Source organism: Chryseobacterium sp. MDT2-18 (genome assembly GCF_030815285.1).
GTDB lineage: Bacteria > Bacteroidota > Bacteroidia > Flavobacteriales > Weeksellaceae > Kaistella > Kaistella salivictor.
In genome coordinates this window covers 115344-230686 of record NZ_JAUSWQ010000002.1, presented here as the reverse complement: position 1 = coordinate 230686, position 115343 = coordinate 115344, and the positions used below count along the sequence as shown (strand labels likewise).

The window sequence follows — 115343 nt, the reverse complement described above, 5'->3', positions numbered from 1 at the left end:
AAAATATACCGGAGAATCTGCTCAAGAGTTTTTTATATTGGCCCAAAGTGGATCTGCAAGAATTAATTTTGTAGGCAAAAGTTCCGGCGGAAAATATATTATTACCTTCAACGAAAACAGTCGTGAGAACGAAAGTTTTTATTATTTCTCCGATCTATTTTCTAACTTAAATGTGAAGGCTCCGAAAGTATTGAAAATTTCCGAAGACCGTAATCTGTATATTCAGGAATTTGTTGGGGAGCAAACTTTATCAGAAATCATCGGGAAAGAAGGTTTGACCGAAAGAGTGAAAACTTTAATTAAAAAAACACTTCACCAACTCGCAGAAGTTCAGCTCAAAACTGAAAATCAAATCGATTATTCAAAAACTTTTGAATATGAAAACTATGGTGAATTGCCGATTACAAGCGATTTATTTTATTTCAAAAGTTTCATCGCCGATGTTTTAGAAATTCCTTATCACAAATCTTCTCTGTTACTGGAATTTAAACAACTGGTTTCGAAAATAGAAAACATGGAGCCAAAAGGATTGATGATGCGCGATTTTCAGGCCAGAAACATTATGGTGAATCATCAGGATGAAATCTTTTTTATCGATTATCAGGCGGCAATGAAAGGACCGCTGATGTATGATGTAATCTCGTTCCTCTTTCAGGCAAAAGCCAATTTCCCAACCGATTTTAAAAATGAAATGCTTACCTATTATTTCTCCTTTTGGAATGAAGAAAAAGCGCTTCAACTAAAAGACTCGGCAAAACCGATTCAGCTTATCCGGTTCCTGCAGGTTCTGGGTGCTTACGGTTTCCGTGGATTGATTCAGAGAAAAGAACATTTCATACTGAGCATCGATAAGGGCATTGAAAACATTTATCAATTTTCGGAAAACTGGCAGGAAATGGAAGAATATCCGGAATTGAAGAAACTTATTGATCAACTGAATTCTGCAGAAACTAAACAGAAAATCCAGCAGATAATTTTAAAAGAATAAAATGTAGGCAATTTACCATTAAGGTTAATGAAGGAATTAAGAAAATTAAGGTATTTTCCACCGGGGAATTTTTAATATGAAAATGTATTTAAAAACGTTAACATGATGACAAAAAAGGAGGTTACGCAATTATCTTATGAAATTGTAGGATTAGCGATTAAAGTTCATAATAATCTGGGTCCAGGATTATTAGAATCTATTTATGAAGAATGTTTGAAATATGAATTATTAAAAAACGGTTATGAAGTAAAACAACAATTGATTGTTCCAATCACTTATGATGGAGTGGAAATGAATACCAAACTCATCGTTGATTTATTAGTAAATAACTGCATCGTTATAGAAATTAAAGCTCAGGAAGAAATCCTACCTGTGCATCAGGCGCAACTTCTCACTTATATGAAAGTTTTAAAAAAGCCTCAGGGCCTACTGATCAATTTCTTTACCACTAACATTACAAAATCGATGAAGCCATTTGTTAACGAATATTTTAATGAACTCCCAGATTAATATTTTTGACAAGTCAAAAATAACTTAATGAATCTTAATCTCTTAATTAAATCTTAATGGTTAAATTGCAAATTATTAATTTAATAAAAAATGGCTCTAACAATAGAAATACACAGTTTTTCGTATAAAAAGGGAGGAATCCCAAAAGACAATTCAGGTAATGGCGGCGGTTTTGACTTTGACTGCCGCGGCATTTTGAATCCCGGCAGAGTGGAAGAATATAAAACACAAACCGGTTGCGATACCGGTGTTCAGGATTATTTGGAAACAAAAACCGAAATGCCTGATTTTTTGGAACTCGTGAAAAATATCGTTTCCATTAATATCGATAATTATATCGGTCGGGATTTTGATCATCTTCAGATCAATTTTGGCTGTACCGGCGGGCAGCACCGCTCGGTGTATGCGGCAGAAAAGACCGCGGAATTCATTCGGAAGAAATATCCGCAAACAACGATCACACTTAATCACGACGAACAACCTCAGCTAAACCATGAGTATAAGTAATGGGTAATGAGCAATCTGCTTTATTACTCATTCCTCATTCCTCATTCCTCATTGTTGATTATTTATAAAAATGAAAGCACTTATTTTCGCAGCGGGAAAAGGAACCCGGCTAAAACCTTTTACCGATCATCACCCAAAAGCTTTGGCTTTGGTTAACGGTGTTCCTTTATTAGAGAGAAATATCAAATATTTACAAAGTTTTGGGATTAATGATTTCGTTATTAATATTCATCATTTTGGGGAGCAGATTTCTGAATTTTTAAAGAAAAACGATGATTTCAATTCAAATATTGAAGTTTCAGATGAGAAAGATCAGCTTTTGGAAACAGGCGGTGGATTGGTTTTTGCAAGAAAGTTTCTGGATCATGGTGAAGACTTCCTCATAATGAATGCTGACATCTTAACGGATTTAAATTTAAATCTTTTCGTAGAATACCATCAGGACCAAAAAGATTTTGCTACTTTAGCGGTTTCCGACCGTAAAAGTTCGCGAAAACTGCTTTTCAATGCAGAAATGATCTTGAAAGGTTGGTTAAATGTAGAATCTGGCGAACAACGGCTGGCGGAATTCAATAAAGGTTTTAAGCCTTTGGCTTTCAGTGGAATTCATTGTGTAAATCCAGAAATCTTTAACAAAATAAAAAGAACCGGAAAATTTTCGATTATGGAAGAGTACCTGGATTTAATGAGCAATGAAAGTATCCACGGTTACGAACACTCAGCTACAATCATCGATGTGGGAAGGCCAGAATCAGTCATTGAAGCAGAAAAAATTTTTAAGTAAATCTGATGAGCAAAATAAAAAGAGGAAAAGGTACAACAAGAATAGTTGCAGGAAACGAATTCGAAATAGACCAAAAAGTACAGAATTCCTTTAAAGAAAAAACCTGGGACGAAACCATCACCAAAGACAGCTGGATGGTTTTTAAAATCATGGCCGAATTTGTAGACGGGTACGAACGCATGGCCAAAATAGGACCCTGCGTTTCGATTTTTGGTTCAGCCCGAATGAAAACCACTGATGCTCACTATGATCTCGCTGTAGATATTGCAGAGAAAATTACAGAAATAGGATTTGGAGTCATCACCGGCGGCGGACCGGGAATCATGGAAGCAGGAAATAAAGGCGCCAGAAAAGGAGGTGGGAAATCCATCGGTCTTAATATCGAATTGCCTTTTGAACAGCATTTTAATCCTTATATTGACAAAGGCTTGAGCATTGATTTTGATTACTTTTTTGTCAGAAAAGTAATTTTTGTGAAATATTCTCAAGGCTTTATCGTGATGCCGGGCGGTTTTGGGACTCTTGATGAATTAATGGAAGCCATCACTTTAATTCAAACCAATAAAATCGGCAGATTTCCGATTGTGCTGGTTGGTTCAAAATTTTGGGCAGGCTTACTGGAATGGTTTAAAAATACCTTATTAGAAAACGGAATGATTTCTGAAGAAGATCTGAGCCTGTATCGGGTTGTAGACACAGCAGAAGACGCGGTTGCCCATATAAAGGCGTTTTACGACAAATATCAGGTGAACGTCAACTTTTAATTGGCACTATATTTGAGAATATTTAATTACAAATAATGAAATGAAAAAGCATTTATATATTTCCTGGATTTTTGCATTGATGCTCCTGATGAGTTTTGCGGTTGCAGACTTTTATTCATCAATGACAAAAGTAGATTACCTCGAAGCAAGTAAAACATTGAAATTTACCACGAAATTAAATACCGCTCATATATCCGACGCCATCAAAATAAATCCCAACACTGCAGGCTTTGAAGCAGAGGTTAAAAGATACGTGAATAACAATTTTGATTTATACGTGAATGGAAGCCCAAAAACGCTGACTTTTACAGGGAGTCAGGTTAACGGGGAATCAGTCTGGGTATATTTTGAAGCAAACGGGATATCGGAAATCAGCACCATCAGAATCAAAAATACAATTCTGCTGAGTTCTTTCCCAAAACAGTTTAATCTGGTTAATATCGCGTACAAAGGAAATCAGCGGACCATGAATTTTCAAAGAGGTAAGGAAGTGAATGAAGTGAGTTTTTAAAAAAAATCATTTCAAAATATAATCCGTTTCAATTCAATTGAGACGGATTTTTTTATTTGAATTACAGCAAATATTTCTGTTGTTCCCAGTGCGTAAGACAACAATATATGATCTTGTCATCAATAGATTTTTTATCCCAACCTGCGCCAAATTACGGAATTGTACCAAGACTGTTTTAATCCTTCCGTTCTGTTCGGGAAAGATTTCAGGTAAGGTAAATGAATGCCAGCCGTAAATTGGCTTAAACTGGTTTTTAATGATGATTAAAGTCCATTTTTTGATTCATCTTTTAAAGCAGAAAGTTCATTGAATAAAAAGAGTATAAAATTCGTTCTTCCCAATTTTTATTACGTTGCCGGATATGTTTTAAAACAAAGAATTTAATACTAACATCAGAAATCTCAAAAAAAAATCCGCCTTTGTGAAAAGGCGGATTGACATCATTACATGATAGAAAGACTTATTCTTACTCTACTTTGATATTATCTAACTGGATGGTTGTAGTTACACCAGCTCCGTTTCCAGTATATTTAAACATAATAAAACCGTTACCTGACAAACCTGCAGGGAACACATAGCTTCCAGCTGGCGCCAAGGTTCCGTAACCTGAAGTAGGCAATACAGGAAGTGTAAAGTTGGTGGTAATATCTGTTAAGGTAGCAGAAGTTACATCTCCCAATGGTTTATAATTGGTTGAGGTATATACTTTCAAAGCAGCTCCGTTAAAAGAACCTACATTCACATCAAATGAAAGTTTTTTACCTGGAGTGAAGTTTACCGGTACGATAAAAAAGGTCTCAACCGCGGTAGTTCCCGAATTGTTTGAAGTTGTTGCTCCAAAAGACGTCAGCTGAATATACTTATTGCTCGAGAAAGTTCTTATTTCCCAATTTCTTACCCCTAAAACGGCATCATTGATGTATTTTGGGAAAGTGTTAAAGTACGGTGCGGCTGTATTTGCAGGGTAACTTTCAAAATTTTCCGTGAAAGTAGAAGGATAGGTGATATCTGTACCTCCTTTTGGTGGATTCGGGTTGAACCTTGTTCCTGTTGGTGGAATATTGACGTCATTCAGGCTTCTGATTAACATTTGATAACCTGAATTATATTTGCTTACAACAAAAGTCAAACTGCCGCTGCCTTTAGGTAGAAGACTCGCTCCGTAACTTGCAAAACCTGAACTTCTCAGAACAGTAGATCCGCCAATGGCGTCTTCAATTTTTCTGTCGGTATCTACGCCAGCGCCTGCAACATACTCAATATATGCTTTGTTAACCGGATACAGGTCGGCAATATTAAACTGTACATTAGGCACAGTCACCAAAGTATTGATGTATTTGTCCTGCATTGCAGCGCTTAAACCTGGTAATGCAGTAGGTTTGATGGTGACGATATCCATCGTATTTCCATTGCAAACTGCCGAAATATATCTTGAAAATAATGCTCCCGGAATTCTCCCGATTGCGAAGTTAGGATCTACAGAACCGATTTTCACGGAACCACGATCTAAACCTAACCGTAAACCTTTAGCATTAATTCTGATATGCGTTCCCACAGGGAAATCTGCATAATTACTTGCTCTGTCTACTTCCATTTGCAAACCTGCAGTCGGATTTTCCGGTTTATCCTGGAAAGAAATGGTTTTGTAGAAATTTCCATTTTCGTCAGATGAAACGACATATGCGTCAAAAATAAGATCGTCTTTAATTAATAAATAACCTGTTGATGGTGCCTTGGCTTTGAAATCGGCCATCGAGATATTTGCAGCATCAAATTTATTTTGACAATTAATCGGCGGCGTATCCCAATCATCATTATTTACACAAGAGCTTACTGCAAGTGCCGATACAGCAACTACAAAAGCGGTTTTAAAATATTGTTTAAAATTCATTTTATTGTTTTTAAAATTCTGATTATTATTAAAATCTAACTTGAACATTTACGAAATATGATCTTCCTTGAGTGTACCAGTATTTCGGTCCGAATAATGGGAACTCTCTGTTATTCTCTTCCACATATCCCGGATAAGTTACTCTTCGTGTTTGCTCGAAACCTCCTGTAATATATTTGGTGTTATCCAGAATGTTATTTACAGATGCGGTGAGCAATAAGTAATACGTACCCAATCTCCATGATTTACCAACATTGGCATTGAGGAAATAAGCAGAAGGAAGTCTGTGCGGAGCCAATACATTTCTCAGTTCAGCTTCATCAAGACCTGCATAAGGAGTTCCGGTCACAGGATTCTGAACAAATCTTTCTGTTCTTAATAATGCAGACGGATCTAAGAAGTTTTGATCTAAATAATTCCAGTTGGCACCAAACCACCAATATTTCGGTGAATTATATCTGAAACCTAATGAATAACCCTGTTGTGGCGTTCCACCTTGTTTATAATCTTTTAAATAAGCCTTGCCTAAATCAAGATAAGATTTCCCGTTCTCGAAAGTTCCTGCCGCGTCTGATGTAAAATAAACATTGGGATCATTTTCATAGGTAAACTGACCGATACTTGCCAAACCTTGGATAGACAAAGTCGGTAAGATTTTAATGTCAACACCTAATTCTGCACCCAAATTTCTTTTCTCTAGATTAGACATGATCTGGGTTACGAAAGCACTTTGTACATTCGCAACTGTTCCGTCCTGTCCCGCTGACTGCAGCTGAATTCCATCGGCAAAGAATCTTTGAACACTGGTTTCATTTTGAGTATCTACCAAATAACCGGTCAATCTCATTTTGAAGAACGGTGTGCTCATTACATAACTCAAATCATTAGCATTAATGATGGTATTTTTAATATTCGGTGTTACAGAAGCATTAACTCTTGGATTCATGAAGATATCCTCTAAGAAAGGCGCCTGGGAAAAATAAGCTCCGTTGTACACGATGAAATTTCTACCATCGACTTTATAAATCACCTGTCCTTTCAGACCGAAATTCCAGAAATTATAATCCTGGCTTTTTCCAAATGAATCTTTGTACAGATAATTGTGGTAAAGACCTTCTCTAGAGGAAGTAGAATATCCGGCTAAACCAGAAACAAATACGTCAAATTTACCAGCCTGGAATTTCAATCCTGGATTCACTTTCACCTCCTGTCTTGAGAAGTTATAGTCGTAATTAATTTTATCTCCTACTTTTTTTGCAACGTCGGTTTCACCTTCATTATAAAGTCCGCTGGTACCTGGTTGATTAGTCGCTGCAAACGGATCTTTGTTTAATGCAAAATCAGCACCTAAAAGATCTTTTACTTCCCGGTATAATTCTGATTTGTAATTTTCATAAGATACGTTTAACAAGAACTTAGTGGTCGGGTTAAAATCATATACATAATGCGTTCCTGCATTGAATATTTTGTCATCACTCACATCATTCACCTGGAAATACAATGCTCGTTTACCTGTTGCTCCATAATAAGTTCCAGCTGGTTGGTTCATATTTCTTCTGTACAAAGCATCCCAGTTTAACTGCGTATAGGTAGGATCTCCATTTTGCCAACCAGCTAAAGTTTCCTGATAAGCCTGTTGTGCTGTGGTAGCCACTCCGCCTTCGGGAACATCAACTGATGCATTAGGATCCAGGGAGTCGTAATAACTTGGTAAGTATCGGTAATAGCTAGGCGATGGATTTTGAACTCCCTGCCAGTCTAGTCTTGATCCTTTGTCTTTACCAAACTGATAGGAGACAGCGGTTCGAAGACTTGATTTATCATTAATTTTCCAGAAATCCTGCATTTGGAAAATAGGCTGAAAACCAGATTTTACTCTTTCATTTCTTTTTTTGCCATCTTGCCATCCCCAGTAGGAATTATAGTGAACCCCTCTGTAATCATACACTTCCTGAGTACTCGGACTTGAAGTAGATCTTCTGTAAGGCGCAGCAAAAGCATTGAAAGTGAGGGTATGGGAATCATTGAATTTTTTCTCAATTCCTAAGAATCCTCCCAAAGCGTCATAAGAAGTTCCTTCCTGAATTCCTTCCTGAGCCCATCTTCTTGCCGCCATTGCAGTAAAAGCCCATCCGTTTTTATTCATTCCCGAACTGTAACGCAATGACGCTCTGTTTCTGTAATTTCGGTTGGTTAAAGAATAGGTTGCCTGGAATCCTTTGCGGTATTCACTTGCATTGGTGTTTTTATAAATAACAGAACTTGCACCACCAAATGCATACTCAGAAGGCGCGTGATTGGCAGAAATTTCAGGATATCGGGTGATCTCATTCAGTCCACCCCAGTTTCCGAAATCTACATTTCCGTTATCAGATTTCACCATAGAAACACCGTTCATCATGGTTTCTCCAGATCTTCCATCGATGCCTCTTGGCCGGAACCAGTAAGCCCCCAGATCAAAAGCAGCAATTCTACTGAAAACATCCTGAGATGATTGCAATAAACCTACTGTCGTCGATTGGCTGGTGTTTTCTTCGTCACCACTACTTTCAATAATGGCAAGACCTTGATCCGCAGCAGTTAAATTAGAATAAAGCGTAATAACGCCCAAATCCTTTCTTTTTTCATTACTGACATCAAACTCCATCACTTTCGTTTCGAAATTGGGTTTGGAAATGACAATTTGGTAATGACCCGTTCCTAGATCGACAAATTGGAAATACCCAATTTTATCAGCCTTCACATCATTGCCAGAGCCCTTTAAATCAATCTCTGCATTTTCCACTGGCTTCCCATCTCCGTCTTTCAAATAAGCATAAACCGTAGTTTGTGCAAAATAAAAAGACGCTGGAAGCAATGTAAACATAGAGATTAAAGATAGTTTTTTAATCATGTTTATAATTTGTTTTTGCTTTTTGAATCTAAAAATCAATTCACTAAATTAATTAACGCAAATTTAGACATAAATATATTACTTTACATTTTTTTAACACATTTTCGATTACATTTGTGATAAAAATTAGTAGTATAAAAAATTTCGCCGCCCAAATATAATTTATTACTAACTTTGCCCAAATAATATAATTATTAGTTATAATGAAAAAAATTGTATGTTTTTTATGCTTAGTCACATTCTGTATTTCTTTCGGTCAACAGAAAGGTCAATTAAGAAAAGTGGCTACTATCGGCTTTTTAAATGTTGAAAATCTTTGGGATACCATAGCGTCTGCAGACTATATTGATGGGACCAAAGACATCAGCAACCCAGCTTTCCACCGAAGCGTGCCTCTGGATTCTTTAAAATACTTAGAAACCACAGAAGAATATCGTGGTGAGTGGAGCGACGCTTTGCTAAAAGGAAAAAAAGTAGTCCGCAAGCAAATTCTTGCTGATGACTTTACTGCAAACAGTCCAAAAAACTGGAACACAAAAAACTACAAGATTAAATTAGCGAATGAGGCAAAAGTCATCTCGGAAATGGGCGCTCAATACACCAAATCTGCACCTGTAATTGTAGGTTTAATTGAAGTTGAAAACAGACAGGTGATCGAAGATCTGATTAAACAGCCTGCCCTTGCCAAATACGATTACGGAATTATCCATTACAATACTTATGACGCAAGAGGAATTGACGTAGCACTGATCTATCAAAAAAGAAGATTTACACCGACCAATTCTTTAAAGAAAGAAGTGAAAATCTATTATGACGGAAAAAGATCTTACACCAGAGATGTATTGGTCGTTACCGGCTTTCTGGATAATGAGAAAATCGCAGTTTTTATGAATCACTGGCCATCAAGAAGTGGCGGCGAAGCCCGTTCATTACCTGCAAGAAATGCAGCGGCAGTAGTACTGAAACAGCAGATGGACAGCATTAGATTAAAAGATCCTTCCACCAAACTATTTGCAATGGGAGATTTTAATGATGATCCAGTAAGCTCCAGTTTAAAAAACCATTTGAAAGCAGCATGGGCTCCAAAAGACGTGAGCCCCGAAATGCCTTACTTAAACCTGATGTATCCTTTGTATAAAAAGGGAGTTGCTTCACTGGCATACCAGGACGCCCCGAATTTATTTGACCAAATAATCGTTTCAGGAAATCTGATTTCTGACCAGGTAGGAAAGGAATATTCCGTCTATAAAACCGAAGTATTTGCCCCTCCTTACCTCATCAACAGAGAAGGGAACTGGAAAGGCTATCCTTTGCGTTCCTGGAATGGCGACAAGTTTACCGGCGGCTATAGTGACCACTTCCCCGCATTTGTGGTCGTGCAGCGAGAAGCTAATTAATAAAATCTAAAATAATATAAAACCGTTTTTCGAAACGGTTTTTTTGGCTGTAAATTTGATGATCTAATAAAAAACATTCCAATGAAAAAACTAATATTTCTCCTTAGTATTCTGATGCTCACTTTAAGTTGCTCGACCCAAAATAATGCTGCCAATCAGAATAAAGACAATGCTCCAATCCAAGCGCAGAAAAACGAAGATGGTGAATATGATCTGGAAGTTCTTGACGGCCAATGGAACTATTATATCAGTGCAATTGCCAAACCGATGAATATGTATTCTGAAACTTATCTGAAGACTAAAAACCAATTTCTGGTCAGCGAATGGAATTCCTATTATTTCGCCGGCCGCTACAGAAACATCATTGAATCTTCTATTGATTATGATCCCAACATTGATTACGGGCTGAAATTCGAATACAAACTCTATCAGGTTTTCGCCTTTGTAAAATGGAAATACGGTTTGAAATTAAATGGATTAGGCGCAACTGATTAATTTCCATGCGTCTAAGAATAAATTATTAAAAAAGGCAATTAGGAAACCCGACTTGATTTGAAATCCTTTAGCCCAATAAAACTGTTGCCCCAAAAGCCAGCGGAAATCCGAAAGTTCTGCTGAAAGAAAATGAATTACGAAAGGTTCATATCCAAAAAAAACAAAAAGTTCAGAAAATTCTGAACTTTTTTTATCGGATTATTTCAATCTACTTATTGAATTTTTCTTCTACTTTATCCCAGTTTACAATGTCAAAAAATGCTGAGATATAATCTGGTCTTCTGTTTTGATAATGCAAATAATAAGCGTGTTCCCAAACATCAATTCCCAAAACCGGTACTCCCTGGCAATCTGCGACAGGCATTAGCGGGTTATCCTGATTCGGCGAAGAACAAACAGCTACCGATCCATCTGCTTTTTTACACAACCAAGCCCAGCCTGAACCGAATCTTGTTTTTGCTGCTTCAGAGAAATCAGTTTTGAATTTCTCAAAACCACCATAAGCGTCGATTGCAGCTTTTACATTTCCTACCGGTTCTTTGCTGCCTCCTGGAGTCAGGATTTCCCAGAAAAGGGAATGGTTGAAATGACCACCGCCATTATTTCTCACCGCCATTTTATCTGTTCCGGTTTTACAGATTTCTTCGATAGATTTTCCCTCTAAATCTGTTCCTGCAATTGCTTTATTGAGGTTGTCAATATAAGCCTGATGGTGTTTTGTGTAGTGGATTTCCATTGTTTTTGCATCAATAGTGGGCTCCAGTGCGTCGTACGCGTATCCTAATTTTGGTAATTCGAATGACATAATTTTATTGTATTAAATGTTAATATCCCAAATTTAACCATTATTTAGACCAATTCCAAAAAGGCCGGATTACTTTAATAAATCTTTAACATTGACAGCAACAAAAAAACCGTTTCGAAAAACGGTTTTTATTTATTTAAATCACCTTTAAAAGATAATTCTGTTTTTTTATCTGTTCATAGACATTAAGAACTCTTCATTATTCAAAGTCTGCTTAATACTTCTGTTGACAAATTCCATCGCTTCTACCGGGTTCATATCGGCCAAATATTTTCTTAAAATCCACATTCTTTGCTGAACGGTGTCTTCTAAAAGTAAATCATCTCTTCTTGTACTGGAAGAAGTTAAATCAATAGCCGGGTAAATTCTTTTGTTGGCAATTTTTCGGTCGAGTTGCAGTTCCATATTTCCGGTTCCTTTAAACTCTTCGAAAATCACTTCATCCATTTTAGAACCAGTGTCAATCAGTGCTGTTGCAATAATGGTTAATGAACCACCGCCTTCAATATTTCTGGCGGCTCCAAAGAACCTTTTCGGTTTGTGCAAAGCATTGGCATCAACTCCACCCGATAAAATTTTCCCTGAAGCCGGAGTTACCGTATTGTAAGCTCTCGCCAAACGCGTGATAGAATCCAGTAAAATAACGACATCATGCCCGCATTCCACCATTCTCTGTGCTTTCGATAAAACCAAATTCGCCACTTTTACGTGTTTTTCAGCTGGCTCATCAAATGTAGAAGCGATTACTTCCGCATTGACACTTCTTTCCATATCGGTTACCTCTTCCGGTCTTTCATCGATGAGTAAAATCATCATATAAGCTTCCGGATGATTGGCTGAAATTGAATTTGCAATTTCTTTCAGCAACATTGTTTTACCCGTTTTCGGTTGCGCTACAATCATTGCTCGCTGACCTTTTCCAATCGGTGTAAATAAATCAACAATTCTGGTAGAAGGTGTCGCGTTTTTCCCCGTTAAATTAAATTTTTCTTCCGGGAAAAGAGGCGTTAAAAATTCGAAAGCAACGCGGTCTTTAATAAACTCGAGATCTCTGCCGTTAACTTCTGTAGGTTTTAATAAGGAGAAATATTTTTCACCTTCTTTCGGTAATCTTACAATTCCTTTTACGGTGTCTCCTGTTTTTAAAGCATAATTTCTAATCTGGTTCGTCGATACATACACATCGTCTGGAGAAGAAATATAGGAAAAATCGGAGGAACGCAGGAAACCGTAGTTGTCCGGAAGGATTTCCAGTACGCCTTCAATGGTGACCATTCCGTCAAAATTAAATTCTTTTCTGGCAGGCTCTTCGTTGGATTCACCGCTTTGTTGATTTTTATTTTGGTTCGGATTTTTATGCTGATTGGGATTCTTGTGCTGGTGCTGCGGTTGTTTATTTGGGTTTCCGCCCTGATTTGGATTTCCGTTGCCTGACTGATTTTGGTTTGGATTTCCGTTTTGATTTGGATTTCCGTTTCCGGATGAGTTGGGATTGGAGTTTTGATTTTTAGGTGGTTCTGGCTTGGCTTCTATCGGAGTTTCGGCTTCTGCAACCACTTCTTTTTCTGTATTTTCAGTCTCCGTTTTTGGCGGAGCGACACGTTGTCTTTTTTTCTTCTGTTGAATCTGAGCTGCTGCTTTAGGCTGGTCAGTTTCTGAATGTTCAGCGCTCTTTTCCGCTTCGGCCTTCACAGGAACTTCTTTTATATCCTCAGAATTTTTCGCAGGAACTTCTTTAGGTTCTTCTTTCTGAGTTTCGGCAGAATCCTCTACAGGTTTTTCTACTTTCTTTTTCGGAGTTGGTTTTTTAACTGCTGGCTTTTTGGGTGCCGGAGTTTTTGGTTCTTCTTTATTCATAGGAGTTTCTGTCGCGCTGTAGTAATCTTTCACTACTTTTGTATTGGATGCTTGAAAATCCAAAATAGCAAAAATCTTATCGTTTTCAGAGCTATTTTTAGCAATTTTAACGCCCAGATCGCTTGTGATTTTAGTCAAATCTGCATTGGATTTTGACCTTAATGTTTCAATGTTGAACATAAATGTTACGCAAAAAGTAATTTATAAGTAATTGTAAGTGAGAAAGCTAGGTCGGGTGACTTTTCTTTTATAGGACATTTGTAGTGCAAATCTACGTTTATTTTTTAATTATGCAAAAAATTATTGTTATTTTTGTAACCAGAATAAATTAGTATGTTACAGAGAATACAGACTGTATGGATATTTCTGGCGATTTTAGGCGCCGTGTTTTTGTTGATCACAGGACAGGACTTTTCCCTTTTCAGATCTGTCCCTTTTATATCCATAGCGTGTGTTGCGCTCATACTTTTGCAATGCATCAGTATCTTAAGTTATAAAAACCGCAAAAGACAAATTCAACTGAATACCATCAGTGTAATTATAAACGCCTTGTTGCTCGGTTTATTGGCGTATTGGCTACTCACTTTATCCGGAGGAATCGATTTTCCTGAGAAGGGTATTGAGCCTGTTTTCCCGTTATTATCCATGATATGTTTGCTCATCGCAAATGTATATATACGGAAAGACGAAAGGCTCGTAAAATCTGTAGACAGACTCCGCTAAACTCACAACGATTTTTTTTGAGTGAAACAGTTCCTTCGGGGACTGTTTTTTTTATCATTTAATTTAAATTTTTATCTTTAACCAATAATATATTTAATATGAATAAATTTCTCCTTCTTATTTTACTCGGCGCTTCCTCCTCATTGTTTTCCCAAAAAGTTTCAAGGGAAAGAGTAATCGAAGTCCTGTCACACCTGGCCTCAGATGAAATGAAAGGCCGCGAAACCGGAACGCCGGAAAATGATGCTGCTGCCCTATATATTGCTAAAAAATTCGCAGAAAATAACCTCAGCTTCTGTTTTGGCGATTCTTATTTAGTTCCGTTTGAATACAAAGGAAAGGTCGTATATAATGTATGTGGAATCAAAAAAGGGGAAAGTGAAAAAACCATCGCGTTCTCTGCGCATTTCGATCACATTGGCACCAGTGACAAAACGGAAGATAAAGTATTTAACGGTGCTGATGATAATGCAAGCGGTGTAACTGCTGTCATCGGTTTGGCTGATTATTTTAAAACAGGAAAAACCGATTTTTCGCTGATGTATATTGCATTCAACGGAGAGGAAAAAGGAATGAAAGGATCCAAAGCGATTGTTGATATTCCGAACCTGCAGGAACAGCATCAAAATATATCAGCCTTATTTAATTTTGAAATGATTGCAACGGTTTCCCAATTTGGCCCGAATGCATTGTATATGACGGGTGACGGGTTTTCTGACCTCGATGAACTTTTTAACGGGAATGCCGTGAACAATTTAAAAATCTACCCGGATCCGTACCTGAAACAAAAGCTTTTTTACCGCTCCGACAATGTAAGTTTTGTAAAGAAGAAAATAATTGCACACTCATTATCCACCGTGGATATGTCCAAAGCAAAACATTATCACCAACTGAATGACGATTTGGAAATTGTTGATTTCGATAATCTAACTCAACTCATTAATAATTTTGGCAAAACCGTTGAAAAATTAACTCCGAAAAACTTTAAACCAATCTATAATAATACGGTAAATTTTAATTAATGGTCATCACAATTCTAAATTCCTTAATTTTGCTCCCGAAATTCCCCTAAATGAAACCATTAAAACGTATTCTTTCCATCGCGAAACCTCATCAAAGATACCTTTACGGAAGTATTCTTTTTAATCTTCTCTATTCATTACTACAGATTTTTTCCATCGTAACCATGCTTCCGATTCTGCGGATTTTATTCAAACTGGATAAAGAAGTTGATACCACGACTGCTCCTGCTTATAGCGGCAAATTCGGGGATTATTTTGCGTATCTGAAAGATATGGCTTATTATAAAATCCAGCTCAACATCAATGAGCATGGTGCGATTCAGGTTTTAGCAATACTTTGTGGCATTACCGCAGTGGCGTTTCTGCTCCGGAATCTTTTCAGGTATTTGGGTTCCTATCTATTAGTGAATTATCGGGTCGGGATTACCAAAGATTTGCGGACCGCGATGTATAATAAATTCCTGAAACTGCCGGTTTCCTTTTTTACCGAACAGAGAAAAGGCGATATGATGTCGAGAATATCAAATGATATAGGTGCCGTTGAAAGCGGAATTATGGGAAGTTTGGTGGATGTTCTGAATGCTCCTTTTATGATCATTGCGTCATTAATTACTTTATTTATACTTTCTCCACAATTGACTTTGTTTTCGCTGCTGGTATTTCCAATTATGGGTTTAATCATTGCGTGGGTCGGTAAAAGTTTAAAAAGACATGCAACTGCATCACAGGAAGAATTAGGGAATTTGTTTTCTTTGGTGGATGAAACCTTGAAATCTTCTAAAGTCATTAAAATTTTTAATGCCGATAAAATCCTGAAAAACAGATTCAATAAGACTACTGACAATTGGCGGAAATATGCGATTGGCATGAGCCGCAGAAGAGAATTGGCCTCCCCAATGAGCGAATTCCTGGGTTCCGTTACGCTTCTGATCATCACCTGGTTTGCCGGAACAGAAATTATCAACGGAACGAATAAAGATCCTGTAACTTTCCTTGCATTTATCGGTGTGTTTTTCCAGATATTAGATCCGGCAAAGAAATTATCAAATGCTTTTTCGTCTATTCAAGGCGGTATGGCGAGTTTGGACCGTGTTTCTGAAGTTTTAGATTACGATTTGAAGATTGATGAAATCCCAAATCCAACACCTATTTCGACCTTAAAAAATCAAATTGAATTTAAAAATATCGGTTTTTACTACGACAAAGACAATGTGATTTTAAAAAATTTCAACCTGACTGTTTACAAAGGAAAAACCGTTGCTTTGGTCGGTCAGTCCGGTTCGGGAAAAACAACGATTGCGAATTTATTAGCGCGTTTTTATGATGTTTCAGAAGGCGAAATCCTGGTGGATGGGGAGAATATTAAAAATTTGAAAGTAAAAGATTACCGACACCTTTTAGGGATGGTAACTCAGGAATCGGTCTTATTTAATGATTCGGTCTTCAATAATATTTTAATGGGAAAACCCGATGCTACCGAAGAAGAAGTAATGGCAGCCGCGAAAATTGCCAATGCGCACGAGTTTATCAACAACTTACCGGAAAAATATTACACCAATATCGGTGACGACGGAAACAAACTTTCCGGCGGACAAAAACAAAGGGTTTCTATTGCCAGAGCCGTTCTGAAAAACCCTCCAATCATGATTCTGGATGAAGCCACTTCCGCTTTGGATACCGAAAGCGAAAGATTTGTGCAGGACGCTTTAGAAAAAATGATGGAAAACCGAACTTCTTTGGTCATCGCTCACCGGCTTTCCACCATTCAAAAAGCAGACTGGATCGTGGTAATGGAACGCGGAATTATCGCAGAGCAGGGAACTCATCAGGAGTTGTACGAAAAAAACGGAATCTACAGAAAACTGGTTGATTTACAGAATTTCGAGTAAATAATTGAGAAAAAAAAACTCTTTCAAATTTTACCACAAGAAAAAAATCCCGAATTTTTCGGGATTTTTACGTTTGTACAAAAGTCGTTAAGTTTCTATTTCCGAACGAAATCTTAAATCTTTTTATTCATTAATCAAATTTTAATATTTCAAATTAAAAAATGTTTAGGATTTACCGCCCAATCATTTTCTTAATTGAGTTCAACTTCATCAAAGCTTCGATTGGCGTCAATGTATTGATATCGATCTTCAGTAATTCTTCGCGGATATTTTCTAAAACCGGATCATCCAACTGGAAGAAAGAAAGCTGCAGACTTTCGTCCGTAATCACTTTTGCAGAATCTTTGGAGCCGCTTTGCGAACGGCTTTTTTCTAAAGTTTTCAAAACTTCATTCGCGCGGTTGACGACTTTTGAAGGCATTCCCGCTAACTTGGCGACGTGGATCCCGAAACTGTGTTCGCTGCCGCCCGGAAGGAGTTTCCGCATGAAAATAATATTTCCTTTATTTTCCTGAATCGAAACGTGAAAGTTTTTAATTCTGTCAAAATTTACCGTCATTTCATTCAGTTCGTGATAATGCGTTGCGAACAAAGTTTTCGCCTGCGTCGGATGTTGGTGCAGATATTCTGCGATCGCCCAAGCGATGGAAACTCCGTCATAGGTTGAAGTTCCGCGTCCGATTTCGTCTAAAAGAATCAGACTTCTTTCCGAAATATTATTGAGAATATTCGCCGCTTCATTCATTTCTACCATGAAAGTAGATTCGCCGGAAGAAATATTATCGGTCGCGCCAACTCTGGTGAAAATTTTATCTAAAATACCAATTTCAGCATGTTTTGCCGGAACAAAACTTCCGATTTGAGCCATCAGACAAATGATGGCAGTTTGTCTGAGAATGGCCGATTTACCCGCCATATTCGGACCGGTAACCATGATAATCTGCTGCGAATCTTTCGACAGAAACAAATCATTCGGAATATATTTTTCGCCCAACGGCAAAGCATTTTCAATGATTGGATGTCGCGCTTCTTTTAAATCAATTTCAAAACCTTCATTTAAAACCGGTTTGGTATAAGATTCAGAAACGGCGAGTTCAGATAAGCCAACGCCGCAATCTAATTCGGCAATAATTTTGGAATTTTCCTGAATCTGATCGATGTAAACCATCACATTTTCACAAACCTTTCGGTACAGCAAATGTTCGATTTTTGAAATCTTTTCTTCAGCGCCAAGAATTTGTTCTTCGTATTCTTTCAGTTCTTCGGTAATGTATCTTTCCGCATTCACCAGAGTTTGCTTGCGGATCCAGTCTTCGGGAACTTTATCTTTATGTGAATTTCTGACTTCAATAAAATAGCCGAAAACATTATTAAAATTAATTTTCAAACTGGTGATTCCGGTGCGCTTTACTTCGCGGTCGCACATTTCGTCGAGGAAATTTTTTCCTTTGCTTTGAAGGCCGCGCAAATGATCAAGTTCTTCGGAAATGCCGGTTTTTATTACATTTCCTTTTGAAATATTCACCGGAAGATCGTCATTCAAATAATTCGTCAAATAAATAATGAGTTCATCAACGTTAATTAAAGGTGACAGCCACGCCAAAACTTCATGGTGAGCATGCAGCAGTTCTTTAATTTTCTGAATGTTTATCAAACTCTGGCGGAGGTAACCTACTTCTTTCGGTGAAATTTTTTCCGAGGCCAGTTTCCCCATCAAACGGTCCAGATCTGAAATCGTTTTCAATAACTGCAAAAGCTCATATTTGAGATTTTCTTCTCTATTAAAAAACTCGATTAAATCTAATCTCCTGTTGATTTCAGCGACGGATTTTAAAGGCAGAATTAATCTCCTTCTCAATAATCTTCCTCCCATCGGAGTCGAAGTTTTATCGATAATATCGAGCAAAGATTTGCCCTGCTGACTGCTGGAATAAACGATTTCTAAATTCCGCAAAGTAAAATGATCCATCATCAGATAATCATCTTTCGGAATCAGTTTTATCTTGGTAATATGCTGTAAAAGAGCATGATGCGTGTCTTCAACTAAATAAGCAAAGATCGCGCCGGCTGCGACAATTCCTAATTTTAAATCCTCAATACCGAACCCTTTTAACGAATTGGTTTTAAAATGATTGGTCAGTTTTTCGTAAGCATAATTGTACTGAAAAGCCCAGTCTTCGAGTTTAAAAGAATTGCGGTTTTTCAGCTGGGAAGGCAGTTCGGTGGTTCGCTGATAAATAATTTCACTCGGATCAAAAGTTCCGACAATATGAAGCAGCTGTTCCAAATTTCCTTCTGAAGTCAAGAATTCGCCCGTAGAGACATCCACCAAAGCCAATCCGTATTTTTCCTTAACTTTATGTACAGAAAGCAAGAAATTATTTTTCTTGGAAGATAAAACCTGCTCATTAAAGGTAACGCCAGGCGTAATCAATTCTGTGACGCCCCGTTTTACAATTCCTTTCACTCCTTTTGGATCTTCGAGTTGATCACAAATAGCAACGCGAAGTCCGGCCCTGACGAGTTTCGGCAAATAAGAATCCACAGAATGATGCGGAAAACCAGCGAGTTCGATATGACCTTCACCATTGGCTCTTTTGGTCAAAACGATTCCTAAAATCTGCGACGTTCTAATCGCATCCGTTCCGAAAGTTTCATAGAAATCTCCTACTCGGAACAGCAAAAGCGCATCGGGATATTTCGCCTTGATGGTATTGTACTGAGTCATTAAAGGAGTTTCTTTCTTTTCTTTAGCCACGGAAATGATTTTAAAAATTATTTAATTCAAAACATTAAGATTGAAAAACCTTAATTTTGCCAAAAATACGAAAATGTCATCCACAAAGAAACTGAAACTCGAAGAATTAGGAAGAATAGATATCGAAACCTTCAAAGAAGCAAAAAAAACACCCCTCGTTGTCGTTTTGGATAATGTTCGGAGCATGCACAATGTGGGTGCAATTTTCCGAACGGCAGATGCTTTCTTAATCGAAAAAGTGGTGTTGTGCGGGATTACGCCGCAACCGCCGCACCGCGAAATTCACAAAGCCGCTTTGGGAGCTACCGAAAGCGTCGATTGGGTTTATGAAAAAGACATTTCCGAAGCACTTCAGAATTTAAAAAAGGAAAACTTCAAAATTATAGGAATCGAGCAGACATCCGACTCAAAAGTGATCACCGATTACTCCATTAATAAAGACGAAAAATACGCTTTGGTTTTAGGAAACGAAGTGGATGGATTGAGCGATGAAGCGCTGTCATATTACGATACTTTCCTGGAGATTCCTCAGTTGGGAACGAAGCATTCTTTAAATGTTTCTGTGTGTGGCGGAATTGTGATGTGGGAATTCTTTAAATATTTAAAATAAAGAATTGCCACGAATGCACGAATGAGTTTTCAGTAAAATTTGAAAAACATCCGTGCATTCGTGGCAAATAAATAATTATCCTAAATGTTTGATTTTAAGAAGATTCCACTTTCTATTTTCATGTTTGAAAAGACAGATTTTATCCACTAAAAAACAATCTTCAAAAGTTTTTGTCTGATATTCCTGCCAGGCTTTCTGAAAATTTTCCGGGCTTAAATCTTTGTATGCGACCGTAAGATGAGGATGAATTTTCGCATAAGAATGAAATTTCATCAGCGGCTGAACCTCATCGTACAGATGTTGAAGTTCAGTTGAGTTTTCGGGCTTGATAAAAATAACCGGTTTTTCTTTATTCGGAAAACATCCGAAATTTTTCAGAAACACCTCAAAAGGAGTGCATTTCAAATTCATTAAAGAGAAACTTTCAACCAATATTTTTTCCTGATTTTCATCGAAATGAAAAGGCTTAATAATGGTGATATGAGGGAAGTTTTCAAATGATTTTACAGAGTTAAATCTTTCAGCAAAATCTTTACTGAAAACTCTGGCTTTCTGACGAAGTCCCTTATGAGGAACAACTGCAATAAAATATAAACTCATTTGAAAATTTTGGTTTCCGCATCCCTTTTCCAAAAATTATCTCCAACCGCCGCCAAGTGCGCGGTACAACTCAATTCCTGCATCCAGTTTAGAATATTCCGCGGTTGAAATATTCAGCTCAGCATTCAGCTGATTCACACTTGCATTGATGACTTCCAGATAGTTTGCCATTCCGTAATTCACCAATTCCTGGGAATAGTTCACAGAGTTTTTGTACGCATTCATTTCTTTTCTTTTCAAATTGATGAAACCGTCTTGCGACTGATAAATCTTCAACGCGTCAGAAACTTCTCTTCCGGCATTTAACAGTGATTTTCTAAAGTTCAGATAAGCAATTTCTTTCTGTGCTAAACTGACTTCGTATTGGGTCTTGATCTGTCTTTTATTTAAAATCGGCTGTGCCAAACCTGTTACGACATTAGCAAAAAGAGAACTCGCACTGAACAGTTGATCCAGATCTTTGGCCACAATTCCGGCACTTCCGGTCAACCGTAAACTTGGGTAGAAATTAGCTTTCGCGGCATTGGTCAGTTCAAAAGCGTTCATTAAATTATATTCGGCAGCTTTTACGTCAGGACGGTTTTGCAACAGATTCGCAGGATAACCCAGCGCCAGACTCACTGGCATTTTCTGTGCAGCAATACTGGTTCTTTCGATGGCGTGCGCAGGTTCACCCATCAAAACGCTAAGGGTGTTTTCGAGCAAGGCAATCTGAATATCAATACTGATCAGCATAGATTCTGCATTGAAAACCAGAGCTTCACTTTGTTGAACTGCGACTTCAGTTACCGTTCCGGCATCCTTCAATGCTTTGGTGGTTTCTAAGTTTTTATTTCTTAAAATGATGGTTTCGTTGATGATTCTTTTCTGATCATCGAAAGTCAACAATTGGTAATAAGCCGATGCAACTGCCGCAACCAAATCACTTTTTACTGCCTGATGCGCAGCTACAGTTCCCAAATAAGCCGCTAACTGGGCTTTTTGCTGAGATTTCAGTTTTCCCCAAATATCGGCTTCCCAGCCAACATTTGCAGTAACATCAAACTGACTGCCGTAATTTCTTTGATTCAAAAGCTGTCCCGACTGCGTATTCAGCGACTGCGTCTGGAAAGTATAGTTTGGACCTGCGGAAAGAGTCGGCAGATAAGCTGCTTTACTCTGCTTTAAATAAGAATCTGCTGCACTGATATTTTGCAGTGCGACTCTTACATCTAAATTATTGTCCAAAGCTTTGGCAATATGCTTTTGCAAAACAGGGTCGGTGAAAATTTCTCTCCACGAAACGGTTGCCATACTTATAGAATCTTTTGGCAATAAATCGGTGCGGAAAAGATTCTCGCTGATGGCCTCTTTGGGTGTTTCATATTTCTCCCGCGTCATACATGAAGTCAGTACGAACGCCGAAAAAACAACCGAAAGTATTTTTATATTGAAGTATTTATTCATTTTTTTAATTTTCTTAAAAGTTTTTGACTTTCAATTATTCTCCGAGGTTGATTTCTTTGTCTTTCAATGGGACTACTTTCTCCTGCAGATACTGGAAAATAACGTACAATACAGGAATGGCAATCAACCCAAAGAAAGTCCCGATTAATAACCCTGATGCAGCACCCGTCGCAATGGAACGGTTACCCACAGAACCAATTCCGGTTGCAAATACCAAGGGAACCATCCCAAAGATAAAGGCGAAAGAGGTCATCAGAATCGGTCTTAACCTGGCTTTTGCCGCATTAATCGCCGACATGGCAATTGACTCCCCATGATGACGCCGCTGAACCGCAAACTCAACGATCAAAATCGCGTTCTTAGCCAGCAATCCAATCAACATAATAATGGCAATCTGGAAATAAATATTATTCTCCAACCCGAAAATCCTTTGTCCGAAAAAAGCACCTATTACCCCTAAAGGAAGTGAAAAGATCACAGAGAAAGGCAACAGGTAACTTTCATACTGAGCAGCCAAAATAAAATAAATAAATAGGAAACTCAATAAAAACACCACATAAGTTTGCGACCCTGCTTTCATTTCTTCTTTTGTCAAACCGGTAAATTCAACATCATAATTGGCCGGCAAATTCTCTGCTGCAACTTCTTGAACCGCTTTAATGGCGTCTCCTGTAGAAAAACCAGGATTACTGGAACCATTAATGGCTACCGAGGTAAATAGGTTGTACCGCTCGAGCGACTGTGGCCCAAAGCTTTTTTCCAAAGTAACAAACTGTGAAATAGGTGCCATGCTTCCAGAGGCAGTTCTAACAAATATTGAATTTAAGTTTTCGGGAGATTTTCTGTCATTCGGCAAAGCTTGAATCATTACCCGAAACTGCTTTCCGTATTTGGTGAAATCAGAAGAGTAAATCCCACCAATATATCCTTGCATCGTAGTTAAAATACTGTTCAAAGTAACCCCACTTTCTTTTGCTCTAGGCACATTTACCACCATTTGATATTGTGGATAGTTGGTATTAAATGAGGTTGAGGCGAACTGAATTTCCGGCCTTTGCATTAAAGCACCCACAAAACTCTGAGTGACTTTACTTAGTTCATTAATGTCGCCACCAGATTTATCAAGTAAAACAGTCGAAAATCCGTCACTCGTTCCAAATCCAGGAACACTTGGTGGGGAGAAGAAAATAATTTTTGCGTCGGGATATTTACTGGTGATTCCAAATAAACGCCCGGTAATTTCATCAATACTTTGACCGTCCGCTTTTCCACGCTCATCAAATGGTTTCAACTTAATGAAAGCCTGACCGACATTTGAACCGGATCCAGACATAAATCCGCGACTCGCCGTAAAGGTTACGTTTAGAACGCCCGGAATTTTTCTTGCTTCTTTTTGAAGATCTGATAAAACATTATAGGTTCTTTCCAATGATGCACCCGGTGGCAGTTGCACGTCTGTAAATAAAATTCCACGGTCTTCCTTCGGGATAAACCCTGTCGGCATGGTAGAACTCGCCCACCAAAAAGTGACTGCTCCGGCAGCAAAGATGACCAATAAACTCATCCATTTATTTCTTAAAATGAAATTAAATGATTGACCATATTTTTTGGTTCCCGCATTAAATCCTGCATTAAATTTAGAAAAGAATTTTTGCATGAAATTCATACTTGCATATTCTTTCGTATGATGAGCAGGCGGTTTCAAAAACATAGCACAAAGCACTGGGCTTAAAGTCAAAGCGTTGACGGCTGAAATTAAAATCGCAATAATTAAGGTGATTCCGAATTGCTGGTAGAAAACTCCTGTCGGACCAGTAAGGAAAGTTACAGGGATAAATACCGCCGCCATTACCAAAGTAATTGAGATAATCGCACCAGTAATTTCGTCCATCGCTTCCACGGTAGCTTTTTTTGCATCGGTAATACCACCTTCCATTTTTGCGTGAACGGCCTCTACCACAACAATTGCATCATCAACTACAATTCCAATGGCAAGAACCAGGGCAAAAAGCGTTAATAAGTTAATGGAGTATCCGAATAAATTCAGAAAAAAGAAGGTACCAATAATCGAAACCGGGACGGCAATCGCCGGAATTAGAGTCGATCTGAAATCCTGTAGAAATAAGAAGACGACCAGGAATACCAAGACAAATGCTTCTAATAAGGTAGTAACTACTTTTTGAATTGAGGCATCTAAGAATTCATTCGTATCAAAGTTGATATTATAACCAACTCCTTCGGGCAAAGTTTTTTCCGTTTCTTTTAATAAGACTTTTATATTGTTAATAATATCCTGCGCATTAGAGCCTGGTGTTTGGAAAATCCCCATACTGATGGAGCGGTTACCATTACTTTCACCAATTCCAGCATAAGATTGTGAATCCAGTTTAATTTCTGCCACATCCTTTAACCGGAGATATTCCCCATTACCAAGTGCACGCAGAATAATATTGTCAAATTCATCAACTTCATTATATTTTCCTTTGTAGGTAATAATATACTGGAATGATCCTCCACTATTTTCACCTAAGGCACCTGCAGCTGCTTCTCTCGATTGATCATTAATTGCGGCAGAAACTTCTGATGGCTCCAAACCATAGGCTGCCATTTTCGCAGGATCCAGCCAAATTCTCATGGAATAATTTTTTCCACCAAAAACCTGGGCATCACCGACACCATTAACCCTTTTTAATTCTGGGATAACATTAATGTTCAAATAATTCTGCAACCAAACCTCATCTAAGTTAGGATTTGCCGTGTAGAAAGAAAGAAACATCAAAGCACTCGTCTGCTGCTTGCTCACCTGTACTCCAGATCTCGTCACCTCAGAAGGAAGAAGCGGAATGGCACGCTGAACCTGATTCTGAACGTTTACCGCTGCGATATCTGGATCAATTCCCTGTTTAAAGAAAATTTGAATCGAAGCAGAACCGTTGTTGCCGGCAGAAGAAGAAATGTAATCCATTCCTTCTACTCCATTTACTTGTTCTTCAATCGGAATAACTACACTGTTCATTACCGTTTGCGCATTGGCTCCGGTATAGTTTGCAGAGATACGCACCGTTGGCGGTGCAATATCTGGATACTGTGTGACCGGTAAAGAAATTAATCCCAGAATTCCCAAAATAACAATCATGATGGAAATTACCGTTGATAAAACCGGTCTGTTTATAAATTTTTTTATCATCTTGTTAGAAAATCGGTTTTATGGCATTAATAATATCATCAAATTTCTTCGGTTGTGGTTTTACCAGACTTCCAGATTTTAAAGTTCCCACACCTTCCGCAACAACGACATCTCCTTTCTGGGCTCCATCTTTTATAACGACCATATTATTCACACGATCGATTACGGAAATCACAGCACTCTTCGCAGTATCTTGTTTTACTTTATAAATGTAAACCAAACCTTGTTGCTCAATAGTAGCACTTTCAGGGATGACCAATGCATTATCATATGTAATCGGAATTCTAACCGTTCCGCTATTTCCGTTGCTCAATAATTTTTTCGGATTGGGGAAAGAAACCCGGAACTGAATACTTCCTGTGTTGGCATCGATTTGCCCGGTCACTGCTTTCACGTAACCTTTCTCTTCATATAAATCGCCATTTGCCAATAATAGTTCGATGGCCGGCATGTTTTTTATTTTTTCGGGAACAGTCGCTCCGACAGAATTTTTCAGAAAATCAAGATATTGCTTTTCGTTCATTGAAAAATAGGCATACAACTCGCTGGTATCCGAAACGGTGGAAATAGGCATCGGATCTCCGGGACCAACCAAACTTCCGGTACGGAAATTAATTTTACCAATCACTCCAGAAATGGGAGCACGGATCACAGAGTAATCAACATTTGCCTGAGCACCTTGGTAATTAGCCTGGGCCTGGGCAACGCCAGCAGAAGCCTGTTGCTTAGCGGCAACAGCCTGGGCAACCTGAGCCTGGGCCCTCGCCAGATTCGCTTCTGCAGTTTGCAGCTGTACATTACTGATAATATTTTTTTCTACCAAAGGTTTCAGTTTATTCACCTCTACCTGCGCTGCGCTTACTGCAGACTGCGCAGCTTTTACGTTGGCACCTGCGGCAGAAACGCTGGATTGCGCCGCACCTACTCCTGCTTTTGCAGCATTTGCAGACTGACTTAATGAATTAGTTTCTAAACGGAACAATGGCTGACCTTTCGTAACATACTGCCCTTCATCTACCAAAACCTGCGTGATATATCCCTGCATTTTTGCACGGACATCGTTGTTTACACGGCCTTCGATGCTTGCCGGAAACGTAGAATACCCGGTCACATTTCTATTTTCAACCGCAACGGTTGTCACAACTTTTGGGCCTTGAGCAGGTTTACCATCTTCTTTTTTGCAGGATAAAACCGACAAAGCAGCGAAAGACAATAAAATAATTTTATTTTTCATGAATTTAATTTTATAATGAAACTTCACCGGATTTTTCCCTAAATGAAGTTGGATTTCGTATTATTTAAAGTTGATCAAGCGTATCTTTTATATTAGTAATACTTTTATTAAAAAGGTTACTGTAAACCTCAAACTTTCGCAATGCATTTTCGTCACTGGTGTTGCGGAAGGCTTTCAGCTTATTTAAAAGCGATAATTCATTTTCCATTTTTTCGATAATTTCTTCGAAACGAATTTTCATGTATTTTTCATTCATCACAAAAAACCGTTTCCTTTCATCGATTTTATTAAAGTCGGTAATGATATTAAGATTTAGGAGCAAATTAAGATTTGATGAAATGGAACTTTTGCTGGCCGAAAAAACCACTACAAATTCATCAAAAGAAACGCCTTCCCTCTCAAAATCGAAAATCAGATATGAATAGATTTTTGCAGCAAGTGGCGGCAAATGGAAGGCTTCCCCATAAAACTTGACCATATCACAAAATAAGGCCTTGTCGATTTGTATCATTATTTTAATTTAATCTGCAAAAATATAAATTAGTTCTGAACAAAACGAACCAAACTTAAATTTTATGAATATTTTATGATTATATCAATTGAAATGAATGAAAATAGGTATATCTGCAATTAATAATAAAGATATATTTTTCTACCCCTGCTAAGTGTAAAAGAAGAATGAAAAACAGCCTGTTGGTAAAATGAAATCTTTACGCCATTGCGTTAAAAAATCTTCATGATGATTAAAAAAGGAGATACGTAGATGAAAACATCATTAATTGTATTTTCTGCTTGGAAAAGAATTAGTTTGAGATGAAAACCCATATTAATTTATTAATTTTGTTAGATGGATTTAAGAGATCAACTCAAAAATATATTCCCTGATCACGAAGAACAGGATTTCGAAATGCCGGTAGAGAAATTCGTGCAGAAAGAACCGCTCATCTGTAAATTTGAAAAAAAGGGAAGACATGGTAAACCGGTAACTTTAGTTGAAGGCTTCGAAGGCAGTGAAGACGCCCTGAAAAAAATTTCCAAGAAAATAAAAACTACCTTAGGAATTGGCGGTTCTGAAAAAGACGGCATAATTATCATCCAGGGAGACAACCGCGATAAAATAATGGTCATCCTGAAAGAGATGGGCTATAAAACGAAACGGGTCGGCGGTTAATAAAAGACGGATAGGAAATAAAAGACCGCTGGGAACGCAAGACGGAAAGCCTGCGAAACAATAATTTAAAAATAAAAAATAGAATATGCTTAATAAATTAGCTGCATCAGAATTGGTGCTCAATGACGACGGAAGTGTCTATCACTTAAACTTATTACCGGAAGATATTGCCGGAAAAATCATGTTGGTGGGTGATCCGGACCGTGTTCCGAAAGTTTCCAAATATTTTGACAAAATCGAAATCAAAAAAAATAAAAGAGAATTTTATACGCACACCGGAACCTTGCGCGGTGAAAGAATTACGGTAATGTCCACCGGAATCGGAACCGAAAACATCGATATCGTAATGAACGAACTGGATGCGCTGGTGAATATCGATCTGAAAAACAAAGAGTTTAAAACTGATCATACGGCTCTGGAATTATTCAGAATGGGAACTTGTGGAAGTGTGAATCCTGATGTGGAAGTTGACAATATGTTGGTAACAGAAAATGTGGTTGGGCTTGATGGGCTGATGCATTTCTACTCTGATTATGCATTTGAAAATGAATTTTCTAAGACCTTCATGTCAAAATTCCCTTACGAAAAAATCAAACCGATGCTGTATTTTTCTGATTGGTCTAAAGAAATGGGCAAATATTATAAGGATGCAAAATACCACGGAAACACCGCGACTTTCCCGGGTTTCTACGCACCACAGGGAAGACAGCTACGTTTGAAAGCAATTGATGACCAATTCCTGGAAACTTTAAATGATTTAGGAATTACCAATTTCGAGATGGAAACTTCTGCGATCTACGCACTTTCTAAATTACTGGGACACAAAGCAATCACTGTGAATTCTGTTATTGCAAACAGAAGAAGAGGCGAATTTTCCGCCGATCACCACGCTTCAGAAAAAAATATGATCGAGTGGGTTTTGGACAGAATTATTAAATAAGAAATACATTCTATATTTTTGCCGGAGTTAGTGCTTCGGCATTTTTTTTATGATGACATTTAACATTCTACAAAAAAGGAAAAACATATTAGGTTGCATAAACAATGCACAACGGTTGTTGCTTTGCTATTTTGCACTCTTTTATATAATATTAAAATTGGTACATAATGGAGCAGAAATAGCAATTTACACTTCAATAATAGCGCTTTTTGCAATTTTAATCTATGCTATCTTTGATTATGAAAAACTCAACTCAGATATTATTGGAGTATTGATTTTTGATGAAGAATATATTCAAATTAAATCTACTAAACTAGAATATCCTGAAATTCAAAGCTTAGAGATATTTACTAATTATTTCAAGGGACAACTAAGGATTACATTCAGCAACAAATATTTCGGGCCATGGAATTACGTCGGCAAAAATAATTTTGCGAAGATTACAACTTTTGATCAAAGGGTTTTCAATCTTGAATTTCAGATAATGTCACAACAAGATTTAAAGAGTGTTAATGAATTATATGCTAAATTACTTTTGAGCGGTAAAATCAAATTATACAGCCACTCGTTACATAAAGTACCACAGCCTATAAAACAAACTCCATCATTCCTACTTTACGTTATAAAGTTAGTTGATGAAAAAACAATTGGCAAAGAATACTCTGAGAGAATATTAAACGATCGATATTAATAACATGGAGTTGAATCTAATTGTTCGAAGCGATATTTTATAAATTGCTGCAGTGACAATCAACCACATGATCATCAACCATGCCCGTTGCCTGCATATGCGCGTAAACCACGGTTGAGCCTAAAAACTTAAATCCCCGCTTCTTTAAATCTTTTGCCAAAGCATCTGAAATTTCAGTCGTAGCCGGAACGTCCTGTAAAGTTTTAGGGTGATTGATAATGGGTTTTCCACCCACAAAATTCCAGATGTATTTTGAAAAAGTCCCGAACTCTTTTTGCACTTCCTGAAATTTCTGAGCATTATTTATAGTGGCTAAAATCTTTAATCTGTTTCTTATAATTCCGGCATTATTCATCAACTCTTCCACTTTATCCTCAGCATATTCTGCAATTATCTGGTAATTAAAATGATCAAATGACTCCTTAAAATTTTCTCTTTTCTTCAAAATGGTATACCAGGAAAGTCCGGCCTGAAAACTTTCTAAAACCAGAAATTCAAAGATAGTTTCATCATCGTAAACAGGTTTGCCCCATTCTTCATCATGATATCTCCGATACAAATCATCTTTTTCCGACCAACCGCAGCGCACTATTTCCATCTGTTAAACTTTATTTCAAAAATAGAAAACAAATGTCTGAAAACGACGATGTGAAAAACAATAAATCACAATTTTAAGAAAACTTTATAATAGGTTTAACAAAAATTTGACTTTTTAGGAATAGAACTTGCAAGTTATCCGCTAATTATACTTTCAATAACTAAATATTAACATTAAAAATTACTATTATGGACAGACAGGATTATAACAAAGCAGAAAACGCAGTAGAAAAAGCAAAATGGACCGTAAGCGACTATGCTGACAGAGCCAAAGATTACATCCGCGAACAAAAAGAAAAAAATGCAGAACCAACTCACGAAGGTTGGCTGGAAAGAGCGAAAGAAAATGTAGCAGATGCTTGGCATGATACGAAAGATGCCGTCTCCAGCGCATGGGAAAAAACCAAAGACGTAGCAGATGATGCTTGGGATAAAACCAAAGATACTGCAGAAGATGCAAAATCAGAAGTTAGAAAATCCACTAACTAAATTAAATAACAGATAAGAAAAAGAGTCGTACTACTTACGGCTCTTTTTTTATGCGTTAAACAATAAAAATTTTTTAAATTTGTCTAAAATTAAGATTATGTCATACGGATTACTAAAAGGGAAGAAAGGAATTATCTTCGGAGCTTTAAACGATCAGTCGATCGCATGGAAAGTTGCAGAAAGATGCCATGAAGAAGGAGCTGAATTTATTCTTTCCAACGCACCAATCGCAATGAGAATGGGAGAAATTGATGAACTGGCCAAAAAAACCGGTTCAGATGTTATTGCTGCAGATGCAACTTCTGTTGAAGATTTGGATAAACTTTTTGCTCATGCTGAAGAAAAATTTGGAAAGATTGATTTTATCCTGCACTCCATTGGAATGTCGGTAAACATTAGAAAAGGAAAATCATATACTGATCTTAATTACGATTTCTTAGAAAAAGGTTGGGATGTTTCTTCGGTATCTTTTCACAAAGTAATGAAAGCAGCTTGGGACCGAGATATCATGAACGAATGGGGCTCTATTTTGGCCTTAACTTATATCGCTGCACAACGCGTATTCCCGAACTACGGTGATATGGCAGACAACAAATCATACCTGGAAAGTATTGCAAGAAGTTTCGGATATTATTGGGGCGACAGAAAAGTGCGCGTAAATACCATTTCTCAATCTCCGGTAATGACGAAAGCTGGAGCTGGTGTGAAAGGTATCAGCGGCTTTTTCAATTTCGCAGATGATATGTCTCCGCTTGGAAATGCCGATGCATTGGATTGTGCAAACTATTGTGTAAGTCTTTTCTCAGATTTAACGAGAAAAGTAACCATGCAAAATCTTTTCCATGATGGTGGTTTCAGCAAAACGGGAGTTTCACAGAAAATTGTAGATAAATTTGAAGATTTATAATAACTAAACTTTTAGTTAAAATATAAAAATCGTCCCGTTCAATAACGGGACGATTTTTTTTATCTGGATACTTTCGGAATCACCGGCAAACTTTGGTTTCCGGAAACCGAAATACTCTGTACCGCAAAAAGGTAATTATCCTTGGAAAGCGGAACCGTGTACGAAGTGTCGGCGGTGAAAATTTTATGAGTCCAGACAGAACTGTCCGTTTCTCTGTATAAAATATAATATCCTTTTACTTTTCCTGAAATGGGTTTTTCCCAACTCAGTTTGGTCGAATTAGAAAGCTCTTTCACATCCATCACCACATTTTCAGGCTGAGGGGTTGATTTTGCTAAATTGGCTAACACCGCAACATTTACCGCAGTATTTGTTTTCAAATAATCAAAGTCCATGAACTCAATCAGGTCGCCATATTTTTTATTATCTTCCGTTCTGATGTCCTGATGTTGATGGTCGTAATTTTCGTAATAATCCGTTAAGCGCACCGCCGTCAATCCGTTGTTAACAAACGGAGTATGATCGCCACCGCGTAGAAAACGGTCGTTTCTGTAAATCAGTTTGATGTCGATATTCTTCACATATTGCTCACCAATTTCTTTTACGTAACGTGCAAGCTGGCGCGCATTTCCGTCATTTTCCAAACCAAAGTTCCGGATCTTTGCGGCCGTTTTTTCGGTTTCAAAAGCGGGAAGACCTTCGCTGAAAACTCTCAGTTTCGGGGTTCCGTCATTCTTTGGTGCATCGAAACTGTTGTTGCCAATCATGTCATTATTCAGTACGGCTTCCACTTGCCAATGCTCTGCTTTCGCTTTATCTGCAAGCATTTTCGCTCCCAATAATCCCTGTTCTTCACCACTTACTGCGACAAACAAAATAGAAGCCGGGAACTTTGATTTGCTTAAAACCCGCGCTGCTTCAATCACCGCAGCAACTCCGCTTCCGTCATCATTAGCGCCTGGCGCATAATCAGTCGAATTCAGCACATCAGAAACCCGGGAATCCAGGTGACCTGAAATAATAATGACTCTTTGATCCTTGGGATCGGTTCCTTTTAAAAACGCAATTGCATTCCCCAGATTTGTGACTTTATTGATTCTCTTTCCGTCGGGTTGCAAATCTTCATTTTGGAGATAAACTTCCATTCTTCCGCCCGTATTTTTTGCGTAATTTTTAAACTTTGATAAGACCCAGTTTCTTGCAGCACCGATTCCTTTATCTTTATCGGTGGTAGAACTCATCGTATGGCGCGTTCCGAAACTAACCAGCTTTTCAATGTTCGCCCGGAGCGAATCTTTGCTGACCGATTTTACATATGCTGAAATTTCAGGATCCTTTTCCTGTTTTTGCGCATTGATAACCACTGAGAGCAATACGCTCAAAAAGAAGACTGATTTTTTCATTTTAAATTTTTTATTTCGTTGATGAATTTTTTGATAATCTCATCGCTTGTTGCCCAGGAAGTAATTAAGCGGACCGCAGCTTTTTCCTCGTCCAGTTTCTTCCAAACGTAAAAATCAAAGTCAGTGGAAAGCTGGTCGATTTGATTGTTATTTAAAATTGGGAATATCTGATTCGTAAAAGTTTCACACAGAAAATCGCAACCGATCTGTTTAAAAGCTTCCTTAATTTTCATGGCTTGCTCATTGGCATGCTTTGCCAGATCGAAATAAAGATCATCTTTCAACAGTTCCTGAAATTGGATGCCAAGCAACCGGCCTTTTGCAAGCATGGCTCCTTTTTGTTTTAAATGAAACCCGAATTCCTCCTGTAAATTTTCATTATTAATGACAATTGCTTCCCCGATTAAAGCTCCGTTTTTAGTTCCACCCAAATAAAACGCATCGGTATATCTGCCAAAATCCTCTAAGGTCAAATCGTTGGTTTCGGCAGTTAAAGCATGGCCTAACCTGGCCCCGTCAACAAATAGATAAAGATCTTTTTCCTGACAAAATCGGTATAAATCGATCAGTTCCTTCTTTGAATAAATCGTTCCCAACTCTGTGGAGTTCGAGATATAAACCATTTTCTGTTTCACCTGATGGGGTTTATTTTGATGAGCATCAATAAGTTTTTGAATATCAGCAGGACGAATTTTTCCGTCTGTATTTTCAATGCCGTGTACTTTATGCCCCGTCGCTTCGATTGCTCCGCTTTCATTGGTGAAGATATGGCCGGTCGCCGCGGACACAACACTTTCGTGTGGTCTTAAAAAAGCCGAAATAACAATTAAGTTCGCCTGCGTCCCTCCCGAAACCAAAAAAACTTTAGCCTTAGGGTTTTTCATTTTCTGCTGGATAATGCGCTCCGAATTTACCGAAAATTCGTCCAGACCGTAGCCGTTTTGTTGGGTAAGATTAGAGCGAACCAAAGCTTCCAAAACCAAAGGATGAGCGCCTTCGGCATAATCATTTTTAAAGGAATATTTCATGGACTAAATTTAGAAAAAAGGGTGAATAAAACCATACAAAATAGGTGAAAAAACCTTTATTTTAAAAATAAATTAATTCATCTTTGCATCATCAAACTAACAAAATATAAAACTAATAACCATTTTTTTAACATCAATTTTTAGAATTGGACTTTCGGTTCAAATTTGTAAAAAAAGATGTGAATTTTCCTTCATTTATTTTTATTTAAATTAAAGCGTGTAATTTTTTACACGCTTTAATTTTGTTAGATTTGCACAACCATCAATCTAACTTTATGATTTCACTTACTGAAGAAAATTACCTTAAAGCAATCTTTCATTTAAGAAACGACGACAACACAGTGACTGTAAATGAGTTGAGCAAGTTTTTAAATGTAAAAATGCCCAGTGTTAATAATATGATGAAAAAGTTTGCGCAAAAAAACTGGATCATCTATGAAACCTACAAACCTTTAAGAATAACAGAAGAAGGGAATAAACAGGCCGCCTTAATTGTAAGAAAACACAGGCTTACCGAAATGTTTCTGGTCGAAAAAATGAATTTTGGTTGGGAAAACGTACATGAAATTGCCGAACAGTTAGAGCACGTGCATTCTGATATTTTCTTCGATAAGATGGATGAGATTCTGCAATATCCAAAATTCGATCCGCACGGCGAACCGATTCCGGATAAAGAAGGAAATATCATCGCCCTGGATTTACAAAAATTAAGCAGCTGCAAAATCGGTGATCCCGTTATTTTCAGTTCGGTAACGGTTTCTGACGATGAATTTCTGAGTTATCTCAATAGTAAAGAATTGGAATTAGGCAAAAAACTACAGATCATGGAAATCGAAAAGTACGATCAGTCCATGAGTATTTTGAAAGAGGATGGAAATAAAATCACACTGAGTAAAATGGTTTGCGACAAAATTCTGGTCAAGCGCTGAATTTTGTAACGGTTCTCATGTTGGAACATTAATCTAATTCCCTTAACTTTGTAACATTCATTAAATCAATAAAAATTAAAAAATATGTCAAAAGCAATTTCACAGGTTCCTTTCGCTGTAAACGAGCCGGTTAGAACTTATGAACCGGGCTCAGAGGAGGTAAAATCCCTGATCGCGACTTATAAAAAAATGTGGAAAGAGAAAGTTGAAATACCGATGGTCATCAACGGAAAAGAAATTAAAACTGCCGATAAAGTAGTCATGAATTCTCCGCAGGATCACCAACATAATTTAGGATTTTACCATAAAGGAGACATGAGCCATGTTGATGATGCGATAAATTCCGCTTTAGCAGCCAGAGAAAAATGGAATAATCTGGGTTGGGAACACCGTGCAGCGATTTTCCTGAAAGCGGCTGATTTAATCGCCGGTCCGTACAGAGACCGTTTGAACGCAGCAACCATGATTGCACAAAGTAAAAACGTTCATCAGGCAGAGATTGATGCAGCCTGTGAGTTCATCGATTTTTTACGCTTCAACGTAGAATTCATGACAGAAATGTACAGCGAGCAACCGGTTTCAGACAGTGGAATCTGGAACAGATCAGAATACCGTCCGTTAGAAGGTTTCTGTTTTGCAGTTACGCCGTTTAACTTTACTGCAATTGCCGGAAACCTACCAACCTGTATGGCAATGATGGGGAATGTGGTGGTTTGGAAGCCTTCCGACAAACAGATTTATTCCGCAAAAGTGATTATGGAAGCTCTTATCGAAGCGGGTTTACCTGCAGGGGTTATCAACATGATTTTCACCGACGGAAAAGAAACCGCTGAAAAGGTACTGGCACATCCTGATTTTGCAGGACTTCACTTCACCGGTTCTACCAAAGTATTCCAGAATTTATGGAAAATGATGGGCGACAATATTCACACCTACAAAACCTACCCAAGAATTGTTGGGGAAACCGGTGGAAAAGATTTCATCATGGTACATCCTTCTGCAAATGTAGAAGCAGTGGCCACTGCGATGGTCCGTGGCGCTTTCGAATATCAGGGGCAGAAATGCTCTGCAGCTTCAAGAGCGTACGTTCCTCAATCGCTTTGGAACGAGGTGAAGGAAGTGATGATCGCGCAGATGAAAACCATTAAAATGGGAAGCCCTGAAGATCCGTCGAATTTCGTCAACGCGGTAATCGATAAAAATTCTTTCGAAAAATGTAAGGGATATATTGAGAGAGCAGAAAAATCAAGCGACGCGAAAATCGTAATCGGCGGGAAATGCGACGACTCAAAAGGATGGTTCGTAGAACCTACTGTGATTGAAGCTTCTAACCCAAGATATGAATCGGTTTGCGAAGAAATCTTCGGGCCAATCCTTTCTGTTTATGTTTATGAAGATAAAGACTGGACAGCAACCTTGAAATTGGTTGATGAAACTTCCCCTTATTCTTTAACCGGAGCGATTTTCTCCCAAGACCGATATGCTATTGACGAAGCTTACAAAGCTTTAGAAAACGCTGCAGGAAACTTCTACATCAATGACAAACCAACAGGAGCAGTCGTAGGACAGCAGCCTTTTGGTGGAGCAAGAGCTTCAGGAACCAACGATAAAGCCGGTTCTAAAATGAATTTACTGAGATGGGTTTCGGTAAGAAGCATTAAAGAAACTTTTGTTTCGCCCAAAGATTATAAGTATCCTTACTTAGGATAAACATCCATACTTTTAATTAAAATTAAAATAATCATCCGTCCTATGCAGTTAATAGGACGGATTTCTTTTTTTATTAATAATTTAACAAAACATTAATAACTCGAAAATTCTCTTTGGCACAAAATTTACATAGTCAAGGTATCAAATTACTTTTCATTAAAAATTAAAACAGACAATTATGGGTACTAAAAAGAATGGATTATTAGCACTGTTAGGACTTGGAGCTTTAGCTTGGTGGAAATATAAAAATTCTACACCGGAAGAGCAGCAGGCAGTAAAAGACAAAGTAAATACAGCGAAAGATAATTTCAACAAGTGGGGAAATGATCTGAAATCCAAAGCGGGTGATGTTGCATCACAAGTGCAGGATAAGGTACATCAGGCAAAAACTTCAGTGGAAGACTCTGTAAACCAACAACAATAAAAGACACATTTTATTACATTCATATATTTAAGTAAACCGCAGCGTATTCATTTACACTGCGGTTTTTCTTATACGATAAAATCCCGGCTCAGCGGGATTTTATTATTTCAAAAATGAATTCAAATTTTGGGCGGTTACTAAACCCTCCAGGAATTTTTACTTCAGCAAAGCGTTAAAAGTATCTCCCTGGCGGATATCTCCAGTAGTATATCCTTTCATAAACCAGTCTTTTCTCTGTGAAGAACTGCCGTGCGTAAAACTTTCCTGATTCACATAACCTTGCGACCGTTTCTGAATATTATCGTCACCAACTGCTTCTGCCGCCGAAATCGCAGATTCGATATCGCCCGGTTCTAAGATATGCTCCCTGCTGTCAGTTTGTTTGGCCCAAACACCGGCGTAGAAATCCGCCTGTAATTCTGTTGCTACAGAAACGCGGTTCATCTCTGCCTCAGAATATTTTCTGCTGCTTCTCAGTTGATCTACTTTCTGCGTCGTCCCCAAAAGCGTTTGCACGTGATGCCCCATTTCGTGCGCCAATACGTAAGCAATGGAGAACTCGGTCACTTTTGCACCGAAACGCTGTTCCAGTTCTTTGAAGAAACCCATATCCATATATACTGTTTCATCGGCAGGACAATAAAAAGGGCCCATTGCTGCTTCCGCAGTTCCGCAACCGGATTGGGTAACCTCTTCAAACATAACAACTTTTGCAGGTCTGTACTGCATGCCGCTTTCGTTGAATATCTTGGTCCATGTTTTTTCATTTTCGGCCGTAATCATTTCAACAAACTCACGGACTTTAAGTTCGCCGGGATTCAGATCCCGCTGTTCTGTCTGTGGGCCGGCGTTCCCCATTCCGGAAGATAAGATCGCCGATGGATCACCTCCCAGGAAAAATATAATCGCTGCTATGATTAAAGTTCCCAGTCCGCCACCGACAAGACCGGCGCCTCCACCGCCAGATCCACGCCTGTCTTCCACATTTCCGCTTCTGTCGTTTGTCCATTTCATAATTAAATCTTTTGCTAAAATTACAAAAATAATTATTTATTGAGTTTATTTTCTTTCAACCAAAATGAAACACTTTGATAAACAGAGATACAATCCTCAACTAAATTTTGCTGGAAATCCTTAACCGGCGTTTCGTCATAAAAGATTTTAAAATCATCGGGATTATTTGATGGCTGTAAACTCAAAGAATACTGCTTTACTTTTTTAGTCGGTGAGATAATGGTTAAATAATTATCTTTTATAAGACCTAAATCCTGATAAGTCGCGACATAGGCTTTCGGCTGAAAATTTTTAGTGAAAACATCCTGACCTAAAAACTTCGACTGGTATTTAAAATTAAGCAGTCCAAATAAAGTCGGCATCACATCGATCTGTGACATGGTCTGCGTAAATTTCTGTGGCGCTATGAAACCTTCAGAAAAAATCATTCCCGGAATCCGGTATTTATCCATCGGAAGTTCCGTTTTTCCGGCGCTTGACGCACAATGATCGGCAACAATCACGAAAACGGTATTTTTATACCAATCCTGTTTCTTAGCCATTTCAAAAAACTTACGGATGGAATAATCGGTGTATTTCACGCCACCTTCGCGGGATTTCGCAGTTCCGGGGATATCGATTCTTCCGTCAGGATAAGTAAACGGCCGGTGGTTAGAAACCGTCATCCAGTGATGAAAGAATGTTTTTCCGGCTTTGGCATCCTTGTTCATTACCTCGATGGCTTTCTTGGCCATATCTTCATCGGACACTCCCCAAACATTGGCAAAGGTAATTTCTTCCGGTTTAAAATTATTCCGGTCAACGATTTCATACCCGTTTCCTTTGTAGAAATCCTCCATATTATCAAAGTAACTGTAACCGCCATAAAGGAATTTTACATCATATCCTTTCGATTTAAAAACACTTCCGGTACTGAACTTATTTTTGTTGTTCGCTCTCTTTACCACACTTTCTCCCGCCGTTGGTGGAATACATAAGGTAAGCGCTTCCAAACCGCGAACAGTTCTGTTTCCGGTGGCATAAAGATCAGTAAACATCAAGGATTTATCTGCCAGACTGTCTAAGAACGGCATGATCTTTTGATCATTTCCATAATGCTCCATAAATTCCGCGGACAGACTTTCGATTGAAATTAAGACCACATTTTTACGGACTTCCGGATTTTCAGGATTAATATTTCTGATTAACGTCGGAGGATCAAATTGCTTTAAAAAGTCAGTTTCCGCAGTTTGCTGATTAATGGTCGGATAGAACTGAAAATAATCCAGTTCCTTTTGAGTGAACGCATTGAAAAATTTCGGAAAACCGTTGGCCTGAATTTCCGCTGCGAACGTATTGTCTGTTTTTATTTTTCCTAATTTAGGAATGATGACTAAACTGATTCCGCATAAAACGATGAATGAAAACAGCAGAATCAATTTCTGCACGAAGTTTGGCAGCGTCAGCAATTCTTGTTTTGTTTTTTTATAAATATACCACGTTACGATTACAGTAAGAGATAAAATCGCAGCAAACAATGGGATTACGGGATAACTCTCCATAATATTCCCAATGACTTCGTTGGTGTAAATCAGATAATCAACGGCGATGAAATTATAGCGGACCCCGAATTCATTCCAGAAAAAATATTCGCTGACTCCATTAAAAATAATTAATAAAACATATAGAAAAAGCGTAATGAAATACAGAATATTTCTAATCTTAATTCTTTGCGCAGGAAGGAAAAGCATTAATCCAAAAAGCAAAGTTTTCAAGCCGATAAAACCCATCGCCACTTCCGGAAAAGAGCCGCCATATTGTTTGAAAATATTCCCCGGAACGAAGGCGGTATATATAAATGCCAAAACCAAAAGCCCGAAAATGACAGATCCATAAGGTTTTTTATATTTTGAATCTGATAAAAACAAAGAATAAAGCGCAAAGATGCTGCTCGCTAAAATAAAAACAAACACATCCGTTAAACCACCGATAAAGAGAATTTTCAAACTTTCAAAAAGTCCAAACTTCACATTGGTGATAGGATGAAAGATAAATATGATCCTTACAATCAGGGAAACCACGCCGTAGAAAAGGCCCAAATACAAATAAGGTTTCAGTTTTGATGCGTACATAAACGTATGATTTTTGACTTTTACGGGTCAGTTATTTTAAATTGCAAAAAGCGGAACTTATTACAGTTTTCTTTTAAAGTCAATCATCTGCAGTGCAGTCACAGCGGCTTCGATTCCTTTATTTCCCAAGGCACCGCCACTTCTGGCGATCGACTGTTCTTTGGTGTCATCCGTTAAAAGACAGAAAATGGTTGGAACATTTGTTAATACATTACAGTCCTTAATTCCCTGTGCTACTGCAGAACAGACATAATCAAAATGTGAAGTCTCGCCCCGTATGACACATCCGATGGCGATGATGGCATCGAAATATCCTGTTTTGCAGAGCTGCATCGAAGCATAATTGAGTTCAAAAGCCCCGGGAACTTTAAAAACTTTGATATGTTCTTCTTTTACGCCTTCTTTTTTCAGCACTTCCAGAGCACCGTCCCGTAGGTTAAAGGTTATAAAATCATTCCATTCTGAAACGACAATGCCAATTCTGAAAGAACCGGCATCGTGTAGTTGTAATGGTTGATAATCAGAAAGATTTACAGTCGCCATTATAGTATTTTTTAATTAGTAATATTTTACCATTTCGATATACGAGTCAGACATTCCATTATCGTAATCCTGATATTTTTCGTCGATGGTAGAGAAATATTTTTTCGCGTCGGCGTTCTTTTTCAAAGCCAATGCTACGATTCCTGCTTTTCTTGTAAAGTAATAAGAAGTATAAGGATCATCTGAAGCTGAAATTGCTTTGTTCAAAAGAGACAACGCATCGTCGCTTTTATTAAGGTTGGCCTGGCTGTCTGCCATGGCGCCATATTTCAAAGCCATTAAAACTTTGTTGTCAGAAGAAAAATTATCCAGAAGGTCGTAAGCTTCCTGGTATTTGCCTTCTTTAAATTTAATTAATCCGGCGTTGTAAGAAGAAAGTTTACCCACCTTGGTTCCCGAGTACTCCTTATAAGTCCCTAAATAACCTGGGTTTGCTGCGCTTTTTCCACCTAAAGCCAAATCGTCTTTTCCGTCTGCCAAATTTTTCTGGGCAGCAAGGTAGCTTAAAGTAGCTTCTTCATTTCTTGGTGCTTCGTAAAACTGCTGAAAAGCAAAATATCCTAAAACGCCTGCCAACAATACACCGAAAACGATCATTAAAGATTTAGCATTTTTTTCGAGAAATCGCTCAGTATCGAGTGCACCTCTGTCGAGGTCTTTGAAAACTTCTACAGTTTCCTTACCTTCCATTTCTTTTTTGCTGGTGCGGGAATTGAATTTTGCCATAATTTTGATAAAAATTGAAGTGCAAATTTAACTGTTTTTAAACGATATACAAAATTATGCTCAAAAAAACATTTTCAGTTAAATTTTAATTTCAGGAAAGCTCTAAATTGTTATATTTTAGGTCAATAGGTTAATATCTGATGAACTTCGGCTCCGAATTTTTCGAGCCTCTTTTCACCTTCCAGATCTTTTAGCCCGATTAAGAAACTGAACTGCGAAACAATTCCGCCTTGCTTTTGAACAAGATGTGCGGCTGCTTCAGTTGTTCCTCCAGTGGCCAATAAATCATCGTGAATCAGAATTCTTTGTCCGGGTTGTAATTGTCCCGTCCGCATTTCTATTTCTGCCGAACCGTACTCGAGGTCGTACTTCTGACTTACAAAAGGGGGCGGCAATTTCCCCTGCTTCCGGATCAGAATAAAAGGCACATCCAAGGCCACGGCAATGGCAATGCCGAAAAGATAACCGCGGCTTTCGATCCCGCAGACGGCGTCGATTTTACCCCGGCTGAAACTGGCCAGGTCCGCAATGACCTCTTCATAAAGTTTTGGATTGAGAAATATCGGGGTTATATCTTTAAACTGAATTCCCGGTTGCGGAAAATCAGGAATATTCTGAATGGTATTTTTTAAATCCTGAACAAGTTGCTGATTCATTTTAATTGATTTTATAACTTGAAATTTTCCAGTCGCCGTTGACATTTTTTAATCCAAATGTAACCTGTACAGCTGTTGTTCTCCCTTCTTTATCAGTAATATCATAAGTAGCATTTACGCTGGCCGCATTTGCACTGGCATTGTTGGTCGTCATATTCTTTACCGTAATATTTTTCACCCCACCAAAACCGGAAGTTGGATTAGAGAAAGTTTCATAAGAACCCCAGTTCGGATTATCAGCCACCTCATAAGCGCCCCGAAGATTCTGAGCAGACAGATTGTTTAAAAATTTTGAAACGCTCGCTTTTGGATCAGCTGCAGGCACTTTGGTATCTGAAATTACACCGGAAGCATCCGGGGTAGCAATCTGGTCTTCAAAAACTTCATTTGCTGGATTATCCGCTGGATTCCCGGCAGGCATTAATAATGCTTTCGGATTCACCGGCACTCCTATTTTTGACATTTTAAAGGTTTTCTTTGTCGTCTTTACCGTGACGGTAATATCAACACTTTGGTCGACGATCTTTTGAGCAGGCAGTGATGCAAATCTCACATTAAATCCTTTGAAGTTATTGTCCAACATCAGATTCTTTGCAGTAGAAATACGGTTGCCGCCGCTGGAAACCTGCAGAACGACTTCTAAAGCTGCGCCTTCAAATACAATGGGCTGTCCTTTAGCATCCAGTAGCCTTGGAACCACCTGCAAAGATTGTGGCCCTAAAACCGCATCATTTCCGGTGCTGTTCACCTCCACACTCAGGGAACTTGCCTGAATATCATTCGCATCGAATTCTTTGGCCTTATCATTTCCAAAAATATTCATATTTCCTAAAGAAGGAGGTCCTGTGCTCGACCACTCGACTCCATTCTTTTGAGCCACCTGATCTGCGAGTGAAAATATTTCAGGAACTTTCTTTCCGTTGATTAAAACACCCAGCGCCTTCAGTTCATTGGTTTCTCCTTCGGCCTCAACACCAAAAGTCTTTAAGATATAAAGCGCTTCATTGAATTTAACCTGCTGCAACGTATTCAGCCCGGAAGCCATATCATTGATGCTGGACTGGAGAGTCTGTGTTGTTGTAGCATCAACGGTATCTTTTTTACAGCTTACAAAAAGCAGCAATACTGCGAAAACAAAAAATCTGCTTATTTTAAAAAAAGCAGTTTTCCCGGTTGTATCTTTAGTTCTATTCTTACTCATACTTATGTTTTGGTTTCGAACAAATTTATAAAAAAATCCCGACAAAGACGGGGTTCCATTTAAAACTAAGTCTGATACACCCGTAATTTTCTGATTTGGTAAAAGAAACGTTCAATCAATCTTAAATATTGGGGGACTATTTCAGCATTGCCTTTAAGGCAGGCCAAAAAGTATTTCACAATTCTAGGACTCAAAACTTAAAATATATCTAAATGTTTAAGAAAAAATTGTTGAAGATTGGGTCGCAGTGTATACCTTTTTTTATCATCAATTACTTAATAATTACTCTTAATTAATATCCAGTCTTTAGCATATTGGTATTGTCTGTCAAAAGCGGGCTTAGCTTTTAATTTATTTTTGTCATATGCTTCAATAAATTTTAAAATATCTGGATTACCTTTCAGAGGCGGAAAAAAAAGATATCTGGCACCACCTTTAAAACCAGTTTCGTTATTGATTGATTCACCAATTTTGGTAGAATCTATTATTTTAAAGGTCATAAAATAAATTAATGGAATAGAAAATACCAGAAGATATTTTTTACTAAAATTAAAGTTTTCCAAACCTTTTGCCATCATTACTAAAACCAATAAATAAGGCACTAAATGAAAAACATAAGAATCTGACACATCATGTTTTAGAATAAAAAAAACATAGGGGAGAATTGCAATAATAAAATACTTTTTAAATGGTACTTTATGTAAGCCTCGAATGATAAAGTACGTGAAAAACAAGAAATTATACAGTAAAAAAACTAAATTTCTTCCTAAACTTTTTATAAATATTTTAAAATCTAAATGAAAAAAAGAAGAGCCCCACGCATCATCTGTAAAAATTGCAGTAAAACTATTTTTTCCCTGAATGACCGGAATCAGAAGAACTGAAAAAAGTACAGTGGTTATAAGAAGACCTTTTATAATATTCATTTTATCACTCTTGAAATTTTCGTATAAAAAATACAAATAAAAAGGCACAAGCAATATGGTTTGAATGTGAATTAAAAACATTAAACCGAATAATACGGCACTCCAGTAAAAATTAATACGTCTATTCTCTTTTATAAATAAAAAAATTTGGTATAAAAACAATATAACAAACAAGAGGTAAAAACTGTAAACTTCCGTAATAATAGAAATTCTCCAAAAGGTGAAAGAAAAACCGAAAAATAAAACTACAAGGTCTATAATACCTTTCTTAACATCAAATAAAAACAGAAATTTTCTTAAGAAACACAATGTTAATATTGAACATCCTATACTGAAACCTACAAATAAATAATGGGGATTGATCAAAGGAAATATCTTATGTAGAACCGCCAGCGAATTAATGTAGAGAAAATGATTTGTTGCATTTGTTGCTAAATCGAAACCCTTGGAAGCCACTACGGTAAAGGCTAAACTATCGCCCAATATCGGATCAGGTCCTATAGAAAAAAGATAAATTAGGAGAAAAACAAAAAAAAGTAAAACATTTTTATTCATGCTGTTATTAAGTATAACAGTATAGATACAAAAACCTAGTTAAATATTTTTAGTTTTTGTATACAGTTTTTAAATTACTTTCACCTCCTCTATTATTTTTCTGATGTCAATCGGAAATAACATCATCACCTAATAATTAATTTGATAATCGAGTTCAATAGGGTTGTTTGTCTTTTCTCTAAATTCTTGTTGAAATTTGATTGCGGATCAGTCCGGTCATTCCGACTTTAATCTCCCCGTCCACCCCCGCTGCGCAAAGTCTCCGACTTTGAGCCTCTTCGATCTCACTCCTCACCATTATTATATTTCCAAAACTCAGTAGTTTTAGTGATATTTATAATCGAAGGATCTGCCAATTCTATATCCAACAAGCCTTTTCCCAAAACTTAGTTGCTTGCTTAAGAATAAATATAATGTGGTGCTTTTTCAACCAAACCTGCTTCAATGGGATGACGAGGGATATAATTCAGTTGATCCCATAGGAAAGATAGCGTATAAATTTCTTCTGCGTTATTTCTATATTTCAAAAACTGACAATTTTTATTTGTGCCGTGAGTTTCGGTTGATTTTCGAAAACTTTCAACCATCCAATCACGCCGGATTTCTGGCTTCAACTGTATCCCACACCGACAACACCTCCAGCCCAAAAACATCTCCACCGGTCAATAGCCGCCCTTTCCCATGAACCGTCTGATAAAATGAAACCCTACCAACCGAAAACAAAATCCCGTTACCTTCCGGCATTTTATCGATAACAATCTCAAAAGAATCTTCTTTGAAATCAGGGGCGATAATCATTGGGGCCGCAAATACCTGTTGGTAAGCAAGCGCCTCAAAATCAAAACGGATCAAACCGACACGTACTTCCATAGCGTCTGCTTCCTCAGGAAATCCGGTTTCATCCGCTCTAAAGTCATGCACTTTTAAACTCCGGCTTTCCCAGTCAAATATATAGGGACACTGTAAAATAGCAGGCCGCTGAGGAGTGAAAATAAAATGCTCTAAAAGCTGTTTCCCCGATGTTGAAGAAATCCCATGAAAAACCGACCGCTTTCCTCTTTCTGAACTGTGATCACAATCTCTGATTGTTAAAAACAACTTCATAAGCCTCTGGTGTAATTTGCCGTCTTTATGACCGGCAAGAAAAGGTGCTATGGATTTTTTGAATTCCTTATTCACCTTAGAGCAGGCCGTAAACTCGCTGCAGGTTTCACGTACCCTCGCCATATTTTTACCGTTTCTGATCGCCTCACCGTTAAAACCGCCACCCGACATACGCGCCAGTGGTTCTCCGTCCTGCACATAAAAGTTCACCTCTCCTATCGTGCCTTTAAGTAAAATGTCCCCGATCTGCTTTGCCATAGTAATTTATTTTTAACATTGTTATAGTGATCGCTTCCTCTGGTCATCTCCATAGCAACCCGCAGTGTATGCTGACTGTATGCTGACTGTATGCTGACCTGACTCCTCATATAAACCTTATAATAAGCAGACAATTCTCTATCATCCGAACCCTGTTGAAGTTCCCTGAACATTTAATCCAAATCATTCACATGAAGAATAAATCCGCTTATATATCCAGACTAAATTAGTAAATTATTTTCAATTACACAGCAAATCAAACACTTATAAAGCCAAACACATGACAAAGTCACAAACAATACAAAAATATAATAACTTCTGTATTTAAAACGATATCTTACTTCCACAGCATTACCAACTTCGTGTAGAATTACAGTTTAAAGAAATCTACTTTGGCTAACAGCCTGTTTAAATTTCATCAAAATTTCCCCTACCCTTACTTCGGCTTCGCTCAGCATAAAAAAGGGAGTAATTTTGATGAAATTTTCAGAGAATTTTTCCACCATTTAGGGTTGGGAAAAAGAAAAATTCTTTGAAAGTTTCATTTTTGAATAATTTTTAAACAGGCACCAATTGTAAAGTCTTTACGCCGTAAAAAGCAAGAAAAAAGCCCGTTGGTAGATGAAATCTTGGCCTCGTCCACGACAGGATTAAAAATATTCATGATCTTTATAAAATGAATTCGACCTTTTACATCAATTAATTCTGGGATCTATCGTACAATACCAATGGTTTGACTTTACATTTACCCAAAAACAGGAGCTCATTCCGAAAGCCATTCGTTTACAGAAAATAACACAAAAAAAATCCTGACAATTAAATATTATCAGGATTATTACTATTGATTAAAACCACTAAAACTTTAGAAAGGGTATTCGTAAATTTTAGATTCGTGTAAGAAAGGGTTTCCTTCCGGAATTAATTTCAGTTTAGCCAAGGTGGTCATTACAACAAAGATGAAAGATCCTAATCCAAACAATACAGCCCCAAGATTGGTTAATAAACCGGTGATGTTTTGCCAGAAAGGTCCAACTGTTCCGGGCATTACCATATTATAATACACCAACCAGTGTCCGGTAATAACAATTACTGCCATCGTGGTCATCACGGTGTAATTTCTCTTGATGCTTGAACTTACCATTACCGCTAAAGGAACTGCGAAATTGAATAATAAGATGGACCAGAACGCCCATGAATAATATTCAAATCTACCGTAGAAATAATTTACTTCTTCAGGAATATTGGCGTACCAATACAACATAAACTGCGCAAACCAGGTATAAGTCCATAACATTGTAGATGCAAAAAGGAAAACTCCTAAATCGTGCAAGTGGTTATCATTGAACTGAGGCAAAAATCCTGCTTTCTTCAGATAAACACTGATCACCATAATTACAGCAATCGACGTTGCCAATGCACTTACCATCGCATACCAGATATACATTGTAGAATACCAGTGCGGGTCAATAGACATCAGCCAGTCCCACGCCCAGGCTGCTGAAGCGAACCCGAAGAATGCAATGTAGCCAACGCTCCAGCTGTAGTAGCTTGCATATACTTTTCTGCTTTTTGTTTCATCTACTTTTTTAGAAAGAGACTTCAGTTTCCAGGCAAAGAATGATGCTCCCAACACATAGATCAGCGTTCTTACAACATAAAAAGGAATATTTAAAAAGGTCTTCTTTTCAAAAAGAATCGGATCAAAATTAACGCTTTTCGGATCGGTCAACTCAGGATCCATCCAATGGAAAAGATGTCCGATATGACTGACGTTCAACAGCATTATAATAATAATAACTGCACCTGCCCATGGGATAAATGATGCTACCGCTTCCATCACTCTAAGGATAATAATGGACCATCCTGCGTGCGATGCGTTTTGAATACTGTAGAAAAATAATGCACAGCAACTTAAAGCAAAAAGAAAAACTGCAACCGTATGAACTGCTGCCAAAGGCTGATTTTTAAACTGCATTGTTGCATGCTCCAAATGGGCTGCGTGATCTTGTGGCCCCAACAGTTCGCTGGAATTGGAAGGAGTATTATTTCCGCCGGCGTGAACTGCCTCCATCATATGTTCAATCTGGGCATCATCAACTCCATGGTTCATAAAGTAACCTGCTCCAAAAAGAACTGCTCCCAGGAGAATGAATACGATTGAATATAATCTTAATTTAGGTGAAAAACTATACATTTTTTTTACTCTTTTTTATTTTTTAGGACTCGTACTAGATTCTGCTGTTTTCGCCATTGGGGTAGCATTTGCAACCGCTGGGGTTGGAGCAGCAGTAAGCCCTCCTTTAAATTCATTCATAATATACAAAGCGACTCTCCATTGATCACCAGGTTTTAATTGTCCCGCATAAGATCCCATTGAGTTTCTGCCGTGGGTCAAAACATAATGAACTGAACCAATGGTAATTTCGCGGTCTGCATATTTAGGAACTCCTGAATAAGCACCGCTTTGCACGATCGATCCCTGTCCGTCACCGCCGGTTCCGTGACAAGCCGAACAGGTCTTGTTGAAAAGGTCTTTCCCCCTTTCCAAATCTTTTGCCTGATTTGCAGGATCTAGTGGAGAAGCTGTTATTAATTTAGAAGCATCATATCCTTCATTATATTCAAGCACAGTCATTGCAGTATTTGCGGCTGCATCTGTAAGTCCTTCTGGATTTTGTGCCACTGTTCCGTCTACAGGTCCTAAGCCCGTTCCGCCTCCTTGTTTAACAAATGCCGGGATTTCGTTCTCATGGTCAGAATAGGCAATGTCAGCTTTCATCAGGGGGTCATAAGCAACCGGAAAATACATGTCGGGGAAATAGACCAAAGGTGGATTTCCCTTGCTGCAAGAACTTAAAGCAATTGCGGCACATCCTAAGATAGCTGTAATTTTAAATATATTCTTTGTCATTTTAAGCATCTTTTACAGTTATTTCTTCAACTCCGGTATCAATCAGAATTTGTTTTACTGCATCTACATTATCGGTAACAAATTCCATCATAAATTTATCATCGGTTGTTCTCGGATCAGGATTCTGAGGAGGACAGCCGGGATACATTTTATTTCTCGCCAGGAAAGTAAGGGACATCATGTGCGCCGCACAGAATACCATTAACTCAAACATCGGTACAACAAATGCCGGCATATTGGTTCCCCATTTAAAAGCGGGTTTACCACCGATATTCATCGGCCAGTCATGATTCATGGTATACCAGGTTACCAGAATCCCAATCGTTAGACCATATACTGCATAAATAAAAGCAGCATCAGAAATTCTTGTTTTTCTAAGACCTAAAGCTTTGTCAAGACCATGTACAGGAAACGGCGTGTAAACTTCGTTTATTGCAATTCCTTTATCATTGAACGCTTTTACGCCATCTAACAAATCATCGTCATCGGCATAAATACCGTATATTATTTTAGTGGTGCTCATCTTCTTCTTCTTTTGCTTTATAGGTTTCACCTGATATTTTCAAGATCGTCTTCAGTTCAGCCTGCGCAATGACAGGGAAGGTTCTTGCGTATAATAAGAACAGTACTCCGAAGAAACCAATTGTTCCTAAATAAACTCCTACATCAATGATGCTCGGTTTAAACATCGTCCAGGAACTTGGCAGGTAATCTCTCGCGATGTTGATAACGATAATATCAAATCGTTCAAACCACATTCCGATATTAATAATTAATGCAATGATAAAAGTTGCCATAATATTGGTTCTCACTTTTTTGAACCAGAATAATGCCGGTACGACCAGGTTACAAATAATCAACGCCCAGAATGCCCACCAGTACGGACCGGTTGCAGCTCCCGGAGATAGATACGTAAAGTCTTCATATCTTGAACCAGAATACCATGCGATGAAATATTCAGTTGCATAAGCTACCGTTACCATACCTCCTGTTACGATAATTACAATGTTCATAATTTCGATATGGTACATGGTAATATAATCTTCTAGGTGAGCCACTTTTCTTGCGACCAATAAGAGCGTCTGCACCATTGCAAATCCGGAGAAAATTGCTCCTGCAACGAAGTACGGCGGATAAATAGTGGAGTGCCATCCTTTAATTACCGAAGTAGCAAAGTCAAAAGATACCGTGGTGTGTACCGAGAATACAAGTGGTGTTGCCAAACCTGCCAAAACCAAAGATAATTCTTCAAATCGCTGCCAGTGTTTTGCTTTTCCACCCCAACCGAATGAAAGGAAGGTATAGATTCTTTTGGTCCAGGGTGTTTTTGCACGGTCTCTGATCATCGCAAAATCCGGAATCAATCCCATGAACCAGAATACACTGGATACTGAGAAATACGTAGAAATTGCAAATACGTCCCAAAGAAGCGGCGAGTTAAAGTTGGTCCAAAGTGAACCGAACTGGTTCGGTAAAGGGAATACCCAATATCCTACCCAAACTCTACCCATGTGAATGACCGGGAAGATAGCCGCCTGAACCACCGCGAAAATAGTCATCGCCTCCGCAGAACGGTTAACAGACATTCTCCATCTTTGTCTAAATAATAAGAGTACCGCAGAAATAAGAGTACCGGCATGACCGATCCCTACCCACCAAACGAAATTGGTGATATCCCAACCCCAGTTGTTAGTTCTGTTAAGACCCCAGGCACCAATACCGGTACCGATGGTGTACGCGATACAGCCGAATCCATAGATGAATAGAGCAAGTGCGATCCAGAAAGAAACCCACCATAATTTTCCTGCTCTTTCTTCTATAGGTCGCGCGATATCGTTTGAGATATCATGATAAGTCTTGTGACCAATTATTAAAGGTTCCCTTATCGGAGCTTCGTAATGTCCTGACATTTTTTACCTATTTATTATTTAAACAATATTTTCTTTTCTATTTCTCACTTTGGTATGGTAGAATACGTTTGGTTTTGTACCAATTTCCTCCAGCAAAGTATATCTTCTGTTGGTGCCGAAAAGCGCTCTTACTTCAGAACTCTTATCATTCATATCACCAAATTTCATTGCCCCTGTAGAACATGCATCCACACAAGCGGTAGAGAATTCCCCATCTCTGATGACTCTTCCTTCTTTCTTAGCTTCCAGAATAACATTCTGTGTCATTTGAATACACATCGAACATTTTTCCATAACCCCTCTCGTTCTTGTTACAACATCAGGATTCAAGACCATTCTGCCAAGATCATTATTTTGGTTAAAGTCGAATTTATCGTTAAGGTTATAAGTAAACCAGTTGAATCTTCTTACTTTATAAGGACAGTTGTTGGCACAATACCTGGTACCGATACATCTGTTATAAGCCATTTGATTCTGCCCCTGCTTACCGTGGGAAGTTGCTGCCACAGGACATACCGTTTCACATGGAGCATGGTTACAGTGCTGACACATTACCGGCTGGAAAATCACATCTGGATTCGTCGCAGGATGGTTTAATATTCCACTTTCTTTATCCAGGAAATGACCATACATTCCAGGTACATTTAGATCTGCCGTAACAGCTTCTTCCTGAGAAAGTTTACCGTCTTTATTTAAATCAATATGAGCGGGAATATCTGTAGTATAATACCGGTCAATTCTTAACCAGAACATATCTCTCGACATTCTTACTTCATCTTTACCAACGACAGGTACGTTATTTTCTGCCTGACAGGCGATAATACATGCACCACAACCCGTACACGAGTTTAAGTCGACTGATAAGTTAAAGTGAGGCCCATCGGTATCATCAAATGCATCCCAAAGGTCAATTTTTCCTGCAGCCGTAGCTTCTCCTCCGATTGTATGATATTCCAACGGTTTGTTCCATCCTAGTTTTTCGTCATCAAATTTTACGTTTAAGAAAGTATCCAAAAGAACTTCTCTCGCGATTTCATAACGACCCATCAGGGTATTTTGCAACTGCATTCCTGCAAATTCGTGCTCTTTGCCAGTGTTCTCAATTTTAACATCTGATAAAATTAAGTTTGAACCGTCAAAAATAGGATAAGCATTCACACCGGTTTCGGCAACTTTTCCTGAATTCTTTTTACCGTATCCTAATGCCAGTCCTACTGCTCCATCAGCCTGACCTGGTTGGATATATACAGGAACATCTTTAATACTAACACCGTTCACCGTAAGGTTAACTACCGAACCATCCAACTGCATTCTTCCGTTCAGATCATTTTTGATTCCTAATCTTGCAGCGTCTTTTGGCGAAATGGTTAAATAATTATCCCAGGTCATTCGGGTAATCGGGTCTGGCAATTCCTGTAACCATGGATTATTCGCCTGAGTTCCGTCTCCTATGGCTGTTTTGGTGTACAATACCAATTCCAGATCAGAGGCTTTGAAACCTGTCAATTCAGAAATGGCTTTTGCAGCGTCTCCGCCGGCATATGAAAGCGTAGTCGTATTGCCGCCATCGACAACTCCGCTATAAAGCGCTTTATTGAAAGGAGTACCACCAATTAAAGTAGCAGCATTTGCTTTCAGATAATCATAATAATTATTGTTCGGGCTGTCTTTTCCATTCATCCAAACCAACAGCGATTCTTCAATCTGTCTTGATTTAAAGATCTTTTGAATGGTCGGCTGCATCAAAGTATAAACACCAGTTTGCGGCGCCATATCTCCCCAGCTTTCTAACCAGTTCGCCACCGGAATAACAGCTTTCGCTGCCTTATACATTTCGTTTTTCTTATCGGCTACTGCGATAACATAAGGTACTTTTTCCAGAGATTTTCTGAATTCTTCACCTTTATTATTAGAATAAATCGGGTTGACATTATTGGCGATCAATACACCGACCTGTCCCGAATTCATCCATCCTAAAAACTCCTGATATCTTGCACCGTCAAACTCTTTTAAGAAGTTCGCTTTTCCGGTGAAAGCATTGGAGGCTAATTTTTGATTAATTAAATTGGCTAAAACATGAGCTGCTTTAGAACCGTCAGCGAAAACAACAGCGTTGCTTCCTTTTGCCTGTAATTCTTTTACAATCTCGCCTGCTTCTTTGCTTACGCTTCCTCCGTTAAGTCCGTTATAAACTTCTACTAAAACTTTATTTACAGCACTAGGCTTAAGTCTAACTCTTGTATCAGCATTGGCTCCGGTCAAAGTCATGTTGGATTCTACCTGAATGTGTCTCAACATATCCGGACCTGGTTTTCTTGCTGCGGCGTAAGAAGTTTCTAAAGAACCTCCGTTAAATTCCCCTAAGAAATCAGCCTGGAAAGAAACCACCAATTGGGTTTTCGATAAATCATATACCGGCAAAGATCTCTGTCCGAATACTTCCTGCGCTGCATCTAAAGCCGCACTGTGTGGAATCGCGTCGTACGTTACGAGTTCTGCCGTTGGATATTTTGCTTTGAAATCACCAAATAACTTTTTGAAAGTCGGTGAAGGGAATGAATGCGATAAAACAACGATTTTCTTTCCTCCAGCTTGCGCCTCTGTTAAACCTTTTAAAACAAAACCGTCTACTTTATCGAAAGTTTCATCTTGCCCGTCTAGTTTTGGCTGTTTAACTTTATCGTTATCATATAATGAAAGAACTGCAGCCTGAGCTCTTGCACTTGTTTTACCTAAATCTTTTGCAGACGGATTCGGTTCAATTTTAATTGGCCGGCCTTCTCTGGTTTTAACTAAAACACTTGCAAAATCGAAACCGTCGAAATAAGTGGAGGCATAATAGTTAGGAACCCCCGGAATAATTTCGTGTGGCTTTACCACATAAGGAATTGTTTTGATTACCGGCGCTTCACAAGCTGCTAATGTTACCGCCGCCGTAGAAAATCCTAAAAGCTTTAAGAAATCCCGTCTTGAAGGTCCTGATTCAGTTGATTGATTTCCATCCGGCTTTTCACCCACCGGAATTTCAGTCTGAAATTCTTTTCGAGCCAACTTACCGTTTAAGCTCGGGTCCTTCAGTTCTTGAATACTTCTGAATTGTATTTTATTTGAAGCCATTGATACTTCTAATTTTTGTTATTAATAATGACATTTACCACACTCAAGACCTCCAATTGCATCTACAGTGATTTTCGCACCTGACCCATACTGTTTTTTCAGTTTGTCATGTAGATTTTTGAAGTACTCTTTATTATAACCATTGTTCATATCTACCTCAGTAGTTCTGTGACATTCGATACACCAGCCCATCGTGAAATCATTGGCCATTTGTACCACATTCATGGTATCCACCTGTCCGTGACAAGCTTTACAAACGACATCGATTTTCGCATTAGGGTTTTTCTGATTGTAAGAATTAAGAATGGCCTGTTCTCCTGCCACAACGTGCTGTGCGTGGTTAAAGTAAACAAAATCCGGCATATTGTGAATTCTCGTCCATTCTAAAGGTTGTGTTTTACCGGTATATTTCTGCGAAGAAGGATCCCAACCGGTGGCAGCATATATCTTCTGTATTTCACCGTCATAGAACGCTTTGTCTTTTCCTGGCTCCATATACTTCCCGTTATATTCGGAAATCGTTCGGTGACAGTTCATACACACATTCATAGATGGAATTTCGGAAACCTTACCGTATTTCGCTGAAGAGTGACAAAGCTGACAGTCGATTTTGTTTTCACCTGCATGGATTTTGTGAGAGAAATAAATCGGTTGTTCCGGTTTATACCCTTTGTAAACCCCAATCCACATCAACCAGTTCCACAATCCGTACGCAGCAAATATGCCTAAAAGCACTAAGATTCCTTTACCTATGTAATCATATTTTCTATAGAGATCTCCGAAAGAAACCGCACGGGTAGCATTCAACCCTGTTAATTCGTCTGTTTGCTGCAGCTTAACCAATTGCTTTAATTTCAAAAGCAACCAAATCAAAAGACCGCCAATCGCCAAAAGGGAAAGCAGAATAATTTTTGAATTCATCGACTGCATTTTTGCCGCCTCTAAAGCAGCAACCGAATTGGTATCTGCCGCTCCTGCTCCAGTTGCTTCTGCTGCAGGTTCCGGCGCCGGTGGATTTGAAGTATACGCTAAAATATCATCAATTTCCTGATCCGTTAGATTAGGAAATGCTGTCATTTCAGTTTTATTGAATTTTTCGAAAATTTCGTTTGCGTACTTATCGCCTGATGCTCTTAAAGCTTTATTGTCTTTAATCCACTTATGAAGCCAATCAGTGTCTAAATTCTGCTCCTTTTTAATCAAGTCTACTATGCCTCCTAAAGCCGGACCAACAAGCTGTTTGTCCAGTGCATGACAGGCGGTACAATTTGCTTTAAAAAGCTTTTCACCATTCTTAGCATCTCCTTGAGCGTAAATAGAAGCACTGGTCGACAGCAATAGACCTATTGCGATGAGACCTCTTTTGTAATGCTTTCTCCAACTAATCATTTATAAAATCTTGGGTTAGTAAATTATATTGAGTTTACTTTCAACTTGGCAAAAATAAGGTTTTTAAGATAAATTTAACAGCCGTTGTAATTGCCATTATGTCATTTTGCCTAATTTGTAATGCTTCTAAATAACAAATGTTGGTATAATTTTTATTTGTTTTAAATTTGCTGAAAATAATATTTAATGAAATCATTTTTTAAAATAATTGCGCTCTTTACCTTATTGTCCTCAAACATCTTTGAAGCACAGCAAGTTGTGACGAAAGATACCATCTCCGGAACACCGCTTTCCATCATGATGGACCAAAAAGTAAGTGACTTATTGCGAAGTGTTGAAGATAAGTGCACCACCAATACAAGCGCATCCCCGACAAATTCGGAAAACGAATATTCCGATAATTCTGGAAAAACAACAATTCCTAAAATAACGGTACCCGAAAAGGAACTTACCAACGCAGAAATTTGCCGTAAAAATCCGAGAATCATGGGTTTCAAAATTCAACTCGCAGTCGTGAAAAGCAATGAAGAAGCCAGAGAAGTCGGAATGTTTTTCAGAAGAAGATTCCCGAATATGAAAGTGGAAACAGATGCTTCTTTACGACCAAACTATAAGGTACTGGCCGGAAGTTATTTCACCAGACAAAGTGCCGCCGGTGATTTAGCACAGATCAAAAAGTTTTTCAAAGACGCAGTGGCGGTTCAATACCGCGTTTTCTGTGTAGAAGCAAAATAACATTATTATAATAAATAAAAGCCGCCTCCCATATGGAAAGCGGCTTTTTTATGGGGAAAGGTTTTCACACCCGTCCGTTGTTTGCATTTAGTTCTTTACCAACAAACGGAATCCTTCTCCGTGTACGTTGATGATTTCCAAACCATCGTCTTCTTTCAGCAACTTCCTAAGTTTGGCAATATAAACATCCATACTTCTGGCGGTGAAATAATTTTCTTTCTTCCAGATCTTTCTTAAAGCCAAATCTCTCGGCATAAAATCGTTTCTGTGCTGACACAGCAATTTCAGCAGTTCATTTTCTTTTGGTGAAAGCTTGTACTCGTTATCATTCACTCTTAACTGACGCAACATCGAATCGAAGAAAATATTACTGATCTTAAACTGTTCCTGCTCATCATTTTCTGTCGTAGCACTTCTCTGCAGAATCGCTTTGATTTTATATAATAAAAGCTCCGTATCAAATGGCTTCGTGATATAATCATCAGCGCCCAACTGATATCCTTTCAAAATATCTTCACGCATATTTCTTGCGGTAAGGAAAATAATCGGTATGTTTTTATCGATTCTTTTGACATCTTCTGCCAAACTAAATCCATCTTTCTTCGGCATCATCACATCGAAAATACAAATATCGAATTCGTTTTCCGTAAATTCCTTTAGACCCTGTTCGCCATCTGTAGCCAAGGTTACTTCAAAATTATTTATCGATAAATAATCTTTTAAAACCGCACCAAAACTTTGGTCGTCTTCTACTAATAAGATTCTGTTGCTCATAATTTTTTGTATTTACTGTTCTAAGGTTCTCACCTCAATCTTTTTTTTAAGAATTTCCTGCTGAGTTTATATGTATTTTAAACATTCATCGGCAGTTTTATCGTAAAGGTACTTCCCTTATCTTTTTGAGAATCTACGATAACAAGGCCTTTGTGTAATTCCACTATTTTTTTCACGTAGGAGAGGCCAAGCCCCTGCCCTTTCACATTATGAATATTGCCGGTTTCTTCCCGAAAGAATTTTTCGAAAATCCGCAACTTATTCTCCGTTTCCATTCCCATTCCTTTATCAGAAATTTCAATCACGTACCAGTTGCCCTCATTTCTGGTCATTACTTTAATCTCAGGAGCATCAGGCGAATATTTATTGGCATTATCTAATAAATTGACCAGCGCATTGGAGATATGAAACTCATCAATTCTGAACTTGTACCGTTCGGCATTAAATTCCTGGGTTAAGGTTCCGTGTCTCTGAGCCACGATCAAACCAAAAGACTCGGTTGTTCTCTTGATTAAGGCCCGGACATCAGTCTCCTTTAAAAATAAATTGACTTCATTCCGTTCCAGTTTCGACATATTCAAAACGTTCTCGACCTGCTTTTTCATCCGCAGATTTTCTTGCTTGATCAGACCGGAATAGTATTTTACTTTATCGGGATTGGTCGCAATTTTATCGTTCGCCAAAGAATCAGTCGCCACAGAGATCGTTGCCAAAGGAGTTTTGAACTCATGCGACATATTATTAATAAAGTCAGTTTTGATATCTGCAATTTTTTTCTGCCGCATCATATAATTAATAGAGATAATATAAATCCCCAAAATCGTCAGCAAAGACATAAAGGTCCCCAACAGCATGGGTAAATTATTTTTCGCCAGGGAATAGTCTTTCCGCGGGAAAACTACTGCCAAAGTGTATAACGGCCTTTCCTTACTATCGGTAAAAAGTGGATAGGTATAATTGTTTTTTTCTTTTTGATCAGCGAAAGTAGCATTGACAACTTTTGTCATTTTATTGTTTCGATCCATCACCGCAAATCCAAAACTCGTATCGAGACCATTTAATTTCAACTCTTTGGCCAAAACAGAGTCTAAGGTTTTTGCATCAACCCTTTTATCAATCGGCAGATTCGAGGCACTCAGTTTTGCAAATTCCCGTAAAGCGTACGTATTATTATTAATATCCTTGCTCATCTGCGCCGTGAGCGGCTCTGAGCTGTTCGGCCCTTTATTGATTTTCAGAATCCCTTCATCGGTGTACAGTTTCGTCAATTTCAAACTGTCGCCTTTCTGCGAAATGGGAAAGTTTTGATTTTCTACAATGCTTTTCTGAAACGTAAGAGTTGACGTATTGGCAGAATCAGAGTTCTGCTGAATATAGGTTTGGGTAGGCTGATTGCTGCTGTCAACAACATTTTTACCGAAATTTTTAAAATCCTGGTTCAGATATTTATCTACTTCAAGCTGCGAAACTTTTAAGGCAGAAGATTCCAAAGAAGAATATACCTTATTGGAAAAATCCTGATTGAGCGCGCTGTATAATTCCTTGATCCAATACAATTGCAAAGTGACGAAGACGATCATCGAAATGGTCATCAATACAGATATGAACGGAATAAACTTATTGTTCATTATTTCTTTTTAAAAATGAATTGTTAAAATTAGTCATTTTAAGAATATAATAACAAAAGAAAGGCCAAAATATTGTGTTTAATTTCACAAAACACTTTTATTTAACAAAATATACTGAATCCTCTGTTTTTTATTCCATTTCACTACTTTTCTATTAAAAAACGATATATTTGATAAAAATCAAATAATGAAAACGAAAATAATTTTTAATAAAGATGACAATTCTGCTTCCATTTATATCATGAAGATTTTTCACACTTCCGTTGATAAAGTCTGGAATCACTTTACGCAGGCCGAATTACTCGATCAATGGTGGGCGCCAAAACCCTGGAAATGCAAAACTTTGAAAATGAATTTTCAGCCGGAAGGAATTTGGAATTACACGATGATCGGTCCGGAAAATGAGAAAAGTTTCAGCGGAGTGCAGTTTCATGAAATAAATTTCCACCGCTGTTTCGACTATTCTGCGTTTTTTACTGATGAAAACGGATCGGTAGACAGCAAATTCGCGCCAAGCAATTGGTTAATCGGCTTCACCGGCGTGGAAGAAGGAACGAAATTAACAGTAAACATTCATTTTAAAACAACGGAAGACATGGCAACCCTTTTAGAAATGGGCTTTGAAGACGGTTTCAAAATGGGACTTCATCAGCTGGAAGATTTACTGAATAAAAAAGACTGATTTCAAAAAACCAGTCTTTTATTTGTTTTAAAAAAGTTCTTCATCAATAAAATATTGAATAATCGCTTTCTTCATGAGAATCTGCTGCTCATTCGGTTTCAGCTCCGGGAGAGCAGTCACTTCATCGAAATGCGGATATCCGTCATCGTCGTAATGCGAAAATTTGTAATATCCAAAAGGTTCGAGTAAACGGCAAACTGCGATATGCAGAATATTCAGTTTATCATCTTTCGTATATTTCTGTTGGCCGCTGCCTAATTCCTGCACCCCGATCAAAAATAAAATCGTGTCGATCTGCGGATATTTATCGGTATCGAAGGTTTTTACGAAAAACTCTTCGACTTCTGCCCATAGCTGGCTTTCTGATTTACTTTCCATCAATTTTATTTTCTAATTTCATTAAAAACGCATATTCAAAAGCATCTTCTTTTAAAGATTCAAACCTTCCGCTGGCTCCGCCGTGACCGGAACTCATATCGGTTTTGAAAACCAGCATATTGTCATCGGTTTTCAGTTCCCGAAGTCTGGCCGTCCATTTTGCAGGTTCCCAATACTGAACCTGTGAATCGTGCAGACCCGTTGTGATCAAAATATGGGGATATTTCTTGGCCTCAATATTATCATAAGGAGAATACGATTTCATATAATGGTAATATTCCTTCTCTGTCGGATTTCCCCATTCATCAAATTCGCCGGTGGTCAAAGGAATTGTTTCGTCTAACATGGTGGTTACCACATCCACAAAAGGAACCTGAGCCACAATTCCGTTGAAAAGTTCCGGCTCCATATTGATCACTGCACCCATTAAAAGTCCGCCCGCACTACCACCCATCGCATAAAGATGTTTTGGGGAAGTGTAATGTTCTTCCACCAGAAACTTTGCAGCATCGATGAAATCATAAAATGTATTTTTCTTTTGAAGCATTTTTCCGTCTTCATACCATTCTCTGCCCATATATTCTCCGCCTCGGATGTGGGCAATCGCATAGATAAAACCACGGTTCAGAAGTGAAAGCCGCACATTAGAAAAACTGGCATCGATGGTAAGCCCATAACTTCCGTAGCCGTAAAGCAATAAGGGAGTTTCTGCAGATTTCACGGTGTCTTTATGATAAACCACAGAAATCGGAACTTTTTTTCCATCTCTGGCAGGCGCCCAAATTCTTTCTGAAATATAATTTTCCGGTAAAAAATCACCGCCCAATACTTCCTGCTGTTTCAGGAGTTTGGTGGTTTTTTCTTTCATATCGTATTCGAAAGTAGAACTTGGCTGAGTTAAAGAGGTATAACCAAAACGAAGTTTCTCGGTATCGAATTCCAAATTTAACCCAATATAAGCCGTATAAGTAGGATCTGAAAAAGGCAGATAATGGAAATCATTATTTTGGGTGTCGATAATTTTCAGCTGCAAAAGTCCCTCGATCCTTTCCTCCAGAACCAAATATTTTTTGAAAATCTCGAAACCCTCCAGCAAAACTTCTTCCCGATGCGGAATGACTTCAACCCAGTTTTCAATTCCGGGATGCGCAACTTTAGTTTTTACAATTTTAAAGTTCGTCGCTTCGTCTGCATTGGTAATAATATAAAACTCGTCTTCAAAATGTTCTACCGAATATTCCAGATCATCAATTCTCGGCTGAATAGTCTGCCAATCTGCCATGACATCATCTGCAGGAATAAAACGCTGCTCATCAGAAATCGTGCTCGAACTGGAAATGAAAATATATTTTAAAGATTTGGTTTTAAAAACATTCACATCAAAAGTGTCATCTTCTTCGTGAAAAATCAATACATCCTGTGAAGAATCGGTTCCCAACTGATGCAGAAAAACCTGGAAGGCACGCAAACTCTCATCTTTTCTGATGTAGAAAATATGCTTGTTATCGTTGGCCCATACTGCTTTTCCTGTCGTATTAGGAATCTGATCCTGTAGGATTTCGCCAGTTTCAAGATTTTTGAAATTAATAGTATAAATTCTTCGACCCATATTGTCAGAAGAATAACTCATTAATTGATTGTCCGGTGAAACTGCTACACTGCCCACTTCGAAAAACTTCTGACCTTCTGCTAGAATATTCACATCCAGCAATAATTCTTCTTTATTTTCTAAAGTCTGAAATTTTCTGGTAAATAAAGGATGTTCTTTGCCTTTCTCATACCGAACGATATACCAGTATTCATTAAAAAAATAAGGAAGCGATTCATCATCTTTTTTATACCGGGCTTTCATTTCATCAAAAAGCTGCTGCTGAAAATCTTCGGTGTCTTTCATTACCGCATCAGCATATGCATTCTCTTCTTCCAGATAGTGCATCACTTCTGGATTCTCCCTTTCGTTCAGCCAAAAATAAGAATCGTCTCTCCGGTCATTATGAATTTCCAGAGTTTTCGGTATTTTTTTAGCTTTTGGAGGAAGCCTGCTTTCTGAGATTTGTTCTTTATTGATAGAATCAGGATTGCTCATCTAAAGTTTTCATTAAAATATAAAAAACCGACTTAATCTTAGAAAAAGGCGGTTTTTTGATTATGTTATTTAAATCCGAAGAAATTATTTCTCCAAATTTCTGATATATTTTTCAATTGCCATGGTCATTGATGGCGTTTCTTTGCTGGGCGCCATTACATCAACTCTTAATCCTGCATCTTTTGCAGCCTGCTCTGTCGTTGCACCGAAAACAGCAATTTTTGTCTGATCTTGTTTAAAATCTTTAAAGTTTTCTCCTAAAGATTTGATTCCCTGGCGGCTGAAGAAGACCAACATGTCGTAATCGGCAATGTTAGTTTCACTCAGATCACTGCTTACTGTTTTGTACATGGTGGCTTTGGTCCAGTCAATTCCGGAAGATTCCAAAACTTTCTGAATGTCGGAGCTCAGGATATCTGAAGCCGGTAAAAGATATTTCTCAGACGGGAATTTCTTGAAAAGCGGAAGCAGGTCGGCAAAAGTCCGCTCACCAAACGCAATTTTTCTTTTTCTATAAACAATATGCTTTTGCAAATAGTTGGCAATGGCCTCTGACTGGCAAATATACCGCATAGAATCAGGCACCGCGAAGCGCATTTCTTCGGCAAGACGGAAATAGTGGTCGATCGCATTTTTACTGGTAAAAATTATACCGGTATATTGCGACAGATCAATTTTCTGCGTTCTGAGTTCTTTCGCATCTACTCCTTCCACATGAATAAAAGGCTTGAAATCTATTCTGATTTTTTCCTTTCGGGCAATTTCCAGATATGGAGAAGATTCATTTGGTGCGGGCTGTGAAACCAATATAGATTTAATTTTCATCATTAAAATTTCTTAAAGATATAATACTTTCCATAGAACCAAAATAGGCGCGAATTGGAGGGTGCAAATATACAAAAATTTATAATACCACTTTTCGGGTAACAGATGACCGGGAGAGAGCAGATAAAAGAAAATTTTAAATATAAAAACACCGATAAAACCTATAAAATAATAATCAAACAACTGTAAATCACTTACTTCATAAAAATACTGATAAACACACAAAGCCATTAACACAAATGAAAGCATAAAATAAAACTTCGAGGCAGTGAACTGAAAAAGCGCCCATCTTTTCATACTTCCGGTACCTGCATAAAAAACATAGGACAAGGTACTTTTAAGACCATAAAATGCAGAGAGTGAAAAAAGAGTGAAGCCAAACTTATTCAGCTCATATCCAAAGAAATGAATATCACTGATTTTTTTCGGAACAATGGGAACCGACCTCGAAATCAGCGCAGCAAACAAAAGCGTAAAAACCACTCCAATAATCAGCCAGCTCAAAAAATTATTAGAAGAATCCTCGAATTTCTGCATCAAAAAGACCCTCACAGAAGAATCACGGTGAAGATACAAAAGCATGAAAACATAAAGCAATATACAACCGACGATGATAAATACCACCCAATCGTTTTGCTGCACAATTCTTACCAAAAGTAATTTTTTGCAAAATTAAGAATATTAAAGGAGATGTTCAGAAAAATTAAGCCTATTTAATTTGGAATTAATCTTGATGCTCTAAATCAGCCTTTAATAATAACGGCGGAAAAGTTTATCTTTGCACCTTAAAATTTAAGATGAAAAAACTCGTCATCATTCCAACTTATAATGAGAAGGAAAATATTGAAAATATAATTTCTACGGTTTTTGCGCTGAAGGAGGATTTTCATGTCTTGATTGTAGATGATTCATCACCCGACGGAACAGCAGATATTGTAAAAAAACTGCAGAGCACCTATCCCGACCAACTCCATTTAATCATAAGAAAAATAAAAGATGGTCTGGGAAAAGCTTATATCCATGGATTCAAATGGGCTTTGCAAAACAACTACGATTACATTTTCGAAATGGATGCCGATTTCTCGCATAATCCAGCTGATTTAAAAAAACTGTTTGAAGCCTGCAAAAATGCGGACATGAGCATCGGCTCCAGATATTCAAAAGGGGTAAATGTCGTCAACTGGCCGATGGGAAGAGTACTGCTCTCCTATTTTGCTTCAAAATATGTTCGGATGATTTTGGGAATTCCCATTCATGACACCACCGCTGGATTCGTTTGTTTCTCACGAAAAGTCTTGGAAGAAATTGGTCTGGATAAAATCAAATTAAAAGGCTATGGCTTTCAGATTGAAATGAAATTCCGTGCGGTTAAAAAAGGATTTAAAGTCACAGAAGTCCCTATCATATTCACCAACAGAGAATTGGGCGTAAGCAAGATGAATGGCGGAATTATTCATGAAGCCGTTTTCGGTGTTTTAAATTTAAAGTGGAAATCGATGATCGGCAAATTATGAGAAAAGGAATAGTGGTGATTTTTTCATTTTTAATGTTGGCTTGTTCAGAACTCATCGACAAACCGAAAAACCTTGTACCCAAAGATACAATGGCCGAATTGCTGGCCGAATTTGCAATGAATGAGCAATTGACTGTGGTTGTAGAAAATGTTAATTTAGATAACGCAACCCGGTATGCGCTTCAACAAAAGAAAATCAAAGGAAACGATTTTGTTGAAAGCTATAAATACTACACCGCCACCGGAGAAATAGAAAAAATAGTAGACAACGCTCAGGATATCGTTTTAAACAAAGATCCTGCCGCGAAAATCTATATCGAAAAGAAATTAAAAGAAAATAAAAACTTACCTGCATTTGCAAGATAATATGAAGTCCCCATTTTTCGAAATCAACAATACCACGACCGGTAAAGCAAGAGCCGGCACCATCATTACAGACCACGGCACGATAGAAACACCTATTTTCATGCCGGTAGGAACAGTCGCCTCTGTAAAAACCGTTCACCAGCGGGAACTAAAAGATGACATCAAAGCGCAGATTATTTTAGGAAATACCTATCACCTCAATCTTCGCCCGAAAATGGACATCATGCAGCAGGCAGGCGGTTTGCATAAATTCATGAACTGGGAATTGCCCATCCTCACCGATTCTGGCGGCTATCAGGTATTTTCTTTATCAAAATCAAGAAAATTAAATGAGGCCGGTGTGAAATTTAAATCCCATATCGATGGAAGCGCTCATTTTATCTCGCCCGAAATTTCAATGGAAATCCAGCGACAGATCGGCGCAGATATTTTCATGGCTTTTGATGAATGCACGCCTTATCCCTGCGAATATAATTTAGCGAAAAAGTCAATGGAAATGACGCACCGCTGGCTAAAAAGATGTATCAAATGGACGGATGAAAATCCTGAAATTTATGGACACAAACAACACCTTTTTCCAATCGTACAAGGCTCCACTTACGCTGATTTAAGAAAAAAATCCGCAGAATTTATTTCGGAACAAAACGCTGTAGGAAACGCAATTGGCGGACTTTCTGTAGGAGAACCCGAAGAAGAAATGTACCGAATCACCGACATTGTCACCGATATTTTGCCGGTAGAAAAACCGAGATATTTAATGGGCGTCGGAACACCGTGGAATATTTTAGAATCAATTGGTTTGGGAATCGACATGATGGATTGCGTAATGCCTACCAGAAACGCCCGAAACGCAATGTTATTCACCTGGCAAGGCGTGATGAACATGAAAAACAAAAAGTGGGAAAGTGATTTTTCACCTTTAGACGAATTCGGAACAAGCTATGTAGATTCACACTATTCGAAAGCGTATGTCCGTCATTTATTTGTGGCAAAAGAATATTTGGGAAAACAAATTGCATCGATTCATAATCTGGCTTTTTATTTAGATCTGGTTCGCGTTGCGCGCCAGCACATCATCGCCGGAGACTTCTATGAATGGAAAACTTCAATCGATCCTATCCTCAGACAAAGACTTTAAAAAAAATACGCACCGGATTTATGAAAATAATCGACCTTTATATCATCAAGAAATACCTCGGCACTTTTGGGTTCATGTTGGGGTTATTGACGATTATTATTTTGGTCATCGACGTTCAGGCAAAAGCACCAAGAATTGAGTCAAACGGATATACCGTAACTGAATTCCTGATTGACTTTTACCCTTATTGGATTGTCAATCTCATCATTACATTCATGTCGATCCTGGTTTTTATTTCCGTTATTTTCTTTACTTCTAAAATTGCCAATAATACAGAAATCGTTGCCATCATCAGTTCGGGAGCTAGTTTTCACCGGTTTGCGCGACCTTATTTTATAACCTCTGGTGTTATTGCGGTTGCCGCTTTGCTGATCAATCATTTTATATTACCGCTGGCCAACATTAAAAAGAATGAATTAGAACCTTATACTTACAGCGCGAAAAACCGAGAAGAATTCACAGGAAATGCTGAAGTTGCCACCCAACTTTCGAAGACAGAATATATTTTTATTAAAAGTTACAATAAAAAAGAGAAACGCGGTTCTGGCTTTTTCTACCAGAAATTCGATAAAAACAGAAAGTTAATTTATCAGCTGAATGCGGCAGATTTCTATTGGGAAAAAGATAAAAAGCAATTCTTAATGAGCAATTATCTTGAAAAAACTTTCCTTAAAAACGACACCGAAAAATTAGCCCAGGGAAACTCAATGACCAAAAATTTCGGGCAGACACCGGAAGAACTTTTCCCTGATGTTTTATTAGGCCAAAACAAAACAACGCCGGAACTAATCAAATTCATCAATCGGGAAAAAGAAAAAGGAAATGCGAATCTGAATAATTATCTGAATGAACTGTACCAGCGCACCTCGATGCCATTTTCGGTCATTATTCTCACCGTTTTGGGATTGGCACTTGCCTCCCAGAAAAAACGCGGAGGACTGGGAATGAATCTCGCCATAGGAATTGCCCTGGCTTTTGTATTTGTATTTTCATTTGAAGTACTGAAAGTGGTTTCAGCCAATAAAACACTGTCACCATTGGTTGCGATGTGGCTGCCCAATTTGATCTTCGGACCGCTGGCTTTATATCTTTATTTCAAAAGAGCCAATCAGTAAAGAAGCGCAATTTCTTTATGAAAGAATTTCTGCAATCCATCATGTTCTAACTCCACCCAAAGAAACCCCTCTTTATCGACCGTTCGAATAATGCCATTTTGTCTTGATTGACCCATTTCAAAAACAGAGATCAAATCCTTTCGGAATAACCTGTCATTCAGTTTTTCAAGCACCGATTCCTCAGAAACTTCCTTTGTCAAATTTTCAACCAAATACTCATGAAGTGCTTCCGTTAAAATTTCAAGATTGAATCCAATTCCCGTTTGAGTAAGGAGTGATCCTGCTTTCGGAAGATGTTTAAAGTTTTCTTCCAAAACATTCAGCCCAATTCCGATCAGAAAATAGGGTTTCCCTTTCATCATTTTCTTTTCAATTAAAATACCGGAAACCTTTTTGTTTTTAATGATAATATCATTTGGCCATTTAATTTCAACGGCATGTTTTGTCAGAATGGCAAGAAAATCAGCCAATACTTCAGCGGTATGAAAATTGAATAAATGATTGGGTAATTTAATGAGTTCATCGGGAACTGCAACAGAATAAGCAAGACTTAAATTGTGGCCGGATTCCCAGGAATTACCATACTGCCCTTTGCCTTTGGTTTGATTAAAAGTGTAAACGGCTTGTATATCAAGAGTGTCATCAGAAATAAATTTCTCAATTTCATCGTGGGTGGAAGAACATTCTTTAAGGTACAACAAGCACATCATTTATGAAAACTTTAAGAGTTAGATTTGGTAAATTTGAGACTATTTAAATAAAAAAACAATAAATTTGCAGATTATACAAAATTTTTAATGAACAAAATCACAGAAAAGCAGCTACTAATCGACAAAATTGTAGAAGCAATACAAGATACAAAAGGGGAAGACATTATGATCTTCGACTTATCAAACATCGAAAATTCGGTAGCACAAACATTCGTCATCTGCACCGGAAACTCTAATACCCAAGTTTCAGCTATTTCAGGAAATATCCAAAAAAAGGTTCGGAATGACTTGCAGGATCGCCCTTGGCATGTAGAAGGAAGTGAAAACTCACTGTGGGTTTTACTGGATTATGTATCCGTCGTGGTGCATGTATTCCAGCGGGAAACCAGAGAATACTATGATATAGAGGAACTCTGGGGAGATGCAAAAATAACCAAAATCGAAAATTAATTACTGATAGTTGACGAAAACAATTTTTCGCCAAAACTTTTATAAAAAGATATGAACAACAATAAAGGATTTAACTGGTTTTTCCCAATCGCGATTATAGCCATTTTACTCTTTTTCTTTTCGAATATGAATGGGGATTCCTCAGCAAATTCATTAGACGAAGAAGGGTTCTATACCTTAATGACAGAGGGGAAAGTTCAGAATGTACTCATTTATAAAGATACCGAAAAGGCTGATGTTTTTCTTACACCAGCAGCTAAAAAAGCATTAGATGCGAAGCAGGTTGCAAAAGAAAGAAGTCCTTTTTCGGCATTTGACTTTTCTCCAAAACCAGACTATACAATCAGTTTCGGAGATTTACAGCTTTTCCTGGAGAAATTTGATAAAATCAAACAGGATAACCCCGCGATAGTTACTAAAAAAGACTACGGCATTGGCAAAAATCCGATGACCGAGTTACTGTTTACTGCAATATTCTGGATCGCAATCATGGCGCTTTTCTATTTTGTGATTTTCCGCAAAATGATGGGCGGCGGTGGTGGCGGTGGCGGTGGCCAAATTTTCTCCATCGGAAAATCCAAAGCTAAACTTTTCGACGAAAAAGATAAAGTGCAGGTTTCATTTAAAGATGTCGCAGGCTTAGAAGGCGCGAAAGAAGAAGTTCAGGAAGTGGTAGATTTCTTGAAAAACTCTGAAAAATACACCAAATTAGGTGGAAAGATTCCAAAAGGAGTATTGTTAGTCGGTCCTCCGGGAACAGGTAAAACCCTTTTAGCAAAAGCTGTTGCAGGGGAAGCGAAAGTTCCCTTCTTCTCCCTTTCAGGTTCTGATTTTGTGGAGATGTTTGTAGGAGTTGGAGCGTCCAGAGTAAGAGATTTATTTGCTCAGGCAAAAGCGAAATCACCGGCAATTATTTTTATTGATGAGATTGATGCCATTGGTAGAGCCAGAGGAAAAGGAAACATGACTGGTGGAAATGATGAAAGAGAAAACACATTAAATCAATTGCTTACCGAAATGGACGGTTTTGGAACCGACACCAACGTAATCATCATGGCGGCAACCAACAGAGCCGATATTCTGGATAAAGCATTGATGAGAGCAGGTCGTTTTGACCGTTCGATTTATGTGGACCTACCGGAATTACACGAAAGAAGAGAAATCTTCGATGTGCATTTGGCGAAAATAAAATTGGAACCCAATATCGACAGAGAGTTTTTAGCAAAACAAACTCCCGGATTTAGTGGTGCCGATATCGCAAACCTTTGTAATGAAGCCGCACTAATTGCAGCAAGAAATTCACACGAAGCCGTTACAAAGCAAGATTTCTTAGACGCTGTTGACAGAATCATCGGTGGACTGGAAAAGAAAAACAAAGCGATTAAGCCATCTGAAAAAAGAAGGGTCGCTTATCATGAAGCAGGACACGCAACAATTTCCTGGCTGGTAGAACACGCAGCACCATTACTGAAAGTCACCATCGTACCGAGAGGCCGCTCATTAGGCGCAGCCTGGTACCTGCCGGATGAAAGGCAATTGACGACCACTGAACAAATGAACGATGAACTGTGCGCTACATTGGGTGGAAGAGCTGCAGAGCAGACCATCTTCGGAAATATTTCTACAGGCGCGCTTTCTGATTTGGAAAGAGTAACCAAGCAGGCACAGGCAATGGTAACCATTTATGGTCTGAATGAGAAAGTCGGAAATATCTCCTACTATGACAGCACCGGCCAATCTGAATACAGTTTCGGAAAACCTTACTCAGAGCAGACTGCCAAAATGATTGATGAAGAAATTTCTAAAATCATTGAGACCCAGTACCAAAGAGCATTGCAAATTTTAAGAGATAATAAAGATAAGCTTGATGCGCTTGCCACAAAACTTCTCGAGAAAGAAGTAATCTTCCGCGAAGACTTAGAAGAGGTATTCGGCGACAGAGCATGGGATCCGGAATTAACTGAACATCCTGTTTCCAATAGCCACAAGGCGGAAACTCCAGTGGAGGAAGCAGAGGTTATCGCACCGGAATCCAATACGCAACTTTAATAAAATTAAATCCTGATTATTTAAATTCATATAAATAATCAGGATTTTTGTATTTAATTGATTAAGTAAACAAATATTTTCTATTTTTGTAGAACAATCGCATAATTAAGAGGAATTGAGTCTATTTAAAAAATTGGTCGGAAAAATACTGAATCAACCTGAAGAGGATGACGAGCAGGATTTGATTAAACTTGGGGATCAGTTGAAAAACGCTGACCTCGACTATAAGTTTGCTCAATTATTTACCCATTCCGGAGGTTTTTTCAACTATTGTGCAGACGAAGCAGAAGCGCTGCAGACTTTGAACCACATTCTCAAAATAGAAAGCGTAAAATCTGTTTTCTGCTGGGACAATGATTTAAAAAATTTCCTTGATGTAATTAATGTCCCTTATACTACCGAACTCGAATTGTTTAATGACTGCGCTTTTATCACTTGCGAATATTTAATCGCTTATGATGGCCGGATCATGCTTTCGCACAATAACATTCTGCATTATCACTCGTCACGGTTACCGGAAAAAGTAATCATCATGGCAAACGTGTCCCAAATTGTGACGAACCTGAATGACGCGATGAGCAAAATCAAACGCAACGGAAATATTAGAAACCTTACTTCAATCAGTGGAAGTAATTCTAAATTAGACACTCCGAACAAAGACAATACAAAACTTTTCTTACTTTTGCTCGAAGATTAAGCTCTTCGGATAAAGGATCTTTTACAATGCATATTTTCATCAATATTTAATCACATCAATTTTGGATAAAAATTTAGTGCTGCGACTTTTCGGTGGTCTTCTATACGGTTTGGTCGTTGTTCTCTGTACTACCTCATTGGGGGCAGAATTCATTAATGGTTTCTCGCCGGGTCTTGTTCAGCAACAAAATCTTTATTACGGCTTAATCACTTTTTTCCTTTTCATCGGCGCATGGGAATGCGTGAGGATGATGAAGTTCGATCCGAAAGGCTGGGAAAAATGGGTGGTTTTCCCGTTGATTCTTTTTGTGTTTTATCAGTTATTTTCCAAAAGGTATTTCAATCACGGTTTTTATTTCAATTTTAATTTATCCGAAATTTTGGCCATTGTACTGATAATCATTGCGGTAGTAACCTTGTTTCGTTTTCCTAAAGAACTTTATTATGACAGCGGGAAACTTATTTTTACCGTTATCTACACTGCACTTCCGTTCGGATTTGCGCTAGGTTTACCCAAATTTTCTACCATAGAACACACCTTTACTTTAGAAGTGTTTTTCCTGTTCGTTTTAATTTGGAGCAGTGATTCATTTGCCTATTTCACAGGAAAATTTTTGGGAAAACATAAAATGGCTCCGAAAATTTCACCTAAAAAAACCTGGGAAGGATTCGCTGGCGGCGTTTTCTTCACCATCATTCTTGGCTATTTCATCGAATTAAACTACCCTGATTTAAGAGGGAATTATATCATCGTCGGATTTTTAGTTTCCGTTTTTGGTCCTTTAGGCGATTTGGTCGAAAGCCAGTTAAAGCGAACTTTCGGCGTTAAAGATTCCGGAAATGTCATTCCGGGACACGGCGGTATTTTAGATCGGTTAGACAGTTTTATTATCTGCGTACCTGTCGTATATTTGTACTTTATTTTAGAAAAATTAATATAACATGAAACTACACAAAGAATCCAAAGGAACCATAATCGTAGCGAGTCTACTTTTTGCAGTCATTGGTTTACTGTCAATTTATTTCTTAGAGATGTGGAGTTTGGCCATCATCATTCCTTTACTGATTATTTATGGATTGATCTTCTGGTTTTTCCGCGTTCCCCATCGGGATATCCTGAATCACAAAGAAAACGTAATCGCTCCGGTGGACGGGAAAGTGGTGATGATCAAGGAAGTGGATGAAGATGAATTCATCCAAGGAAAAGCCATCCAGATCTCAATTTTTATGTCACCTTTGAATGTTCATATTTGCCGCTACCCCGTTTCTGGTGAGGTTATTTATAAGAAATACCATCCCGGAAAATACTTAGTCGCCTGGCATGAAAAATCCTCCACAGAAAACGAGAGAACAACCATAGCCATAAAAAGTTTAACCAATCATACAGTGGTTTTCCGCCAGATTGCAGGTTATGTGGCAAGGCGCATTGTATTTTATTGTAATGAAGGGGATCAGGCAAAAGCCGGTCACGAATTCGGTTTTATCAAATTCGGTTCCCGCATGGATATCTTCTTGCCGATCGATACAGAAATCACCTGCAAAATCGGCGACAAAACAAAAGGGGGAATTGATGTTATCGCCAAAATGAAAGAATAATTTCTGAGAAAATATACAACCTACCATCCCGGAATTTTTAATTCCGGGATTTTTTTTATACTTTTAAAGTCAATCATAAATTTTTTCTAAATGAAATCCCTTATATTATTTTTGTTTACGTTCACTTTAATGCTGACTTCCTGTAATAAACAGGGACAGGAAAACCAAATAAAAGAGCGGGAAGCAGCGCTTCTTATCAAGGAGGAGAAATTTGCTGAGAAAGAACAGGATTATGAAGCTTTGAAAATGCTGCGCGACAGTTTAAAACACCTTCCAACCGATACGATAAATGCCGTAAAAATTCCCGAAAAAATCCTCGGAAAGTGGAACGGCAAAATGATTTGCACCGAGTCTAACTGCTCAGAACACGTCATCGGCGACCTGAGAAATGACCTTTGGGAATTTACCGGAGATCATTTGAAAATTACGAATAAAAGCGGCGGTGAAAAAATATATACCGGGAAATACAACGGCTCCGAATTAAAATTAACTTCAGAAAACAATTCTCCGGCCACCAACCAGTCCGTCATTACTTTACAGCTGTCTGATCAGACGACGGGCAGAATAAAAGGCAGCCGTGAATTTACCGGCAACAACTGCATCTCGAAATTCTCTGTAGAATTAGAAAAAATCAAAAACTAAAATATGCTCACTCTCTTAAAAGTGTCTCAATTCGATCTTCCGTTAGAAGATCCGGTTCTTAAGTTTTTGGTTGTTTTAATCATCATTCTTTCGGCTCCTCTTTTACTGAATAAAATTAAGGTCCCACACCTGTTGGGGCTCATCATCGCAGGAGCAGTTGTTGGCCCGAACGGTTTCAATATACTCACGCGGGACAGCAGTATTGTCGTCACAGGAACCACCGGATTACTGTACATTATGTTTCTCGCCGGATTAGAAATTGATTTGGCAGAGTTTAAGAAAAACAAATACAAAAGCATGGGCTTTGGTGCTTATACTTTTATCATTCCTTTTATCATTGGAATCGCCGCGGCACATTTTATTATGGATTATAACTGGCTCACTTCCTTTCTGTTTGCCAGTATATTTTCTTCGCACACGCTTATATCGTATCCCTTGGTCAGCAAGCTGGGAGTTGTTAAAAACCGGGCAGTAAATGTTACCGTTGGAGGTACCGTAATCACCGATATTCTTGCCCTTTTGGTTTTAGCAATCGTTGTGGGAATGACAACCGGAGAAGTGAACGCTGCATTCTGGACCAAACTTTCTGTGGGAATCATCATTTTTGCACTGATTGTTTTAATAGGATTTCCAATCATCGGACGATGGTTTTTCAAAAAAGTAAGCGACAAAATATCGCAATACATCTTCGTATTGGTCATGATTTATTTCGCAGCACTTCTGGCTGAGCTGGCGGGGATCGAAGCGATTATTGGTGCGTTTCTGGCGGGATTGGCATTGAATAAACTGATTCCGCATTCTTCTTCATTAATGAACCGCGTCGAATTTGTCGGAAATGCGATTTTTATTCCTTTCTTTCTGATAAGTGTAGGAATGCTGATTGACGTTACCGTCTTTTTCAAAGATCTGGAAACCATCAAAGTCGCCCTGCTAATGATTACCATCTCCATTGGCGGAAAGTATCTGGCTTCCATTGCGACGCAGAAAACCTTCTCCTTTACCAAACCGGAAGGCGGAATTATTTTCGGACTGAGTTCAGCTTCGGCGGCAGCTACTTTAGCCACAGTAACAGTCGGTTACAATATCATCATCGGTGAAACAGATCTAGGCGAACCCATCAGATTACTCGATGAAAGTGTTCTCAATGGAAGTATTCTTCTCATCCTGATTTCGTGTACAATTTCGTCTTTTGTAACCCAGAAACATGCGGAAGAGTTGGTAAAAGCTGATAACGAAAACACCATTTCAGACAATAATCCCGAAAGAGAAAACATCTTATTGGCGGTAAACCATCTCAATACCGTAGATCCAATGACCAATCTTGCCCTGCTGATTAAATCCAAAAAAACGGCAGAAAATCTATTTGTCTTAAATATTATCAATGAAGAAAAAAATGACTCTTCAAAGAAAAACGCAGAAACTTTATTAAATAAAACAGTCGAAATCGGCGCTTCTGCAGATGTGAAAATAACGCCCATAACCCGTTATGACACTGACGTTATTGATGGAACCAACAATGTGATTAAAGAATATTCGGTCACCGATTTAATGATCGGCATCGATGCGGAAAAAGGGTTCTCACCAGGATTTATCTATAATCTATACAGTGGATACCTGAATAATAATGCCACCAATATTCTGATTTATCATGCCAGACAACCTGCATCGACTATTCAGAAATATGTGGTTATTTTGCCGGAAAACGCCACCAGGGAACCTCACTTTTTCCATGCATTATTAAAAGTTTGGAATCTGGCGCGAAATTCTGGTTCCAAAATAGAATTCTACGGAAACGATGCAACCATTGCGATGCTTGAGAAAATTAAAAAGAAAGTAAATATCGACGCCAGTTTTATTATTTTTAATGACTGGAATGAGTTGCCGAAACTCTTTGATAAAATGAAGGACGATGACGCTTTAATTTTGTTCATGGCACACCGCACGATGGTTTCTTATCAGCCGCAAATGCAGCTGGTTCCGGATTACCTGAACACTTATTTCCGCCAACGGAATTTCCTGTTGATATTTCCGGCTCACGAAGACGAAATAGAATACAGGAAAGATACGCGCGATATCGCTAATGCCGATGATTTTGTAGAAATAGGGAAAATTGTTGGGAAATTATTTAAATAAGAAACTAAAATTTAAAAACCTTTTTCTTGGTCGGCGCTTGTGGAACCTTACCCCGCAACGGCGTGAGAAGATCCATTAATCCATTCATTTTTATTTCGTAAATGGTGGAAAGTTGCATTCCTAACTTTCCGGGTGGCATTCCCTGGCGTTGAAACCATTCTAAATAATTGATGGGTAAATCCACCAACAGAACTCCCTTATGTTTTCCAAAAGGCATTTCGGTTTTACAGATTTCTTGTAATATTTCGGGGCGCAGTTCAGGAATCATCATGATTTTTAGGAAAGATGTATTAAATACTTAGATCTATTTTCTTTTCAATTTCTTTCGGTTCAGGCATGATAATCTCCCGGTCGTTTTCTGAAAATTCATCGCGGTAAACCTGGATTAATAAAATGGTGATTGAAATTAAGATCGGTCCGAAAATTAAACCCATAAAACCAAAAAGATTGATTCCCATAATAATTCCAAATACGGTGTTAAGCGGATGAATATTTTCAAGTTTCTTTAACAAGGTAAATCTCAGCAAATTATCAGTTAATCCTACAATGACCAGACAGAACACCGCCAGTCCTAAACCCGGACCTACATTTCCTTCGGCAATCATGAAAATACAAACCGGAATATAGACGATTGCAGCTCCAACAATCGGAAGCATGGAGGCCACACAAGTCAATGCAAATAATAAAATCGCACTGGGAGCACCAAAAATAAGATAACCAATTAAGGCGATCAATCCTTGCCCAATCGAGACCACCGGGATCCCAATTGCGTTAGCCATAACCATTTTTTGAATTTTCTCACCCAATAAATTCACGTTTGCTCTCTTTAAAGGAGCTGAACTTTTCAGTAATTTTTCAAAAAGAAGTGGCTTTTCCAACATAAAATATAGGATAAAATACATCGAAGCGACAACTGTTAAAGTATTGAATGTACCACTTAGCGCCGCAGTAGAAAATTTAGCGACGTTATCTTTAAGTTTGGTTAAATTTTCATTGCTCAGGATATCAACATGGGTTTTAGCATAAATAAAATCATGAATCTTATCGATGAAAATATTGAATTTTTCCATGTAAACCGAAGCATTCCCCAATTTCTCGATAAGCAAACCTCCGATAAAATAGATAGGCAGAATCAAAACCACCAGCGTTCCCAATATAATAACCATTGAAGCGACCCAGGGTTTCCACTTCAACGTTTCCTGTAAATACAGATTATACTTTCTCGTAATAACATAAAGCGTAATCGCACCTAGAAGCGATGGCAAGAATAAGGATAGATGAAAACAGATTAATCCAGCAAGGACAACAATCAACACAAGCAAAAAAAACTGCTTGATTTTTACTTCACTGATTTGATGTTTTCTATTCGGCATAATTGATTATTAAAAAAAGCAGTGGTTTAAGACCACTGCTGTCAAATGTACAGATATTCTTTAAAACACCGAAGTTTTATTTAAATTTTCACCATGATTGGTCGTGGCCTACCACAGAAAGCACAATAAGCGGAATACATGACTACCAGATAAAACAACATCGTGAAAACAATTCCGATTCCACATAGAAAAATGCCCGCAGCACTGATTAAGAGCCCAAGAAAACTCGATCCCAAAAATGTTCCGTAATTTTCTTTTGCAATAGAAAATGACTTGCCCAATGCCTCCGAAAAACTGGCGTTTTCAAATAATAAAATTGGATAACCTAACAGAAAGAAAGGAAGAATAAGAAATACTGGCAAAAAACACAACATCGCTGAAATGACCATCAAAATGCTGGTTATCAAAGAATACAAAATAATATTTAAAAAATTTTGTCTGAATCCGATAAACAGATCAGAGAACCTTATCGATTCCTGCAAATTGTATTTGTTGGTAATGTAAATAAGCCCTACATACAGCGGTGCAGAAAGCAAACTTACCAAACCTGAAAGGCCGGAATAAAGCCCAAATCTTGGTATCGACCATAAATTTGGAAAACTACCTTCAGAAGATTTTATTTCTTCCATCATGTCTGCAGAGTTAAAGCCTGAAATTGGCTGCACTAAGAGAGAAACAGCAAACGAAATAAGAACCGCTGCTATTGCATAAAGAAATACGCCTTTATACATTTCGAAGGCATGGGAAATAATTGCGCCCGCCGATTTTTCGGGTCCGGTCGGCTGATCAAATTCTTCAAGAGTATCCATAGTTTTATTTTTAATGTTCTCAAATTTATCATTAAAAATTTATATGGTCAAAATTTCGCAAAACATTCTACTCATTTTCTTTAAAAAACTGCTGATATAAAGCATATATCATCGCATGCCAGAAAGGAAAGGTGAGCAAAAACCCAAATCCGAACAGCAATATTCCGGATAGACTAAATAATACGGCAATCATCACCGAAATAAGAATCGTGGTGAAATCCTGTTTTAATCCTTTAAAAGTTAACTTAATGCCTTCAATGGTATTTACATTCATAAAAAACATCAGAGGAATTGAGAAAAGGGTGAGAATAATCCAGACAAGCCCCAGTATTACTAATGAGTTGGCATAAGAAAAGACAATCATCCAAAAAAGGTAAAATCCGAAAAACTTGAAGAAATCAAAACCCAGATAACCTGCGAATAAATCATTCAAACCTACTTTTTCCTTAAGATCTATTTTTCTGTAAATTTTATAAAAACCCACATTTAATGGATTTAACAAAGCGAAAAGAAAGAAAATCCCTAACAGGAAACCTTGAGTTTGCGGCAATTTTGCAATCTCTTCCATCTTTTTATTAAATGCCGGAAAATCGGTTTTTACCAATTCACTGTATTGGGTCACCTCATCCCACAGTCCAAAATATCTGAAGAGATAAAAATATCCCAGAAAAAACAGTGAAAAGTACAGCAAGCTAAACGACAACTGATAAAATAAAGTGCTGTTCCAGTACGTAAATGCCGTTTTTAAAATCTTCTGTATGCTGACCTTTTGCGGGTAATTATTTTCCATGCTGCAAAAATAAGCAAAACCTAAAGATTAACTCCTAAAAAGAGTATTTTTGCCCAATGCTAAAAAACAGTCATCCCAACTTTGATAAAATGGATGAACTTTCCCAAAAGAAAGTTCCCTTCTTTTTTATGGTTGATTTTTTAGTAGAGAACGTTCTGGTTTTTACGGAAAACGAATTAATAAAAAACAGCTTATATATTGATTTTCAAAACAATACAGATATCCCTGATCAACAAGAGAACCAAACCAATATTCAATTAAAATCATTTCCAGAAAGTGAAGAGATTTATAAAAAAGGATTTGATAAAGTTCAGCAAAATCTGAAACTGGGAAATTCATACCTCACCAATTACACGTGCAAAACCGAAATTGAAATCAACCTCACCTTAACGGAAATTTTTCATCGGTCAAAAGCAAAATACAAAGTTCTTTATCAGGATCAGTTCGTCTGTTTTTCTCCTGAAACTTTTGTTGAAATTATTGATAATGAAATCTTTACACATCCGATGAAGGGAACAATTGATGCCTCCACCGAAAATGCAGCTGAAGTTTTGAAAAACGACATTAAAGAAAAAGCCGAACATTATACAGTGGTCGATTTACTCCGGAATGACCTGAGCATGGTTGCTGATGAAGTGAAAGTCAATGAATTTCAACGAATCGATTTCATCCAAACCAATAATAAAGATTTGTACGCGATGAGTTCAGAAATTTCAGGCAAACTGAAAGCCGAATTTCAAAACAAAACAGGAAGCATCATGAAAAAATTACTTCCTGCCGGTTCCATTCTCGGTGCACCAAAACCAAAAACATTAAATGTCATTCTGGAAGCAGAAAATCACAGAAGAGGATTCTACACTGGCGTTTGCGGTTGGTTCGACGGTAAAAATCTGGATTCCTGCGTGATGATCCGGTTCATCGAAAAAGAAAACGGAAAACTTTATTTCAAAAGTGGTGGTGGAATCACTCATTTGAGTAATTTTGCCGATGAATATCAAGAAATGAAAAATAAAATTTATGTCCCAATTCATTGAAAGCATTAAAGTAGAAGACAAGCAGATTTTCTTACTGGATCAACATCAGAAACGCGTCAATGAAACGTTTTCTAATTTTGGCAAAGAAGTCACCATCAATTTAGAAGAGATTTATAAAAGCCTGGAACATGATGAAGATGGTCTTTATAAATTTAAAATCGTCTACGATCTGACGGGGAAATACAAAACACAGATGATCCCGTATGCGATGTCCGAAATTTCTGATTTTAAGTTAGTTGAAAATAATTCCTATGATTATTCCTTCAAATTTGAGGATCGGAAAGAACTCGAAAAGATGAAAATTTTATCGAAAGCCGCGGAAATCATCATCGTAAAAAACAATCACATTACCGATTCTTCCTATTCTAATCTTTTATTTAAAAAAGGGAAAGACTGGTTTACGCCAAAAACCTATTTATTAAACGGAGTTCAGAGACAACATTTACTCCAATCGAAGAAAATTAAAGAAGCGGAAATTACGCTGCAAAACATGAGCGAATATTCTCATTTTCAAATCATTAACGCAATGAATACTCTGGACGATAATTGCAGCTATCCGATAGAAAAAATAAAGAATTTACCTAAACAGTCTGAACACATCGGACTGTAATTCCGTTACGATTTCAAAAATTCGAAATAGCCTTTTAACACCTCAGCATTTTCTATATCCGAAGTGTCAACTTCCAGAATTTTCGGCTTCTCATCCTGTTTAAAGAAGTGATCTAAAACCCGCGAAAGCGTGTCCTCATCATCAACTTTGGTATAAGCAAATCCAAAATGTTTTGCTAAATATTCTGCATTTTTATGATGTTTTGTCAAAATAAATTCGTCCAAAGCATTGGTCGAGCTCGGTCCGGGAATAATTTTAAAAATATCTCCGCCGCCATTATTAAAGATAATAATCCGGGTATAAGGCGGAATATAATTGTTCCACAAACCATTGATATCATAGAAAAAACTCATATCTCCCGTTACCAGAACAGTTTGCTCTTGCGATTTCATTGCAAAGCCCATCGCGGTCGACGTGGAACCGTCGATTCCGCTGGTTCCGCGGTTGCAGTACACATTATTTTTCTGAAAATCAAAAAGTTGCGCATACCGGATCGCAGAAGAATTACTGATATGCAGATTGATTTTTTCCGGTAATTTTGCAGAAAGCAGTTCGAACAGTTTAAAATCTGAAAAACTTGTCTGCTCACAATATTGCGTGTGTTTCAAATCTCTTTTATCACGCAGAACATCCCACAGGTTGAAGTATGGACTAGGTTCCAGTGAAACAAACTTTAATAATTGAGCAAAGAATTTTTCAGGAGTTGCTTTTATTTTTTCAGTCAGGGCAAAGAAAGTATCAGGGTGCCAAACCTCATCAATATGCCAGTGACATTTTGGATTCGCTTTTCGCAGGAACTGTTTTACTTTTTTTGAAACTACATTTTGGCCAACCGTAATTAATAAATCAGGTGCGTAAGTCGTGAAATCCGCCTCTTTAAAATTAAAAATATAGCGGTCAATATGTGCGAAAAACTTATCGTGTTTCAAATTGGAATTGGCTTCCTTCAAAACAACAACACTATGATTTTTAACCAATTGCGACAACTGCATTTCCAGCTCTTCACTATAATCTCTTGTGCCGACCAAAATCATAATTCTTTTAGAAGTATTCCATTCTGCAATTATATTTGAAGGCAATTCATAAGCCGTTTCTCGGATTGTTTTTTCTACAGGCGGAAAACTCGGCAGTTCCGAAACCATATTGTACAAAGGTTCTTCCAGCGGAATATTGATATGAACCGGCCCCTGTTTTTCAAAACAGACCTCGATGGCTTTTTTAATTAATGCGAAATTATAATCCCCGGCATTTTCTTCTGAATCTTCCAACAACTGAAAATCTCCGTAGGAATGTTGCTGATATAGATCTTTCTGGCGAATGGTTTGTCCATCGAATATATCGACAAAATCAACAGGTCGGTCTGCCGTCAAAATTAAAAGCGGTGTATTTGAATAAAAAGCTTCCGTAATCGCCGGATAATAATTGGCGGCGGCAGAACCGCTTGTACAGGTTATTGCTACAGGTTTTTTCGCACTTTTCGCCATTCCCATTCCAACGAAAGCCGCACTTCTTTCATCTACAATACTGTAGCAGTTCAGTTCATCCATTTCGGAAAAGTGAATGGCCAACGGTGCATTCCGGGATCCGGGCGAAATAACGATATCGGAAATTCCGTATTCTTTTAATAAATATGCTAAAATCTGAATGCTTCGTTTGGACGAGAATTGTTTCATAATCTAATGGATTGTGGCAAATTTACTGATAATTAAAATTTTAATCTAAAAAAACTTAAATTTGCAGACGAATTCTTAATCAAACAAAATGAAACAGATCCCAAGTGTGGATTTGCGTGATTTCCTTTCGGGTGAACCGGAACGCAAACAAAAATTTGTAAATGAAATCGGAAAAGCATACGAAGAAATTGGCTTCGTTGCGCTAAAAGGTCACTTCTTAGACGACCGGTTGGTTGATGAACTTTATGGCGAAGTAAAACAATTCTTTGATCTTCCAGTAGAAACAAAACAGAAATACGAAATCCCCGGAATCGGCGGACAGCGTGGTTATGTAGGTTTCGGAAAAGAAACCGCAAAGGGTTTCAAAAAAGGAGATTTAAAAGAATTCTGGCATTTCGGACAGTATCTGGAAAACGGCTCAAAATACGCAGCTGAATATCCGGATAATGTAGAAGTTACAGAAAATCCCAAATTCAATGTTGTTGGAAAAGAAGCCTACCAAATGTTGGAAAAAACCGGCGTTTATGTTTTGCGTGCTTTGGCTTTGTATCTTGGTTTAGATGAGTTTTATTTCGACAAATTTGTCGCTGAAGGAAACTCTATTCTGAGACCAATCCATTATCCGCCGATTACGCAGGAGCCGGACAATGCAGTTCGTGCAGCTGCGCACGGCGACATCAATTTGATTACGCTTTTGATGGGCGCGCAGGGAAAAGGACTTCAGGTGATGAATCACGATGGAGAATGGATCGATGCAATTGCACAACCAGACGAACTGATGATCAATGTTGGCGATATGTTGTCGAGACATACCAATAACAAACTGAAATCTACGATTCATCAGGTGGTAAATCCACCGAGAGAAATGTGGGGAACTTCCCGTTATTCCATTCCGTTTTTCATGCATCCGGTGAGCGAAATGCCGCTGAATGCTTTAGAAAACTGTGTGGATGAGAACAACCCGAAATTGTATGAAGACACTACGGCAGGAGAATTTCTGCACGAGAGATTGATTGAACTTGGTTTGATCAAAAAATAAATTCATCTTTTGATAATTTAAGGAACGGGCAATTTTGTCCGTTTTTTTTATGATCAGGCAGTTCAATAATCAAACACAAGCCGTGCAATAAAAATGGAGCCTGAAACACTTAAGCAAAAATGGCGCTGTTTTCTGTTATTTTAAATTTTGCAAAACTGTGGTTAAATCTTCGTATTTTTGCAAAGTTTTAAACAGCATTTTCCAGACATCTAAAAAATGCTGAAATGAAGAACCACAATTAAATAATTTCAACGTATGTCTTTAATAAAATCAATCTCAGGAATCCGCGGAACCATCGGTGGGAAAGTTGATGAAAATCTAACCCCGCTTGATGTGGTAAAATTCACGTCCGCTTTTGGGACTTGGCTTCAAAATAATAAAAACAAAAAAAATTTAACCTTAGTCGTTGGACGCGACGCCCGAATTTCCGGTTCCATGGTGAATTCGTTAGTTTGTGCAACTTTGCAGGGCTTGGGCATTCACGTGGTAGATTTAGGACTTTCTACAACGCCAACTGTTGAGGTAATGGTACCCGAATTGAATGCAGATGGTGGAATTATCCTCACCGCTTCGCACAATCCAAAACAATGGAACGCGCTGAAATTATTAAATGAGAAAGGCGAATTCATTACCGGTGAAAATGGCACCGAAGTTTTAGCATTAGCAGAAAGTCAGGATTTTGAGTATGCCCAGGTTGATGATTTAGGAAAATACGAAACCAGAGACGACGCTTTCGATATTCATATTCAAAAGATTTTGGATCTGCCGATGGTTGATGCCGAAGCCATTAAAGCTAAAAAATTCAAAGTCGTTGTAGATGCTGTAAACTCTACCGGCGGAATTGCCATTCCTCAGTTGTTAGAACATTTCGGGTGCGAAGTCGTGAAATTATACTGCGAACCGAACGGCCATTTTCCACACAATCCGGAACCGTTAAAAGAACATTTAGGAGACATTTGCGAACTGATGAAAACCGAGAAAGCAGATGTTGGAATCGTAGTTGATCCAGACGTTGACCGCTTGGCTTTGGTGGATGAAAACGGTGAGCTTTTCGGTGAAGAATACACTTTGGTCGCTGTTGCAGATTATCTTTTGAAAAATAAAAAAGGCGCAGCGGTCTCTAACCTTTCTTCGAGCCGTGCTTTAAGAGACGTCGCGCGTACGTTGGATTCCGAATATTTCGCAAGCGCTGTGGGAGAAGTCAACGTAGTTACTTTAATGAAAGAAAAGAATGCGGTTATCGGTGGCGAAGGAAATGGAGGAATTATTTACCCTGAACTTCATTACGGTCGTGATTCTTTGGTGGGTGTGGCTCTATTTTTGACGCATTTGGCAAAAGAAAACAAAACGGTTTCAGAACTCCGGGCGACTTATCCAAGTTATTTTATGGGTAAAAAGAAAATCGAGTTAACTCCCGATATTAATGTTGACGAGCTTTTAACTAAAGTGGAAAAAGAGTATCAAAATGAGGAAATTTCAACCATTGACGGCGTGAAAATCGATTTTGAAAACAATTGGGTACATTTGAGAAAGTCAAATACAGAACCGATTATCAGGATTTATACCGAGGCATTTACACAAGAAGAAGCCGATCAGTTGGGAGATCAAATGATCGGAAAGATAAAAAGTCTGATTTAAAAATGAAAAGACAAAGTCCGAAGACAGATGTTTTCCGCAGATTTTTGATTTTTCAGATATAAATTATTAATTTTATTTAAATTTAAAAAAACAATCATCTCAATCAATCCGGAAAATAAAAAAGAATTGTCAAAAATCAGTACTTGTTCTTAAAGCTGTCGGAGTGGATTTTGTTGAGACTGGAGAATTTTAGGGTAAAGATTTTGTAAAAAAAATTAAAAAATCTAGACAAGAGATAAAAGAGGGGAAACCCAAAAAAAGTGCTCTTGAGATTTATGGAAATAAAAAAGGATAGTATTAATAAAAGAAAAAACTTTTTCAAAAACTACAAAGTAATTTTAGCAATTGAAAAAAGATAACAAATATTTTGGAAGAATTTTTTGAAAATGAACTTGTTGAAAAGTTCGAAGCAATGGTTGAGAATAACGATGAATTCTACTTCGAAACCGAAGAGTACGAAGAAATCATTATTTATTACCTCGAAATGGGGGATATCTCCTTCGCCGATATGGCAACGAAATATGGGTTGAAAATTCACCCGAACTCCCTTGATTTAAAAGTGAAACAGTTCGAAGTTCTTTTGGAACTGGAAAAATATCCTGAAGCCAAAGAACTGATGACGGAACTGAAGGAATCCTGTATGGATAATACAGACTTTCTGGTGTGCTGCGCCAAATACTATTCTAACCTTGGAAATCCAAGACGCTCCATTGAGTATTGCGAGAAAGGGCTGGAACTGGAAGAGGAAGAAAACTTCCTGCATAATTTCATCGCAGATGAATTTGTCAATTTGGAGGATCCGTTTAAAGCTTTGAAGCATTATAAACTGGCTCTGAATTTCGATCCCCAGGATGAGTATTCCTTAGAAAACGTGATGTCCTGCTATAACCAATTGAAGAGAAGCGATGAAGCCATCGAATTTCTGAACGGTTATCTGGATAAATTTGCGTTCTCAGAAACCGCCTGGTACGAATACGGACAGTTTTACTTTAACAGGAAAAACTACGAAGAAGCGATTAAAGGTTTCGATTATCTTTTGGCAATCAATCCGCAGTCCGTGGGAGTTTACGCCAACAAAGCGGCCTGTTTCGAAGCGATGGGCGAATGGCTGAAAGCCATCTCTGTGTACGAGGAAATGCTGGCGTTGGAATATACCAAATCATTTACTTTCTATAAAATTGGATTGTGCTACAAAGAAAACAAACAGCCGGTTTTAGCCTTGAACTATTTTCAGAAATCATTGCGGGACGATCCCCAGTTTTATCTGTCGATGATGGAGCAATCGTACGTTTATGAAGAAATGGGCGCAATGAAGGAAGCCCTACATTTTGCAAAAGAAGCGGTTTCTTTGAACGAATCGAATTTGGATTATCAGAAAAGACTTGCTTTTCTGTACATCGAAGGTGGGAAGTTTGAAGAAAGTTTAGTCTGCCTGAAAAGGCTGGTTGATTTCGAACCGGGGCGTTTCTACAATTGGTATGCTTATTCAGAGGTATTAATGTTGATTGGCGAGTTTGAAGAAGCTGTAAATGTGCTGGTAGAAGCGACAAAATCCCATCACAGAGCCGAACTGTTTTATCAGTTAAGCAACTGTTACTTCCAGCTGAACAGCCAGAAGAAAGGCAGGGAAGCATTGGCAACGGCTTTAAATCTCGATCCTCACTTGCTCGAAGATATGCAGCAAAAATATCCTTTTCTTAAGGAAGAAGTGGATAAAGTAAAAACCAAAAAGAAATAATTTTTTTTAAATAAAATTAAAACGCATTTTTCAATGCGTTTTTTTTTGTATTAAAACAGAACTGAAATAGAATTATCGATAATACATTTCCAGAAACTCAAAAAACTCAGCCATTCTGAAAATATTATTAATGATCAGGTAAAAGAACAGAACAGAAACAGTACCGTACAAAAACGACAGCGTTTTCGGCGAATCTTTATAACCATAAAACAGCCAGCCCAGAAGCAACGGAATTACAAATATAAAATGACCGCCGTAAATATAAGAAGTGTGCAATCCGAATTTTAAAATGCAGTGAATGACAATATCCACCAAAAAAGAAATCATCAGAATGTGAACGAATTTATTTTTAAAGTTTTTGGCAAAACTCCACAATACAAGTGTTAAAACCGCTGCCACAAAAAGATACGGAACCGCAGAGGAATACACATCCATGAAAAGCGCTTTGTACTGGAATCCTTTTTTATTGTGATAATCCCGTGTCGCAAAGCTGCTGAACAGTAAATTACCGCCAAAAAACCAGGACACCATCATGTCCCAAACCGGCGTAACTTTTGGGTTAGAAAACTTTTCGTATTGTTCACCGGATTTATTTAAAAAGTTTAAAAACTTAAAATCCAGACGGTACAAAAACAATAAGACAAATACAGAAACAGAGATTACTACGCGTAGAACAAGATTTCCAAATTTCCGCCAGTTGCGGAAAACCTTCTTTTCAAAAAGAAGCGGAATATAAACTTTAACAATATTCGTTACCGTTAATCCACCGATTGCAACGCCTGCCAAAGCCAAAGCCGCAGCGGAAATTTTTTCTTCCTTTCTCAATTTTAAAGCGGCATAATAATTAAACAAAACCAGAAATAACAAAGTGTAAGTGTAGGTTTCCGGGGTGAAGGAAAGTAAAATCGGCGTGGTGAAAAAAGAGAAAAAGAAAAGAATCAATAAAGAAATCTTTTGGGGTAACGCAATAATATTCTTTAAATATTTGTAAATCTGAATTAAACTTAAACTCACCGCAAAGTTGCTGCACCAAGCCAAAACCAGCCGGAAGGTTTCATCTTTCTTTCCATGAGAAAACAAGTACGCAAACTCCCGGATCCAGTTGAAAAAATAGTTTGCCAGAGGATGTCTCTCAAATCCCCCACCCGTCATGACAATTGCCCGGTTGTCAAAACTAAAATAAGCATCCCACGGAATTCGGTCATCAAAAACAATCCGGTAATTCAACGCAATTGTGGTTCCCAAGAACCCATACGCTGTAAGGAACAGTAGAAATAAAAACAATTCGAATTTTGTTTCCGGGAAAACAGTTTTCAGAAAACCGGTTAATTTTTGTTTCAGATTCAAGGTAATAATTTTGCGCAAAAGTAAGAAATTTTAAGAACTGCAGGAAAGGGTTGAACAACCGGTTTGTCCATCATACTGCGGAGGTCGTTTTACAGAAAACTCCGGGTAGATTTCCTGGTAAGGGTTTTCTAAGGCAGTAAGCAGTTTGTTCAGCAATTCTTTTTTTCCTTCATTCAGCTCATTGATGCATTCAAAAAGCAGATAATTTCTAAGAATGAATTTAGGATTTGTTTCTTTCATTATCATTAAAGACTCCGTTTTTGAAATTGAATTTTTCGCCAGCCGACTTAGATAAAGACTGAGAAATTCTCCAAATTTTTCAAATTGCTCTTCGGTTGTTTTTGAATAGAAAACCTCTTTAAAGTGGATTTTAAAATCAACATTTTCCGAGTATGCTTCCAGTTGTTTAAAAAATAAAGTATAATCAATTTCTAAATCCTGCATGAGTTGTTGTGCTTTGGTGAATAATTCGTCATCACCTTGCTGCAGCTTATCGAGACCGAATTTTCTGGCCATCATTTCATCATGCCTGATCCAAAAGTCGGTATTGAAATCATTCAGGGTTTTTTCTAATTTCTTTTCATCTTTAATTAAAGGAAACAAAGCATTTGCCAGTTGCCAAAGATTCCATTGCGCGATTTTTGCCTGATTCCCAAAAGCGTATCTGCGGCCGGGTAAATCGGTCGTATTTGGGGTAAAATTCAGATCATACTCATCCAGAAAAGAAAACGGACCGTAATCAATCGTTAAGCCGAGAATCGACATATTGTCGGTGTTCATTACTCCGTGAACAAATCCAACGCGGTACCATTCTACAATCATATCGGCCGTTCTATCGGCAACTGCCTTAAAGAATTCCGCATATTTTTCCGGACCGGTGCTGTGGATTTCAGGGAAGTAATTTTCAATTGCAAAATCGGCGAGTTGTTGCAAAGTTTGATTTTCACCTTGGGCAGAAAGCAGTTCAAAATGTCCAAGCCTTAAAAAACTCGGTGCGGTTCTGGTCATGACAGCGCCTTTTTCATAAGCGGCATTCCCATCATATAACATGTCCCGAACAACTTGTTCTCCGCTGACAGAAAGGGATAACGCACGTGTTGTCGGAATTCCCAAATGATACATCGCCTCACTCATTAGATATTCCCTAACGGAAGACCGGAGAACGGCTCGGCCGTCTGCGTGCCGGGAATACGGAGTTGCACCGGCACCTTTCCATTGTATTTCTGTGTTTTCACCTTGGGCATTTTTAATCTCTCCGGCGAAAATGGCACGGCCATCTCCTAATTGTCCCGCCCAGTTGCCGAACTGATGCCCTGCGTATGCTGTTGCGTAAGTTTTCATACCGCTGGGAAGAGATTTTGCATTTAAAAAATCTTCATCGGTCTGGTTTCCCATTTTTTCTAAACCGATTTCGATTGCAAGTTTTTCATTAAATACAATCAGTTCAGGGTTTTCAAAACCGGCAATTTCTACGGTAGAAAATACGGCTTTTGGTGTTTGCCTTTGCATGGGATTTCCAGAAAGATCGCCGGGAAAAAGCGTTAAGTATTGTTGGGTAATTTGGTCTAAATTCATGATTCAAAGTTCGTTAAAAAAAACATCCTTCCAAAAGATTGAAAGGATGTTTTCTATTTATTGTATAGATTGCTGTTATTTGTTAAAATCGATATCGTCGCCGGTATTGATATTTTCATTAACGTTATCTTCTTTTCTTGCCGACGGTTTTTTGACGGGATTTATGGGCTCTTCCTGCTTTGGATTCTTGATTTCATCGATGGTTTGCAAACCTCCATCGTCGCCATAGCCACCAAGTCCATTCAGATCGCCGCAATTTCCGGTCCAGTTAGATGGTTTCACAAATTTATCTTCGGGTGAAATTCCCAGTTCTTTATCTGCCCAAACTTTTTTCATGTAAATCGCCCAAATCGGTAAGGCCATTTTCGCACCCTGTCCTTCACCTGTTCCACGGAAATGCGTCGCCCGGTCTTCCCAGCCAACCCAAACGCCCGTTGCAAGATTCGGGGTAATTCCCATAAACCAACCATCGGAGTTATTTTGGGTCGTTCCCGTTTTACCTGCGATTTCAATTCCTTTCGGAACTCCTCTTCGCGCTAATTCTCCGGAAGCTGTTCCGAATTCTGTTACGCCTTTCATCAAATCGATCATGGTGTAAGCGTACAGTTCGTTCATCACTTCCCTCGATACAGGTTTTACTTCTTTAATGACTCTTCCGTTGGCATCTTCGATTCTCCAGATCATTTCGGGCTTAATGTAATTTCCGTAATTGGCAAAAGTACTGTAAGCGCCCAGCATTTCGTATATCGTAATATCTGAAGAACCTAATGCCACCGCATATTCATTCGGAATTTCTTCGGTTACTCCCAAATCACGGGCAGTCTGTATAACACTTTTCACACCGGTCATTTCTATCAACCGAACCGCTACGGGGTTTTTAGAATGCGCAAGTGCATCTCTTAAAGTTAGATTTCCGCCTGAACCCTGCACTTTCCAACTTCCTTTGACATAAGTCGCATTAGAAACGGTAGAACAAGGCGTCATTCCTAATTTCATAATTGCGGTGGCATAAACAAACGGTTTAAAGGTTGACCCTACCTGTCTTTTACCTTGTTTTATGTGGTCGTACTGAAAATGCTCCCAGTTGATTCCTCCTACCCAGGCTTTTATCTCACCTGTTGCGGGAACCATCGACATCAATCCTGCCTGTGCAATTTGTTTATGATACCGGATAGAATCCCACGGCGACATTTCTACTTCTTCTTCACCAGCCCAAGTAAATCTCGAAGTTTTGATCGGTTTTTTAAAATCGAGCATAATTGAATCTTCCGGCACACCAGCATTTTTCAATTGCTTGTATCTTCCAGTCCGCTTCATCGCACTGAGCATGATGGAGCTGATCTGACTATCATTAATTAAATAAAAAGGTCTTTGTTTTCTGCCTCTCTGTTCGGCATCAAATCTACTTTGCAGATCGGTTAAATGTTCTTTAATCGCCTCTTCAGCATAGGTTTGCATTTTCGAATCCAGCGTGGTGTAAATTTTCAGACCATCTTTAAATAAATTTAAAGTTTTGCCGGTATTCTTTTCATAATCTTTTATATAGCTCTCGATTTCTTTTCTCAGATAATACTTGTAGTAAGCCGAATAGCCTTCATCAATAGATTTAACGGGATGAAAGTCAACATCGATAGGCGTTGCCACCGCTTTTTCATAGGTTGACTGATCGAGATAACCCGTTTTCAACATCTGATCAAGCACCACATCTCTTCTGCGTTTTGCTCTTTCCGGATTCCGCATAGGATTATTTGCAACCGGTGCTTCAAGCATTGCTACAAACATGGCAGCTTCCGGCAAAGTGAGTTGACTTGCTTTTTTATTAAAATAAATTCGGGACGCCATTTCGATTCCGTTGGCGTTATTTACAAAATCAAATTTGTTAAAATAAAGGGTGATGATTTCTTCTTTGGTATAGCGCTTTTCTAAACTTACGGCAACGACCCACTCCTTTAACTTCTGAAAAGATCTTTGTACACTGTTTTGCGACGCTGCTCCTGTAAACAACAGCTTTGCCAACTGCTGGGTAATGGTAGAACCACCACCGCGTTTTCCGCCAAAGGCAACTGCACGCGCAACTGACTGCAGATCAATCCCGGAGTGCTCTTTAAACCGTTCATCTTCTTTTGCCTGCAAGGCATAAATTAAAAATGGTGGCAATTCCTTATAAGTAATCGGTTGCGTTTTTTCTTTTTCAAACTTGCCCAACATCTGTCCATCTGAAGAATAAATTTCAGATGCCACATAAATATCCGGATTTTCAAGTTCTTTTACATCGGGCATGTCACCAAGAAAACCTTGCGACACGGCAAAAAATATTCCTGCGATTCCCACGATGAGAAGAATGAGTGCAGTCCAAACAAATTTCACCCATTTTTTCCAGCCAGTGTTTTTGGCTTTTTTTGGAGGAAGCGGAAATTTTTGTTGCGGTTTACTTCCTTTGTTCTGTGTGTTTTCCATAAATAAGTTTACGGTTGTGCTGTTTCTATTTTTACGCCAATATCTTCAATTCCGGGCAGGTTATCATTTCTCATCGCCTGAATAATCCCGATGGAATAATCACCGTTGGCCGGAAATTTATAATCTAATTTATACTGAAAGAGGGTTTCTTTGGTATCGCCGAAACCTTTTCCTATCCACCTGCCGTTGGGTTCTGCCAAAATATAATTCAGGGTATCTGTACTCTTCTTTTTCGTCTGCCCATCATGGAAATTAACTATCAACCTGATATTGCTGTACGGATAATCGTTGTTATTTCTTACAACAAATATAATATTTTTTGCTTTTTGAGCATCTGTTACTTTAAAGTCAAATTTCTGTTCTGCTTTTTTGTCCCATTTTCCGTTGAGATTATTCAGGAATACCTGTTCAGCATCTTTGCTGCAACTGGCAAGAAAAAGCAAAACGAAAAAAGCACCCATTATCTTATGCATTGTCATCACGTTTTGGCTGAGGCTTCTTTTTAAAGTTTTTGGGCTTTTGTTGAGGTGGCTTTGCATTTGACTGGACTGGTTTATTAACAGGCTTTTCAGCTGGTTTTTCAGAAATTCTCTTTCTTTTTTCGCCTTGATTTGCCGCCGGTTTGTTCTCTGACTTTTGCTGGTTGTTTGGCTTTCTTTTATTTTGATTTTTACCTGTGTTTTTATTTCTTCTTTCGAAGCGGTCCATATTATTTTCCTGAATTAAATCTACTGATTTCACAGGGATATCATGAACTTTTACGTCTTCCAAAGGTGGTGCTTTCTCGCCTTTTTTATTTTTGGCAATCATCTTTTTCACATCCTGAACATCCAAATCATACCATGCCATTGAATGATCTGCATAAGCAAACCACATTCTCTTTTTGAAGACATCAATTTTAATACAGAATGCTTTTCCTTTTTCGGTATCAATCGTTGTTGACGATGGTGGAAAATCGCTCAGCGCATCCAAATAACTGTCGAGTTCATAGTTAAGGCAACATTTCAGCTTTCCACATTGGCCGGCTAGTTTCTGAGGATTGATGCTCAGTTGCTGATACCGTGCCGCATTAGTATTTACAGAACGGAAATCCGTCAGCCAGGTTGAACAGCACAACTCTCTTCCGCAGGACCCGATGCCTCCGACTTTTGCTGCTTCCTGCCGGAAACCGATCTGTTTCATATCAATCTTAGCGCGGAATAAAGAAGCGAATTCTTTAATCAGCTGGCGGAAATCCACCCGCGTTTCTGCGGTATAAAAGAAGGTAACTTTCGTGCCGTCACCCTGGTATTCCACATCGGTGATTTTCATTTCAAGATTGAGTGCATACGCAATCTTTCTGGCCTGAATTTTTACGCTTTCTTCTTTTCCGCGGGCATCCTGCCATACCTCAATATCTTTTTGGTTGGCTAAACGGTAAATTTTCAGAGGGTTTTCTTCAGAGACATTTTTCTTTTTCATCTGAATTTTTACCAATTCTCCTGTAAGGCTTACTACACCTATATCGTGACCCGGACTAGATTCTACTGTGATAACGCTTCCCATATGAAGCGGTAATTTATTGACGTTTTTATAAAAAAATTTGCGATCGTTCTTGAATCTTACTTCCACAAAATCTGTTTGAGATTGAGATGGATTGTTAATATTCGAAAGCCAATCGAAAACACTTAATTTATAGCTATTCCCGCAAGTATCTACACTTCCACAGCCATTCGCGGATTTTGTTCCGCATGAATGGGACGAATCGCCGGATGTTTTACATCCACAACTCATATTTATATTTTTATTATATGTTGCAAATTTACTATATTTTTTTTTGTATATTCCAATGAGAGTGAATTTAACAGTGTACATTTTTTAATTATGCACAAATAAGTCAGTATTTTATGAATAATTTAATGTTTTTTAAAATACTATGCAGATAATACAATTTAAAAATAAAAATACTTTTCGCCTTTATTGATTTCATTTAAATTAAACAAAAACTATATTTTGGGGTAAATCAATTTCATAAATGCTATTAATTAAGCATTTGCAGCTTTACCAAATAACGATTAGAATTAAACATTAGGCATGAAATAGCATTTGTTTAAAATAAATTAAGAATAATTAACATTTGTTTAGAAATTAATTTTATATTTGGAACATTAATAATGATTTTATGAAAAAAATAGTTTTAACAACAGCATTGTTGGCTGGGGTTCTTGCTCACGCCGGAGGCTTTAGAGTTTCTTTACAAGGTGTAAAGCAATTAGCAATGGCTCACACAAGCGCACATGCGGAGGATGCAAGTGTGACATTTTTCAATCCTGCAGGAATGTCTTTCATCCCTTCTAAATTAAGTGTTGCAGCTGGTGGTTTTGGTGCCAAATCAATTGTAACCTACCAAAATTTATCTACTCTTGAATCTTATGAGACCAATAACCCTCTTGGAACTCCGGTTTATGCTGCGATAGCGTATAAAGTTTTAGACAATGTTTCTGTAGGATTTAATTTATCTACACCGTTCGGCAGTACTATTGAATGGCCTTCTGACTGGGCTGGCCGCGAAATCGTACAGCGCCTGGAGTTGAAAGCCTTTTATTTTCAACCGATGATTTCATTTAAATTAGCGCCTTGGGCTTCTGTGGGTGGTAGTTATATCTATGCAAAAGGAAGTGTAAACTGGGACAAAGCGGTGACTCAGTTAGGAGGAACCCTTAACCTGACAGATGATAAAGCGTCTGGTAGCGGTTTTGGCATTGGTTTTTATTTCCAACCTGATGAAAAATGGGACATAAGCATTGCTTACCGCTCACCGATAGATATGGAAGCGAAAAATGGAAAAGTAAGCTTCGATATTTCTCCGGCTCTATATCCTTCTTTAGGTCTTGATGCCGCCGGAACAGATTCTTTCAAAGCAACCTTGCCTTTAGTAAATGAATATACTGTAGGTGTTACTTACAAGGTGACTCCGAAATGGTTGGTTTCTGCAGACTTTAATTACAGCGGTTGGGACCGATACAGCCAGCTTACTTTGGATTTTGCAAATGCACCGATTGGGAATCAGCCGAACGATCCAACAGTTTTGGTTAGTCCGAAGAATTTCAAAAGCACCCAGACCTGGAGAGTGGGAACTCAGTATAAAATCAATGATATGATTGCAGCACGTGCCGGATATTATTATGACCAGTCGCCATATACGGATGAGAATTTCCAGGCGGAAACACCATCTTTCGACTCTAATGTTATTACGGCCGGTTTAGGATTTAACATTGCTAAAGGATTTGGAGTAGATGTCGCAGGAGCAATTGCACTTCCAAAAAGCAGAGACGTGAAAAACTCTTTTAACAACTTCTTCGGACAGGCGAAAGCGAAAGCGTATTATTTCGGTTTAGGTCTCTCATATAACGTATTTTAAGATTTAATTTAATTATGAAAAAAATATTAATTTCAACAATCGCTGTTTCAGCATTATTTTTTACAATAAGCTGTGAAACAGATTTTGATACCGATGTAAGCAGCATTCAGGTTACCAATGGAGAAGCAAACTTTTCCAAATATGTTTCACTGGGAAACTCTTTGACCTCGGGATTCAGAGACAACGCTTTGTACATTGACGGACAAAATGATTCCTACCCAAATATCATGGCCCAGCAAATGAAACTTGCAGGTGGCGGCGCTTTCGTGCAACCATTAATGGCGGATAATAACGGTGGATTGATCCTTGGCGGAACTGCAGTACAGGCTACCAAATTATATATTAAATCATTTACAAACGGTGCTCCTGATATTGTGAATGTAAATGCGACGCCAACTACAAATGTTGCTACAAAAATTACAGGTTCACTAAATAATATGGGAATACCGGGTGCGAAATCCTTTCACCTTATCACTCCTGGATACGGAAATATTGCAGGCGTCTCAACAGGAACAGCAAATCCATATTATGCAAGATTTTCATCAAGTGCAACTTCCAGAGTATTGGATGATGCGATTGCTCAAAAACCAACTTTCTATTCTTTGTGGATTGGAAACAATGATGTTTTAAGTTATGCTACAACCGGTGGAATGGGTACAGACCAAAAAGGAAATACCAACCCAGCGACTTATGGTCCAAATGACATCTCTGATCCGGCCGTGGTTGCAGGGTCAATTCAAACTATTTTACAAACTTTTAAAAATTCCGGCGTCACCAAGGGAGTTATTGCAAACATTCCTTCTGTCACTTCAATTCCTTACTTTACTACTGTTCCTTACAATCCGCTAACACCGGCAGCTTTAGGAGCAAATCTGAGTGTTTTGAATGCCAGTTTGTACACCCCATTAAAACAAGCACTTACCGCTTTTGGGGCTGGAAATAGAATTAATTTACTTTCTGCTACTGCTACCAACCCAGTTTTAATTAAAGATGTGTCTTTAACTAATCTGTCTGCGGAACTTACCCTTGCATTAACTCCATCATTGGGAGCACCAACAGCAGCTGCTTTTGGTCAGATTTATGGTCAGGCAAGACAAAGCACCCCAGGGGATTATATCCTGTTGCCAACGAAATCAGTAATTGGTTCTACAGTGTCGGGAGCACCAGCTTCGATCAATGTTTATGGTATTTCATATCCTTTGGAAAATCAACATGTTTTAACAGCAGCAGAAGCAGCTAAAGTAAAAGCAGCTGTTGATGCATATAATGCTTCTATAAAATCACTTGCAGACAGCTATGGATTAGCTTTCGTAGATGCAAATGCGAAAATGAATGAATTGAACGGCCTGTCCGGAATCCAGTTCGATGGTGTGAAATATACCGCAAAATTTGTTACAGGAGGAACTTTCTCTCTGGATGGAGTTCACCTAACAGGAAGAGGATATGCAATTGTTGCCAATGAATTTTTGAAAATGATTAACCAAAAATATAAATCCACTTTACCAATGGTAGAGGTGAATAAGTATCAAGGAGTAACATTCCCGAAATAAATAAATAAAAATCATTAAACTTAAAACCACTTGAATTCTTCGAGTGGTTTTATTTTTTTTAAATTTGCACATCTAAAAAAAAGTAAAAATGGCTGAGCAGGCAAGTTATTTATTCTCTACCAGGACGAGCAAAGTTTTGGCGGAAAAAATTGCACAATTTTATGGGCAAGAAATGGGGAAAATTAATTTCCAGGAATTTAGTGATGGGGAATTCGAACCCGTATTGGATGAATCTGTTCGTGGTGGGCGGGTTTTTTTAATTGGATCCACTTTTCCACCGGCAGACAATCTTCTTGAGTTACTGCTCATGATTGATGCAGCCAAACGAGCATCTGCAAAAAGTGTCACGGTAGTTTTGCCTTATTACGGTCTGGCAAGACAGGATCGAAAGGACCAACCCAGAGCTCCAATCGGAGCAAAACTGGTTGCAAACCTACTCACCGCAGCTGGTGCAACCCGTGTGATGACCATGGATTTACACGCAGATCAAATCCAGGGATTTTTTGAAATTCCGGTAGATCATCTCTATGCCTCTACGATTTTCATTGAGTATATCCAGCAGTTAAAGTTAGAGGATCTTACGATCGCTTCACCGGATATGGGCGGTGCAAAAAGAGCAAAAAATTATGCAAGTCATCTTGGGGCAGACGTGGTAATCGCCTACAAAGAAAGAAAGAAAGCCAACGTTATCGAAGAAATGTTTTTGATTGGTCATGTAGAAGGGAGAAATGTAATCCTTATCGATGATATGATTGATACGGCGGGAACCCTCTGCAAAGCGGCAGATATTCTGATGGCTAACGGAGCGAAAACTGTCCGGGCAATGGCAACACATGGTGTGCTTTCGGGGAAAGCGTATGAAAACATTGAGAACTCCAAACTTTTAGAAGTGATTGTCACCGATACAATTCCTATCAAAACAGAATTATCTTCTAAAATAAAAGTATTGTCCTGTGCAGAACTCTTTGCAGACGTGATGAAAATGGTTCATGAACACAAATCGATAAGCGATAAATTCATTATTTAAAAAAATAATTATATCTTTGCAACCTTAAAATTTTTTAATATATTATAATGAAATCAATTACAATTCAAGGTACAAAAAGAGAAAGCGTAGGCAAGAAGTCTACTAAAGCCTTACGTGATGCTGAATTAGTTCCTTGTGTTGTTTACGGAGGCGCCGAAACTTTAAATTTTTCTGCAGAAGAAAAATCTTTCAAAGGTTTGGTATATACTCCTGAAGCACACACGGTATCTATTGAGGTTGACGGAAAAACCATTCCTGCCGTACTTCAGGACATTCAGTTCCACCCACTGACAGACAAAATCCTACACGCTGATTTCTATCAGTTGTCAGATGATAAACCTGTGGTGATGGAAGTTCCGGTAAAACTTACAGGACGTTCAAAAGGTGTTGTTGCCGGTGGTGCAATGAGACAGTCTTTCAGAAAACTGAAAGTGAAAGCAATCCCTGCAAACCTTCCAGACGAAATCGTGGTAGATGTTACTCCACTTAAAATTGGCAGCAAACTTTATGTTGGCGATATCAAAACAGAAGGATTCTCTTTCATGCATCCTGCCAACGCAGTAGTAGTTGCTGTTAAGATGTCCAGAACTGCAGCCAAAGGCGGTATGTCTGTTGACGAAGATGAAGAAGAAGAAACTCCAGCAGGAGACGCTCCAGCTACGGAAGAAACAAGTGCAGAATAAATCTACACTCAGTGATATAAAGTCCCGCCCAGCAATGAGCGGGACTTTTTTATAGATTCTGATGAGCCGTTTTATTTGGGCAGCTTCATCCGCCCTCCACTCCCGCTTTTTTCACGCCACTGCGTTCTGTGAAAAAGAGCTCCGTTCAGGTCGGGCTGCAAGATCTGGCATTTTTTCGAAACCCGGCCTTAACTTAAAAGCCAGTTTCTAACTTTAGTAGTCAAGCTTCTCATTTATTTTAATTATTTTTACTTTTCAAAACAAATTGTTGTGCTCACAAAACGGCTAAGTTTATTTTTTATATTGATTTTCTTTTTTTCTTCTGCTCAGCAGAACGAAGAATTTAAAATGGTGAAAAATTATTTTTATTATCAGCGTTCCATGCTGAACACTGAATTCCGGAAGCGATTCGATAATGAAGTTACCACCAATGATAAAATGGCGGTTGAAAAGGATTTTCACGAGTTTATGCGAAAACTCGACAGCCTTCAGAATAACGCTTTGATTCACGCTTTAGTAAAGGTCAAAATACGGGAAGATTTAAACCAACTTCAAAAGCAGGTGCCATCTTCCGGCAATAATCCGGAAAAAGCTAAAGTAAGCAGCAATGCAGCTTATCCCGGCGGTTTCAATATCATGCGCCAGCAAATCGCAGAGCGGTTTTATACCAATGCGGTTCTAGCTGACCATAAAATGATGAGAACAGACTTGCTCTTTGTTGTTGAAAGAGATGGGTCAATAACTTCCGTAAAAGCAGAAGGAGATAATTCCACCTTTAACCGCCAGGCCGAAATTGCCCTTTATCTTCTCCCGGAAAAATTTGCTCCGGCTTTCATTAATGGAACAGCGGTGCGATACCGTTTCAGACTGCCTTTGTCCATGAATTTCGAATAGCTTAATAAATTTAATTGCAATAAACATTTCGTATTGGAATTAACTTTATATTTGATAAAAAAATATGAAAAACTTTTTACTGATTGCCACTCTCCTCCTTGCATTTAGCGTCCAGGCACAAAACACTGCTGACCAAAGACAAAATGACATTATAATCAGTCCGATTGAATTAATCGCAGGACCGGCTTTGAACGTATCTTACGAAAGGTTGCTGAATAAAGATTCCGGTATAGGTATTAACGCCTTGTTGCTTTTAGATAATAAAGACAATGGAGATGGTTTGCAATCGCAAATTTCACCTTATTACCGAATGTATTTTGGCAAAGGATATGCTTCTGGATTTTTTGTGGAAGGTTTTATACCGATTACCACGTCAAATGACTCGGTGTACACTCCTTACGTTGGTCCCGGTTATTATGCATCTTCTTATACATATCAAAAGAATACGACCGTAGGAGCCGGAATTGGTTTTGGTGGAAAATGGGTTGCCAGAAGAAATATTGTTTTCGAAGCAAGTATAGGAATTGCCAGAAGATTTGGGATGAAATCTGAATATTCTGATACGCCGGTTACAGGAAAAGGAATGCTGGGAATTGGTTATCGTTTCTAGTAAGATAAATATTTTAGAAAAAGGTTTAGTTTTGTACTGAACCTTTTTTTGATTAAAAGTATCCTTTTAAATTTACAACCAAAATCCATCACCAATCTGTTAATTATGTTTACCGACGAATACTATATGAAAATGGCGCTACAGCAGGCGCAGAGCGCTTTTGAAAAAGAGGAGGTCCCCATCGGCTGTGTGATCGTTTCCAATGACCGGATATTGGCCAAAACCCACAACCTGACAGAGACTTTGAATGATGTTACTGCGCACGCGGAGATGCAGGCGATTACCTCTGCAGCAAATTACCTGGGCGGCAAATATCTGCAAAACTGTACGATGTATGTCACGCTCGAGCCTTGTGTAATGTGCTCCGGGGCGTTAAGCTGGTCGCAAATTTCTAAAGTCGTGATTGGCGCGAGAGATGAACAAAGAGGTTTTATCAATAAACATTTACAGCTGCATCCAAAAACAGAAATTGTTGTAGGCGTGATGGATCATGAATGTTCCGTAATTGTAAAAGAGTTTTTTAAAAATAGAAGATAGCGAATCGCTTCTGTGAATTCTTTCAGGTCAATTTCTTCGGGTGAATTTTCAACAGAGAGGATTCCACGCGCGGATGCTTTGGAATAATTCACTTTTGTTCACCGCTCATCCTAAAGCGATTCGCTATTCACATTTATAAATCTTTTCCTAAATAATACAATCCTTTCAAAGTATGCAATCGGTCCGCAATCTGAATCTTGTCCGTTAAAGGTTTGTAAACATGGGAAACACCGCCGGTTGCGATCACGAAACATTCATCTTCAACTTCATCATTAATACGGTCCACAAATCCTTCAACCATTCCTAGATAACCATATACCATCCCGCTTTGCATACAGGAAACGGTATCTAAGCCCAAAACGGATTTCGGTTTTACCAGTTCGATTTCCGGCAGTTGTGCGGTGTCGTGAATTAAAGAATTCAGAGCAGTAATAATTCCCGGAGCGATAATCACTCCGAGGGTTTCTCCGCTTTCATTAATGCAGCTCGCCGTTAATGCTGTACCGAAATCAAAAATAATTTTCTTTTTACCAGCAGGATAAAGATGATGTGCGGCGACCAAGTTGGCATAAATATCGGTACCCATTTGTTTTGATTTTGGCTGAACTTCTGACGGAGTATTTCGATCAACAACAGTTGGTTTTTTACCGTGAATTTTCTGAATCGCTCTTGAAACGTCGTAAGTGAGCTGAGGAACTACCGATCCAATAATTATTTTGTCGATATTTTCAGCTTCAATTCTATGCGTTTGATACATCATCATAAACTGCATCTGCATTTCATCGCTGGTTCTATACGGTTTAGTATTTAAAATCCAGGATACATCGCAGTTGTCATCATTAAAAAGTCCGAATCGGATGTTGGTGTTTCCTATATTGATTATGATCGAATTCATTTCTTCTTATTTTCCCGTAAGTTTCTCTTACGGATATTGCTTTTGAATGTTCGGATTTCTCTTCGCCGTTATTTTACTTCTACCAAATTATCTTCCAGATTCACATCTGCCAACCGTTGAGAAAAATCAATTCCCAAGGCAGAAATCTGTGATTTGGTATAAGGAACCGTCAGCGTATATTCTTTCTGAGTCCACGGCCAATAAGCTTCGGTTTTGAAATCACCGTAAATATCTTTGGTTTTCCAGGTGTGCGTCATATTTAAAGGAATCTGGTAATTCACGACTTTTTTATCAGTCGTTAAAATGGAAAAGTCAATAGGCATCGGAATTGTTCCTTTATTTTCTAAAATAATGGTGGTCGAGGTTTCGTTGTATTTCACCTCTTTAATTCCGTAATCAATGGTTTTGGTGGTGTTGATCCAATAATTGAGGAACCACTTTAAATCCATTCCCGAAACTTTCTGTGCGATGTGCATGAAATCTCTGTCCGTTGGATGTTTCAAGTGCCATTCATTATAAAATTCTTTCATGACCAAAGCCAGGTTTTGTTCTCCCATAATATAGCCCAGCTGGACCAAAAAGAGTTCACCTTTTACATAAGTTGCGAAAGAGTAAGCGCTTCCATTATCGTGATGGTCTCCTAACCAGACGGCAGGTTCTTCAATTCCTTTTTTCACAAAATTCCTGTACCGGTCCAAACTTCCCGTAAACGGATTTGCCTGTGGTGTTTTTGGTGGAAATAACTGGTACATCACAGAATCATCATAATAACTTGTAAAACCTTCATCCATCCACGGCCGGACACTTTCGTTGTAAGCCATAATCTGCTGGTTCCAGGAATGCCCGCCTTCATGAACCATTAAACCTACAAGACCGTCTAAACTTTTCGCTTCGCCCAGAATCATGGTGCACATTCCATATTCCATTCCGCCGTCGCCACCCTGAATAAAAGAGTATGAAGGATAAACGTATCTGCCGAAAGTAGCATTCATTATTTGGAAAAATTTGGTCACATATGGTTTTGCCTCGTCCCAGTATTTGGTCTTTTCAGATTTTTGATAAACGAAATAAACTTTCGGTCCGTCTAAAACCACAAATGAATCTACGGTATAATCACGGTCTGCAGCCCAGGCGAAATCCAACATGTTTTTGGCAGTCCATTTCCAGGTGGTTTTGTTATTTTTATCGGCTTTAATGGTGGCTTTCTTATCATAACCTTTTACTTCCAAAGGGTTTTCTAAAGTTCCGCCCGCTCCGATCACATACTCTTTATCGATTTTAATGTTGACTTCAAAATCAGAAAAAGGGGCGTGAAATTCTCTTCCAATATAATCAAAAGTTGCCCAGCCATCATAATCATATTCTGCAATTTTCGGGTACCACTGTGTGACCGTCATATCGATTCCTTCGCGGTTGTTTCTGCCGGCACGGCGAATCTGCATCGGAATCACTGCGTCCCATTCCATCGTAAATATGGTTGACGAATTGGCTTTTATCGGAGAATCAAGATACACTTTCATCACCGTTTCCTGGATTTCAAATTTCAAGTTTTTTCCATTTTGCTTGATCCAGTGGATGTTTTGCGTACCTTCTTCATCTTTGGGAATTGAAGCTAAACGCGAAATGCCATTATTCTGTAATCTCGAATCCCCATTTTTACCTTGACCCGCAATTCTTTGATCCATCATGGATCCCGGCTTAAAGGCATTCCAATAAAGGTGAAAATAGACTACATCCAATTCATCCGGGGAATTGTTGGTGTACATCAACGTTTGATTTCCGTTGTAGGTGAAGTTTTTCGCATCCACATCAATATCCATTTTGTATTTGGCATATTGTTGATAATAAGCGTTTTTCTGCGCTGATAATATTCCGAAAAATAAAGTAAGAATAATGAGAAACCCTTTGTTCATAATGATTTTTATTTTAAAACGGAAAGATAAGAATTTTTGATTTTATGGAAAGGATTAAGAAAAGAAAAAACCCTTTCAGCATTTTGAGTCGCCGAAAGGGTTGCTTTTATATTTTATTAAAAATTATTTTTTAGCAGTTGTTCCGCTTTTTAAAATTTTCTCTAATATTCTTAACGTAATTAAATAAGTCGGCTTCACACCTGTTAATCCTAAACCACCAGAAGATAGTGTAGAACCGGTTTCCAGAGGGTTATCCGACGCATAATACGCGTACATTACGAAAAGATCTTCTGAAATATGGTGGCGGATTTTCGAGGCAACCTGAATGGCTTTCTGATAATGTGCACCTTCCATTTCCAGCCCAATCGCTTTCCAGGAAGTGTCCATGAAATAACGGAGAATATCTTTATTCTGAAGAGAAGTTCCCAAAACGGTAACCATCCCGCCTTCGAATGCCCGTAATTCGTCATCTTCGAAATCTGCTAATTTCAAAGCATTTTCAAATGGATAATTATCTGCAGTTCCTTCAAATACGTGAGAAGTAGGAATCATAATATCTCCTTTTCCGCCCATCAAAATTCCGGCTTTCCCCATAATCGAAATAGATTTTACCTTCATCGTATAGATTTCGCCGTTATAGTCATAAGGACGTAAAAGTTCGTCCATCACTTCGTAGGCCTGCTCACCGAATGCATAATCGAAAACCATAATTACATCGTCTCCAGAATATTTCAAATCTGCAAAAGGTGTATTTTTCAAATCGGTTTTTGCTAGATCGATAATTTGAACATCGATATTGCTTCCGCTTTGATCGTGAATGTAAATCAAACCAGCCTCCTGAGAATGTGCGAGTACTTTTTCCTGCAAGGCTTTCTTGTTAGAAATCTCTTCGTACATTTTATAATCTACATTTTTAGTCACTTTTTTTCCGATAGCATCATTGGCAAAAAGCATGTTTTTAACGGAATGCATGTTGGCAGAAATAATATGTAAAGGTCTCATCTGCAGATTGTTTTCTGCCAAAACCTGTTTTACTTTATTCGCCCATTTTTCTCCAAAAAAATGGTGGCCTACTCTTTCTCTGAGAATTGCCGAGAAATGAACTTCTCTTTCTCTGATTTGTTTATAATCATTAAAACTTTCGTTTCCTAAATGATAAATGATTTTGAAAAGACGGTCCGGATTTTTATCATCACCGAAACTGTTATAAGCATTTAAAGTTTCATCAAAGGTTCGTCCTAACAATGAAGAGAGGTGAATCAGCGCCACTTCTTTCTCTTTTCTGCTCATTTTTTTATCGCCTGTTGCAACTTCTTCGATAATTTTCCAGGCTCTGCTTGGTTTGTCGCTGCGTTCAGAAAGGAAGGCTAGTTTGCGGATTTTGTCCGCTTCAATATAAAGGAAAGTAAGGTGAGTGAGAATATCGTAAATTTCAGAACGGCCCAAAAGAACTTCGATGTTCATTTGATGTTCGTCGATCCGATAACAGTTTCTTCTTCTTTTTTTAGGAACAATAACTTCGAAGCTTCCTTTGTCGAAACCTTCATCAGAAGTAAGATGAATGAATGAGCATTCCTCAATCCCTTCGGGAAGTCGGTCTAAAACATACAGAAGTCCGTCTAACTCTATTTTGTTCGGAACTCCCATTGTTCCATAAATTTCCGGGTTGATGATCATAAGTAGTGACCGGAGGCTTTCTCCGGAGATCCCGGCAGGTTTGAAAAAACCGCGATAGAATAAGTGCCGCATAGAAACATAAAGTCTTTCGATTGCTTCAGTGGTTTCTCTTGCTCGTGAATTTACCATAGTGTAAAATTTCATACAAATATAAGGAAATAGTTCTAATTTTTTACGCTCCCCAATGGATTCTGTTCATTCTTAATCATTTGTTAATGATAAAGATTCATTCTACTCTTTATCTTTTTCATCCGACCGGGCCAGACTGTAATTATCTGCAAAACATTTTCCGCTGACTTTTTTCAATAAATCATCGTATTCATTATAGTTAAAAAGCATGGATTCAATATTAAAACTTATATTTTACAAATGACCCCATAAAATTTATAGGCAAATCTATTTTGTTTATCTATTTTTTGTAATTTTACCCCATCAAAAACACACCAAATGTCAAATTTAAGATTTAAAGCATTAGAATTACTTTCTCAGAAAGATTATAGAAAAGAAAATGCAGTGGAAGTTCCTGCAAAATTATCTTCCCTTTTTTGTGAAAACGTTTTCTCAGAAGAAACGATGAGAGAATATTTAACCAAAGAAGCATTTATGTCCATTCAGAACGCCATTAAAAGCGGACTGAAAATCCAAAGGGACGTCGCAGATCAAATCGCAGTGGCCATGAAAGACTGGTCGATAAGCAAAGGAGCTACCCACTACACTCATTGGTTTCAACCTTTGACTGGATCTACCGCAGAAAAGCACGACTCCTTTTTTACTCCATTCGAAAGTGACCGCGCCATTGACCGGTTTTCAGGGGGAATGTTGATTCAGCAGGAACCGGACGCCTCCTCTTTTCCAAACGGCGGAATTAGAAATACTTTTGAAGCACGTGGTTATACAGCTTGGGATCCAACTTCGCCCGCGTTCATCATGGGAACAACTTTATGTATTCCTTCCATTTTCATTTCCTACACCGGCGAGACTTTAGATTACAAAGCGCCTTTGCTTAGAGCATTACATGCCGTAGATGAAGCTGCGACAGATATTTGCCGTTCTTATTTCGACAAAAATGTAACCAAGGTGATTCCGACTTTAGGTTGGGAGCAGGAATATTTCCTGGTTGATTCTGCATTGTATCAATCAAGACCGGATTTGGTCATTACCGGAAAAACCCTTTTGGGGCATTCTCCCGCAAAAGGCCAACAGTTAGACGATCACTATTTCGGCTCGATTCCTACGCGGGTGATGAACTTCATGAAAGAACTGGAAATCAAATCAATTCAACTGGGAATTCCTGTAACGACGCGTCATAACGAAGTTGCCCCGAATCAGTTTGAATTAGCTCCGATGTTTGAAGAAGTAAATGTCGCCGTGGACCACAATTCATTATTGATGGATTTAATGGCAAGAGTTGCACACAAACATCATTTCCATATTTTATTCCACGAAAAACCATTCGCAGGAGTGAATGGAAGCGGAAAACACAACAACTGGAGTTTGGCCACCGATACCGGTGAAAATCTTTTAAGCCCAGGAAAAAACCCTAAAAAAAACCTACAGTTTTTAACCTTCTTCGTCAATACGCTGAAAGCAGTTCATGATTACGCAGATTTATTAAGAGTGAGCATTGCTTCCGCAGGTAACGATCACCGTTTAGGTGCCAATGAAGCGCCGCCTGCTATTATTTCTACCTTTATCGGTTCGCAGTTATTTGGCGTCCTGGAAGAACTTGAAAAAGTAAAAGACGGGAAATTATCTCCTGAAGAAAAAACAGACCTTAAATTAAATGTGGTGGGTAAAATTCCAAATATTTTATTAGACAACACCGACAGAAACAGAACTTCCCCATTTGCCTTTACCGGCAACAAATTTGAAATCAGAGCGGTTGGATCCTCTGCGAATTGCGCTGAAGTGATGACCGTGATGAACGCTATTGCCGCCAAACAGTTTAAAACTTTTAAAATAGAAGTCGATGCTTTGGTGGAAAGTGGCTTGAAAAAAGACGAAGCAATTTTTAACGTATTAAGAGAATACATAAAAGATTCTAAGAATATCATGTTTGAAGGCGACGGTTATTCCGAAGAATGGGCCATCGAAGCCGCCAAAAGAGGACTGAATAATTTGAAAACAACTCCAGAGGCACTGAGCAGAGAGTTGGATCCGAAATTTATTGCATTATTTGAGGAGCTTGGCATTTACACTCACCGTGAAATGGAAGCGAGAAATGAAATTAAATTAGAGAAATACTCAACAGTAATCGCTATTGAAGCAAGAGTAATCGCTGATATTGCAAGAAACCACATTATTCCCTGCGCCCTTAAATATCAGAACCGCCTCATTGAAAATGTGAAAGGACTAAAAGAAATTTTCGGAGATACCGAGTATCAAACTTTGGCTAAAGAACAGATGAGTCTGATCAGAGACATTTCAGGGCATGTAAGCATCATTAAAGTAGAGGTTGAAAATCTACTTGAAGCAATTGAAAACGCAAAATCAAAAAGCAATTCCCGGGAAATGGCCGAGTCTTTTTGTGAGGAAGTCATCCCATTTTTTGCTAAAATCAGAAACTCTTCTGATGAGCTTGAAATGATGGTTGACGACGAATTATGGCCACTGACCAAATACAGAGAACTTTTATTTACAAGATAAAACAATAGCTAAATTGACTCCAAAGCCCTATTTATAGGGCTTTTTTCTGTTTACAAAACCGCCTTTTCCATTCGATAGAGCAATACAATAAAGTCAATAGATTAAACACATAAATGTTAATGAATCATAATATAAATAAAAACGCAACCCCTTAAATAAAGGGATTGCGAAGAATATTCTTTTAACATTAGGAAAAATAATGTTAAAATGTGTTAAAACAGGTGACAACGTAGGGTGTTTTCACCCTCGGTTTTACCCGATTACTTACTTTTGTAATGCTTTAAAAAACAAATAATAAGTTTTAACACAGGTAATCAAATATATATGAAGAAAAGAGTTTTGTTTTATTGTGCTGCTGTGTTCACTACATTATCAATGCAGTCTTGCGTAACCAATTATGTAGTTTCTACACCAACGACTTACGCTAATGAATACAAATCGAATGCCAAACTAGCAGCGATAGACAATAAGAAACTGGCACTAGCAAAAGAACAATTATTAAGCAGCTTTAAGGATGAGCAATTGGTAGCATCCAAAAACTTAGAAGCTATTGTGAAGAACGAAGAAATTGCAAAAGCAGTTCGGTTCTCACAAAAGATAGATGATATCCTAACTGAAGCAGAAACCTATTTAGGAACTCCGTATCGATACGGTGGGATGACCAGAAAAGGAATTGACTGTTCCGCTTTCGTTCTATCGGTTTTCGGTGCAACTGCAGGCATGAGCTTGCCTAGAGTAGCAGCCTCCCAAGCACAGGAAGGAGAGAAAGTAGAAAAAAGCAACCTTCAGAAAGGAGACTTGGTATTCTTTTCACATGGTAGAGGTAGAATTTCACATGTAGGAATCGTGGAAAATGTAACAGAAAATGGCACAGTCAAATTCATTCACGCCGCAACGTCTAAAGGAGTAATGATTTCTTCGCTCGATGATTCTTATTGGGGACCCAAATTCAGATTTGCCAAAAGAATTTTATCACAAGACGATTTCAACAGCAACATCGCAAATAATTAAAAATAGATAATTGATTTTTTAAGAAAACCACCTTTTTAGGGTGGTTTTCTTATTTCTTAGGAGCAACGGAGGCATCGCTTCTTACCCATCCCAACCCGCTTGTCCCCTGTGTCCATTCATCGCTGTCGCAAATTCATGGGATGCCGCTCCCATCGGGGCTAGAATAACTGGTGGGACTCATATTCAAATGATTTCTGAACGGGAATTTTTTTAGCAACAACCATCAGCAAAAAAAATGAAATGGGTATCTGTAATTAGTAATAGTAAAGATTTTTTCTGCTATTTTCTAAGTGTAAGTCTTTGGGTCTTTAAAAAAACCAGAAAAAGCATATTATAAATAAAATCTTCGACGAGATTAAAAAATTTTATTTGTGATTTAAGACGGATATACATTAAAAAGAAAATTGTTCTCGATCAATTTCAAAACCGTTCATTTTCATATAATAACAAAACAGTTCAGGCTTTTAATAAATATTTAATTATAGAAAAATAGATATAGTATCTGGCTGATTTTAAGCGGCTGCTCAGATTTGATACTATTCTTCTGCTCTTTAAAATCTTAATATTTAAAAAAGGTCATATGAATAGAAAATTTTGTATTGCCCCAGCGGTCTTTTCTTTCTGCAATAAAATAAAAATCAATCAGGAATTTAAAATAAATTTAAACCTTTTCTAAAGGCAATAGAAACCTCTTTAATTTTGCAAATTGCAATTAAACCAAACTGTTTCGGTCCGTGTAATTCAGTTTAAAGAAAATAAAGGTCAACATCGAAAATGCCAGCAAAGAGCTCCCACCATAACTGAAAAACGGCAGCGGAATCCCCACCGTTGGGAAAAGCCCCATCACCATACCCAGATTAATCGAAAAGTGCATCAGCAGTATAGAAGCGAAACAATAACCAAAAACCCGGTTAAAGGTAGATTTCTGCTTCTCTGACAGATAATAAATTCTTCCAATAAATACCGAATATACGATGACAAGCATGGCGCTGCCAAAAAAGCCCCACTCTTCGCCAACGGTACAGAAAATATAATCTGTGCTTTGCTCAGGAACAAATTTCCCTTGCGTTACAGAACCTTCACGGTAACCTTTACCGAAAAATCCGCCTGAACCAATCGCAGTTTTCGAATAAAGTAAATTATATCCGGACGTATCCCGAAAAGCTCTTTCACCTTTGTATAAAACTTCTATCCTTTCTCTTTGGTGTTTGGGCATTTTCTCTAAAATAGAGGGAGCTCCGTATGCTAATCCACAAAGAATTCCGACGCCACCAATGATTGCCGCTACGGACAATACATTCCAATGAATTTTATAAGAATTTAAAAAGAGAACAATGGCGGTTATTACAACGATGGCGGCCACCACATAAATAGGATCAATGGCAAGCGCGACCAGAAAAACAGCAGCGAAAATCAGTCCCACACCGAAAACCCATCCCGACATTCCTTCCCGAAATAAGGCGATGAAAAAAGCGGTGAAAACCAATAAGGAACCCACATCTGGGATTGCCAGAACCACCACAGCCGGAACTCCTATAATTGCTAAAGAAGTCCAGAGGGATTTCTTATATTTTAAATTAAAATCAGGACCGGAGACATAGTTGGCCAACATTAAAGCAGTACCTATTTTTGAAAACTCCACAGGCTGCAAACTCAACGCGCCAAATTTGTACCAGTTTTTCTGTCCCAAAATTTCTGTCCCAAAAGGGAATAGACCAATGAGCAAAAGAATACCGCCGATATAGATGATGCCAGACATATTCTCGAAGAACTTTGCTCTCGTCGTAAATATTATGAGCCCCACAAAAACAGACACTCCAAGCCAAACAGCTTGTCTTGTTCCGCTCGCAGGTTCCACACTGTAAATATTTGCTACAGCAAAACCGCACAGCAGAAAATAAAGAGAAAGTCCTAATTTATCAATACCCTGTGCCCACTTCATCTTTTTGCGCTGTTTTTTAATTTCTGTACAATAGAATCCCTCTTATAAAGCAGTTGTTTTTTCTGTTCAGTATCTTTGGTGATTCTCAGGCGATCCTCAACTTTTTTCAGATTTACGGAATCTTTATTCGGCTCTTTATAAAGCCCTTTTCTTTTAAGCTCTACATCCCACTGTCTTTTGTACTCGGGCATAAAACTCGCATTCACTAATTTTTTATAAAGGTGTTCCCGCTTTAAATCTCCGGTTAAATACTTCTCTGCAATGACTGCAGCTGCAGGGCCTGCCCAGGTTCCACCGAAGCCTGCATGTTCCATAACAGCAGCAATTACAATTTTAGGATGATCTGCAGGAGCTGCCAAAACAAATATTGAATTGTCTTTTCCCTGAGGAACCTGTGCGGTTCCTGTTTTCGCCAGCATCGTAAAATCATTGGATTTTAAACTTCTGGCTGTTCCGTGCAGCACCACGGCTTCCATTCCTTTCATAATCGGATCGAAATATTTCGGATCTACCAATGTTTTATGTTTTACCTTAAATCTTGGATCCGGATTGGGTTTTCCGTCAATTGCCTTTACAATATGGGGCGTAAAATACCAGCCGCGATTAACAATTGCTGCCACAGAATTCGCCATTTGCAGTGGAGTTAACAAAACATCACCCTGTCCCATACCATTAAAAATAGAACCATTCATGGTGTAGGCCGAACTCCAGTCTTTTTTGCCACCACTTCTTTTCTGGTAAAATTCACCGGTCGGAATTCTTCCTTTAGAACCTACCGCCAAGTCATTATTAAGGAATTCCCCGACACCGAAACTGCTCATTATTTTTTTCCACTCATTCACTCCCCTCGTTGGATCGCCTGGATATTTATTCATAATGGCAATAAAAGCATACGAAAAATAACAGTTACTTGAGACCTGAATAGCCGGGATTAATGGATCAGCTCCACCATGACCTTTCACGCGTAAACCCCTATAATTAAACCCGCCTCCACACGGAAAAACCGTATTTTCATCCATCACTCCCATTTGCATAGCAGCGGCAGCAGTAAGCAATTTAAAAGTAGATCCCGGCGGATAAGCTGCCTGAAGAGACCTGTCAAAGGTGGGCCGGTTATTATAAACCGTATCCATTTGTAAACGGTACAGGTTTTTTGTTTTTTCAGAACCCGAAAAAAGATTCGGATCAATATCCGGACCCGTGGCCAGCACCAAAATCTCGCCGTTGCTGGGATCAATTGCCACAATTGCACCTTGCTTATTGACGAGCATTTCTTCTGCCATACGTTGCAAATCGTAATCAATCGTCAGCTTGATGTCTTTACCTGTAATGACCTCTTTGTCTAAGGCTCCATTTTTATAAGAACCGATATTCCGCAAACGGATATCTTTTTGGATATACTGAATGCCCTTTACGCCACGAAGTTCATTTTCATAAGATTTTTCAATTCCCGTTTTCCCGATGAAATCTCCCGGAAGATAATACACAGAATCTTTTTTCAGCTCTCTTTCATTGACTTCATTCGTGTACCCCAAAAGGTTTCCGGACGTAGAAACTTCATATTGCCGCTGAGGCCTTGACACGATACTGAATGCCGGATATTTGAAAATGATTTCCTGTATTCTTGCAATTTCCTCACGACTTAGATTTTTCATAAAAGTCATCGGCGTTAATTTCGAAAAATATTTTTCCTTTTTAATAGCATTGATATTTTTGATGAAATCAGCTTTGCTGATTCTCACCAAATTACAAAAATCGATGGTATCGAAGTCCGGTTTTAATAATGCCGCCGTAAAAGAGATTTCATAAGCCGGCTGATTTCCTACCAGTATTTTTCCGTTCCGGTCAAATATGACGCCACGCTGGGGAATAATGTACTCGGTTTTTATCGAAGTATTAGCAGCGTTCAGCGCATATCGGTCTGTGAATAACTGCAAATAAGCAAGCCTTGCTATAAAAATTATAGCAATTAAAGATAAAACAACGGAGATTTTTAAAAATTGCGGTTTCAGACTTTTTGTTTGATTTTAAATGCTAAAGCATAAATAATGATAAAGATAAATGAAATCCCACTCGTTGCCAAAACATTAAGGAAGATATCGAAAAATCTACTGAATTTAAAGATTTCAATATATTGAACAAGTGCCTGATGAATAAAGATACTCATAAAGATAAAAAGAAAAAACTGAGACCACTGCAAAGAATGGAAAGAGAAGAAATCCGTAGAAGTATCCGTAGAAGTTCTGAAAATAAGGGTTCTAAAATAAGCAATGACCGTTGTCGCAAACGCATTGATTCCCCAAGTGTACAAAAAGGCATCAATTCCTAATCCCAAAATAAAACTCAACAGCAAAAACTGGTATTTATTTCGAAAGAAAGGATAAAACATAACGAATACCGGATATATAACAGGCGTATATTTTCCAAAAAGGGTGATACGGTTAAGCACAAAAATTTGTAATGCGATGAGCAAAACAATAATCAAAATATCTGTAAAAAGCGTTCTACTTATCATTTCTCTCTTTTTATTGTCGCTTGCAAAGTATCTTCAATTTTACGGACTTCTGCTTTTTTCAGGTTTTTAACTACGTATATTTTGTTGAGCTTTCCCATTTTTTCACTCAGTTCCACCGAGATATCCCAGAAGCCTGTTTTACTATCTACTTCATAACCGGCAATTTTACCAACCATAATACCTTGCGGGAAAATAGCAGATTTACCGTCCGTTACAATCGTATCGCCAACCTGAAGCGGAACATATTTTGGTATATCCGACAGATGCATAATTCTGGAATCATCTCCCCGCCAGGTGAGTGTTCCGAAATAACCGGATTTTTTGAGCGACGCATTGATTTTAATTTTATTTAAACTTAAAATCGATTGTACCAAAGAAAAGGAATCAGTAGTATTAATGACAATTCCGGCAATTCCCCCGGGCGCCATAACACCCATTTTGGGCATCACTCCATCTCTTTTTCCGCGGTTGATGGTAAAGTAATTATCTTTTCTATTGATGCTGTTAAATACGATTTCGCCATCGACAAAAGTATAGATTTGTCCACCTCCGACGGTGTCGTGCACTTTACGGAATTCAGGATTAGTTGCTGCATCTTTGCCGTAAAGCTGCATCATTAAACTTTTATTTTGTGCAATCAGCTGATCATTGGTTTGTTTCAGTTTCAGATAAGAAGCCCCTTCATCGATATATCCAGAAACCCAGGAATTAAAGGCAGCAGATTGCCCTGCAATCCACGACTGTTGCATTGAGTTTCTACTGAAAATCAATACCACAGCTATGAGTTGCAGAAATATAAAGAAGACGAATAAACCGTTCTTCGAAAATAATCTCAGCAAAAATCCCATCTGTTTAGTTTCGTGAAAAAACGATTAATTACTTAATTAAGAAGTTGAATTTATCCATGTTTTTCAAGGCGATTCCGGTTCCCCGAACTACAGCTCTTAACGGGTCTTCGGCAACAAAAACAGGCAAGCCGGTTTTCTTATGAAGTCTGTCTGCAAGGCCTCTTAACAAAGCACCACCTCCGGCAAGATAAATTCCAGTTTTGTAGATATCAGCGGCCAATTCCGGCGGAGTCAGTGAAAGGGTTTCCATTACGGCATCCTCAATTCTAACAATCGATTTGTCCAGAGCCCGCGCGATTTCTTTGTAGTTTACCATGATTTCTTTTGGCTTACCGGTAATTAAATCACGGCCTTGAACCGGAATATCTTCAATATCAACATCAAGATCTTCAACGGCAGAACCCACTTCGATTTTTATTCTTTCGGCAGTTCTTTCACCAATATATAAATTGTGATGCGTTCTTAAATAATAGGCGATATCATTGGTAAATACATCTCCGGCAATTTTCACAGATTTATCACAAACGATCCCTCCAAGAGCCACAACAGCGATTTCGGTCGTACCACCACCTATGTCGATGATCATATTCCCTTCTGGTTTCTGCACATCGATTCCTACACCGATTGCTGCGGCCATTGGTTCATAGATCAAACGGACTTCTTTCGCATTTACTTTCTGGGCAGAATCTCTTACCGCCCGTTTTTCTACCTCGGTAATTCCGGACGGAATACAGATAACGATCTTTAAAGTCGGCTGAAAAAGTTTTCCTTTGATACCGGGAATTTGTTTGATGAATTCTTTGATCATGTGCTCAGAAGCATGGAAATCAGCGATTACGCCATCTTTCAAAGGCCTGATGGTTTTGATGTCTTCATGCGTTTTCCCCTGCATGTGTTTTGCTTTCTCCCCAACTGCAATTGGTTTTCCTGTCGAACGCTCGATTGCAACAATCGATGGTTGATCTACTACAATTTTATTATTGTGTATAATTAGTGTGTTCGCAGTTCCTAAATCAATCGCAATGTCTTGCGTGAACATATCAAATAACCCCATTTTTATGCTAAATTTTTAAAGTGTACAAAGATATAGATTTAGAACCGTTCTAAAAATTAGATCGCCCCTAATTTTGGTTAAAATTTTATTAAAATTTCTGTATTTTATATAGATAACTTTTTAATTACCATAATATTTCATTTCTGAAAAAAAAATAGTCTCAAGAATCGGGATATAGATTTTAGTGATAATCTTCATATCTGATATCCTTCACCAATTCAATTTAAAACCTTAAATTTGCGATTGCTCTATGACTAAGGATAATAACATTCACCAAACTGCTAATTTTGCCGTTCTCAGCGTCAGTTTCGAAAAAGCTGATGCAGAAATACGGGGCAAATTTGCTTTCTTTGATGAGCATGTAAAATATTTCGTCAACCAAATTCATGATTTGAATTTGGGAGATGCTTTTGTGGTTTCTACTTGCAACAGAACCGAAATTTATACGACCACTCAAAATTATCTTCTGATTGCAGAATTGTACTGTAAAATCGTAGGCGTAAGCATCACCGATTTTATGAAATATGTAAATATTCTGAAACGGGAAGAAGCCCTTAATCATCTTTTTCGGGTAGCAGCAGGTTTAGAGAGCCAGATTATTGGTGATTTCGAAATCATTGGGCAAATCAAAAATGCCTATCACCGGTTTAAAAAAGAAAAGAAAAATTCCAATCCTTTTTTAGAGAGATCGATCAATTCTGCCATCCAGATTTCCAAAAGAATTAAGAACGAAACAGGAATTTCTAATGGAGCAGCCTCCGTTTCCTATGCTGCAGTTCATTATATCCTGAAAAATCAAATCCAAATTTCCGATAAGAACATTCTGCTTCTCGGGGTGGGAGAAATTGGGCAGAACACCGTGGAAAATCTGGTAAAGCATGTTTATAAACCCAATGTGAAAATTGCAAACAGAACTGCAGAAAAAGCAGAAAAAATTGCCGAGAAATACAAAATCCCCCAT

General features: G+C 38.2%; 101 protein-coding genes (2 of these 101 cut by a window edge). 48 read left to right on the top strand and 53 right to left on the bottom strand.

Annotation, left to right across the window (positions count from 1 at the left end; all coding sequences use genetic code 11):
* The 6 genes from QF004_RS02975 to QF004_RS02950 form a co-directional block, all read left to right on the top strand.
* Positions 1–988 carry the 3' portion of an aminoglycoside phosphotransferase family protein gene (locus QF004_RS02975; RefSeq protein ID WP_307422513.1) on the top strand. The gene continues 32 nt to the left of window position 1, outside the view, so only the last 988 of its 1020 coding nucleotides appear in the window; its start codon lies off the left edge, out of view; it ends in the stop codon at positions 986–988.
* Between the two features lie 105 nt (positions 989–1093).
* Positions 1094–1498: a GxxExxY protein gene (locus QF004_RS02970; protein ID WP_133441068.1), complete on the top strand. Its 405-nt coding sequence runs from the start codon at positions 1094–1096 to the stop codon at positions 1496–1498.
* Positions 1499–1588: 90 nt separating this feature from the next.
* Entirely contained in the window at positions 1589–2005 is a 417-nt protein-coding gene (locus QF004_RS02965) for an RNase adapter RapZ (protein WP_307422511.1), read from the top strand.
* A 70-nt stretch (positions 2006–2075) separates the two neighbouring features.
* Positions 2076–2789 (top strand): nucleotidyltransferase family protein, encoded by a 714-nt coding sequence (locus tag QF004_RS02960; RefSeq protein WP_133439414.1) that lies wholly within the window; start codon positions 2076–2078, stop codon positions 2787–2789.
* Positions 2790–2794: 5 nt separating this feature from the next.
* Complete coding sequence (locus tag QF004_RS02955; protein ID WP_133439413.1) at positions 2795–3553, top strand: TIGR00730 family Rossman fold protein; 759 nt, start codon at positions 2795–2797, stop codon at positions 3551–3553.
* 40 nt (positions 3554–3593) lie between these two features.
* Complete coding sequence (locus QF004_RS02950; protein ID WP_307422504.1) at positions 3594–4064, top strand: DUF6702 family protein; 471 nt, start codon at positions 3594–3596, stop codon at positions 4062–4064.
* Between the two features lie 466 nt (positions 4065–4530).
* Here the strand turns inward: QF004_RS02950 and QF004_RS02945 are convergent, their stop codons facing one another.
* Both QF004_RS02945 and QF004_RS02940 read right to left on the bottom strand, forming a co-directional pair.
* Positions 4531–5955, bottom strand: a complete 1425-nt coding sequence (locus tag QF004_RS02945) for a DUF5689 domain-containing protein (protein WP_307422501.1) — start codon at positions 5953–5955, stop codon at positions 4531–4533.
* Between the two features lie 28 nt (positions 5956–5983).
* Complete coding sequence (locus tag QF004_RS02940) at positions 5984–8848, bottom strand: carboxypeptidase-like regulatory domain-containing protein (protein ID WP_307422498.1); 2865 nt, start codon at positions 8846–8848, stop codon at positions 5984–5986.
* Positions 8849–9051: 203 nt separating this feature from the next.
* Between QF004_RS02940 and QF004_RS02935 the strand changes: the two genes are divergently transcribed.
* Positions 9052–10245 (top strand): endonuclease, encoded by a 1194-nt coding sequence (locus QF004_RS02935; protein ID WP_307422496.1) that lies wholly within the window; start codon positions 9052–9054, stop codon positions 10243–10245.
* 81 nt (positions 10246–10326) lie between these two features.
* A complete protein-coding gene (locus tag QF004_RS02930) occupies positions 10327–10740 on the top strand; it encodes a DUF6146 family protein (protein ID WP_307422493.1) in 414 nt (137 codons plus the stop codon).
* A gap of 208 nt (positions 10741–10948) precedes the next feature.
* Here the strand turns inward: QF004_RS02930 and QF004_RS02925 are convergent, their stop codons facing one another.
* Both QF004_RS02925 and rho read right to left on the bottom strand, forming a co-directional pair.
* Positions 10949–11545 (bottom strand): superoxide dismutase, encoded by a 597-nt coding sequence (locus QF004_RS02925; RefSeq protein WP_133439407.1) that lies wholly within the window; start codon positions 11543–11545, stop codon positions 10949–10951.
* A gap of 168 nt (positions 11546–11713) precedes the next feature.
* Positions 11714–13582 carry a transcription termination factor Rho gene (rho, locus tag QF004_RS02920; RefSeq protein WP_133439406.1) on the bottom strand — a complete coding sequence of 623 codons (1869 nt, stop codon included), beginning with the start codon at positions 13580–13582 and terminating at the stop codon, positions 11714–11716.
* A 153-nt stretch (positions 13583–13735) separates the two neighbouring features.
* On the opposite strand from rho, the gene QF004_RS02915 reads away from it, so the two are divergent.
* The 3 genes from QF004_RS02915 to QF004_RS02905 all read left to right on the top strand — a co-directional run bounded on the left by QF004_RS02915 (position 13736) and on the right by QF004_RS02905 (position 17036).
* Positions 13736–14125 (top strand): DUF4293 family protein, encoded by a 390-nt coding sequence (locus QF004_RS02915; protein WP_307422488.1) that lies wholly within the window; start codon positions 13736–13738, stop codon positions 14123–14125.
* Positions 14126–14223: 98 nt separating this feature from the next.
* Positions 14224–15147, top strand: a complete 924-nt coding sequence (locus tag QF004_RS02910) for a M28 family metallopeptidase (protein ID WP_307422485.1) — start codon at positions 14224–14226, stop codon at positions 15145–15147.
* Between the two features lie 50 nt (positions 15148–15197).
* A complete protein-coding gene (locus QF004_RS02905; protein ID WP_307422483.1) occupies positions 15198–17036 on the top strand; it encodes an ABC transporter ATP-binding protein in 1839 nt (612 codons plus the stop codon).
* 172 nt (positions 17037–17208) lie between these two features.
* Here the strand turns inward: QF004_RS02905 and mutS are convergent, their stop codons facing one another.
* On the bottom strand, positions 17209–19794 hold the full coding sequence (gene mutS / locus QF004_RS02900) for a DNA mismatch repair protein MutS (RefSeq protein ID WP_307422479.1): 2586 nt from the start codon (positions 19792–19794) through the stop codon (positions 17209–17211).
* A 73-nt stretch (positions 19795–19867) separates the two neighbouring features.
* Here mutS and QF004_RS02895 point away from each other — a divergent pair, with 73 nt between their 5' ends.
* Positions 19868–20404, top strand: a complete 537-nt coding sequence (locus QF004_RS02895) for an RNA methyltransferase (protein ID WP_307422477.1) — start codon at positions 19868–19870, stop codon at positions 20402–20404.
* 75 nt (positions 20405–20479) lie between these two features.
* On the opposite strand, the gene QF004_RS02890 is transcribed toward QF004_RS02895, so the two are convergent.
* The 5 genes from QF004_RS02890 to QF004_RS02870 all read right to left on the bottom strand — a co-directional run bounded on the left by QF004_RS02890 (position 20480) and on the right by QF004_RS02870 (position 27382).
* A complete protein-coding gene (locus QF004_RS02890; RefSeq protein WP_307422475.1) occupies positions 20480–21004 on the bottom strand; it encodes a 2'-5' RNA ligase family protein in 525 nt (174 codons plus the stop codon).
* A gap of 36 nt (positions 21005–21040) precedes the next feature.
* Positions 21041–22450, bottom strand: coding sequence for an efflux transporter outer membrane subunit (locus QF004_RS02885; protein ID WP_307422472.1), 1410 nt, complete (start codon positions 22448–22450; stop codon positions 21041–21043).
* 34 nt (positions 22451–22484) lie between these two features.
* Positions 22485–25637, bottom strand: a complete 3153-nt coding sequence (locus tag QF004_RS02880; RefSeq protein ID WP_307422470.1) for an efflux RND transporter permease subunit — start codon at positions 25635–25637, stop codon at positions 22485–22487.
* Positions 25638–25641: 4 nt separating this feature from the next.
* The gene (locus QF004_RS02875) at positions 25642–26871 is read right to left on the bottom strand and encodes an efflux RND transporter periplasmic adaptor subunit (protein WP_307422468.1); all 1230 of its coding nucleotides are present in this window, start codon (positions 26869–26871) and stop codon (positions 25642–25644) included.
* A gap of 64 nt (positions 26872–26935) precedes the next feature.
* Positions 26936–27382: a transcriptional regulator gene (locus QF004_RS02870; RefSeq protein WP_307422466.1), complete on the bottom strand. Its 447-nt coding sequence runs from the start codon at positions 27380–27382 to the stop codon at positions 26936–26938.
* Between the two features lie 336 nt (positions 27383–27718).
* Between QF004_RS02870 and QF004_RS02865 the strand changes: the two genes are divergently transcribed.
* The 3 genes from QF004_RS02865 (at position 27719) to QF004_RS02855 (ending at position 29673) form a co-directional block, all read left to right on the top strand.
* A complete protein-coding gene (locus QF004_RS02865) occupies positions 27719–28042 on the top strand; it encodes a translation initiation factor (protein ID WP_133439395.1) in 324 nt (107 codons plus the stop codon).
* 85 nt (positions 28043–28127) lie between these two features.
* The gene (locus tag QF004_RS02860; protein WP_307422464.1) at positions 28128–28982 is read left to right on the top strand and encodes a nucleoside phosphorylase; all 855 of its coding nucleotides are present in this window, start codon (positions 28128–28130) and stop codon (positions 28980–28982) included.
* A 157-nt stretch (positions 28983–29139) separates the two neighbouring features.
* Positions 29140–29673 (top strand): hypothetical protein, encoded by a 534-nt coding sequence (locus QF004_RS02855; RefSeq protein ID WP_307422461.1) that lies wholly within the window; start codon positions 29140–29142, stop codon positions 29671–29673.
* Positions 29674–29710: 37 nt separating this feature from the next.
* On the opposite strand, the gene QF004_RS02850 is transcribed toward QF004_RS02855, so the two are convergent.
* A complete protein-coding gene (locus QF004_RS02850; RefSeq protein ID WP_307422459.1) occupies positions 29711–30271 on the bottom strand; it encodes a DNA-3-methyladenine glycosylase I in 561 nt (186 codons plus the stop codon).
* A gap of 188 nt (positions 30272–30459) precedes the next feature.
* On the opposite strand from QF004_RS02850, the gene QF004_RS02845 reads away from it, so the two are divergent.
* Both QF004_RS02845 and QF004_RS02840 read left to right on the top strand, forming a co-directional pair.
* Complete coding sequence (locus tag QF004_RS02845; protein ID WP_133439391.1) at positions 30460–30759, top strand: hypothetical protein; 300 nt, start codon at positions 30460–30462, stop codon at positions 30757–30759.
* 97 nt (positions 30760–30856) lie between these two features.
* A complete protein-coding gene (locus QF004_RS02840) occupies positions 30857–31666 on the top strand; it encodes an enoyl-ACP reductase (protein WP_133439390.1) in 810 nt (269 codons plus the stop codon).
* Positions 31667–31725: 59 nt separating this feature from the next.
* Here QF004_RS02840 and QF004_RS02835 read toward each other — a convergent pair whose 3' ends face one another.
* Positions 31726–33069, bottom strand: a complete 1344-nt coding sequence (locus QF004_RS02835; protein WP_307422454.1) for a M28 family metallopeptidase — start codon at positions 33067–33069, stop codon at positions 31726–31728.
* Entirely contained in the window at positions 33066–34097 is a 1032-nt protein-coding gene (locus QF004_RS02830; RefSeq protein WP_307422451.1) for a low specificity L-threonine aldolase, read from the bottom strand. The genes QF004_RS02835 and QF004_RS02830 overlap by 4 nt, the downstream gene beginning before the upstream one ends.
* Before the next feature lie 275 nt (positions 34098–34372).
* Here QF004_RS02830 and QF004_RS02825 point away from each other — a divergent pair, with 275 nt between their 5' ends.
* From QF004_RS02825 to QF004_RS02815, 3 genes are all read left to right on the top strand, one after another.
* Positions 34373–35026, top strand: a complete 654-nt coding sequence (locus tag QF004_RS02825; protein WP_133439387.1) for a metal-dependent transcriptional regulator — start codon at positions 34373–34375, stop codon at positions 35024–35026.
* A gap of 84 nt (positions 35027–35110) precedes the next feature.
* On the top strand, positions 35111–36736 hold the full coding sequence (gene pruA / locus QF004_RS02820) for an L-glutamate gamma-semialdehyde dehydrogenase (protein WP_307422448.1): 1626 nt from the start codon (positions 35111–35113) through the stop codon (positions 36734–36736).
* A gap of 178 nt (positions 36737–36914) precedes the next feature.
* Complete coding sequence (locus tag QF004_RS02815; protein ID WP_307422445.1) at positions 36915–37160, top strand: YtxH domain-containing protein; 246 nt, start codon at positions 36915–36917, stop codon at positions 37158–37160.
* A 156-nt stretch (positions 37161–37316) separates the two neighbouring features.
* On the opposite strand, the gene QF004_RS02810 is transcribed toward QF004_RS02815, so the two are convergent.
* From QF004_RS02810 to QF004_RS02740, 15 genes are all read right to left on the bottom strand, one after another.
* Entirely contained in the window at positions 37317–38174 is an 858-nt protein-coding gene (locus QF004_RS02810; protein WP_307422442.1) for a neutral zinc metallopeptidase, read from the bottom strand.
* A gap of 32 nt (positions 38175–38206) precedes the next feature.
* A complete protein-coding gene (locus tag QF004_RS02805) occupies positions 38207–40285 on the bottom strand; it encodes an LTA synthase family protein (RefSeq protein ID WP_307422439.1) in 2079 nt (692 codons plus the stop codon).
* A 60-nt stretch (positions 40286–40345) separates the two neighbouring features.
* Positions 40346–40828 carry a 6,7-dimethyl-8-ribityllumazine synthase gene (gene ribH / locus QF004_RS02800; protein WP_133439382.1) on the bottom strand — a complete coding sequence of 161 codons (483 nt, stop codon included), beginning with the start codon at positions 40826–40828 and terminating at the stop codon, positions 40346–40348.
* Positions 40829–40843: 15 nt separating this feature from the next.
* Entirely contained in the window at positions 40844–41554 is a 711-nt protein-coding gene (locus QF004_RS02795) for a tetratricopeptide repeat protein (RefSeq protein WP_133439381.1), read from the bottom strand.
* Between the two features lie 122 nt (positions 41555–41676).
* Complete coding sequence (locus QF004_RS02790; protein ID WP_133439380.1) at positions 41677–42210, bottom strand: adenine phosphoribosyltransferase; 534 nt, start codon at positions 42208–42210, stop codon at positions 41677–41679.
* 1 nt (position 42211) lies between these two features.
* On the bottom strand, positions 42212–43411 hold the full coding sequence (locus tag QF004_RS02785) for a hypothetical protein (protein ID WP_307422431.1): 1200 nt from the start codon (positions 43409–43411) through the stop codon (positions 42212–42214).
* Between the two features lie 275 nt (positions 43412–43686).
* On the bottom strand, positions 43687–44892 hold the full coding sequence (locus QF004_RS02780) for a protein O-mannosyl-transferase family (protein ID WP_133439379.1): 1206 nt from the start codon (positions 44890–44892) through the stop codon (positions 43687–43689).
* Positions 44893–45290: 398 nt separating this feature from the next.
* Entirely contained in the window at positions 45291–45419 is a 129-nt protein-coding gene (locus QF004_RS02775) for a hypothetical protein (protein ID WP_307422428.1), read from the bottom strand.
* 64 nt (positions 45420–45483) lie between these two features.
* Complete coding sequence (locus QF004_RS02770; RefSeq protein WP_307422425.1) at positions 45484–46254, bottom strand: hypothetical protein; 771 nt, start codon at positions 46252–46254, stop codon at positions 45484–45486.
* 862 nt (positions 46255–47116) lie between these two features.
* A complete protein-coding gene (locus tag QF004_RS02765; protein ID WP_133439114.1) occupies positions 47117–48448 on the bottom strand; it encodes a quinol:cytochrome C oxidoreductase in 1332 nt (443 codons plus the stop codon).
* A 15-nt stretch (positions 48449–48463) separates the two neighbouring features.
* The gene (locus QF004_RS02760) at positions 48464–49174 is read right to left on the bottom strand and encodes a cytochrome c (protein WP_133439115.1); all 711 of its coding nucleotides are present in this window, start codon (positions 49172–49174) and stop codon (positions 48464–48466) included.
* Complete coding sequence (locus QF004_RS02755; RefSeq protein ID WP_133439116.1) at positions 49167–49688, bottom strand: DUF3341 domain-containing protein; 522 nt, start codon at positions 49686–49688, stop codon at positions 49167–49169. The genes QF004_RS02760 and QF004_RS02755 overlap by 8 nt, the downstream gene beginning before the upstream one ends.
* On the bottom strand, positions 49675–51075 hold the full coding sequence (nrfD, locus tag QF004_RS02750) for an NrfD/PsrC family molybdoenzyme membrane anchor subunit (protein ID WP_133439117.1): 1401 nt from the start codon (positions 51073–51075) through the stop codon (positions 49675–49677). Before nrfD ends, QF004_RS02755 begins: the two co-directional genes overlap by 14 nt.
* Positions 51076–51093: 18 nt before the next feature.
* Positions 51094–54192: a TAT-variant-translocated molybdopterin oxidoreductase gene (locus QF004_RS02745; RefSeq protein WP_133439118.1), complete on the bottom strand. Its 3099-nt coding sequence runs from the start codon at positions 54190–54192 to the stop codon at positions 51094–51096.
* Positions 54193–54213: 21 nt separating this feature from the next.
* Positions 54214–55581 carry a c-type cytochrome gene (locus QF004_RS02740; RefSeq protein ID WP_307422413.1) on the bottom strand — a complete coding sequence of 456 codons (1368 nt, stop codon included), beginning with the start codon at positions 55579–55581 and terminating at the stop codon, positions 54214–54216.
* Positions 55582–55767: 186 nt separating this feature from the next.
* On the opposite strand from QF004_RS02740, the gene QF004_RS02735 reads away from it, so the two are divergent.
* Positions 55768–56316, top strand: coding sequence for an SPOR domain-containing protein (locus QF004_RS02735; RefSeq protein ID WP_133439120.1), 549 nt, complete (start codon positions 55768–55770; stop codon positions 56314–56316).
* Between the two features lie 87 nt (positions 56317–56403).
* Here the strand turns inward: QF004_RS02735 and QF004_RS02730 are convergent, their stop codons facing one another.
* Both QF004_RS02730 and QF004_RS02725 read right to left on the bottom strand, forming a co-directional pair.
* On the bottom strand, positions 56404–57090 hold the full coding sequence (locus QF004_RS02730) for a response regulator transcription factor (protein WP_133439121.1): 687 nt from the start codon (positions 57088–57090) through the stop codon (positions 56404–56406).
* Between the two features lie 77 nt (positions 57091–57167).
* Entirely contained in the window at positions 57168–58718 is a 1551-nt protein-coding gene (locus QF004_RS02725) for a sensor histidine kinase KdpD (protein WP_133439122.1), read from the bottom strand.
* 187 nt (positions 58719–58905) lie between these two features.
* On the opposite strand from QF004_RS02725, the gene QF004_RS02720 reads away from it, so the two are divergent.
* Positions 58906–59400: an SRPBCC domain-containing protein gene (locus tag QF004_RS02720; protein ID WP_307422407.1), complete on the top strand. Its 495-nt coding sequence runs from the start codon at positions 58906–58908 to the stop codon at positions 59398–59400.
* A gap of 27 nt (positions 59401–59427) precedes the next feature.
* On the opposite strand, the gene QF004_RS02715 is transcribed toward QF004_RS02720, so the two are convergent.
* From QF004_RS02715 to QF004_RS02700, 4 genes are all read right to left on the bottom strand, one after another.
* Positions 59428–59778: a hypothetical protein gene (locus QF004_RS02715; RefSeq protein ID WP_307422404.1), complete on the bottom strand. Its 351-nt coding sequence runs from the start codon at positions 59776–59778 to the stop codon at positions 59428–59430.
* A complete protein-coding gene (locus tag QF004_RS02710) occupies positions 59768–61864 on the bottom strand; it encodes a S9 family peptidase (protein WP_307422401.1) in 2097 nt (698 codons plus the stop codon). Before QF004_RS02710 ends, QF004_RS02715 begins: the two co-directional genes overlap by 11 nt.
* 84 nt (positions 61865–61948) lie before the next feature.
* Entirely contained in the window at positions 61949–62689 is a 741-nt protein-coding gene (locus tag QF004_RS02705) for a uroporphyrinogen-III synthase (protein ID WP_307422895.1), read from the bottom strand.
* Positions 62690–62701: 12 nt separating this feature from the next.
* A complete protein-coding gene (locus QF004_RS02700; RefSeq protein WP_246012440.1) occupies positions 62702–63343 on the bottom strand; it encodes a DUF4271 domain-containing protein in 642 nt (213 codons plus the stop codon).
* Positions 63344–63486: 143 nt separating this feature from the next.
* Between QF004_RS02700 and QF004_RS02695 the strand changes: the two genes are divergently transcribed.
* From QF004_RS02695 to QF004_RS02680, 4 genes are read left to right on the top strand one after another with little or no spacing between them, the layout of a single operon-like run.
* The gene (locus tag QF004_RS02695; protein WP_307422396.1) at positions 63487–64203 is read left to right on the top strand and encodes a polyprenol monophosphomannose synthase; all 717 of its coding nucleotides are present in this window, start codon (positions 63487–63489) and stop codon (positions 64201–64203) included.
* Positions 64200–64568: a DUF4296 domain-containing protein gene (locus tag QF004_RS02690; RefSeq protein ID WP_133439127.1), complete on the top strand. Its 369-nt coding sequence runs from the start codon at positions 64200–64202 to the stop codon at positions 64566–64568. Before QF004_RS02695 ends, QF004_RS02690 begins: the two co-directional genes overlap by 4 nt.
* A gap of 1 nt (position 64569) precedes the next feature.
* On the top strand, positions 64570–65706 hold the full coding sequence (tgt, locus tag QF004_RS02685; protein WP_133439128.1) for a tRNA guanosine(34) transglycosylase Tgt: 1137 nt from the start codon (positions 64570–64572) through the stop codon (positions 65704–65706).
* A gap of 20 nt (positions 65707–65726) precedes the next feature.
* On the top strand, positions 65727–66821 hold the full coding sequence (locus QF004_RS02680; protein WP_307422392.1) for an LptF/LptG family permease: 1095 nt from the start codon (positions 65727–65729) through the stop codon (positions 66819–66821).
* On the opposite strand, the gene QF004_RS02675 is transcribed toward QF004_RS02680, so the two are convergent.
* Positions 66815–67531: a biotin--[acetyl-CoA-carboxylase] ligase gene (locus QF004_RS02675; protein ID WP_307422390.1), complete on the bottom strand. Its 717-nt coding sequence runs from the start codon at positions 67529–67531 to the stop codon at positions 66815–66817. The two genes, QF004_RS02680 and QF004_RS02675, sit on opposite strands and share 7 nt — an antisense overlap.
* Before the next feature lie 87 nt (positions 67532–67618).
* On the opposite strand from QF004_RS02675, the gene rsfS reads away from it, so the two are divergent.
* From rsfS to QF004_RS02640, 7 genes are all read left to right on the top strand, one after another.
* Complete coding sequence (gene rsfS, locus QF004_RS02670) at positions 67619–67981, top strand: ribosome silencing factor (protein ID WP_133439131.1); 363 nt, start codon at positions 67619–67621, stop codon at positions 67979–67981.
* A 51-nt stretch (positions 67982–68032) separates the two neighbouring features.
* On the top strand, positions 68033–70030 hold the full coding sequence (gene ftsH, locus QF004_RS02665) for an ATP-dependent zinc metalloprotease FtsH (protein WP_307422387.1): 1998 nt from the start codon (positions 68033–68035) through the stop codon (positions 70028–70030).
* 115 nt (positions 70031–70145) lie between these two features.
* Positions 70146–70727 carry an LUD domain-containing protein gene (locus QF004_RS02660; RefSeq protein ID WP_133439133.1) on the top strand — a complete coding sequence of 194 codons (582 nt, stop codon included), beginning with the start codon at positions 70146–70148 and terminating at the stop codon, positions 70725–70727.
* A 61-nt stretch (positions 70728–70788) separates the two neighbouring features.
* Complete coding sequence (locus QF004_RS02655) at positions 70789–71667, top strand: phosphatidate cytidylyltransferase (protein ID WP_307422384.1); 879 nt, start codon at positions 70789–70791, stop codon at positions 71665–71667.
* 1 nt (position 71668) lies between these two features.
* Positions 71669–72322, top strand: a complete 654-nt coding sequence (locus QF004_RS02650) for a phosphatidylserine decarboxylase family protein (protein ID WP_133439135.1) — start codon at positions 71669–71671, stop codon at positions 72320–72322.
* Between the two features lie 90 nt (positions 72323–72412).
* Positions 72413–72964 carry a hypothetical protein gene (locus tag QF004_RS02645; protein WP_133439136.1) on the top strand — a complete coding sequence of 184 codons (552 nt, stop codon included), beginning with the start codon at positions 72413–72415 and terminating at the stop codon, positions 72962–72964.
* Positions 72965–72967: 3 nt separating this feature from the next.
* Positions 72968–75097: a cation:proton antiporter gene (locus tag QF004_RS02640; RefSeq protein WP_307422380.1), complete on the top strand. Its 2130-nt coding sequence runs from the start codon at positions 72968–72970 to the stop codon at positions 75095–75097.
* Positions 75098–75101: 4 nt separating this feature from the next.
* On the opposite strand, the gene QF004_RS02635 is transcribed toward QF004_RS02640, so the two are convergent.
* The 4 genes from QF004_RS02635 to QF004_RS02620 all read right to left on the bottom strand — a co-directional run bounded on the left by QF004_RS02635 (position 75102) and on the right by QF004_RS02620 (position 78069).
* Positions 75102–75353, bottom strand: a complete 252-nt coding sequence (locus QF004_RS02635; RefSeq protein ID WP_133441050.1) for a DUF3820 family protein — start codon at positions 75351–75353, stop codon at positions 75102–75104.
* Positions 75354–75387: 34 nt separating this feature from the next.
* A complete protein-coding gene (locus tag QF004_RS02630) occupies positions 75388–76470 on the bottom strand; it encodes an AI-2E family transporter (protein ID WP_307422378.1) in 1083 nt (360 codons plus the stop codon).
* An 80-nt stretch (positions 76471–76550) separates the two neighbouring features.
* Positions 76551–77279, bottom strand: a complete 729-nt coding sequence (locus tag QF004_RS02625; protein WP_307422376.1) for a beta-carotene 15,15'-monooxygenase — start codon at positions 77277–77279, stop codon at positions 76551–76553.
* 67 nt (positions 77280–77346) lie between these two features.
* Entirely contained in the window at positions 77347–78069 is a 723-nt protein-coding gene (locus QF004_RS02620; RefSeq protein WP_307422375.1) for a hypothetical protein, read from the bottom strand.
* A 56-nt stretch (positions 78070–78125) separates the two neighbouring features.
* Between QF004_RS02620 and QF004_RS02615 the strand changes: the two genes are divergently transcribed.
* Together QF004_RS02615 and QF004_RS02610 are read left to right on the top strand one after the other, a co-directional pair.
* Positions 78126–79103, top strand: coding sequence for an aminodeoxychorismate synthase component I (locus QF004_RS02615; RefSeq protein WP_307422373.1), 978 nt, complete (start codon positions 78126–78128; stop codon positions 79101–79103).
* Positions 79087–79713, top strand: coding sequence for an aminotransferase class IV (locus QF004_RS02610; RefSeq protein ID WP_133439142.1), 627 nt, complete (start codon positions 79087–79089; stop codon positions 79711–79713). The genes QF004_RS02615 and QF004_RS02610 overlap by 17 nt, the downstream gene beginning before the upstream one ends.
* Positions 79714–79718: 5 nt before the next feature.
* Here QF004_RS02610 and menD read toward each other — a convergent pair whose 3' ends face one another.
* The gene (menD, locus tag QF004_RS02605) at positions 79719–81386 is read right to left on the bottom strand and encodes a 2-succinyl-5-enolpyruvyl-6-hydroxy-3-cyclohexene-1-carboxylic-acid synthase (RefSeq protein WP_307422371.1); all 1668 of its coding nucleotides are present in this window, start codon (positions 81384–81386) and stop codon (positions 79719–79721) included.
* Between the two features lie 88 nt (positions 81387–81474).
* Here menD and QF004_RS02600 point away from each other — a divergent pair, with 88 nt between their 5' ends.
* The 3 genes from QF004_RS02600 to QF004_RS02590 all read left to right on the top strand — a co-directional run bounded on the left by QF004_RS02600 (position 81475) and on the right by QF004_RS02590 (position 85801).
* Positions 81475–82425, top strand: coding sequence for an isopenicillin N synthase family oxygenase (locus QF004_RS02600; RefSeq protein WP_133439144.1), 951 nt, complete (start codon positions 81475–81477; stop codon positions 82423–82425).
* A 255-nt stretch (positions 82426–82680) separates the two neighbouring features.
* Positions 82681–84063: a phosphoglucosamine mutase gene (gene glmM / locus QF004_RS02595; RefSeq protein WP_307422368.1), complete on the top strand. Its 1383-nt coding sequence runs from the start codon at positions 82681–82683 to the stop codon at positions 84061–84063.
* Positions 84064–84430: 367 nt separating this feature from the next.
* Positions 84431–85801 carry a tetratricopeptide repeat protein gene (locus QF004_RS02590; protein WP_133439146.1) on the top strand — a complete coding sequence of 457 codons (1371 nt, stop codon included), beginning with the start codon at positions 84431–84433 and terminating at the stop codon, positions 85799–85801.
* A gap of 72 nt (positions 85802–85873) precedes the next feature.
* On the opposite strand, the gene QF004_RS02585 is transcribed toward QF004_RS02590, so the two are convergent.
* From QF004_RS02585 to QF004_RS02565, 5 genes are all read right to left on the bottom strand, one after another.
* Positions 85874–87166 (bottom strand): DUF6080 domain-containing protein, encoded by a 1293-nt coding sequence (locus tag QF004_RS02585; RefSeq protein ID WP_307422365.1) that lies wholly within the window; start codon positions 87164–87166, stop codon positions 85874–85876.
* A gap of 12 nt (positions 87167–87178) precedes the next feature.
* A complete protein-coding gene (locus tag QF004_RS02580) occupies positions 87179–88723 on the bottom strand; it encodes a YdiU family protein (protein ID WP_307422364.1) in 1545 nt (514 codons plus the stop codon).
* A gap of 75 nt (positions 88724–88798) precedes the next feature.
* A complete protein-coding gene (locus QF004_RS02575) occupies positions 88799–91180 on the bottom strand; it encodes a penicillin-binding protein 1A (protein ID WP_133439148.1) in 2382 nt (793 codons plus the stop codon).
* An 8-nt stretch (positions 91181–91188) separates the two neighbouring features.
* A complete protein-coding gene (locus QF004_RS02570; RefSeq protein WP_307422361.1) occupies positions 91189–91653 on the bottom strand; it encodes a gliding motility lipoprotein GldH in 465 nt (154 codons plus the stop codon).
* The gene (locus QF004_RS02565) at positions 91646–92953 is read right to left on the bottom strand and encodes a regulatory iron-sulfur-containing complex subunit RicT (protein ID WP_133439150.1); all 1308 of its coding nucleotides are present in this window, start codon (positions 92951–92953) and stop codon (positions 91646–91648) included. The genes QF004_RS02570 and QF004_RS02565 overlap by 8 nt, the downstream gene beginning before the upstream one ends.
* Positions 92954–93341: 388 nt before the next feature.
* On the opposite strand from QF004_RS02565, the gene QF004_RS02560 reads away from it, so the two are divergent.
* The 7 genes from QF004_RS02560 (at position 93342) to QF004_RS02530 (ending at position 99881) form a co-directional block, all read left to right on the top strand.
* On the top strand, positions 93342–94580 hold the full coding sequence (locus QF004_RS02560) for an OmpP1/FadL family transporter (protein WP_133439151.1): 1239 nt from the start codon (positions 93342–93344) through the stop codon (positions 94578–94580).
* 14 nt (positions 94581–94594) lie between these two features.
* Complete coding sequence (locus QF004_RS02555; RefSeq protein WP_307422358.1) at positions 94595–96130, top strand: SGNH/GDSL hydrolase family protein; 1536 nt, start codon at positions 94595–94597, stop codon at positions 96128–96130.
* 88 nt (positions 96131–96218) lie between these two features.
* Positions 96219–97157, top strand: a complete 939-nt coding sequence (locus QF004_RS02550) for a ribose-phosphate pyrophosphokinase (RefSeq protein WP_133439153.1) — start codon at positions 96219–96221, stop codon at positions 97155–97157.
* Positions 97158–97204: 47 nt separating this feature from the next.
* Complete coding sequence (locus QF004_RS02545; RefSeq protein WP_133439154.1) at positions 97205–97840, top strand: 50S ribosomal protein L25/general stress protein Ctc; 636 nt, start codon at positions 97205–97207, stop codon at positions 97838–97840.
* Between the two features lie 348 nt (positions 97841–98188).
* Entirely contained in the window at positions 98189–98734 is a 546-nt protein-coding gene (locus tag QF004_RS02540; RefSeq protein WP_307422355.1) for an energy transducer TonB, read from the top strand.
* Positions 98735–98798: 64 nt separating this feature from the next.
* Complete coding sequence (locus QF004_RS02535; RefSeq protein WP_307422353.1) at positions 98799–99344, top strand: DUF3575 domain-containing protein; 546 nt, start codon at positions 98799–98801, stop codon at positions 99342–99344.
* A gap of 105 nt (positions 99345–99449) precedes the next feature.
* Positions 99450–99881: a nucleoside deaminase gene (locus QF004_RS02530; RefSeq protein ID WP_307422351.1), complete on the top strand. Its 432-nt coding sequence runs from the start codon at positions 99450–99452 to the stop codon at positions 99879–99881.
* Between the two features lie 133 nt (positions 99882–100014).
* On the opposite strand, the gene QF004_RS02525 is transcribed toward QF004_RS02530, so the two are convergent.
* From QF004_RS02525 to QF004_RS02515, 3 genes are all read right to left on the bottom strand, one after another.
* Positions 100015–100776 (bottom strand): type III pantothenate kinase, encoded by a 762-nt coding sequence (locus QF004_RS02525; protein ID WP_307422350.1) that lies wholly within the window; start codon positions 100774–100776, stop codon positions 100015–100017.
* Positions 100777–100844: 68 nt separating this feature from the next.
* On the bottom strand, positions 100845–102689 hold the full coding sequence (locus QF004_RS02520) for a M1 family metallopeptidase (protein ID WP_307422348.1): 1845 nt from the start codon (positions 102687–102689) through the stop codon (positions 100845–100847).
* Between the two features lie 123 nt (positions 102690–102812).
* Positions 102813–104495 (bottom strand): hypothetical protein, encoded by a 1683-nt coding sequence (locus tag QF004_RS02515; RefSeq protein WP_307422346.1) that lies wholly within the window; start codon positions 104493–104495, stop codon positions 102813–102815.
* A 318-nt stretch (positions 104496–104813) separates the two neighbouring features.
* On the opposite strand from QF004_RS02515, the gene QF004_RS02510 reads away from it, so the two are divergent.
* Positions 104814–107012 (top strand): glutamine synthetase III, encoded by a 2199-nt coding sequence (locus tag QF004_RS02510; protein WP_133439160.1) that lies wholly within the window; start codon positions 104814–104816, stop codon positions 107010–107012.
* Positions 107013–107336: 324 nt separating this feature from the next.
* A complete protein-coding gene (locus QF004_RS02505) occupies positions 107337–108023 on the top strand; it encodes a C40 family peptidase (protein ID WP_133439161.1) in 687 nt (228 codons plus the stop codon).
* A 712-nt stretch (positions 108024–108735) separates the two neighbouring features.
* On the opposite strand, the gene rodA is transcribed toward QF004_RS02505, so the two are convergent.
* From rodA to QF004_RS02480, 5 genes are read right to left on the bottom strand one after another with little or no spacing between them, the layout of a single operon-like run.
* Complete coding sequence (gene rodA, locus QF004_RS02500) at positions 108736–109965, bottom strand: rod shape-determining protein RodA (protein WP_133439162.1); 1230 nt, start codon at positions 109963–109965, stop codon at positions 108736–108738.
* Entirely contained in the window at positions 109962–111977 is a 2016-nt protein-coding gene (locus tag QF004_RS02495) for a penicillin-binding transpeptidase domain-containing protein (RefSeq protein ID WP_133439163.1), read from the bottom strand. The genes rodA and QF004_RS02495 overlap by 4 nt, the downstream gene beginning before the upstream one ends.
* On the bottom strand, positions 111974–112480 hold the full coding sequence (locus QF004_RS02490) for a rod shape-determining protein MreD (RefSeq protein WP_307422342.1): 507 nt from the start codon (positions 112478–112480) through the stop codon (positions 111974–111976). Before QF004_RS02490 ends, QF004_RS02495 begins: the two co-directional genes overlap by 4 nt.
* A complete protein-coding gene (mreC, locus tag QF004_RS02485) occupies positions 112477–113328 on the bottom strand; it encodes a rod shape-determining protein MreC (protein ID WP_133439165.1) in 852 nt (283 codons plus the stop codon). Before mreC ends, QF004_RS02490 begins: the two co-directional genes overlap by 4 nt.
* Positions 113329–113356: 28 nt before the next feature.
* Complete coding sequence (locus QF004_RS02480; RefSeq protein ID WP_133439166.1) at positions 113357–114382, bottom strand: rod shape-determining protein; 1026 nt, start codon at positions 114380–114382, stop codon at positions 113357–113359.
* A 250-nt stretch (positions 114383–114632) separates the two neighbouring features.
* Between QF004_RS02480 and hemA the strand changes: the two genes are divergently transcribed.
* On the top strand, positions 114633–115343 hold the 5' portion of the coding sequence (hemA, locus tag QF004_RS02475) for a glutamyl-tRNA reductase (RefSeq protein WP_133439167.1). 564 nt of this gene lie beyond the right edge of the window; only the first 711 of its 1275 coding nucleotides appear in the window; it begins with the start codon at positions 114633–114635; its stop codon lies beyond the right edge, outside the window.

Excerpts from the sequence above, each read along its gene's own strand:
- QF004_RS02970 (WP_133441068.1), top strand. The coding sequence starts at position 1,094 with ATGACAAAAAAGGAGGTTACGCAATTATCTTATGAAATTGTAGGATTA.
- QF004_RS02965 (WP_307422511.1), top strand. The coding sequence starts at position 1,589 with ATGGCTCTAACAATAGAAATACACAGTTTTTCGTATAAAAAGGGAGGA.
- QF004_RS02960 (WP_133439414.1), top strand. The coding sequence starts at position 2,076 with ATGAAAGCACTTATTTTCGCAGCGGGAAAAGGAACCCGGCTAAAACCT.
- QF004_RS02955 (WP_133439413.1), top strand. The coding sequence starts at position 2,795 with ATGAGCAAAATAAAAAGAGGAAAAGGTACAACAAGAATAGTTGCAGGA.
- QF004_RS02950 (WP_307422504.1), top strand. The coding sequence starts at position 3,594 with ATGAAAAAGCATTTATATATTTCCTGGATTTTTGCATTGATGCTCCTG.
- QF004_RS02945 (WP_307422501.1), bottom strand. The coding sequence starts at position 5,955 with ATGAATTTTAAACAATATTTTAAAACCGCTTTTGTAGTTGCTGTATCG.
- QF004_RS02940 (WP_307422498.1), bottom strand. The coding sequence starts at position 8,848 with ATGATTAAAAAACTATCTTTAATCTCTATGTTTACATTGCTTCCAGCG.
- QF004_RS02935 (WP_307422496.1), top strand. The coding sequence starts at position 9,052 with ATGAAAAAAATTGTATGTTTTTTATGCTTAGTCACATTCTGTATTTCT.
- QF004_RS02930 (WP_307422493.1), top strand. The coding sequence starts at position 10,327 with ATGAAAAAACTAATATTTCTCCTTAGTATTCTGATGCTCACTTTAAGT.
- QF004_RS02925 (WP_133439407.1), bottom strand. The coding sequence starts at position 11,545 with ATGTCATTCGAATTACCAAAATTAGGATACGCGTACGACGCACTGGAG.
- rho (WP_133439406.1), bottom strand. The coding sequence starts at position 13,582 with ATGTTCAACATTGAAACATTAAGGTCAAAATCCAATGCAGATTTGACT.
- QF004_RS02915 (WP_307422488.1), top strand. The coding sequence starts at position 13,736 with ATGTTACAGAGAATACAGACTGTATGGATATTTCTGGCGATTTTAGGC.
- QF004_RS02910 (WP_307422485.1), top strand. The coding sequence starts at position 14,224 with ATGAATAAATTTCTCCTTCTTATTTTACTCGGCGCTTCCTCCTCATTG.
- QF004_RS02905 (WP_307422483.1), top strand. The coding sequence starts at position 15,198 with ATGAAACCATTAAAACGTATTCTTTCCATCGCGAAACCTCATCAAAGA.
- QF004_RS02895 (WP_307422477.1), top strand. The coding sequence starts at position 19,868 with ATGTCATCCACAAAGAAACTGAAACTCGAAGAATTAGGAAGAATAGAT.
- QF004_RS02890 (WP_307422475.1), bottom strand. The coding sequence starts at position 21,004 with ATGAGTTTATATTTTATTGCAGTTGTTCCTCATAAGGGACTTCGTCAG.
- QF004_RS02885 (WP_307422472.1), bottom strand. The coding sequence starts at position 22,450 with ATGAATAAATACTTCAATATAAAAATACTTTCGGTTGTTTTTTCGGCG.
- QF004_RS02880 (WP_307422470.1), bottom strand. The coding sequence starts at position 25,637 with ATGATAAAAAAATTTATAAACAGACCGGTTTTATCAACGGTAATTTCC.
- QF004_RS02875 (WP_307422468.1), bottom strand. The coding sequence starts at position 26,871 with ATGAAAAATAAAATTATTTTATTGTCTTTCGCTGCTTTGTCGGTTTTA.
- QF004_RS02870 (WP_307422466.1), bottom strand. The coding sequence starts at position 27,382 with ATGATACAAATCGACAAGGCCTTATTTTGTGATATGGTCAAGTTTTAT.
- QF004_RS02865 (WP_133439395.1), top strand. The coding sequence starts at position 27,719 with ATGGATTTAAGAGATCAACTCAAAAATATATTCCCTGATCACGAAGAA.
- QF004_RS02860 (WP_307422464.1), top strand. The coding sequence starts at position 28,128 with ATGCTTAATAAATTAGCTGCATCAGAATTGGTGCTCAATGACGACGGA.
- QF004_RS02850 (WP_307422459.1), bottom strand. The coding sequence starts at position 30,271 with ATGGAAATAGTGCGCTGCGGTTGGTCGGAAAAAGATGATTTGTATCGG.
- QF004_RS02845 (WP_133439391.1), top strand. The coding sequence starts at position 30,460 with ATGGACAGACAGGATTATAACAAAGCAGAAAACGCAGTAGAAAAAGCA.
- QF004_RS02840 (WP_133439390.1), top strand. The coding sequence starts at position 30,857 with ATGTCATACGGATTACTAAAAGGGAAGAAAGGAATTATCTTCGGAGCT.
- QF004_RS02835 (WP_307422454.1), bottom strand. The coding sequence starts at position 33,069 with ATGAAAAAATCAGTCTTCTTTTTGAGCGTATTGCTCTCAGTGGTTATC.
- QF004_RS02830 (WP_307422451.1), bottom strand. The coding sequence starts at position 34,097 with ATGAAATATTCCTTTAAAAATGATTATGCCGAAGGCGCTCATCCTTTG.
- QF004_RS02825 (WP_133439387.1), top strand. The coding sequence starts at position 34,373 with ATGATTTCACTTACTGAAGAAAATTACCTTAAAGCAATCTTTCATTTA.
- pruA (WP_307422448.1), top strand. The coding sequence starts at position 35,111 with ATGTCAAAAGCAATTTCACAGGTTCCTTTCGCTGTAAACGAGCCGGTT.
- QF004_RS02815 (WP_307422445.1), top strand. The coding sequence starts at position 36,915 with ATGGGTACTAAAAAGAATGGATTATTAGCACTGTTAGGACTTGGAGCT.
- QF004_RS02810 (WP_307422442.1), bottom strand. The coding sequence starts at position 38,174 with ATGAAATGGACAAACGACAGAAGCGGAAATGTGGAAGACAGGCGTGGA.
- QF004_RS02805 (WP_307422439.1), bottom strand. The coding sequence starts at position 40,285 with ATGTACGCATCAAAACTGAAACCTTATTTGTATTTGGGCCTTTTCTAC.
- ribH (WP_133439382.1), bottom strand. The coding sequence starts at position 40,828 with ATGGCGACTGTAAATCTTTCTGATTATCAACCATTACAACTACACGAT.
- QF004_RS02795 (WP_133439381.1), bottom strand. The coding sequence starts at position 41,554 with ATGGCAAAATTCAATTCCCGCACCAGCAAAAAAGAAATGGAAGGTAAG.
- QF004_RS02790 (WP_133439380.1), bottom strand. The coding sequence starts at position 42,210 with ATGAATCAGCAACTTGTTCAGGATTTAAAAAATACCATTCAGAATATT.
- QF004_RS02785 (WP_307422431.1), bottom strand. The coding sequence starts at position 43,411 with ATGAGTAAGAATAGAACTAAAGATACAACCGGGAAAACTGCTTTTTTT.
- QF004_RS02780 (WP_133439379.1), bottom strand. The coding sequence starts at position 44,892 with ATGAATAAAAATGTTTTACTTTTTTTTGTTTTTCTCCTAATTTATCTT.
- QF004_RS02770 (WP_307422425.1), bottom strand. The coding sequence starts at position 46,254 with ATGGCAAAGCAGATCGGGGACATTTTACTTAAAGGCACGATAGGAGAG.
- QF004_RS02765 (WP_133439114.1), bottom strand. The coding sequence starts at position 48,448 with ATGTATAGTTTTTCACCTAAATTAAGATTATATTCAATCGTATTCATT.
- QF004_RS02760 (WP_133439115.1), bottom strand. The coding sequence starts at position 49,174 with ATGCTTAAAATGACAAAGAATATATTTAAAATTACAGCTATCTTAGGA.
- QF004_RS02755 (WP_133439116.1), bottom strand. The coding sequence starts at position 49,688 with ATGAGCACCACTAAAATAATATACGGTATTTATGCCGATGACGATGAT.
- nrfD (WP_133439117.1), bottom strand. The coding sequence starts at position 51,075 with ATGTCAGGACATTACGAAGCTCCGATAAGGGAACCTTTAATAATTGGT.
- QF004_RS02745 (WP_133439118.1), bottom strand. The coding sequence starts at position 54,192 with ATGGCTTCAAATAAAATACAATTCAGAAGTATTCAAGAACTGAAGGAC.
- QF004_RS02740 (WP_307422413.1), bottom strand. The coding sequence starts at position 55,581 with ATGATTAGTTGGAGAAAGCATTACAAAAGAGGTCTCATCGCAATAGGT.
- QF004_RS02735 (WP_133439120.1), top strand. The coding sequence starts at position 55,768 with ATGAAATCATTTTTTAAAATAATTGCGCTCTTTACCTTATTGTCCTCA.
- QF004_RS02730 (WP_133439121.1), bottom strand. The coding sequence starts at position 57,090 with ATGAGCAACAGAATCTTATTAGTAGAAGACGACCAAAGTTTTGGTGCG.
- QF004_RS02725 (WP_133439122.1), bottom strand. The coding sequence starts at position 58,718 with ATGAACAATAAGTTTATTCCGTTCATATCTGTATTGATGACCATTTCG.
- QF004_RS02720 (WP_307422407.1), top strand. The coding sequence starts at position 58,906 with ATGAAAACGAAAATAATTTTTAATAAAGATGACAATTCTGCTTCCATT.
- QF004_RS02715 (WP_307422404.1), bottom strand. The coding sequence starts at position 59,778 with ATGGAAAGTAAATCAGAAAGCCAGCTATGGGCAGAAGTCGAAGAGTTT.
- QF004_RS02710 (WP_307422401.1), bottom strand. The coding sequence starts at position 61,864 with ATGAGCAATCCTGATTCTATCAATAAAGAACAAATCTCAGAAAGCAGG.
- QF004_RS02705 (WP_307422895.1), bottom strand. The coding sequence starts at position 62,689 with ATGAAAATTAAATCTATATTGGTTTCACAGCCCGCACCAAATGAATCT.
- QF004_RS02695 (WP_307422396.1), top strand. The coding sequence starts at position 63,487 with ATGAAAAAACTCGTCATCATTCCAACTTATAATGAGAAGGAAAATATT.
- QF004_RS02690 (WP_133439127.1), top strand. The coding sequence starts at position 64,200 with ATGAGAAAAGGAATAGTGGTGATTTTTTCATTTTTAATGTTGGCTTGT.
- tgt (WP_133439128.1), top strand. The coding sequence starts at position 64,570 with ATGAAGTCCCCATTTTTCGAAATCAACAATACCACGACCGGTAAAGCA.
- QF004_RS02680 (WP_307422392.1), top strand. The coding sequence starts at position 65,727 with ATGAAAATAATCGACCTTTATATCATCAAGAAATACCTCGGCACTTTT.
- QF004_RS02675 (WP_307422390.1), bottom strand. The coding sequence starts at position 67,531 with ATGATGTGCTTGTTGTACCTTAAAGAATGTTCTTCCACCCACGATGAA.
- rsfS (WP_133439131.1), top strand. The coding sequence starts at position 67,619 with ATGAACAAAATCACAGAAAAGCAGCTACTAATCGACAAAATTGTAGAA.
- ftsH (WP_307422387.1), top strand. The coding sequence starts at position 68,033 with ATGAACAACAATAAAGGATTTAACTGGTTTTTCCCAATCGCGATTATA.
- QF004_RS02650 (WP_133439135.1), top strand. The coding sequence starts at position 71,669 with ATGAAACTACACAAAGAATCCAAAGGAACCATAATCGTAGCGAGTCTA.
- QF004_RS02645 (WP_133439136.1), top strand. The coding sequence starts at position 72,413 with ATGAAATCCCTTATATTATTTTTGTTTACGTTCACTTTAATGCTGACT.
- QF004_RS02640 (WP_307422380.1), top strand. The coding sequence starts at position 72,968 with ATGCTCACTCTCTTAAAAGTGTCTCAATTCGATCTTCCGTTAGAAGAT.
- QF004_RS02630 (WP_307422378.1), bottom strand. The coding sequence starts at position 76,470 with ATGCCGAATAGAAAACATCAAATCAGTGAAGTAAAAATCAAGCAGTTT.
- QF004_RS02625 (WP_307422376.1), bottom strand. The coding sequence starts at position 77,279 with ATGGATACTCTTGAAGAATTTGATCAGCCGACCGGACCCGAAAAATCG.
- QF004_RS02620 (WP_307422375.1), bottom strand. The coding sequence starts at position 78,069 with ATGGAAAATAATTACCCGCAAAAGGTCAGCATACAGAAGATTTTAAAA.
- QF004_RS02615 (WP_307422373.1), top strand. The coding sequence starts at position 78,126 with ATGCTAAAAAACAGTCATCCCAACTTTGATAAAATGGATGAACTTTCC.
- QF004_RS02610 (WP_133439142.1), top strand. The coding sequence starts at position 79,087 with ATGTCCCAATTCATTGAAAGCATTAAAGTAGAAGACAAGCAGATTTTC.
- menD (WP_307422371.1), bottom strand. The coding sequence starts at position 81,386 with ATGAAACAATTCTCGTCCAAACGAAGCATTCAGATTTTAGCATATTTA.
- QF004_RS02600 (WP_133439144.1), top strand. The coding sequence starts at position 81,475 with ATGAAACAGATCCCAAGTGTGGATTTGCGTGATTTCCTTTCGGGTGAA.
- glmM (WP_307422368.1), top strand. The coding sequence starts at position 82,681 with ATGTCTTTAATAAAATCAATCTCAGGAATCCGCGGAACCATCGGTGGG.
- QF004_RS02580 (WP_307422364.1), bottom strand. The coding sequence starts at position 88,723 with ATGAATTTAGACCAAATTACCCAACAATACTTAACGCTTTTTCCCGGC.
- QF004_RS02575 (WP_133439148.1), bottom strand. The coding sequence starts at position 91,180 with ATGGAAAACACACAGAACAAAGGAAGTAAACCGCAACAAAAATTTCCG.
- QF004_RS02570 (WP_307422361.1), bottom strand. The coding sequence starts at position 91,653 with ATGCATAAGATAATGGGTGCTTTTTTCGTTTTGCTTTTTCTTGCCAGT.
- QF004_RS02565 (WP_133439150.1), bottom strand. The coding sequence starts at position 92,953 with ATGAGTTGTGGATGTAAAACATCCGGCGATTCGTCCCATTCATGCGGA.
- QF004_RS02560 (WP_133439151.1), top strand. The coding sequence starts at position 93,342 with ATGAAAAAAATAGTTTTAACAACAGCATTGTTGGCTGGGGTTCTTGCT.
- QF004_RS02555 (WP_307422358.1), top strand. The coding sequence starts at position 94,595 with ATGAAAAAAATATTAATTTCAACAATCGCTGTTTCAGCATTATTTTTT.
- QF004_RS02550 (WP_133439153.1), top strand. The coding sequence starts at position 96,219 with ATGGCTGAGCAGGCAAGTTATTTATTCTCTACCAGGACGAGCAAAGTT.
- QF004_RS02545 (WP_133439154.1), top strand. The coding sequence starts at position 97,205 with ATGAAATCAATTACAATTCAAGGTACAAAAAGAGAAAGCGTAGGCAAG.
- QF004_RS02540 (WP_307422355.1), top strand. The coding sequence starts at position 98,189 with ATGGTGAAAAATTATTTTTATTATCAGCGTTCCATGCTGAACACTGAA.
- QF004_RS02535 (WP_307422353.1), top strand. The coding sequence starts at position 98,799 with ATGAAAAACTTTTTACTGATTGCCACTCTCCTCCTTGCATTTAGCGTC.
- QF004_RS02530 (WP_307422351.1), top strand. The coding sequence starts at position 99,450 with ATGTTTACCGACGAATACTATATGAAAATGGCGCTACAGCAGGCGCAG.
- QF004_RS02525 (WP_307422350.1), bottom strand. The coding sequence starts at position 100,776 with ATGAATTCGATCATAATCAATATAGGAAACACCAACATCCGATTCGGA.
- QF004_RS02520 (WP_307422348.1), bottom strand. The coding sequence starts at position 102,689 with ATGAACAAAGGGTTTCTCATTATTCTTACTTTATTTTTCGGAATATTA.
- QF004_RS02515 (WP_307422346.1), bottom strand. The coding sequence starts at position 104,495 with ATGGTAAATTCACGAGCAAGAGAAACCACTGAAGCAATCGAAAGACTT.
- QF004_RS02510 (WP_133439160.1), top strand. The coding sequence starts at position 104,814 with ATGTCAAATTTAAGATTTAAAGCATTAGAATTACTTTCTCAGAAAGAT.
- QF004_RS02505 (WP_133439161.1), top strand. The coding sequence starts at position 107,337 with ATGAAGAAAAGAGTTTTGTTTTATTGTGCTGCTGTGTTCACTACATTA.
- rodA (WP_133439162.1), bottom strand. The coding sequence starts at position 109,965 with ATGAAGTGGGCACAGGGTATTGATAAATTAGGACTTTCTCTTTATTTT.
- QF004_RS02490 (WP_307422342.1), bottom strand. The coding sequence starts at position 112,480 with ATGATAAGTAGAACGCTTTTTACAGATATTTTGATTATTGTTTTGCTC.
- mreC (WP_133439165.1), bottom strand. The coding sequence starts at position 113,328 with ATGGGATTTTTGCTGAGATTATTTTCGAAGAACGGTTTATTCGTCTTC.
- QF004_RS02480 (WP_133439166.1), bottom strand. The coding sequence starts at position 114,382 with ATGGGGTTATTTGATATGTTCACGCAAGACATTGCGATTGATTTAGGA.